102 protein-coding genes, 2 tRNA genes, 2 other RNA genes, 4 pseudogenes and 1 other annotated feature (1 of these 111 cut by a window edge) are annotated in these 115,343 nt (G+C 54.7%); of the genes and pseudogenes, 67 read left to right on the forward strand and 43 right to left on the reverse strand.

The features are described from left to right. From ACTJI7_RS12545 to ACTJI7_RS12620, 16 genes and pseudogenes are all read left to right on the forward strand, one after another. A partial coding sequence (locus ACTJI7_RS12545) for a type VI secretion system Vgr family protein (protein ID WP_440670292.1) occupies positions 1 to 1,766 on the forward strand: 1,766 nt, incomplete at its 5' end. A gap of 22 nt (positions 1,767 to 1,788) precedes the next feature. Then, positions 1,789 to 2,844, forward strand: a complete 1,056-nt coding sequence (locus ACTJI7_RS12550) for a PAAR domain-containing protein (RefSeq protein WP_024909805.1) — start codon at positions 1,789 to 1,791, stop codon at positions 2,842 to 2,844. A 24-nt stretch (positions 2,845 to 2,868) separates the two neighbouring features. Next, complete coding sequence (locus ACTJI7_RS12555) at positions 2,869 to 3,303, forward strand: hypothetical protein (protein ID WP_028013479.1); 435 nt, start codon at positions 2,869 to 2,871, stop codon at positions 3,301 to 3,303. A 22-nt stretch (positions 3,304 to 3,325) separates the two neighbouring features. Next, entirely contained in the window at positions 3,326 to 4,399 is a 1,074-nt protein-coding gene (locus ACTJI7_RS12560; RefSeq protein ID WP_136485535.1) for a hypothetical protein, read from the forward strand. 348 nt (positions 4,400 to 4,747) lie between these two features. After that, the gene (locus ACTJI7_RS12565) at positions 4,748 to 5,098 is read left to right on the forward strand and encodes an immunity protein Tsi6 family protein (RefSeq protein WP_045261346.1); all 351 of its coding nucleotides are present in this window, start codon (positions 4,748 to 4,750) and stop codon (positions 5,096 to 5,098) included. A 25-nt stretch (positions 5,099 to 5,123) separates the two neighbouring features. Continuing rightward, positions 5,124 to 6,191: pseudogene (gene tri1, locus ACTJI7_RS12570) on the forward strand (ADP-ribosylarginine hydrolase Tri1). A gap of 88 nt (positions 6,192 to 6,279) precedes the next feature. Beyond that, complete coding sequence (locus tag ACTJI7_RS12575; RefSeq protein ID WP_048958537.1) at positions 6,280 to 6,651, forward strand: immunity protein Tsi6 family protein; 372 nt, start codon at positions 6,280 to 6,282, stop codon at positions 6,649 to 6,651. A gap of 36 nt (positions 6,652 to 6,687) precedes the next feature. Beyond that, positions 6,688 to 7,788: pseudogene (gene tri1, locus ACTJI7_RS12580) on the forward strand (ADP-ribosylarginine hydrolase Tri1). Positions 7,789 to 7,945: 157 nt separating this feature from the next. Continuing rightward, complete coding sequence (locus ACTJI7_RS12585; protein ID WP_440670022.1) at positions 7,946 to 10,486, forward strand: type VI secretion system Vgr family protein; 2,541 nt, start codon at positions 7,946 to 7,948, stop codon at positions 10,484 to 10,486. Continuing rightward, complete coding sequence (locus ACTJI7_RS12590) at positions 10,467 to 10,979, forward strand: hypothetical protein (RefSeq protein ID WP_059355731.1); 513 nt, start codon at positions 10,467 to 10,469, stop codon at positions 10,977 to 10,979. Before ACTJI7_RS12585 ends, ACTJI7_RS12590 begins: the two co-directional genes overlap by 20 nt. A gap of 75 nt (positions 10,980 to 11,054) precedes the next feature. Next, complete coding sequence (locus ACTJI7_RS12595; RefSeq protein WP_072252725.1) at positions 11,055 to 11,609, forward strand: hypothetical protein; 555 nt, start codon at positions 11,055 to 11,057, stop codon at positions 11,607 to 11,609. Between the two features lie 3 nt (positions 11,610 to 11,612). Continuing rightward, positions 11,613 to 12,689 carry a hypothetical protein gene (locus ACTJI7_RS12600; RefSeq protein ID WP_440669380.1) on the forward strand — a complete coding sequence of 359 codons (1,077 nt, stop codon included), beginning with the start codon at positions 11,613 to 11,615 and terminating at the stop codon, positions 12,687 to 12,689. Between the two features lie 73 nt (positions 12,690 to 12,762). Next, on the forward strand, positions 12,763 to 13,203 hold the full coding sequence (locus tag ACTJI7_RS12605) for a DcrB-related protein (protein ID WP_028013471.1): 441 nt from the start codon (positions 12,763 to 12,765) through the stop codon (positions 13,201 to 13,203). A gap of 3 nt (positions 13,204 to 13,206) precedes the next feature. After that, positions 13,207 to 17,631, forward strand: coding sequence for an RHS repeat-associated core domain-containing protein (locus ACTJI7_RS12610; RefSeq protein WP_136431208.1), 4,425 nt, complete (start codon positions 13,207 to 13,209; stop codon positions 17,629 to 17,631). Next, positions 17,628 to 17,984, forward strand: coding sequence for a hypothetical protein (locus ACTJI7_RS12615; RefSeq protein WP_063154403.1), 357 nt, complete (start codon positions 17,628 to 17,630; stop codon positions 17,982 to 17,984). Before ACTJI7_RS12610 ends, ACTJI7_RS12615 begins: the two co-directional genes overlap by 4 nt. A gap of 222 nt (positions 17,985 to 18,206) precedes the next feature. Then, positions 18,207 to 18,496: pseudogene (locus tag ACTJI7_RS12620) on the forward strand (YciI family protein). A 54-nt stretch (positions 18,497 to 18,550) separates the two neighbouring features. Here the strand turns inward: ACTJI7_RS12620 and ychF are convergent. Both ychF and pth read right to left on the reverse strand, forming a co-directional pair. After that, on the reverse strand, positions 18,551 to 19,645 hold the full coding sequence (gene ychF, locus ACTJI7_RS12625; RefSeq protein WP_003856650.1) for a redox-regulated ATPase YchF: 1,095 nt from the start codon (positions 19,643 to 19,645) through the stop codon (positions 18,551 to 18,553). Between the two features lie 126 nt (positions 19,646 to 19,771). Beyond that, positions 19,772 to 20,356, reverse strand: coding sequence for an aminoacyl-tRNA hydrolase (gene pth / locus ACTJI7_RS12630; protein ID WP_008499504.1), 585 nt, complete (start codon positions 20,354 to 20,356; stop codon positions 19,772 to 19,774). 274 nt (positions 20,357 to 20,630) lie between these two features. On the opposite strand from pth, the gene ychH reads away from it, so the two are divergent. Together ychH and ACTJI7_RS12640 are read left to right on the forward strand one after the other, a co-directional pair. After that, complete coding sequence (gene ychH / locus ACTJI7_RS12635; RefSeq protein WP_028013466.1) at positions 20,631 to 20,906, forward strand: stress-induced protein YchH; 276 nt, start codon at positions 20,631 to 20,633, stop codon at positions 20,904 to 20,906. 121 nt (positions 20,907 to 21,027) lie between these two features. Further along, complete coding sequence (locus tag ACTJI7_RS12640) at positions 21,028 to 22,086, forward strand: MerR family transcriptional regulator (RefSeq protein ID WP_063154402.1); 1,059 nt, start codon at positions 21,028 to 21,030, stop codon at positions 22,084 to 22,086. On the opposite strand, the gene dauA is transcribed toward ACTJI7_RS12640, so the two are convergent. From dauA to lolB, 4 genes are all read right to left on the reverse strand, one after another. Then, positions 22,072 to 23,751, reverse strand: a complete 1,680-nt coding sequence (dauA, locus tag ACTJI7_RS12645; protein WP_063154400.1) for a C4-dicarboxylic acid transporter DauA — start codon at positions 23,749 to 23,751, stop codon at positions 22,072 to 22,074. The genes ACTJI7_RS12640 and dauA overlap by 15 nt on opposite strands. 124 nt (positions 23,752 to 23,875) lie before the next feature. Next, positions 23,876 to 24,823: a ribose-phosphate diphosphokinase gene (gene prs / locus ACTJI7_RS12650; RefSeq protein WP_003856663.1), complete on the reverse strand. Its 948-nt coding sequence runs from the start codon at positions 24,821 to 24,823 to the stop codon at positions 23,876 to 23,878. A 125-nt stretch (positions 24,824 to 24,948) separates the two neighbouring features. Beyond that, a complete protein-coding gene (gene ispE, locus ACTJI7_RS12655; protein WP_440669384.1) occupies positions 24,949 to 25,818 on the reverse strand; it encodes a 4-(cytidine 5'-diphospho)-2-C-methyl-D-erythritol kinase in 870 nt (289 codons plus the stop codon). Further along, the gene (lolB, locus tag ACTJI7_RS12660; protein ID WP_028013462.1) at positions 25,815 to 26,426 is read right to left on the reverse strand and encodes a lipoprotein insertase outer membrane protein LolB; all 612 of its coding nucleotides are present in this window, start codon (positions 26,424 to 26,426) and stop codon (positions 25,815 to 25,817) included. The genes ispE and lolB overlap by 4 nt, the downstream gene beginning before the upstream one ends. 201 nt (positions 26,427 to 26,627) lie before the next feature. Here lolB and hemA point away from each other — a divergent pair, with 201 nt between their 5' ends. From hemA to kdsA, 6 genes and pseudogenes are all read left to right on the forward strand, one after another. Beyond that, complete coding sequence (gene hemA, locus ACTJI7_RS12665; protein ID WP_021240361.1) at positions 26,628 to 27,884, forward strand: glutamyl-tRNA reductase; 1,257 nt, start codon at positions 26,628 to 26,630, stop codon at positions 27,882 to 27,884. Positions 27,885 to 27,925: 41 nt separating this feature from the next. After that, a complete protein-coding gene (prfA, locus tag ACTJI7_RS12670; RefSeq protein ID WP_021240360.1) occupies positions 27,926 to 29,008 on the forward strand; it encodes a peptide chain release factor 1 in 1,083 nt (360 codons plus the stop codon). Further along, a complete protein-coding gene (gene prmC / locus ACTJI7_RS12675; RefSeq protein ID WP_045261109.1) occupies positions 29,008 to 29,838 on the forward strand; it encodes a peptide chain release factor N(5)-glutamine methyltransferase in 831 nt (276 codons plus the stop codon). The genes prfA and prmC overlap by 1 nt, the downstream gene beginning before the upstream one ends. Positions 29,839 to 29,840: 2 nt before the next feature. Beyond that, positions 29,841 to 29,930 (forward strand): annotated as a pseudogene (locus ACTJI7_RS12680) (siroheme synthase); the annotation flags it as partial. A gap of 41 nt (positions 29,931 to 29,971) precedes the next feature. Further along, positions 29,972 to 30,781: an invasion regulator SirB1 gene (sirB1, locus tag ACTJI7_RS12685; RefSeq protein ID WP_028013460.1), complete on the forward strand. Its 810-nt coding sequence runs from the start codon at positions 29,972 to 29,974 to the stop codon at positions 30,779 to 30,781. Positions 30,782 to 30,817: 36 nt separating this feature from the next. Beyond that, positions 30,818 to 31,672 (forward strand): 3-deoxy-8-phosphooctulonate synthase, encoded by an 855-nt coding sequence (gene kdsA / locus ACTJI7_RS12690; RefSeq protein ID WP_028013459.1) that lies wholly within the window; start codon positions 30,818 to 30,820, stop codon positions 31,670 to 31,672. A gap of 74 nt (positions 31,673 to 31,746) precedes the next feature. On the opposite strand, the gene chaA is transcribed toward kdsA, so the two are convergent. Then, positions 31,747 to 32,847, reverse strand: coding sequence for a sodium-potassium/proton antiporter ChaA (gene chaA / locus ACTJI7_RS12695; protein WP_008499517.1), 1,101 nt, complete (start codon positions 32,845 to 32,847; stop codon positions 31,747 to 31,749). A gap of 269 nt (positions 32,848 to 33,116) precedes the next feature. Here chaA and chaB point away from each other — a divergent pair, with 269 nt between their 5' ends. Together chaB and ACTJI7_RS12705 are read left to right on the forward strand one after the other, a co-directional pair. Continuing rightward, entirely contained in the window at positions 33,117 to 33,347 is a 231-nt protein-coding gene (gene chaB / locus ACTJI7_RS12700; protein ID WP_014884191.1) for a putative cation transport regulator ChaB, read from the forward strand. A gap of 177 nt (positions 33,348 to 33,524) precedes the next feature. Continuing rightward, positions 33,525 to 34,220, forward strand: coding sequence for a gamma-glutamylcyclotransferase (locus tag ACTJI7_RS12705; RefSeq protein ID WP_028013457.1), 696 nt, complete (start codon positions 33,525 to 33,527; stop codon positions 34,218 to 34,220). 29 nt (positions 34,221 to 34,249) lie between these two features. Here ACTJI7_RS12705 and ACTJI7_RS12710 read toward each other — a convergent pair whose 3' ends face one another. From ACTJI7_RS12710 to ACTJI7_RS12720, 3 genes are all read right to left on the reverse strand, one after another. Beyond that, positions 34,250 to 34,489, reverse strand: coding sequence for a DUF1883 domain-containing protein (locus ACTJI7_RS12710; protein ID WP_013096243.1), 240 nt, complete (start codon positions 34,487 to 34,489; stop codon positions 34,250 to 34,252). A 194-nt stretch (positions 34,490 to 34,683) separates the two neighbouring features. Next, the gene (locus tag ACTJI7_RS12715; protein WP_440669388.1) at positions 34,684 to 36,468 is read right to left on the reverse strand and encodes a methyl-accepting chemotaxis protein; all 1,785 of its coding nucleotides are present in this window, start codon (positions 36,466 to 36,468) and stop codon (positions 34,684 to 34,686) included. Positions 36,469 to 36,574: 106 nt separating this feature from the next. Then, positions 36,575 to 36,928 carry a DsrE/DsrF/TusD sulfur relay family protein gene (locus ACTJI7_RS12720; RefSeq protein WP_028013455.1) on the reverse strand — a complete coding sequence of 118 codons (354 nt, stop codon included), beginning with the start codon at positions 36,926 to 36,928 and terminating at the stop codon, positions 36,575 to 36,577. A gap of 73 nt (positions 36,929 to 37,001) precedes the next feature. On the opposite strand from ACTJI7_RS12720, the gene nasR reads away from it, so the two are divergent. From nasR to ACTJI7_RS12755, 7 genes are all read left to right on the forward strand, one after another. After that, a complete protein-coding gene (gene nasR / locus ACTJI7_RS12725) occupies positions 37,002 to 38,186 on the forward strand; it encodes a nitrate regulatory protein NasR (RefSeq protein ID WP_045261104.1) in 1,185 nt (394 codons plus the stop codon). 227 nt (positions 38,187 to 38,413) lie between these two features. Beyond that, positions 38,414 to 39,661: a CmpA/NrtA family ABC transporter substrate-binding protein gene (locus tag ACTJI7_RS12730; protein WP_045261103.1), complete on the forward strand. Its 1,248-nt coding sequence runs from the start codon at positions 38,414 to 38,416 to the stop codon at positions 39,659 to 39,661. A 2-nt stretch (positions 39,662 to 39,663) separates the two neighbouring features. After that, positions 39,664 to 40,542: a nitrate ABC transporter permease gene (ntrB, locus tag ACTJI7_RS12735; protein ID WP_028013452.1), complete on the forward strand. Its 879-nt coding sequence runs from the start codon at positions 39,664 to 39,666 to the stop codon at positions 40,540 to 40,542. A 9-nt stretch (positions 40,543 to 40,551) separates the two neighbouring features. After that, entirely contained in the window at positions 40,552 to 41,340 is a 789-nt protein-coding gene (locus tag ACTJI7_RS12740; RefSeq protein WP_045630583.1) for an ABC transporter ATP-binding protein, read from the forward strand. Between the two features lie 13 nt (positions 41,341 to 41,353). Next, complete coding sequence (nirB, locus tag ACTJI7_RS12745) at positions 41,354 to 45,340, forward strand: nitrite reductase large subunit NirB (protein ID WP_222563517.1); 3,987 nt, start codon at positions 41,354 to 41,356, stop codon at positions 45,338 to 45,340. After that, complete coding sequence (locus ACTJI7_RS12750; protein WP_063154393.1) at positions 45,337 to 47,835, forward strand: nitrate reductase; 2,499 nt, start codon at positions 45,337 to 45,339, stop codon at positions 47,833 to 47,835. The genes nirB and ACTJI7_RS12750 overlap by 4 nt, the downstream gene beginning before the upstream one ends. A 75-nt stretch (positions 47,836 to 47,910) precedes the next feature. After that, positions 47,911 to 49,317: a YchO/YchP family invasin gene (locus ACTJI7_RS12755; protein WP_063154391.1), complete on the forward strand. Its 1,407-nt coding sequence runs from the start codon at positions 47,911 to 47,913 to the stop codon at positions 49,315 to 49,317. Between the two features lie 3 nt (positions 49,318 to 49,320). Here ACTJI7_RS12755 and narL read toward each other — a convergent pair whose 3' ends face one another. Together narL and narX are read right to left on the reverse strand one after the other, a co-directional pair. After that, positions 49,321 to 49,971, reverse strand: coding sequence for a two-component system response regulator NarL (narL, locus tag ACTJI7_RS12760; protein WP_003856701.1), 651 nt, complete (start codon positions 49,969 to 49,971; stop codon positions 49,321 to 49,323). Beyond that, positions 49,964 to 51,760, reverse strand: coding sequence for a nitrate/nitrite two-component system sensor histidine kinase NarX (narX, locus tag ACTJI7_RS12765; RefSeq protein WP_032644884.1), 1,797 nt, complete (start codon positions 51,758 to 51,760; stop codon positions 49,964 to 49,966). The genes narL and narX overlap by 8 nt, the downstream gene beginning before the upstream one ends. Positions 51,761 to 52,069: 309 nt before the next feature. On the opposite strand from narX, the gene ACTJI7_RS12770 reads away from it, so the two are divergent. The 5 genes from ACTJI7_RS12770 (at position 52,070) to narI (ending at position 60,509) form a co-directional block, all read left to right on the forward strand. Continuing rightward, positions 52,070 to 53,467 (forward strand): NarK family nitrate/nitrite MFS transporter, encoded by a 1,398-nt coding sequence (locus ACTJI7_RS12770; protein WP_047364940.1) that lies wholly within the window; start codon positions 52,070 to 52,072, stop codon positions 53,465 to 53,467. Positions 53,468 to 53,849: 382 nt separating this feature from the next. Next, a complete protein-coding gene (locus ACTJI7_RS12775) occupies positions 53,850 to 57,593 on the forward strand; it encodes a nitrate reductase subunit alpha (RefSeq protein WP_063154389.1) in 3,744 nt (1,247 codons plus the stop codon). After that, a complete protein-coding gene (gene narH / locus ACTJI7_RS12780; protein WP_028013444.1) occupies positions 57,590 to 59,125 on the forward strand; it encodes a nitrate reductase subunit beta in 1,536 nt (511 codons plus the stop codon). The genes ACTJI7_RS12775 and narH overlap by 4 nt, the downstream gene beginning before the upstream one ends. After that, positions 59,122 to 59,832, forward strand: a complete 711-nt coding sequence (narJ, locus tag ACTJI7_RS12785; protein WP_045261096.1) for a nitrate reductase molybdenum cofactor assembly chaperone — start codon at positions 59,122 to 59,124, stop codon at positions 59,830 to 59,832. Before narH ends, narJ begins: the two co-directional genes overlap by 4 nt. Further along, the gene (gene narI / locus ACTJI7_RS12790; RefSeq protein ID WP_021240339.1) at positions 59,832 to 60,509 is read left to right on the forward strand and encodes a respiratory nitrate reductase subunit gamma; all 678 of its coding nucleotides are present in this window, start codon (positions 59,832 to 59,834) and stop codon (positions 60,507 to 60,509) included. Before narJ ends, narI begins: the two co-directional genes overlap by 1 nt. Here the strand turns inward: narI and ACTJI7_RS12795 are convergent. Further along, complete coding sequence (locus ACTJI7_RS12795; protein ID WP_440670024.1) at positions 60,506 to 61,402, reverse strand: DMT family transporter; 897 nt, start codon at positions 61,400 to 61,402, stop codon at positions 60,506 to 60,508. The two genes, narI and ACTJI7_RS12795, sit on opposite strands and share 4 nt — an antisense overlap. A 107-nt stretch (positions 61,403 to 61,509) precedes the next feature. On the opposite strand from ACTJI7_RS12795, the gene ACTJI7_RS12800 reads away from it, so the two are divergent. Further along, positions 61,510 to 61,953: an Lrp/AsnC family transcriptional regulator gene (locus tag ACTJI7_RS12800; RefSeq protein WP_063154385.1), complete on the forward strand. Its 444-nt coding sequence runs from the start codon at positions 61,510 to 61,512 to the stop codon at positions 61,951 to 61,953. A gap of 84 nt (positions 61,954 to 62,037) precedes the next feature. Here the strand turns inward: ACTJI7_RS12800 and ACTJI7_RS12805 are convergent. The 6 genes from ACTJI7_RS12805 to ACTJI7_RS12830 all read right to left on the reverse strand — a co-directional run bounded on the left by ACTJI7_RS12805 (position 62,038) and on the right by ACTJI7_RS12830 (position 64,098). Then, positions 62,038 to 62,168, reverse strand: a non-coding RNA gene (locus ACTJI7_RS12805) — RtT sRNA. Positions 62,169 to 62,212: 44 nt separating this feature from the next. Further along, positions 62,213 to 62,343: non-coding RNA, RtT sRNA (locus ACTJI7_RS12810), on the reverse strand. 44 nt (positions 62,344 to 62,387) lie between these two features. Continuing rightward, positions 62,388 to 62,472: transfer RNA gene (locus ACTJI7_RS12815), tRNA-Tyr, on the reverse strand. A 35-nt stretch (positions 62,473 to 62,507) separates the two neighbouring features. Continuing rightward, a tRNA-Tyr gene (locus ACTJI7_RS12820) sits at positions 62,508 to 62,592 on the reverse strand. Positions 62,593 to 62,750: 158 nt separating this feature from the next. Next, positions 62,751 to 63,593, reverse strand: a complete 843-nt coding sequence (gene purU, locus ACTJI7_RS12825; protein WP_028013439.1) for a formyltetrahydrofolate deformylase — start codon at positions 63,591 to 63,593, stop codon at positions 62,751 to 62,753. Positions 63,594 to 63,639: 46 nt separating this feature from the next. Then, the gene (locus tag ACTJI7_RS12830) at positions 63,640 to 64,098 is read right to left on the reverse strand and encodes a YchJ family protein (protein ID WP_041909602.1); all 459 of its coding nucleotides are present in this window, start codon (positions 64,096 to 64,098) and stop codon (positions 63,640 to 63,642) included. Between the two features lie 114 nt (positions 64,099 to 64,212). Between ACTJI7_RS12830 and rssA the strand changes: the two genes are divergently transcribed. The 3 genes from rssA (at position 64,213) to galU (ending at position 67,329) form a co-directional block, all read left to right on the forward strand. After that, a complete protein-coding gene (gene rssA / locus ACTJI7_RS12835) occupies positions 64,213 to 65,115 on the forward strand; it encodes a patatin-like phospholipase RssA (protein WP_028013437.1) in 903 nt (300 codons plus the stop codon). 91 nt (positions 65,116 to 65,206) lie between these two features. Beyond that, positions 65,207 to 66,220: a two-component system response regulator RssB gene (gene rssB, locus ACTJI7_RS12840; protein WP_028013436.1), complete on the forward strand. Its 1,014-nt coding sequence runs from the start codon at positions 65,207 to 65,209 to the stop codon at positions 66,218 to 66,220. Between the two features lie 200 nt (positions 66,221 to 66,420). Further along, positions 66,421 to 67,329 carry a UTP--glucose-1-phosphate uridylyltransferase GalU gene (gene galU / locus ACTJI7_RS12845; RefSeq protein ID WP_028013435.1) on the forward strand — a complete coding sequence of 303 codons (909 nt, stop codon included), beginning with the start codon at positions 66,421 to 66,423 and terminating at the stop codon, positions 67,327 to 67,329. A 198-nt stretch (positions 67,330 to 67,527) separates the two neighbouring features. Here galU and hns read toward each other — a convergent pair whose 3' ends face one another. Then, positions 67,528 to 67,941, reverse strand: coding sequence for a histone-like nucleoid-structuring protein H-NS (hns, locus tag ACTJI7_RS12850; RefSeq protein WP_028013434.1), 414 nt, complete (start codon positions 67,939 to 67,941; stop codon positions 67,528 to 67,530). Positions 67,942 to 68,489: 548 nt separating this feature from the next. On the opposite strand from hns, the gene tdk reads away from it, so the two are divergent. Next, positions 68,490 to 69,104 (forward strand): thymidine kinase, encoded by a 615-nt coding sequence (tdk, locus tag ACTJI7_RS12855; protein ID WP_028013433.1) that lies wholly within the window; start codon positions 68,490 to 68,492, stop codon positions 69,102 to 69,104. A gap of 66 nt (positions 69,105 to 69,170) precedes the next feature. Here the strand turns inward: tdk and adhE are convergent, their stop codons facing one another. After that, positions 69,171 to 71,849 (reverse strand): bifunctional acetaldehyde-CoA/alcohol dehydrogenase, encoded by a 2,679-nt coding sequence (gene adhE, locus ACTJI7_RS12860; protein WP_028013432.1) that lies wholly within the window; start codon positions 71,847 to 71,849, stop codon positions 69,171 to 69,173. Positions 71,850 to 72,327: 478 nt separating this feature from the next. Here adhE and ACTJI7_RS12865 point away from each other — a divergent pair, with 478 nt between their 5' ends. The 7 genes from ACTJI7_RS12865 (at position 72,328) to ACTJI7_RS12895 (ending at position 80,216) form a co-directional block, all read left to right on the forward strand. Next, the gene (locus ACTJI7_RS12865; protein ID WP_047368710.1) at positions 72,328 to 72,975 is read left to right on the forward strand and encodes a YchE family NAAT transporter; all 648 of its coding nucleotides are present in this window, start codon (positions 72,328 to 72,330) and stop codon (positions 72,973 to 72,975) included. A gap of 771 nt (positions 72,976 to 73,746) precedes the next feature. After that, positions 73,747 to 75,378 (forward strand): oligopeptide ABC transporter substrate-binding protein OppA, encoded by a 1,632-nt coding sequence (gene oppA, locus ACTJI7_RS12870; RefSeq protein WP_028013430.1) that lies wholly within the window; start codon positions 73,747 to 73,749, stop codon positions 75,376 to 75,378. 83 nt (positions 75,379 to 75,461) lie between these two features. Next, a complete protein-coding gene (gene oppB / locus ACTJI7_RS12875; protein WP_028013429.1) occupies positions 75,462 to 76,382 on the forward strand; it encodes an oligopeptide ABC transporter permease OppB in 921 nt (306 codons plus the stop codon). Between the two features lie 14 nt (positions 76,383 to 76,396). Then, the gene (gene oppC, locus ACTJI7_RS12880) at positions 76,397 to 77,305 is read left to right on the forward strand and encodes an oligopeptide ABC transporter permease OppC (protein ID WP_028013428.1); all 909 of its coding nucleotides are present in this window, start codon (positions 76,397 to 76,399) and stop codon (positions 77,303 to 77,305) included. 11 nt (positions 77,306 to 77,316) lie between these two features. Continuing rightward, positions 77,317 to 78,330, forward strand: coding sequence for an ABC transporter ATP-binding protein (locus ACTJI7_RS12885; RefSeq protein ID WP_028013427.1), 1,014 nt, complete (start codon positions 77,317 to 77,319; stop codon positions 78,328 to 78,330). Beyond that, a complete protein-coding gene (gene oppF, locus ACTJI7_RS12890) occupies positions 78,327 to 79,331 on the forward strand; it encodes a murein tripeptide/oligopeptide ABC transporter ATP-binding protein OppF (RefSeq protein WP_041909608.1) in 1,005 nt (334 codons plus the stop codon). The genes ACTJI7_RS12885 and oppF overlap by 4 nt, the downstream gene beginning before the upstream one ends. Before the next feature lie 48 nt (positions 79,332 to 79,379). Further along, positions 79,380 to 80,216: an ion transporter gene (locus ACTJI7_RS12895; protein ID WP_045260682.1), complete on the forward strand. Its 837-nt coding sequence runs from the start codon at positions 79,380 to 79,382 to the stop codon at positions 80,214 to 80,216. A gap of 31 nt (positions 80,217 to 80,247) precedes the next feature. Here the strand turns inward: ACTJI7_RS12895 and ACTJI7_RS12900 are convergent, their stop codons facing one another. Both ACTJI7_RS12900 and cls read right to left on the reverse strand, forming a co-directional pair. Further along, positions 80,248 to 80,577, reverse strand: coding sequence for an HI1450 family dsDNA-mimic protein (locus tag ACTJI7_RS12900; protein ID WP_006810881.1), 330 nt, complete (start codon positions 80,575 to 80,577; stop codon positions 80,248 to 80,250). 33 nt (positions 80,578 to 80,610) lie between these two features. Next, complete coding sequence (gene cls / locus ACTJI7_RS12905) at positions 80,611 to 82,071, reverse strand: cardiolipin synthase (protein ID WP_028013424.1); 1,461 nt, start codon at positions 82,069 to 82,071, stop codon at positions 80,611 to 80,613. Positions 82,072 to 82,215: 144 nt separating this feature from the next. Here cls and ACTJI7_RS12910 point away from each other — a divergent pair, with 144 nt between their 5' ends. Both ACTJI7_RS12910 and leuE read left to right on the forward strand, forming a co-directional pair. Continuing rightward, positions 82,216 to 82,389: a YciY family protein gene (locus ACTJI7_RS12910; RefSeq protein WP_086379783.1), complete on the forward strand. Its 174-nt coding sequence runs from the start codon at positions 82,216 to 82,218 to the stop codon at positions 82,387 to 82,389. Between the two features lie 106 nt (positions 82,390 to 82,495). Further along, positions 82,496 to 83,131: a leucine efflux protein LeuE gene (leuE, locus tag ACTJI7_RS12915; protein WP_028013423.1), complete on the forward strand. Its 636-nt coding sequence runs from the start codon at positions 82,496 to 82,498 to the stop codon at positions 83,129 to 83,131. A 34-nt stretch (positions 83,132 to 83,165) separates the two neighbouring features. Here the strand turns inward: leuE and ACTJI7_RS12920 are convergent, their stop codons facing one another. Next, positions 83,166 to 83,462: a YciI family protein gene (locus tag ACTJI7_RS12920; RefSeq protein ID WP_045260670.1), complete on the reverse strand. Its 297-nt coding sequence runs from the start codon at positions 83,460 to 83,462 to the stop codon at positions 83,166 to 83,168. A gap of 222 nt (positions 83,463 to 83,684) precedes the next feature. Between ACTJI7_RS12920 and tonB the strand changes: the two genes are divergently transcribed. Further along, entirely contained in the window at positions 83,685 to 84,407 is a 723-nt protein-coding gene (gene tonB / locus ACTJI7_RS12925; protein ID WP_049138284.1) for a TonB system transport protein TonB, read from the forward strand. A gap of 38 nt (positions 84,408 to 84,445) precedes the next feature. Here the strand turns inward: tonB and yciA are convergent, their stop codons facing one another. The 4 genes from yciA to ACTJI7_RS12945 all read right to left on the reverse strand — a co-directional run bounded on the left by yciA (position 84,446) and on the right by ACTJI7_RS12945 (position 86,715). After that, positions 84,446 to 84,841, reverse strand: coding sequence for an acyl-CoA thioester hydrolase YciA (gene yciA / locus ACTJI7_RS12930; RefSeq protein ID WP_041909616.1), 396 nt, complete (start codon positions 84,839 to 84,841; stop codon positions 84,446 to 84,448). Positions 84,842 to 84,945: 104 nt separating this feature from the next. After that, positions 84,946 to 85,485, reverse strand: a complete 540-nt coding sequence (locus tag ACTJI7_RS12935) for a septation protein A (protein ID WP_063154384.1) — start codon at positions 85,483 to 85,485, stop codon at positions 84,946 to 84,948. 56 nt (positions 85,486 to 85,541) lie between these two features. After that, a complete protein-coding gene (locus ACTJI7_RS12940; RefSeq protein ID WP_045630546.1) occupies positions 85,542 to 86,285 on the reverse strand; it encodes a YciC family protein in 744 nt (247 codons plus the stop codon). Between the two features lie 25 nt (positions 86,286 to 86,310). After that, entirely contained in the window at positions 86,311 to 86,715 is a 405-nt protein-coding gene (locus ACTJI7_RS12945; RefSeq protein ID WP_440669396.1) for a YkgJ family cysteine cluster protein, read from the reverse strand. A gap of 281 nt (positions 86,716 to 86,996) precedes the next feature. Here ACTJI7_RS12945 and ompW point away from each other — a divergent pair, with 281 nt between their 5' ends. Then, positions 86,997 to 87,629 carry an outer membrane protein OmpW gene (gene ompW, locus ACTJI7_RS12950; RefSeq protein WP_045260668.1) on the forward strand — a complete coding sequence of 211 codons (633 nt, stop codon included), beginning with the start codon at positions 86,997 to 86,999 and terminating at the stop codon, positions 87,627 to 87,629. A gap of 43 nt (positions 87,630 to 87,672) precedes the next feature. Here the strand turns inward: ompW and yedF are convergent, their stop codons facing one another. After that, positions 87,673 to 87,906: a sulfurtransferase-like selenium metabolism protein YedF gene (gene yedF, locus ACTJI7_RS12955; RefSeq protein ID WP_063154383.1), complete on the reverse strand. Its 234-nt coding sequence runs from the start codon at positions 87,904 to 87,906 to the stop codon at positions 87,673 to 87,675. Further along, on the reverse strand, positions 87,903 to 89,114 hold the full coding sequence (gene yedE, locus ACTJI7_RS12960) for a selenium metabolism membrane protein YedE/FdhT (RefSeq protein WP_248222505.1): 1,212 nt from the start codon (positions 89,112 to 89,114) through the stop codon (positions 87,903 to 87,905). Before yedE ends, yedF begins: the two co-directional genes overlap by 4 nt. Here yedE and ACTJI7_RS12965 point away from each other — a divergent pair. Continuing rightward, complete coding sequence (locus ACTJI7_RS12965) at positions 89,113 to 89,364, forward strand: hypothetical protein (protein WP_155963350.1); 252 nt, start codon at positions 89,113 to 89,115, stop codon at positions 89,362 to 89,364. The two genes, yedE and ACTJI7_RS12965, sit on opposite strands and share 2 nt — an antisense overlap. A gap of 102 nt (positions 89,365 to 89,466) precedes the next feature. Here the strand turns inward: ACTJI7_RS12965 and ACTJI7_RS12970 are convergent, their stop codons facing one another. The 7 genes from ACTJI7_RS12970 to trpL all read right to left on the reverse strand — a co-directional run bounded on the left by ACTJI7_RS12970 (position 89,467) and on the right by trpL (position 97,580). Next, entirely contained in the window at positions 89,467 to 90,600 is a 1,134-nt protein-coding gene (locus ACTJI7_RS12970; RefSeq protein ID WP_063154380.1) for an acyltransferase family protein, read from the reverse strand. 307 nt (positions 90,601 to 90,907) lie between these two features. Beyond that, positions 90,908 to 91,717 (reverse strand): tryptophan synthase subunit alpha, encoded by an 810-nt coding sequence (gene trpA, locus ACTJI7_RS12975; RefSeq protein ID WP_440669399.1) that lies wholly within the window; start codon positions 91,715 to 91,717, stop codon positions 90,908 to 90,910. Continuing rightward, the gene (gene trpB / locus ACTJI7_RS12980) at positions 91,717 to 92,910 is read right to left on the reverse strand and encodes a tryptophan synthase subunit beta (protein ID WP_028013413.1); all 1,194 of its coding nucleotides are present in this window, start codon (positions 92,908 to 92,910) and stop codon (positions 91,717 to 91,719) included. Before trpB ends, trpA begins: the two co-directional genes overlap by 1 nt. Positions 92,911 to 92,920: 10 nt before the next feature. After that, positions 92,921 to 94,279: a bifunctional indole-3-glycerol-phosphate synthase TrpC/phosphoribosylanthranilate isomerase TrpF gene (trpCF, locus tag ACTJI7_RS12985; RefSeq protein WP_192979173.1), complete on the reverse strand. Its 1,359-nt coding sequence runs from the start codon at positions 94,277 to 94,279 to the stop codon at positions 92,921 to 92,923. A 3-nt stretch (positions 94,280 to 94,282) separates the two neighbouring features. Next, the gene (gene trpD / locus ACTJI7_RS12990; protein ID WP_028013411.1) at positions 94,283 to 95,878 is read right to left on the reverse strand and encodes a bifunctional anthranilate synthase glutamate amidotransferase component TrpG/anthranilate phosphoribosyltransferase TrpD; all 1,596 of its coding nucleotides are present in this window, start codon (positions 95,876 to 95,878) and stop codon (positions 94,283 to 94,285) included. Next, positions 95,878 to 97,440, reverse strand: coding sequence for an anthranilate synthase component 1 (locus ACTJI7_RS12995; RefSeq protein WP_063942357.1), 1,563 nt, complete (start codon positions 97,438 to 97,440; stop codon positions 95,878 to 95,880). The genes trpD and ACTJI7_RS12995 overlap by 1 nt, the downstream gene beginning before the upstream one ends. 25 nt (positions 97,441 to 97,465) lie before the next feature. Then, positions 97,466 to 97,559, reverse strand: a sequence feature (Trp leader region). Next, positions 97,536 to 97,580: a trp operon leader peptide gene (trpL, locus tag ACTJI7_RS13000; protein ID WP_106993556.1), complete on the reverse strand. Its 45-nt coding sequence runs from the start codon at positions 97,578 to 97,580 to the stop codon at positions 97,536 to 97,538. It overlaps the preceding feature by 24 nt. Before the next feature lie 139 nt (positions 97,581 to 97,719). Here trpL and rnm point away from each other — a divergent pair, with 139 nt between their 5' ends. Next, positions 97,720 to 98,601, forward strand: coding sequence for an RNase RNM (gene rnm / locus ACTJI7_RS13005; protein ID WP_063154374.1), 882 nt, complete (start codon positions 97,720 to 97,722; stop codon positions 98,599 to 98,601). Beyond that, positions 98,598 to 99,218 (forward strand): L-threonylcarbamoyladenylate synthase, encoded by a 621-nt coding sequence (locus tag ACTJI7_RS13010; protein ID WP_003856793.1) that lies wholly within the window; start codon positions 98,598 to 98,600, stop codon positions 99,216 to 99,218. Before rnm ends, ACTJI7_RS13010 begins: the two co-directional genes overlap by 4 nt. Positions 99,219 to 99,561: 343 nt before the next feature. Here the strand turns inward: ACTJI7_RS13010 and ACTJI7_RS13015 are convergent, their stop codons facing one another. Together ACTJI7_RS13015 and ACTJI7_RS13020 are read right to left on the reverse strand one after the other, a co-directional pair. Further along, the gene (locus ACTJI7_RS13015; RefSeq protein ID WP_063154372.1) at positions 99,562 to 100,725 is read right to left on the reverse strand and encodes a PAAR domain-containing protein; all 1,164 of its coding nucleotides are present in this window, start codon (positions 100,723 to 100,725) and stop codon (positions 99,562 to 99,564) included. Next, entirely contained in the window at positions 100,725 to 101,177 is a 453-nt protein-coding gene (locus tag ACTJI7_RS13020) for a PAAR domain-containing protein (protein ID WP_222563516.1), read from the reverse strand. The genes ACTJI7_RS13015 and ACTJI7_RS13020 overlap by 1 nt, the downstream gene beginning before the upstream one ends. Positions 101,178 to 101,598: 421 nt before the next feature. Here ACTJI7_RS13020 and rluB point away from each other — a divergent pair, with 421 nt between their 5' ends. After that, on the forward strand, positions 101,599 to 102,474 hold the full coding sequence (gene rluB, locus ACTJI7_RS13025; RefSeq protein WP_028013408.1) for a 23S rRNA pseudouridine(2605) synthase RluB: 876 nt from the start codon (positions 101,599 to 101,601) through the stop codon (positions 102,472 to 102,474). Positions 102,475 to 102,509: 35 nt separating this feature from the next. On the opposite strand, the gene cobO is transcribed toward rluB, so the two are convergent. Beyond that, positions 102,510 to 103,100: a cob(I)yrinic acid a,c-diamide adenosyltransferase gene (cobO, locus tag ACTJI7_RS13030; protein WP_192979170.1), complete on the reverse strand. Its 591-nt coding sequence runs from the start codon at positions 103,098 to 103,100 to the stop codon at positions 102,510 to 102,512. Then, positions 103,097 to 103,858 (reverse strand): YciK family oxidoreductase, encoded by a 762-nt coding sequence (locus tag ACTJI7_RS13035; protein WP_192979169.1) that lies wholly within the window; start codon positions 103,856 to 103,858, stop codon positions 103,097 to 103,099. Before ACTJI7_RS13035 ends, cobO begins: the two co-directional genes overlap by 4 nt. Positions 103,859 to 104,109: 251 nt before the next feature. On the opposite strand from ACTJI7_RS13035, the gene sohB reads away from it, so the two are divergent. Next, a complete protein-coding gene (sohB, locus tag ACTJI7_RS13040) occupies positions 104,110 to 105,156 on the forward strand; it encodes a protease SohB (protein WP_041909637.1) in 1,047 nt (348 codons plus the stop codon). Between the two features lie 34 nt (positions 105,157 to 105,190). Here sohB and ACTJI7_RS13045 read toward each other — a convergent pair whose 3' ends face one another. Continuing rightward, on the reverse strand, positions 105,191 to 105,442 hold the full coding sequence (locus ACTJI7_RS13045) for a YciN family protein (RefSeq protein WP_003856804.1): 252 nt from the start codon (positions 105,440 to 105,442) through the stop codon (positions 105,191 to 105,193). A gap of 399 nt (positions 105,443 to 105,841) precedes the next feature. On the opposite strand from ACTJI7_RS13045, the gene topA reads away from it, so the two are divergent. From topA to acnA, 6 genes are all read left to right on the forward strand, one after another. Next, positions 105,842 to 108,439: a type I DNA topoisomerase gene (gene topA, locus ACTJI7_RS13050; RefSeq protein ID WP_041909639.1), complete on the forward strand. Its 2,598-nt coding sequence runs from the start codon at positions 105,842 to 105,844 to the stop codon at positions 108,437 to 108,439. Between the two features lie 187 nt (positions 108,440 to 108,626). After that, complete coding sequence (gene cysB, locus ACTJI7_RS13055) at positions 108,627 to 109,601, forward strand: HTH-type transcriptional regulator CysB (protein WP_028013403.1); 975 nt, start codon at positions 108,627 to 108,629, stop codon at positions 109,599 to 109,601. Between the two features lie 338 nt (positions 109,602 to 109,939). Next, positions 109,940 to 110,080 carry a YmiA family putative membrane protein gene (locus ACTJI7_RS13060; RefSeq protein WP_213743510.1) on the forward strand — a complete coding sequence of 47 codons (141 nt, stop codon included), beginning with the start codon at positions 109,940 to 109,942 and terminating at the stop codon, positions 110,078 to 110,080. 2 nt (positions 110,081 to 110,082) lie between these two features. Continuing rightward, positions 110,083 to 110,253, forward strand: coding sequence for a hypothetical protein (locus tag ACTJI7_RS13065; RefSeq protein ID WP_032644881.1), 171 nt, complete (start codon positions 110,083 to 110,085; stop codon positions 110,251 to 110,253). Between the two features lie 137 nt (positions 110,254 to 110,390). Further along, positions 110,391 to 110,489, forward strand: coding sequence for a small membrane protein YmiC (ymiC, locus tag ACTJI7_RS13070; RefSeq protein ID WP_032644994.1), 99 nt, complete (start codon positions 110,391 to 110,393; stop codon positions 110,487 to 110,489). A 163-nt stretch (positions 110,490 to 110,652) separates the two neighbouring features. Next, on the forward strand, positions 110,653 to 113,328 hold the full coding sequence (acnA, locus tag ACTJI7_RS13075) for an aconitate hydratase AcnA (protein ID WP_440669405.1): 2,676 nt from the start codon (positions 110,653 to 110,655) through the stop codon (positions 113,326 to 113,328). Between the two features lie 37 nt (positions 113,329 to 113,365). Here acnA and ribA read toward each other — a convergent pair whose 3' ends face one another. Beyond that, positions 113,366 to 113,956: a GTP cyclohydrolase II gene (gene ribA / locus ACTJI7_RS13080; RefSeq protein ID WP_028013401.1), complete on the reverse strand. Its 591-nt coding sequence runs from the start codon at positions 113,954 to 113,956 to the stop codon at positions 113,366 to 113,368. 197 nt (positions 113,957 to 114,153) lie between these two features. Here ribA and pgpB point away from each other — a divergent pair, with 197 nt between their 5' ends. Both pgpB and ACTJI7_RS13090 read left to right on the forward strand, forming a co-directional pair. Continuing rightward, entirely contained in the window at positions 114,154 to 114,921 is a 768-nt protein-coding gene (gene pgpB / locus ACTJI7_RS13085) for a phosphatidylglycerophosphatase B (protein WP_028013400.1), read from the forward strand. Between the two features lie 148 nt (positions 114,922 to 115,069). Beyond that, a protein-coding gene (locus tag ACTJI7_RS13090; protein ID WP_028013399.1) for a LapA family protein crosses the window boundary here: on the forward strand, positions 115,070 to 115,343 show its 5' portion. Its footprint extends 35 nt past the window's final position; 274 of the gene's 309 nt are visible here — the first part of the coding sequence; the start codon lies at positions 115,070 to 115,072; its stop codon lies beyond the right edge, outside the window.

The following is a 115,343-nucleotide window of genomic DNA, read 5'->3' on the forward strand; positions in this document are numbered from 1 at the left end:
GCTATATTAACGGCAAGATTACCCGCGTGGCGGTGAGCGCCGTTGAGCTGACGGGCACGCGCTATGCGGTGTACCAGCTGACGGTGGAGCCGGACCTGTGGCCGATGAAGCGCGACCGTAACCTGCGTATTTTCCAGGGCCAGACTGTGCCGCAGATTGTGAAAACCCTGCTGGGCGAGCATCAGGTCAACGTTGAGGATAAACTCACCGGCAGCTACCGGGTCTGGGACTACTGCGTGCAGTATCAGGAGTCGAGCCTGGACTTTATCAGCCGCCTGATGGAGCTGGAAGGGATTGCGTATCACTTCAGACACGATGCGGACAAGCACACGCTGGTGCTGACTGACGCCGCCACGCAGCATCAGCCGTTCAGCGGCTATGAGGTCATTCCTTACCACCAGACGCCGTCCGGCGGCAGTACGGATGAAGAGGGTATCAGCCAGTGGGCGCTGGAGGACAGCGTGACGCCGGGGATTTACAGCCTCGATGACTATGACTTCCGCAAGCCGAACGCGTGGCTTTTCCAGGCCCAGCAGAACCCGGCGTCGCCGAAGCCGGGCAGCATCGACGTGTACGACTGGCCGGGGCGCTTTGTGGACAAAGGTCACGGGGAGTTCTATGCCCGTATCCGTCAGGAGCGCTGGCAGGTTGAGCACCAGCAGATTCAGGCCACCGCCACGGCGGCGGGGATAGCGCCAGGGCACACCTTCACGTTAACCAACGCGCCGTTCTTCAGCGACAACGGGGAGTATCTGGTGACGGCAGCGGGCTACCACTTCGAGGAGAACCGCTACGCCAGCGGCGAGGGGGAGACCATACACCGTACCGATTTCACGGTCATTCCGTCGGCGGTGGTTTACCGTCCGGCGCAGAGCACGACGTGGCCACGCACCTACGGCCCGCAGACCGCGAAGGTGGTGGGGCCGAAGGGGGAGAGTATCTGGACGGATAAATATGGCCGGGTGAAGGTGAAGTTCCACTGGGACCGGCTGGCGAAGGGCGATGACACCAGCTCCTGCTGGGTTCGCGTGTCGAGCGCGTGGGCAGGCCAGGGCTACGGCGGGGTGCAGATCCCGCGCGTCGGCGACGAGGTGGTGGTGGACTTTATCAACGGCGACCCGGACCGTCCGATTATTACCGGCCGCGTGTATAACGACGCGAGCATGCCGCCGTGGGCGCTGCCGGCTGCGGCGACGCAGATGGGCTTTTATAGCCGCAGCAAAGATGGCCATAAAGACAATGCCAATATTCTCCGTTTTGAAGATAAAGCCGGGCACGAGCAGATCTGGATCCATGCAGAAAAAAATATGGATACGGATATTGAAAATTCTGAAACTCATGATGTCGGTGTCGATCGTAGAAAAACCATCGGACAGGATGAGAATATTACGATTAAGCGGAACCTGAAATCAGATGTAGGTAATAATGAAACGCATAATATTGGTAACAAGCACGTTATAAACGTTGGGAAAGATCAAACCGTCTTGACCATGGATAAAGAAGGTAACGCGCTGCTGGAATCTGTGACCACGATTAAACTCAAAGTTAAAGACAACTATATTCTAATCGCCCCGGATACCATTGAGATTCACGTAGGCCAAGGCAACCTCAAAGCAGAGGCTGTGGAACAAGCCATCTTCAAAGGTGATGAGCTTACAAGACTAGGTGATGGGATCAATACCGAGCTCAAAGCAAATGATACGGTGAGTATAACGGGAACTAACCTTACCGATATTAAGGGCGCGATTGTAAAAGTTAACAGTTAATCTGCGTACAGAGAACGCTATTATGGGAAAACCAGCCGCCAGAGCGCGCATTGATTCCAGCGCACATACTGGCCCAATTCAAAGCGGAAGTCCCAACGTAATTATTGGCGGATTTCCGGCAGCACGAAAAGGCGACCCGCTTTCATGCTCCCAACATGGTCAGGGAAGTATTCTCAGTGGTTCAACAACGGTATTTGTGAATGGTTTGCCTCTCGCCAGGGAAGGTGACAAGACGGGTTGCAATACCTCAGCGACCCCTGCGGTCGCATCCACTCAACCCGCACCTCCGCAATACTGGGGCGGAACGGCGGCGAAGGATGCGGGTAAAGATGGTGCTATACATGGTGATGTTTACGACGCCCGTGTGCTTGGCGCCTATGCAAGCCTTGAAGATAAATCCGGCTTTGGAAAACCCGATACGGCTTCAGCCGGATTCGCACTTGCCGATATCACGGTCGGGAATACAAAAAGTCAGGATAAATATAAAGGCGAGGTACGTACTAAAGTAGGGGTGGCGACTGCCAGCGGCACGTTAGTGACCGATCGAGCTGATTACGGGGCGATTAATCTCAATGCAAACGCCACCGCAATACAATATGGCGCCTCGGGAAGCATTGGAAAAGAAGGGCAACAATACGGCGGCGTCGGTGGGGATGTATACCTGGCAACCGCTGAAGCGAAGGCCGTCAGTGAACTATATGACGGAAATAAAGGGCGTTATGGTTTTAATGTTGAACTTGGCGCAGAAGCCGCGGCGGTCAAAGGAGAGGCGACGGCTAAAGCCGATTTTTATGGCGTAGTCGTTGCCGATGGCAAACTTTCAGGGAGTGCAGGGAGCGCTGGCGCTTCTGCAGGCGTGGGAACCTGGATTGATAGCACTGATTATTCATTTAACCTTAAGGTGTCCGGTGAGCTTGCAGCGGCGCTCGGTCTGGGAGGGGATGCCAGTATCAAATTTGCTCTCAAACCGATCCTTGACTGGATTTATGACGATGATGAAAGTAAGCCGTCCCCAGCGGCGGGCAGTGGCGATGGTGTGATTAAGACTGGCTGTGTTACAGTCCTGATAGGAGATTAAAATGTGTAAATGGGGAACGTTGTGATGCATTGGTTTTTCTTTATAGTCTTTATGATTTGGACGCTAGCGCTTATCTGGAATGGAAAAGATTTATTTAACAAAAAGCAATGGCTCCTTGCGGGGTTAATGTTCGTTCTAGTTTTAGTGGCTACGGTCGTCATTGGCTTTACGTTGAAATGGCTTGCTCAGTCAATGTCATTATTTTCCGTCGCAACGGCCAAGCATTATTCGATCATCTTATCCATGTCTTTCTTGTGTGTTTGGGGATTAAAGATCACAGTAGTGCTGCTCTGCACGTTATTTTCCGGGATTATGGGGGGGCACAAAAGATACAACGCGGAAAATTATGAAAAATTATCGTCTATGACACGTGCCGTGGCGCCTGGCTTACTTATCTTTGCTAAAAGCTTAATTACCCTCGGAAGCTTCCTTATGTTTTCGGGTTTATGGCTTAAGTAAGCGCGACGAGTGAGGTTGCATTATGGTTGCTGAAAAACAATATTTTTTCCCTCTTGAGATGAAGGATCAGGAAAAAGAGATTCGGGAAAACTTCTGGAAATGTCTCTATACCTCTGCAGAAAAAGAGATGCTTCATTACTGGCTATTGTTACCCCAGAATGTTAAGCCAGCAGAGTTAAAGCCGATCACATTTCAGGAGGTTGGGCTGACGAATATCGGACGATACATCGCCGATGACACCGGCCCCTATATTGAAGTCTGGGCTGCATATGAACACTGTCAGTGGGAGATGAATGCGTCAGACTGGCTTATAAATAAGCTCGATTTAATGGGTGAGAAAGTACTGAGCCAAAGAATAATTACGCATCCTTCAGGAAGCGGGAAGTTTGCGGATATCCTGTCCATTAAAACGATGCCATCGGGTGATGAGGTCGTTTCACGATATACGGTGCAGAAGGATTATAATCCTGTAAATGGTGGGGGAAATTACTTCCTTTTGAAAACGGCTTGTGCGTCGAAAGATTACAACACGATTGCCGATACTATTTTCCTGATTGCTATCAACTGGGATTTACTGCATCGCAGCAATTTGATGCTTTCAGAACTGTTGAAAACAGTCAGCCTTAGCAACAAAAATGACAGTGGATTTAAAATTCCGGATTCATGGCTGGTGAATACGCTGGATGATAATCGTCTGGTAATTGAACACACAATAGGTAACGTCAACCATGGAGTGATTAATTTCTGTCTTTTCCGTCAGGCTGATTATCCCGCTGCGCAGGCTATTTTCGATGAAGCAATTGCGCGCTTTAACCGCCACGATAGTGCGGTCTCTCTTACGACATCGGACATTGCCAGCATCCCAAATGATATCAATCCCTCATTTACAGGCGATCTTTATAGCTGTACGGGAGAGGTAGTCAGTGCTGCTGAGAATATCAGGGCTTATTACGATATGCGTATCTTTAAAATGAATGATTTGTGGTGTTACGTTGAGGTGGTTGGGCCTCATCGTAATCATCAGGATTATTATTACGAAGCCAATAAACGATGCATGGAAATCATTCTTTCTACGTTTCGCATAGAAAAACGATGAGCTGACAAAGTTAATTCATGGCCATCTAAATAAAACCATAGAAATGTGGTTTTATTTTTTGTTTCACAGAAATAATATCATAACCGCCCTCGTTCTGAGGATTAGTTAACTTCAGGCACTGAGAACAGATCATCGTGGAATAAAAAATCATGCTCAGCTGAACTATCGTTCAGCTCGCGGGAGTGGATATTCTGTTCTGAAAACTGACATCCCGCTATGTTAACGGCAAGATTATCCATGTGGCGAACGGTGCCGTTGAGAGAACGGGCACGCACTATGCTGTGTAACAGGTTGAAGTGGAGCATCCGCAGGTTCAGGCCATCGCCAGGGCAGTATTTGAGGTGACTCATGAGTAAAGAAAATTACACCGCGCTGGATTATATCAATGATGCTATTGATGCAATTAATCATCGATTAGATGAAAATCCTACATTTTCTTTATATGTTATGGCGAAGAATCAGTTGGACTATATTAAGTCTATTCTAACGGGGTCTGAGAAAGATAAAAGTAAATTGCACAAATTAAATCTTGGAGTGCTTGCGTCAAAAGAGTTTGATACAACCGATGCAGAACTTGCTCAGCATTTGTCCAATGTTAATTATATAGCTTCGCAAATGGGAAAAGGATTGAAGTTTATTCTCCCTCATGAGCAAGACGTTGAGTATTTGAAAAGGCAAAAACGATATCGCAAGTGGTAAACAACGTTTGATTAAAGGGTGCGGGATGATAGATCTTTACAGCGAAGACTCAGTAATTAATCATTATGCCGATCGTTATCGTAACTACATGCCAGTTAATGTTCATAAGGTAATAAGAAGCAGCATTGATGATTCAAATTCCTCTCATGTATGGGATGAAATATTACCTTTAATCACAAATGAAGATGTTTCACGCGATAAAGCACTTGGGGCGTTAGTGGGTTTGGCTGTTGGAGATGCAGTTGGCACTACTCTTGGATTTAAACGCAGAGACAGTGAACATGTAGCGGATATGATTGGTGGGGGACCTTTTCAATTAAAACCTGGTGAATGGACAGATGATACGTCCATGGCATTATGTCTGGCAGAGACTTATCTTTCAGAAAACAGAATGCACACCGATGTGCTTAGAAAATATCTCCTGAAATGGTATCTTGACGGAGAGAATAGTAGTAATGGTCGGTGCTTCGATATCGGGAATACGACGCGATTCGCACTTGAACAGTATATGCGTGTCGGACCTTCCTGGTATGGTAATACAGAGAAACACACTGCTGGTAATGCTGGGGTTATTCGTCAAGCACCGGTGTCTATCTTTCGTCGAAAATCGCTGCGTGCGATTTACTTCTAATCCCAGGCTCAGAGTCGAGCAACGCATGGCGCGGTAGAGTCAATTAACGCATGCCAATTTCTCGGATTGGTATTGCACTATTTAATTAACGGTTATCAAAAAGAAGAAGCTTTTTCCCCTCATGTTTTCCCACTGTGCGCGCGTGTAATGATCATAAATGCGGGTGAGTATAAACAAAAAACTCGCGATCAGATTCGTTCAAGTGGTTATGTTATCGATACGCTTGAGGCCGCGATGTGGTCCGTATGGAATACTGACAACTTCCGGGATGCAATTCTGCTGGCCGCCAATCTTGCCGATGACGCTGACAGCGTTGCGGCGACGGCAGGACAATTAGCGGGAGCATTATATGGTTATTCCGGTATTCCGCAGGCTTGGAAAAACAAACTCGTACAACACGAACGGATAGCTACAATGGCGGGTAAATTATTCGATAGAGCACCTGAGGATAATTTCTTATAGTTAGAATTGCCAATGATAAACGGTGGAATCTAATGACTTCAATCTGGTGTGATGCTTTAATTTAACTAAATCCCATGCAAAGGATAAAATGACAATCTTTGGTTATGTTGAAAAGGCATTAATTTTAGCAAAAAAGAGATATGCTGAGGTCAAAAATCAGGATCCTCACTCTCCGCTTTTACAAATGTACGACTCTATTGTACAACAATTATTATTTCTATGGGATTTAATTGAAGGCAAGGAAAAGGATAAAGCGAAATTATGGGAAATGACGTTCGGTATGTATGCAGTGAAGGAGTTCGATAACTCTGATGAGTTGTTTTTTGAAAGGTTGTCTGATGCCTGGTTTATTGTGGATCAAATCCGCCGAGGGTTAAAGGTTAGACTGCCGCATGAGGTTGATGCCAATTACAGAATGAAACAACATAATCTTAAAATGAAATATCCTGATGAATTTTAGGGGTTGATATTAAAAATATTTTATTATGGGTGAATGGTGATAGACTTACATGCTAATTTGAATGTATTGTTAAAATATGTAGATATATATCGTAAGTACTTACCTGTTAGCAGTCTTTCAGTCCAGCAGAAGATGCAGTATAAATATAATGATAAACTATTAGAATCATCTTTTGATTGCGATGTACAAAAACAATGAGACTTAACACCACAATGTAACATCTCACTCGCGGAATCACGGGATCGTGCTGTCGGTGCGCTTATTGGTCTTGCTGTTGGAGATGCCGTAGGTACAACGCTTGAATTTTTACCTCGTGACAAAGCACATGTCAAAGATATGATAGGTGGTGGGCCATTTTGACTCCGCGCAGGTGAATGGACGGATGATACATCCATGGCATTATGTCTTGCGGAAACGCTTCTTGAGAAAGGTGATGCTGATACTATATGCTTCAGGAATAAGCTTCTGGACTGGTATCAGCATGGTTATAACAGTTCAAATGGCATCTGTTTTGATATAGGTAATACAACTCGATTTGCTTTAGAGCAATATTTAACTGTTGGTCCCGGGTGGAGCGGTAATACTGCGCCAGAAACTGCAGGTAATGCATCCATTATCAGACAAGCACCTGTCTCAATTTTTTTTAGAAAATCATTAAACAAATCGTTTTATGAAGCAAAAAAACAAAGTATCGCAACACACGGTGCCGCGGAAGCAATAAATAGCACTCAGTATTTAAGTTATTTGCTTGTGCATATGATTAATGGTAGCAATAAAGATTTTATTTTTTCTCCGCATGTCATGCCGCTTCAGCCACGTGTAATGATTATCAACGCGGGTGAATATAAGCAAAAAACTCGCGATCAGATTCGTTCAAGTGGTTATGTAATCGATACGCTTGAGGCCGCGATGTGGTCCGTATGGAATACTGATAATTTCCGGGATGCGATTCTGCTGGCTGCCAATCTTGCCGATGACGCTGACAGCGTTGCGGCAACGGCGGGACAAATAGCGGGAGCATTATATGGTTATTCAGCTATTCCGCAGGAGTGGAAAAATAAACTCGTACAACATGAACGTATCGCCAAAATGGCTGGTGAATTGTTCGATAGAGCCCCTGAAGACACTTTCTTGTAACTGTTTATCTCGCTGAAAATTCAGGAAAAGTGGTTTTTTTGTGGCATGAGAAGTCAATCTTACAGCTACTCATTATCAAACCAGCAGCGTTTACGCTTTGCGTATTGAAATGAGTTAACTTCTGGCACTGAGATTAGTCCATAGTGGAATAATGATTATGCTCAACCGAATTACCGTTCAGCTCCCGGTGGAGGGGCTTCTGTTCTGGAAACTGACGGGCCGCGAGGCGATGTCCGAGTCGTTCGCGCTGACGCTGACCGTACTCGGCACGGACGCGCGCATTGACCGCAGTAAGCTGCTGGGCCAGCCGGTCACGGTGACCATCCCGACGCAGAGCCTGCTGACGTCCCGCTATATTAACGGCAAGATTACCCGCGTGGCGGTGAGCGCCGTTGAGCTGACGGGCACGCGCTATGCGGTGTACCAGCTGACGGTGGAGCCGGACCTGTGGCCGATGAAGCGCGACCGCAACCTGCGTATTTTCCAGGGCCAGACTGTGCCGCAGATTGTGAAAACCCTGCTGGGCGAACATCAGGTTAACGTTGAGGATAAGCTCACCGGCAGCTACCGGGTCTGGGACTACTGCGTGCAGTATCAGGAGTCGAGCCTGGACTTCATCAGCCGCCTGATGGAGCTGGAGGGGATCGCCTATCACTTCAGCCACGATGCGGACAAGCACACCCTGGTGCTGACCGACGCCGCGACGCAGCATCAGCCATTCAGCGGCTACGAGGTCATCCCGTACCACCAGACGCCGTCAGGCGGCAGCACGGACGAAGAGGGCATCAGCCAGTGGGCGCTGGAGGACAGCGTGACGCCGGGGATTTACAGCCTCGACGACTATGACTTCCGCAAGCCGAACGCGTGGCTTTTCCAGGCCCAGCAGAACCCGGCGTCGCCGAAGCCGGGTAGCATCGACGTGTACGACTGGCCGGGTCGCTTTGTGGACAAAGGTCACGGGGAGTTCTATGCCCGTATCCGTCAGGAGCGCTGGCAGGTGGAGCATCAGCAGATTCAGGCCACCGCCACGGCGGCGGGGATTGCGCCCGGACACACCTTCACGTTAACCAACGCGCCGTTCTTCAGCGACAACGGGGAGTATCTGGTGACGGCGGCGGGCTACCACTTCGAGGAGAACCGCTACGCCAGCGGCGAGGGGGAGACCATACACCGTACCGATTTCACGGTCATTCCGTCGGCGGTGGTTTACCGTCCGGCGCAGAGCACGGCTTGGCCGCGCACCTACGGCCCGCAGACCGCGAAAGTGGTGGGGCCGAAGGGGGAGAGTATCTGGACGGATAAATATGGCCGGGTGAAGGTGAAATTCCACTGGGACCGGCTGGCGAAGGGTGATGACACCAGCTCCTGCTGGGTTCGCGTGTCGAGCGCGTGGGCGGGCCAGGGCTACGGCGGGGTGCAGATCCCGCGCGTCGGCGACGAGGTGGTGGTGGACTTTATCAACGGCGACCCGGACCGTCCGATCATTACCGGCCGCGTGTATAACGACGCGAGCATGCCGCCGTGGGCGCTGCCGGCTGCGGCGACGCAGATGGGCTTTATGAGCCGCTCTAAGGGGGGCTCCGTGGACAACGCCAACGCCCTGCGCTTTGAGGATAAAGCGGGTGCAGAACAGGTATGGATCCAGGCCGAGCGCAACATGGATACCAGCGTTAAAAATGATGAAACGCACAGCGTCGGCGGGGCGCGCAGCCATTACGTGAAGAAAAATGAGCTGCATCGCGTAGAAGCGAACCAGACGCAGGCCGTGAAAGGTGGCACCGAGATCCTGACGGGGAAAGGCAAGCTGGATGCGGCGGTCGAGCAGTATGTTATTGCATCCGGGACGAAGCTGCGGCTGGTCTCAGGTGAAAGCGCCATAGAGCTTAACGCTAACGGCAAGATTAACCTGATCGGCAAAGAGTTTAACTTCTTCGTGGAAGGGGATGGTTATATCACCACGGGCGGTAAGCTGCACCTGAATACCTCGGGAACCAAGCCGGGCACAACGGCGCCGGGTTCTGGGCATAAAGGGGATATTGATGCGGCGGTGCAGGCGAAATTTACGCCGGGAAAGGAGAGTAAGGCTGGTGTAGCTGCCAGCGCACCTGCCGAAACCTCTAAAAACGCTACGCCTCCAGCATCCAATGTTCCTTCAAGCGGATATGGAAAGGATGTAGATAGTCTTGTCGATAAATCACCGACGATGAAAAATGACATAGCGACGTTAAAGAAACGAGGCTGGACATTTGAAGAAGGTGAAGCAGGCAAGGGGACGTTTGCCAATCGTCAAAAGCGCGTTATTACCGTTGATAAAAATGAGCTCGGTAACCCGAATGCAGTCGTTCAGTCTCTGTCACATGAAAGTGGTCACGCTTTATATGAACCCAACATTGATTTTTCTTCGCGCGACGCCTATCTCAACAGCACACTCAGTGATGAAGGCGCTGCAACCTTGAACAATATCCGGGTCCAACGCGAAATCATAGCCAACAAGGGTGGGGATATAGGTATTGCAGGCAATCCGGCAAATCAGACACAATATAATCGTATCTATGATTCTCTCGAACGTGGGGCTATAAAGGAAAGTGAAGCGCGTACGCAGATAGGCCGTATCTTTGGCAAAGGCGAACAAACGTCTACCACAGGGCAATATTACGAAGATTATTATGGCGGTTGGTATGATAAAAATTATCCATAGTCTAAAAACGGGTGCGGTGCTTGCGGCTTTATTAACGACGGGAATGGCAGGAGGTAACATGCAGAAACAGGATCTTTGGCAGTTCATTGCAGAAATGAGCGCATCGCTCAAAACATTGTCCGTTAACAGTCTGGATAACGCTCCGTTGTCATTCAAGCTAACGAAACAAAATGAATATATCAATTTCTACAATGCCGACGATATCAAACTGGCGGATGGAACGAACATTACTGCAATTGATTTACGTTTAAGTAAAGAAAGTGACGGGATGGCACCGTTACTGAATTTTTCACCGTCCGGCCAGTGCATCACTCTCGACACTGTTAAAAAACATTATCCGCAACTGACGTTAACTGATTATCCACGAGGCCGTTCAGAGAACGAAGTGACCAGTTATACAGCGCCAAAGGATATGAATGGACAAAAAATAAGCTTCAGTTTCACGGTAAAAAAACCTGACTGCTTGGGTGGGGTCGCTATTAGCGCTGACTAAAAATGTTTATTTCATTACTCACTGCTTTTTAAAGTAGTGAGTAGCACAATACTTATCCAGCAAATGACGATTAACGTGAAAAAACGCCTTTCTGTCTCTCTTTTTTTTACCCTCATGTCTACCTTTCTGAGCAGTTATGAAGTAGTGGCTCAGACTATGCCGCGCATTCTGGCTAAAGATGATTTTTCTCTGCAGTTAAACGACCAGATTGTGGCACTGGGTGAGAGATGGACTCCTGAGGTTGCGCGTAAAATTGCAGTTTCTGTGGAAGGTAGTTTTGTCGGTGAAGTTCCTTTTGACGGAACGAACTATAAATTCTACCAGCATCAGAAGACTGGGTTAAAAATATTCAGTTCCAATCTCCGGTGGGATAAAACCGAGCGAAGTGTTGACGATTATATTGTGGCGCAGATTACGTTAACTGCTCCGGATGGCAAAACAGTTCGCGGGATCCATATTGGTTCAACAATAAATGAACTTAACAAAGCTTACGGCAGTGGTCAGGTCGAAAATGATTCCGGGGAGCAGTGGGTTTCCTATGAATTGGGAAAGAAATTGCTCTCTTTTGAGCTTAAAGACAGTAAGGTTGTAAAAATAACAATGAATTACGAAAATGGTACTTCAGAGTGATTTATGACCAAAAAGTATCTGGCAGTCGTTTTGTTCACGGCGTTATTGACAGGCGTCGTTGAAACCACAACGGCGCTTGAATTATCGCAATATAATAAGCTCGATACGGTCAGTCACATCGTTAACGACAGCGAAGTGACAGACAATCTCAGGAAAACGCTGGGAAATCATTACCAGACCTTTATTGATAACTTTGATGTCTTCGGTGAACCGCATACCACCACAGGTGGCGGATTGTTTGTTGAAGGTTGGTTAAAAGATCTCTATCAGGAGAATGCATCCGCGCTGGTCATCAATCCTGACGGCAAAATCTTTGCAGCCTGGGTGGTTCCGACGTCGGACGTTATTCATTACCAGTCATCTGATAATAGCCCGGTTATTCATGCCGATATTCAGCAGTGGGCAGCCAGATTTAATGCGATGCATTTTGCAACGTTCGGCCAATCAAAACTCGTATTTGACGGGGAGTGGGCTGGCGAATACAAGAACGACTCGACGTTAACCCTGCGGTTAGCTGAATCAGACAACCGGATCATCGGCTCTTATTGCTATATCTCCAAGAGAGGAAACCGCATAGATTGCCCGGAAGAGGATGAGCAAAATCTTAGCGGTACGATCGCTGGCAATCGTGCCAGCGTTGAGTTCAACTCATCATTTGGCGGCGTAGGTGGACGGGCTGTTCTGGAAATAAAGGGGCGTGAAATGGAATGGCGTTTAGTTACTCCTCCTCAAAAAGGAAATTACTATGCTCCGCTGCGATATACGTTACGTAAAGCCGCTTCGGTTCAAAACGCGGAAACCAGAAAACTGGACACCGATAAATTCGCTATTTCGCTGATAAACAAATGCGGCCATTTTGAGAGCAAATGTGACGAGATGGTTTATCTCGGCGTGCGCAAAAGCGATAACAGTACGATCTCCTTAAGGGGTAAAACGTTACACGACTCCGCAGGTAAAATAATCGGCTCAACGTACAAGAATGGCGAGATCGCTTATACCGTGACGTATGCACCTGTGAAATTGGTTGTCAGCAAAGGCAGTCATGTTTTAGTCGAACAGTCAGGTCAGTGGCTTAAATAAAACAGCCAGCCAAAAGGTCAGCATGGATTGGCCTCTTTTGTTTCTCTCAATATTAATCATCCCGAGTTCACTTATGAAATACACCCTCCAGGAAGGTTCGTTTTCCCTATTTCCTGCTGCCTGGCAGGATAACAGCATGAACATCATTCGCGATGACGAAAGCGGGCTGTCCGTGGTGGTCAGCCGCGGCGTGATTCCCGATGGCAGCGACTACGAACAAGAATTTCACCGCCAGTGGGATGTGCTGCGTCCTCAGATGGGTGAGATCGCCCAGAGCGAATTCCGGAGCGTAAAAGCCGGGCCTGATGGAAAAATTAACGGGCTGGAAGTCGAGACCACCTTTGACCGTAACGGGCAGCGCCTGTGGCAAAAACAGCTGGCCGTGCAGACGCCGGGCAAACCGGTATTGATGATTTTTACCCTCTCGGCACTCAGAGCCTTTACCGAAGAGGACGAGGTGCGCTGGAGCGCGCTTAAGCAGAGTCTGACGCTAAACGACAACCGGAATGTGTAAGGCATGAGCGATAACAACGCGGCCCGTAAGGGCGACGAGATTATTCACTCCAGCATTTTTGCTGACATCACCAGCATTGTGGCGGAAGGTGCCGCCTATGCGGTGATCGGTGCGGCAGTAGGCGCAGCAGCAACCGTAGCGGCGCCATTGCTGGGGGCGGGGGCAGCAGCTGCAGGCGTGGCAGCAATTGGATCCAGTTGTCTGTTAAGCGGCATCATTGGCGGCGTGCTGGCGAACGTGGCGGGTATCACAGACGATATCAGTAACGCCGCGGAAGGGTTAGGTAATGCGCTTTTCCCGCCGTCGCCTGCGGGCAAAATCACTACCGGTTCGAATAACGTTCTGACCAACGCAATCCCTGCCGCGCGTGCGGCAGGCACGCTCACGCCCGCCGATACCCCGTCCCCTGAACCGCAGTCGCCGGGCAGCTTTGCCGATTACGCGGGCATGCTGCTTTCCGCCGCCGGACAGTTTGGCAGCGAAATGTGGCAGCCGAGCGTGGCGTCTGCCGCTGCGGGAACTTCGCCGCTGGAAAAAGACAAGGTGGCGTGTGAAAAACACTCCGGGCCGCAGTATCTGGCGGAAGGCTCCAAAAGCGTTTTCATCAACGGCCAGCCTGCGGTGCGCGCGAAAGATCGCACCACCTGCGAAGGCACCGTTTCCGACGATGTCTCTCCTAACGTGATCATCGGCGGGGACACGCTCACGGTCCGCGATATCAAAAGCGGTAAAACGCCGGGTCTGGCGCTGGGGATGATTGCGCTCTCCCTGCTGCGCGGTCGTCCGGGCAAGATCCTGAAAAACATGCCCTGCGCGCTGGCGGCGGCTGGCGGCGGGATGCTGGCGGATATGGCGGTGAACGCCGTGTTTGGCTCCTCGCACCCGGTTCACGCCGCTACCGGCGTGAAGGTGCTGAATGACGACGACGAGCTCGATTTCTCGCTGCCGGGGCGCTTTCCGCTGCGCTGGCAGCGCAGCTATAACAGCCTGACCACCCGCGAAGGGCTGTTCGGTCTGGGCTGGGCTACAATCTTTGACAGCTATCTGACGCTGGAAGATAACAATGCGACCTGGTTCGATGAAACCGGTCGCGAGCTGAGCTTTGAACTGCCGCCGGTCGACCGCGCGTTTTACAGCATCAGCGAAGGCATCATTATCCGCCGCAATGAGAACGGCGACGTGGCGATTGCCGACGACGACGGCGCGGTGTGGCGTCTGTACAAACCGACCCGCGCGAATCCTTCTATCCTGCGTCTGGCCTCCCTCAGCGATGAATACGGCAACGCGCTGCTGACGGCGTGGGACGAGCACGGCAGGCTGGTTGGTCTTCACGACGAGCCGCGGGCGATAGACGTCACCCTGCGCTATGAGGATGAACGTTTCCCGCAGCGGGTTACCGCAGCCAGCCATTTCGACGGCAACCAAACCTGGCCGCTGATGCAGTGGGGCTACGATGCGCGCGGCCAGCTGGCGAGCGCGACGGACGCCTCCGGCGTGGTGACGCGTGAATACCGTTACAACGACCACGGCCTGATGGTCTGGCACCGCTTGCCGGGGGGGCTGGAGAGCGAATACCGCTGGAAACAATTCGACCACTGGCGCGTGGTGGAAAACCGCACCAGCACCGGCGATGGCTGCCGCTTTAGCTACGATTTAGACGCGGGGCTGACGACCGTCGAGCACTACGACGGCCAGACGCGACGCCACTACTGGAACGCGCAGAATCTGATTGTGCGTTACGTCGACGAGCGCGGTGAAAACTGGCGCTACGAGTGGGACGATAACGAGCTTCTGACGCGTCGCATCGATCCGCTCGGCAATGCCGTCACCTTCGTCTACGACGAGATGGGCAACCGGGTGCAGGAGATCGACGCCGATGGCAATAACCGCACCACCACCTGGCTGGAGCACCGTGCGCTTCCGGCGTCAATCATTGAAGCAGACGGCAGCGCGACTCGCTTCTGGTACGACGAACACCACGGGCTGAAGCGCGTGGTGGATCCGCTGGGGCAGACCACGCAGCTGCGCCGGGACGAGTTTGGCCAGGTTGTGGAAGAGATCGATGCCGCCGGCAACAGCCGCTATCAGGAGTACAACGAGGCCGGGCAGATTGTCCGTTCGACGGACTGTTCCGGGCGTATTACCCGCTATCGCTATCACCCGCTGGGCTGGCTGGTGGCAGAGATTAGCGCCGACGGTGAAGAGACGCGCTACCGCTACGACGCCGCAGGGCGCCCGGTGCAGCTCGATCGCCCGGAAGGCTGGACTGAGTCGCTTAAATGGAACGAACGTGGCCTGCCGGTGAAGCATGCGGGCGCCGACGGGAAAGAGAGCGAGTTCAGATACGATGAGGCGGGGCGCTTAACCGCCACCCGTAATACGCAGGGTGAAGAGGTCCGTCGCCGCTGGGACAGCCGCGGGCGTCTGATTGCCCTGGAAAACGAAAACGGCGAAGCGTACCAGTTCCGCTGGGGCGCTGACTCGCTGCTGCTGGAAGAGGTAGGGCTTGATGGCGTGGCCTCGCAGTATCGCTATGATGCCTGCGGACGCACGATAGCGCGCACGTTTGCCGCCGGCCATCCGGAGGCCATCACCCACGCCTTCGCCTGGAGCGCGAGCGGCCAGCTGGTCGCCCGCACCACGCCAGAAGGGCAGACCCGCTACCACTACACGCCGTCCGGGCTGTTAAGCCGGATTGGGCTGCATCCGGCGCTTTCAGCCGACGCATGGACCACCGAGGCAGAGCAGGAGCTTGCCTTTGAGTATGACGCGCTTGGTCGCGTTACGCGCGAAGCGAGCGAGCATGGTGAGCTGGCGTGGGGATATGATGCGCTGGGCAACCGCACCTCCGTTACGCTGCCCGATGGCCGCGAGCTGAAGCAGTTCTACTACGGCAGCGGGCATCTGCTCAGCATTGCCCTCGATAAGCTGTCGGTTTCCGACTTTACCCGCGACGAGCTTCACCGCGAGACCAGCCGCACGCAGGGGCTGCTGACCACCCGCAGCGAATACGACCGCCTGGGCCGACTGCATCGGCGGGACGTCTTTAACGGCAACGCCCAGCGCCCGTCGCCGCGCCGCTGGTCCCGCCGCTGGGATTACGATTACCGTAATAACCTGGTTCGCGAAGAGCGGGACGATAATCCGTTCAGCTGGTACCGCTGGCAGTACGACAGCGCCGGGCGTCTGCTGGTTCAGGACGGCACGCTGCCCGGACAGGAGCAGTGGCGCTGGGATGCAGCCGGTAATCCACTCGAAGGATCTGCTGAGAAGGTCACGCACAACCGCCTGACGCAGCTGAACGGCATTCGCTGGCGCTATGACATTCACGGACGCACCGTGGAGAAGGACAACGGCCAGACCCGCTGGCACTACCGCTACGATGGCGAACATCGCCTGACGGAGGTCATCAGCCAGCCGCGGGACCGCAACAGGCCGCAGACGCAGGTCAGCTTCCGCTACGATCCGCTCGGGCGACGCATCAGCAAAACGCGCCGCCAGATGCTGGGCGGCCAGCCAACCGGTAAGCCTGTCACCACGCGGTTTGTCTGGGAAGGGTTCCGCCTGCTGCAGGAAGTGCACGGGGAAGTGCCACTGACCTACGTCTACAGCGATCAGGACAGCTACGATCCGCTGGCGCGTATCGACGGGGTTGATGCCCCGGAAATCTTCTGGTTCCACTGTCAGCCGAACGGCACGCCGGAACGGATGACGGATAGCGAAGGACAGGTGCGCTGGGAAGGGGTGAACAGCGCCTGGGGCAAGCTGCTGCGGGAAAGCGAGACGCAAGTATCAGGATATTCTCAGAACCTGCGCATGCAGGGGCAATATCTGGACCGTGAGACAGGGCTGCACTACAATCTGTTCCGGTATTACGACCCGGACTGCGGAAGATTTACGCAGCAGGACCCGATAGGGCTGGCGGGGGGGATAAACCTTTACCAGTATGCGCCGAATGCGCTGAAATATATTGACCCTCTTGGCTTATCATCAACCACTTTCTATCATGCTGGTGATATTCGGGGCGAGATTAATCCTTCTATGGGGAGGCATGGATTAGATTTTAATCCTTCTAATCAAGGTGGTTTTTACGTAACTACTGATAAATCACAGGCTATTAAATGGGCAGAGTTGAGAGGACATCCTACTATAACGCAATTTGATATACCGAATTCAGAACTCGATAAACTAAATATAAAAGTATTTGAGTCTGCTGATAATGAATGGGCTAAATTTGTAACTCAGGGTAGAGCCAACACACTTGCACATAGTTATGATGCTGTAAGTGGACCAATGTTAGCAAACCCAGGTGCTGTAAAAAAAGGAGGAAAGGCTAAGCCCATAGGTTCACAGTTTGCTATTTTCTCAAATAAAGCAGCAACCGTGTTTGATCGTTATAAAGTAAAAAAAAGGTGTAAAGGGCAATGAATATTATCGATGGTATCCAATTCAATGATTCTAATGAAAGTGTTATTTTTAATTACTATAGTTGGGTTGAGTTGATTAAAGCGATTATTGTTAAATATGCGAATAAAACAGAGGGAGAGGCTGAGCGTATAGTATTAGCCTCTCCACTTGTTCGTATTACGGAAAATGATTACATGTCTGTGGCTTTGCGCAGTCATGAAAGTGAATATCATTGGGCAATGCTAATTGCTTATGGTGATCAATATTGGACAAAGGGAGTTTCACCAGATGAACCTGACGGATACTTTGAGTGGGAAAAAGAATACAAGAAAAAAAATAATCTGGCAGAGGATAACTTTATTTTTAGGGATTAAGTGAAAGAAAAAAGTTTAAGAAGTAAGATCTTGTCAGTTTTATTGTATGTTATGGCGTTATTATATTGAAGCATATAGTAATATATCATAGTGATCCCTTTTTAAGACTTAAAGCTCCGCTAAGAATTATAATGTAATCTTATACTATAAGTGGATTCGTCTCTGTAGAACAAACGGAGGATTTAATTATTACTTGCGATAAGTCTAACTGAGAGGCAAAGGATGAGCACAGTTTACGAAGTTATTTTGGCCCTATATAAAACCACTCGAAGAGATTGACGCAGCGATACCTGCTCATGTTGAGTGGTTAAAAAAGGGGGATTCAGAGGGGATTTTCCTAGCGTCCGAAAGCCGGTTCCTAAGAAACGATAGGGACATATTCGCTAAGAGTGAGAGTCTTGCCTCTCTTAAAGAGCATTTATGCGAGGATCCTTTTCAGGCTTTAAAGCTTGCGACTGCATCATTACTTTTGAACCCTGCTTGGAACAGAGCTCTTAGACAATGTGATTTGACTCCGCAATAAAAAAATCCACGCCAAAGCGTGGATTTTTTTCATTCAAAACAAATCAAACGTTAAACAGGAAGTTCATCACGTCGCCATCTTTAACGATATAATCTTTTCCTTCCGCACGCATCTTGCCTGCTTCTTTCGCGCCTTGCTCACCCTTGTAGGTAATGAAGTCTTCAAACGCGATAGTCTGCGCACGAATAAAGCCCTTCTCGAAGTCGGTGTGGATCTTACCAGCCGCCTGAGGCGCAGTCGCACCGACAGGGATGGTCCACGCACGCACTTCTTTAACGCCAGCGGTGAAGTAGGTCTGCAGGTTCAGCAGCTCATAGCCCGCGCGGATCACGCGGTTCAGGCCCGGCTCTTCCAGACCCAACTCGGCCATGAACTCTTCACGGTCGGCGTCGTCCAGCTCGGCGATATCGGACTCAACGGCTGCGCAAACCGCCACAACCACAGAACCTTCTGCCGCGGCGATTTCACGGACTTTGTCCAGGTACGGATTGTTCTCGAAACCGTCTTCGTTAACGTTGGCGATGTACATGGTTGGCTTCAGGGTCAGGAAGCTCAGGTATTTGATCGCCGCTTTGTCTTCGTCAGTCAGGTTTTTCAGCGCTCGCAGCATGCCCGCGTTTTCCAACTGTGGCAGGCATTTTTCCAGCGCAGCCAGTTCCGCTTTCGCGTCCTTGTCGCCGCCTTTGGCTTTCTTCTGCACGCGGTGAATTGCACGTTCGCAGGTGTCGAGGTCAGAGAGCGCCAGCTCGGTGTTGATAACGTCGATATCGTCAGCCGGATCCACTTTGTTGTTTACGTGGATGATGTTGTCGTTCTCGAAGCAGCGCACAACGTGGCCGATCGCTTCAGTTTCACGGATGTTGGTCAGGAACTGGTTGCCCAGGCCTTCACCTTTGGATGCGCCTTTTACCAGGCCCGCGATGTCCACGAACTCCATGGTGGTTGGCAGAATGCGCTGCGGCTTCACGATTTCCGCAAGCTGGTCCAGACGCGGGTCCGGCATTGGCACCACGCCGGTGTTCGGTTCGATGGTACAGAACGGGAAGTTCGCCGCTTCGATACCCGCTTTGGTAAGCGCGTTAAACAGGGTGGATTTGCCCACGTTTGGCAGACCGACGATACCGCATTTGAATCCCATTTCTAAATCACCTTAATATCTTGATAATCAATCCGTTAACGATAACCGATTGATGAAAAGTAAATAACTACGCCTATTATACACGTAACCCGCATGACGCGCGGTAAAAAAGCCGTATCGGGCGGATTATTGCGCTTTGAAAGCGTGTAAGCGATTTGTCGCTTTGGTTAAGCCGTCTTGCAGCCAGATTTCAGTGCAGCGCGCCGCTTCGTCTACCGCCTCGTCAATCAGTTTTTGTTCGGAAACCGGGGGTTTACCGAGCACGAAACCGACAACTTTGTTTTTATCGCCCGGATGGCCGATTCCCACGCGCAAACGGTGGAAATTCGGGTTATTGCCCAGCTTGCTGATGATGTCTTTAAGACCGTTGTGGCCGCCGTGCCCGCCGCCCAGCTTGAATTTTGCTACGCCAGGCGGGAGATCCAGCTCATCGTGGGCGACCAGAATTTCATCCGGGTTAATGCGATAAAACGTTGCCATCGCCGCCACCGCTTTACCACTCAGGTTCATAAAGGTGGTCGGCACCAGCAGGCGAACATCCGCGCCAGCAAGGTTGATACGTGAGGTGTAGCCGAAGAATTTAGGTTCTTCACGCAGGGGAGCACGTAACCGTTCGGCCAGCAGATCGACGTACCAGGCTCCGGCGTTGTGGCGGGTGGCCGCATACTCCGCGCCCGGGTTGGCGAGGCCGACAATCAGTTTAATCGTCACGATTCAATTCCTAATGGGTTCCAGATCTGGCGCGTAGTTTACTGTCTGGCGCGCCGCTTGACAAAATTCTGCGGTTATCCCGGCGAAATTCGAATAATTACTCATCTGAACAATTAGAATTTCAAACTGTTCAACGCCTTATTTGTAAACTTTTGTCTGTGCGTTATCCGTAATTGTGATCATTCACGCAACTCATAAAAGGGGCGTTGTCTATACTTTACACACAAGGATTAGGGGCTTTTCCCCTGACAACCCAAAGTTCCGGAGGTGACATATGAAACGCAAAAACGCTTCGATGCTCGGTAACGTGCTAATGGGGTTGGGACTGTTCGTGATGGTAGTCGGCGTAGGTTATTCCATTTTAAACCAACTGCCGCAGCTTGATCTCCCACAATACTTCGCGCATGGCGCGGTATTGAGCATCTTCCTCGGTGCAGTATTGTGGCTCGCCGGGGCGCGCGTAAGCGGACATGAGGAAGTGTGCGATAAATACTGGTGGGTGCGCCACTACGACAAACGCTGTCGTCGCGACCAGCATAAGCACAGCTAGTGCCTGATTAAGAACATCGAAACGACTCCATCCGGAGTCGTTTTTTTTTGCATAGCATATTGACCCTCACGTAACGTAAGGCTCCAGAGTGGTGGCACTGGCAAAGTAAAAAGGAGCAGTTATGTTGATTCAGGTGGGTGAGCTGGCGAAACGAGCCGGTATCACCGTGCGGACATTGCATCACTACGAGCAAACAGGGCTGTTGCTGCCTTCTGCCAGAAGCGCGGCAGGTTACCGGCTTTACAATCTGGCGGATGTCCAGCGTCTGCACATGATCCAGGCGCTGGCAAAAGCGGGGCTGGAACTTGCCGAAATCAGGGATTTTCTGGAAAAGGAGTCGCTGTCGTTGACCGAGCTACTCGATGCGCAAATCACGCTGCTGGATAAACAGCTGCGCAGCATACACACGCTGCGCGACCGGCTGGTGGAGCTGCGTACCGGGCTTACCGACGATGCGACGCCGGATCTGGAGTCCTGGCTACAGACTCTGGAGTTAATGAATATGTACGATCGCTGGTTTAGCAAAGAAGAATTACAGCAGTTGCCGTTTGCGGTACAGAAGGATGCGCTGGCGGCTATCTGGTCAGGGCTGGTGGCAGAGGCTAACGCGCTGCTGGAACAGGATATACCCGTTACTGACACGCGGGCGATGGATCTGGCGACACGCTGGATGGAACGTCTTGAACAGGACACGGCGGGCAAGCCGGAGTTTCTCACCCGGCTGAACGAGATGCACAGCGTAGAGCCACAGATGCAGGCGCAGACCGGCATCACCCCGGACATGACAGATTACATCACGCGGGCGTTTGCGGAATCTAAGCTCAGCATATGGGAGAAGTATCTCACTGCCGAAGAGATGGCTTTTACCCGGGCGCATTACTTTGACCGCATGATGGAGTGGCCGCCGCTGGTGGCGAAACTGCATCAGGCGCAGCGGGACAATATCGCTCCTGACTCGAAGGAGGCGCAAAAGCTGGCTGAAAACTGGCTGGCATTGTTCCAGTCCTACGCAGGCACCAACCCCGAGACCCAGCAAAAGTTTCGTACGGCTATGCAGCAGGAGCCGCATCTGATGAAAGGAACCTGGATGACGCCTGCCGTGCTTGCATGGCTCCAGCAGGCGATCGGGGTGATGATGCAGAGACGTTTCTCTGCATCAGATAATTCACAGATCCGCTAACGCGGCTTCACGGTTAGGATAAAAGGCAAGGCGGCCAGGGATCGGCTGCACGCCCGCACGCGCCATGGTGCGCAGGGGCTGGAATTCCAGGTTGCTGACCCGCAGCTCGCAGCCTTCCGGCAGACGTTTCACAAAGCGCTGGAAGGCATCCAGACCGCCGGCATCCAGCACCGGGACGGCATCCCACTTCAGCACCACAACCCGTTTCCCCGCGATGCGGGACTCCAGATCGCTGAACAATCCTTCCGCCGCGGCGAAGAATAGCGGGCCAATCACGCGCAGCACCAGCACATCCTCAGGCACCTCGACGTTTACCGACGAGAGGCGCGTCATCTGCGCGATGCGGCGCATAAACAGCAGGGAAGCCAGCACGATCCCGACGCTGATGGCGATAACCATGTCGAACAGCACGGTCAGCGACATGCAGATTAGCATCACGATGATGTCGTCTTTCGGCGCGCGACGCAGCAGGTTCACCACCTTGTGCGCCTCGCTCATGTTCCAGGCCACCATCAGCAGCAGGGCGGCCATGGCGGAAAGCGGCAGCCAGGAGAGCAGTGGGGCAAGGATCAGCAGCGCCAGAATCACCAGCACGGAGTGGATAACCGCTGAAACGGGGGAGGTCGCACCTGCGCGCACGTTTGCCGCAGAACGGGCGATGGCTGCCGTGGCGGTAATCCCGCCAAAGAATGGTGCGATGAGGTTGCCTAAGCCCTGACCGACCAGTTCGCTGTTGGCTTTGTGCTTGGTGCCGGTCATGCCGTCGAGCACCACGGCGCACAGCAGGGATTCAATCGCTCCCAGCATCGCCATAGAGAACGCGGCGGGCAGCAGGGCGCGAAGGGAATTCCAGCTCAGGGTGAAGCTCGAACCAGGCATGTCCCACGGCAGCACCAGCTGCGGCAGCAGCTGCGGAATGCCGTTACCCTGCGAACCGTCCGCCAGAACATAGTGGAACTGCGAGCCGATAGTCGCGACATGACCGCCGAACATATTGACGATAGCCATCACCGCGCAGCCCAGCAGCAGGGCGGGCAGATGGCCCGGCAGGCGAATACCGAGGCGAGGCCAGACGATCAGCGTCCCCAGGGTGACTATTCCGATGGCGGCGTCGCCCAGGTTGGCCGTTGGCAGCGCCATAAACAGCGCCCCCACTTTTTGCAAATAGTGTTCCGGAATATGAGCCATCTGCAGGCCGAGGAAATCCTTGATCTGCATGGTTCCGATGGTGATCCCAATCCCCGAAGTGAACCCCAGCGTCACGGAAAGAGGAATATATTCAATCAGGCGACCAAAACGGGCCAGACCGAACAGAATCAAAAAGACGCCGGACATCAGGGTGGCAACCAGCAGGCCTGCCAGACCAAACTGTTGTGAAACCGGGTAGAGGATAACCACAAAGGCGGCGGTCGGGCCGGAGACGCTGAAGCGCGAGCCGCCCGTCAGGGCAATAACAATCCCGGCAACGGCCGAGGTATACAGACCGTACTGTGGCGCAACGCCGCTGCCAATCGCCAGCGCCATCGCCAGCGGGATGGCAATAATTCCGACGGTGATCCCGGCAATCAGGTCACGGATAAAGCGTGACGAGGTGTACTTCTCTTTCCAGCAGGCGTCGATGAGGGCGCGAAAGGGCAGAACATGTGAGGAGGCTACGTTTTTCACAATTATCTATCATCCGTGTGCGCATCATCTGTCATATGAATGGCAGGTGAAGGAGGCATTAATCATACAAATAAAACCCAGAGACAAAAAAACCCGCCGCAGCGGGTTTTTTGGCCGTGTTCGATTAGTGTTCGAACATTGCAGAGATGGATTCTTCGTTGCTGATACGACGAATCGCTTCGGCCAGCATCCCGGACAGGGTCAGGGTACGCACGTTTGGCAGTGCCTTGATCTCGTCGCTCAGTGGGATGGTATCGCATACCACAACTTCGTCAATGACGGAGTTGCGCAGGTTGTTCACGGCATTACCGGAGAAGATCGGGTGGGTCGCGTAAGCGAACACGCGCTTGGCACCGCGCTCTTTCAGCGCTTCAGCGGCTTTACACAGCGTACCGCCGGTATCGATCATGTCGTCAACCAGCACGCAGTCGCGGCCAGCCACGTCACCGATGATGTGCATCACCTGAGAAACGTTAGCGCGCGGACGACGCTTGTCGATGATCGCCATGTCGGTATCGTTCAGCAGCTTAGCGATAGCACGGGCACGTACCACGCCGCCGATGTCCGGAGAAACCACGATTGGGTTGTCCAGGTTCAGCTGCAGCATGTCTTCCAGCAGGATTGGGCTGCCGAATACGTTATCAACCGGGACGTCGAAGAAGCCCTGGATCTGCTCTGCGTGCAGGTCAACGGTCAGTACGCGGTCAACGCCGACGCTGGACAGGAAGTCAGCGACAACTTTTGCGGTGATTGGCACACGCGCGGAACGGACGCGACGGTCCTGGCGGGCATAACCAAAGTAAGGGATAACAGCAGTGATACGGCCTGCGGAAGCGCGACGCAGAGCGTCGACCATAACAACCAGTTCCATCAGGTTGTCGTTTGTTGGAGCACAGGTGGACTGGATGATGAAAATATCACCACCGCGTACATTTTCGTTAATTTGTACGCTGACTTCGCCGTCGCTAAAGCGACCTACGGCGGCGTCGCCGAGGGAAGTGTACAGGCGGTTGGCAATACGTTGTGCTAGTTCCGGGGTGGCGTTACCAGCAAAAAGCTTCATATCAGGCACGAGAAGAACCTCAGGCATGCGTCCAGTGGTGGATAGCGTTCGCCGCAAACTGCGGGGCCTAAGCGAAGGCTATCCAGGCGGTGTATTAAAGAGCGCGATGCAACGTCTGGAACAGGGTGACGTTGTCACCGAAACTCAGTCTGCGCCAGAATGGCCTGCTGTAGGGGGGAGGTGTTCATCCCGCGCGCTACAAAACCATGCAGCCAATCCGGCGCTTGCTCAAGCACCTGACGGGCGGCGGATTCGGTGTCAAATTCAGCAAAGACACAGGCCCCTGTACCGGTCAGGCGCGACGGCGCGTATTCTAACAGCCAGGAAAGCACCGCATCAACCTCGCGAAAACGTTTTCTTGCGATATCCTCGCAATCGTTGCTGAATTCACAATTTAATAACGTTTCTATTGACCGTACCAGGGTATTTCTTTTCAGGTCAGGATCTTTAAAGATGACCGGGGTCGGAATGCTCACGCCGGGGTGGGCAACCAGATACCATTTCTCCGGCGGGTTGACCGGGGAGAGGATCTCGCCCACGCCCTCGGCAAAGGCCGCGTGGCCGCGAACAAACACAGGGACATCTGCGCCCAGCGTTAAGCCCAAACCAGCCAGTTCATCCGTCGACAGCCCGCAGCCCCAGAGGTGGTTCAGCGCAACCAGCACGGTGGCGGCGTTGGATGAGCCCCCGCCGAGACCGCCACCCATCGGCAGACGCTTCTCAATGCGGATATCCGCACCGCTTCCCGCCGGCAGACGGCCCGATTCCGCGGCGGCTTTCATCAGCAGGCGCGCGGCGCGGACGATCAGGTTGTCCTCATGCGCCACGCCGTCGACCGGCGTCAGCAGGCAAATCTGCCCATCCTGACGCGGCTCGATGGCAATCGTGTCGCCATAGTCAATAAACTGAAACAGCGTCTGCAGAGTGTGATAGCCGTCAGCACGCTGGCCGGTGATGTATAAAAACAGGTTCAGTTTTGCCGGAGAAGGCCAGTGGGTCATCATTTAACGATCCAGTTGTCCATTTTCAGCTTGATGCGCTGGCTGCCCTGGGTCAGCTCCATGTTTGATGGCAGCGAGGGTTTACTCTTGCTGTCATAGGCGCTGTACACCACTTTCCAGGTTTTGCCGTTCTGGGTGTAGTTGACCTGGCTCAGACGGTATTGATCGTCAAGCGTATAGTCGGTCGCTTCGCCCGGCAGGCCGAGGATCCACTGGCGCAGGCTGTTCAGCGGAATTGGCATCCCGGTCAGCTTGCCAATCATCTCTTCAGCATCGGTCGCCGTGTAGTGCTGGCCTTTGTTATCGGTGATCTGCGCTTCGCCCGGTTTGGCGATAAGCTCCAGCTCGGTGCTGCCAAGCGGGTTCAGCAGCAGCAGGCGATAGTTGTCCTGCCCCGTTTGCTGCCAGAAGAAGCGGGCATAAACCTTTTGTTCGTCAGAGAGATACGCGAAGGCGCCGCGCGTCTGGTACTGCTTCAAATTAAGGACGTCCTGCTGGTGCTGACGCCACTGCGGTGAATCAGGGCTTTTGCCCGGGCCTTTTGGTTGGGTGACAGTACAGGCGGTCAGAACCAGTGCTGCCAGCGGCAGCAGGCGAATCAGTCGGGTCATAATGAGGACAAATCCTTGAGATACGTTGCAGTTATAACTGTTAATGCTAGCGCCCCGCAGTGCTACCGTCTACGTTCAAATTATCTCAAAGCGTTGAGTAACCTATTACTCCGAAAGGAGGCGGTCTCTTTTATTGATCTCGCGCATCCTGTATGATGCGTCCTGCTAACCTTATTAACGCTGGTACTACTCCCGCTCAACATGACCCTATTAGCACTCGGCATCAACCACAAAACGGCCCCGGTTTCGCTGCGAGAACGCGTTACGTTTTCGCCGGATACGCTTGACCTGGCGCTGGACAGCCTGCTTGCACAGCCGATGGTGCAGGGTGGCGTGGTGCTTTCGACGTGCAACCGTACCGAGCTGTATTTGAGCGTGGAAGAGCAGGATAACCTGCACGACGCGCTGATCCGCTGGCTATGTGACTACCACAATCTCAACGAAGACGAGCTGCGCAACAGCCTGTACTGGCATCAGGATAACGATGCGGTCAGCCATCTGATGCGCGTCGCCAGCGGTCTGGATTCGCTGGTGCTTGGCGAGCCGCAGATCCTCGGCCAGGTAAAAAAAGCCTTCGCAGATTCCCAGAAAGGGCATCTCAAGGCCAGCGAGCTGGAGCGTATGTTCCAGAAGTCCTTCTCCGTGGCGAAGCGTGTGCGAACCGAAACCGACATTGGTGCCAGTGCGGTTTCTGTTGCTTTCGCGGCTTGTACCCTTGCACGGCAAATCTTTGAATCCCTGTCGACCGTCACCGTGATGTTGGTAGGCGCGGGCGAAACCATCGAGCTTGTGGCGCGCCATCTGCGCGAGCATAAAGTGAAAAAGATGATTATCGCGAACCGCACCCGCGAACGCGCGCAGGTGCTGGCGGACGAAGTGGGTGCCGAGGTGGTTGCGCTGAGCGATATTGATGAACGTCTGAAAGAGGCGGACATTATTATCAGCTCTACCGCCAGCCCGCTGCCGATCATCGGTAAAGGGATGGTGGAGCGTGCGCTGAAATCCCGCCGTAATCAGCCAATGCTGCTGGTGGATATCGCCGTTCCGCGCGATGTTGAGCCAGAGGTTGGCAAGCTGGCTAACGCCTATCTTTACAGCGTGGATGACCTGCAAAGCATTATTTCGCACAACCTCGCCCAGCGTAAAGCGGCGGCGGTGCAGGCGGAAACCATTGTTGAGCAGGAAACCAGCGAATTTATGGCCTGGCTGCGCGCGCAAAGCGTCAGCGAGACCATCCGCGAGTACCGCGGGCAGGCGGAGCAGGTGCGTGATGACCTGACTGCCAAAGCGTTAGCGGCCCTGGAACAGGGCGGCGACGCGCAGGCGATTATGCAGGATCTGGCGTGGAAGCTGACCAACCGCCTGATCCATGCGCCAACCAAATCTCTTCAACAGGCTGCCCGTGACGGGGATGATGAACGCCTGACTATTCTGCGCAACAGCCTCGGGCTGGAATAGCGCCCTATACCCATTTTCTAAGACAAGGTGCACTTACGCCTATGAAGCCTTCTATCGTCGCTAAACTGGAAGCTCTGCACGAGCGCCATGAAGAAGTACAGGCGCTGCTCGGCGATGCCGGGACTATCGCAGACCAGGAACGTTTTCGCGCGCTTTCGCGTGAATATGCGCAGTTGAGTGATGTATCAAAATGCTTTACCGACTGGCGACAGGTTCAGGAAGATATTGAAACCGCGCAGATGATGCTCGACGATCCTGAGATGCGCGAGATGGCGCAGGAAGAGCTGCAGGATGCAAAAGCGCGTTCCGAAGAGATGGAGCAGCAGCTTCAGGTGCTGCTCCTGCCGAAAGATCCGGACGATGAACGTAACGCGTTTGTCGAAGTGCGCGCCGGTACCGGCGGTGACGAAGCGGCGCTCTTTGCCGGGGATCTGTTCCGCATGTACAGCCGCTACGCCGAATCGCGCCGCTGGCGCGTGGAGATCATGAGCGCCAACGAAGGTGAACATGGCGGCTACAAAGAGGTTATCGCCAAGATCAGCGGCGACGGCGTGTACGGACGTCTGAAGTTTGAATCCGGCGGTCACCGCGTGCAGCGCGTTCCGGCCACCGAATCTCAGGGCCGCATTCATACCTCCGCCTGTACGGTGGCGGTGATGCCGGAGCTGCCGGAAGCGGAACTGCCGGACATCAACCCGGCGGACCTGCGCATCGACACCTTCCGCTCCTCCGGGGCGGGTGGTCAGCACGTTAACACCACCGACTCCGCCATCCGCATTACCCACCTGCCGACCGGCATCGTGGTGGAGTGTCAGGACGAACGTTCGCAGCACAAAAACAAAGCCAAAGCGTTGTCCGTGCTGGGCGCGCGCATCCACGCGGCGGAAATGGCGAAGCGTCAGCAGGCGGAAGCCTCTACGCGTCGTAACCTGCTGGGCAGCGGCGATCGCAGCGACCGTAACCGCACCTACAACTTCCCTCAGGGGCGCGTGACCGACCACCGCATCAACCTGACCCTGTACCGTCTGGACGAGGTGATGGAAGGGAAGCTGGATATGCTGATTGAGCCTATCGTGCAGGAATACCAGGCCGACCAGCTGGCGGCGCTGTCCGAGCAGGAATAATGGATTTTCAGCGCTGGTTACGTGAGGCGGCCGCTGAGCTTTGCAAAAGCGAAAGCCCGAAGCGAGACGCCGAAATTTTGCTTGAGCATGTGACGGGTAAAGCCCGCACGTACCTGCTGGCATTCGGCGAAACTGAGCTAACTGCAGAGCAGGAAGCACGGCTCGCCGCGCTCCTTGCCCGCCGTAAAAACGGCGAGCCGGTGGCGCACCTTGTCGGTGAGCGCGAGTTCTGGTCGCTACCGCTTTACGTCTCGGCGGCGACGCTGATCCCGCGTCCGGATACCGAGTGTCTGGTGGAGCAGGCGCTGGCACGTTTACCCGCAGCGGCCTGCCGCATTCTCGATCTCGGTACTGGCACTGGTGCTATCGCGCTGGCGCTGGCCAGCGAGCGGCCTGACTGCGATGTGACGGCAGTGGATGTGATGCCCGACGCGGTGGCGCTGGCGCTGCGTAATGTGGAACGTCTCAGGCTCAGCAACGTAACGGTGCTGCAAAGCAGCTGGTTTGCCGCGCTGGAGAACCGCTCATTTGCGATGATTGTCAGCAATCCTCCTTACATTGACGAACATGATCCGCACCTTGCGCAGGGAGATGTTCGCTTCGAACCGCTGACGGCGCTTGTGGCCGCCAACGCGGGATTAGCCGATCTTGATCACATTGTGACAACGTCACGAGAGCATTTGCTTCCCGGCGGCTGGCTGCTCGTGGAGCATGGCTGGACGCAGGGAGAATCCGTGCGGGCACTGTTTACCCAGGCAGGCTACGCCGCTGTCGAAACCTGCCGCGACTACGGCGGCAACGAACGCCTGACGCTGGGGCAGTGGTCTTGAGTGCCGGGTATCTGCCATTTACTGATAAAGGCGTAAGGCTGACTGAAAGGCAGTTTGGCGTTATCATCTACATCGTTTTGAGTTTTATCGCGCCTGAGCGTCATTGTTCGCTCAGTCGTTACTGGGGTAAGTCATGAGGTCCTTAGCCGATTTCGAATTTAATAAAGTGCCGCTTTGCGATGGCATGATCCTGATTTCGGAGATGATACGCGACGATTTTACGTCGCAGTACGTCTACGATGAGCTGGAGAATCTGGTCAGCCTGGCGCGTGAAGAGATCAATCAGGCGCGCCCGCAGGACTGGCAATTAGAGAAGCTTCTGGAGCTTTTCTACGGCGAATGGGGTTTCTGCGACACGCGTGGCGTGTATCGCCTGTCTGACGCATTATGGCTGGACCAGGTCTTAAAAAATCGTCAGGGCAGCGCCGTTGCGCTGGGCTCTATTTTGCTGTGGGTTGCGCACCGCCTGGATATTCCACTGGTGCCGGTTATTTTCCCGACGCAGATGATCCTGCGTGCGGAGTGGCTGGACGGTGAGATGTGGCTCATTAATCCGTTTAACGGCGATACGCTGGACGAGCATACGCTGGACGTCTGGCTGAAAGGCAACATCAGCCCGGTGGCCGAGCTCTTTAACGAAGATCTCGACGAAGCCGACAACGCCGAAGTCATTCGCAAGCTGCTGGATACGCTGAAGTCAGCGCTGATGGAAGAGCGTCAGATGGAGCTGGCCTTGCGTGCCAGTGAAGTACTGCTGCAGTTTAATCCGGAAGATCCGTACGAAATTCGCGACCGCGGGCTTATCTATGCCCAGCTCGACTGCGAGCACGTGGCGCTGAACGATCTGAGCTATTTCGTCGAGCAGTGCCCGGAAGATCCGATTAGCGAAATGATTCGCGCGCAGATCAACGCGATCTCGCACAAACAAATTACACTGCATTAATCTTAATTCCGATTCACACCTGAATAAGGCGATCCTATGAAACAAAAAGTGGTTAGCATTGGTGATATCAAGGTAGCAAACGACCTGCCGTTCGTGCTGTTTGGCGGTATGAACGTGCTGGAGTCCCGCGATCTCGCCATGCGTATCTGCGAGCACTACGTGACCGTGACCCAGAAGCTGGGCATTCCGTACGTGTTTAAAGCCTCTTTTGACAAAGCCAACCGCTCCTCCATCAACTCTTACCGTGGCCCTGGCCTGGAAGAGGGGATGAAAATTTTCCAGGAGCTTAAGCAGACGTTTGGCGTGAAAGTGATCACCGACGTGCATGAGTCCTGGCAGGCGCAGCCTGTGGCAGACGTGGTAGACGTAATCCAGCTTCCGGCGTTCCTGGCGCGTCAGACCGACCTGGTTGCCGCGATGGCGAAAACCGGTGCCGTGATCAACGTGAAAAAACCGCAGTTCGTGAGCCCTGGCCAGATGGGTAACATCGTCGATAAGTTTATCGAAGGCGGTAACGACAAGATTATTCTGTGCGACCGTGGCGCTAACTTCGGTTACGACAACCTGGTTGTAGACATGCTGGGCTTCAGCGTCATGAAGAACGTCTCTAACCAGTCGCCGGTGATCTTCGACGTGACCCACGCGCTGCAGTGCCGCGACCCGTTTGGTGCAGCCTCTGGCGGCCGTCGTGCTCAGGTGACCGAGCTGGCGCGCGCCGGTATGGCGACCGGTCTGGCAGGTCTGTTCATTGAAGCGCACCCGGATCCGGCTAACGCGAAATGCGATGGCCCATCCGCGCTGCCTCTGGATAAGCTGGAGCCGTTCCTGAAGCAGATCAAAGCGATTGACGATCTGGTGAAAAGCTTCGACGAGCTGGATACCAGCAACTAATAAAAAAACCCGCTTCGGCGGGTTTTTTTATGGGACATATTGCCGGGTAAGCGCAGCACCGCTGGGCAAAAAGACTACGCAAAGATCGTCATCAAATACGCTACAAACAGCGCCATATGCGCCGCGCCGTTCAGGACATTGGTGCGGCCAGTGGAGAATGAAATCTGGCACAGCAGCAGCGAGGCCACCATCACAATCATCTCCGGCGCGCCCAGCGCAAACTGCAGCTCGTTACCGGTCATAAAGGCGATCAGCGTCACCACCGGTACGGTGAGTGAAATGGTCGCCAGCACGGAGCCGAAGAACAGATTCATCGCACGCTGCACCTGATTGTTCAGCACCGCCTTCAGCGCACCTAAACCCTCAGGGGACAGGATCAGCAGCGCCACCAGGAAACCGGTAAAGGCCACCGGCGCGTTCAGTTCGGTTAACAGCGTCTCCAGCGGGTTGGCGTTCATCTTGGTGACTGCGATAACCGCAATCAGATGCACGATCAGCCAAACCGTGTGCCACGCGCTGCTGTGGGCCGACGGCTTGCCGTGGTGCGGGTCATCGTCGTCGCTGTCGTCTTCATGCTCATACACAAACAGGCTCTGGTGCGTTTTGGTCTGAATGAGCAGGAACACGCCGTACATGGCGGCGGAAATCAGCGCGACCAGCAGCGCCTGGCCGGTGGAGAAGTTTGCGCCCGGCAGCGCCATCGGGAAGACCAGCACGATAATTGCCAGCGGGAAGAGGGCAATCAGATACTGTTTAATGCCGAAAAGATTCATGTACTGGGTCGCAAATTTGCGTCCGCCCAGTAACAGAGAGAAGCCTACCAGGCCGCCCGTCACAATCATAATGATGGAGTAAAGCGTATCGCGCATCAGGGTCGGGGCGGCATCGCCGGTTGCCATCAACGCGGAAATCAGGCTGACTTCGAGAATAACGACGGAAAGGCTGAGAATTAAAGAGCCATAAGGCTCGCCCAGGCGGTGGGCTAATACGTCCGCATGGCGAACGACGCTAAATGCACTGGTTAAAATACCCACCAGGGCAAGAATATTGATACCAACCACCACTGGCAGTGACTGACTGCTTCCCCAGAAGAGCAGCACAGCCAGTGCCAGAACCGGGAAAATGAGAGACGTCTCCTTGTGGCGGGTTTTTACCGCCTCGTGTGTTGCTGTCATGTGCTTCTCCATCAATGCAGGTGCTTGTAATTATAGATAGATTTTAAGGGCAATAAATTAACAGAAATCTGTTAAATAACCTTTGTTTTTTACTTAATTTTACCCTTTATTATGGTTTTCTTGTTTAATGCCTATAATAAGATATTTCTTTTAAATATATATTTAATAACAATGAATTATGGAATTCATCCGCTCATTGTTTATGACCGGCTGGCACACCGGCGTATCGTCGTCCACACTTAACTCTTTAGGCAAAAGAGAGGTTAGTGATGCCATATAAAACGAAACGCGAATTACCCGATAACGTGAAAAACGTCCTGCCCGAACATGCGCAGGATATCTACAAAGAAGCGTTTAACAGCGCCTGGGATCAGTACAAAGATAAAGACGATCGGCGGGATGATGCCAGCCGGGAAGAGACGGCGCACAAGGTCGCCTGGGCCGCAGTAAAACATGACTATGAGAAAGGAGACGATGATAAATGGCATAAAAAGAAATAGCCGTGAAATTATTCGCTGCCTTCATTTTGACTTTTCAGGCGGTTGAACTGCCGTTGTATTGCAACTGGTCCGCTAATTGCTTATCGTAATTTGACTGCTGGCAAAATGACCAGCACAGAATGCCGGGAAGGCGAATTACAGATGTCGCAAGGAAGCATGCAGTGGCGGAGGTGGAAAGTGTTAACGCGTGATTTCTTAATGAAGGCAGATTGTAAGACGGCATTTGGTGCTATTGAGGAATCGCTTCTCTGGTCAGCTGAACAACGTGCGGCGTCGCTCGCTGCCACGCTTGCCTGCCGCCCGGATGATGGCCCGGTATGGATTTTTGGCTACGGTTCACTGATGTGGAACCCGGCTCTCGAATTTGTTGAATCGGCAACCGGCACGCTGCCCGGCTGGCATCGCGCATTTTGCCTGCGCCTGACGGCCGGACGCGGCAGCGCCTGTCAGCCAGGGCGCATGCTTGCACTAAAAGAGGGCGGACGCACCACGGGCGTCGCGTATCGCCTTCCGGATGCAACGCTCGAAGAGGAGCTGACGCTGCTCTGGAAGCGCGAGATGATCACCGGCTGCTATATGCCGAGCTGGTGCAAGCTGGAGCTCGACGACGGGCGCACCGTTAACGCGCTGGTGTTTATTATGGATCCGCGCCACCCGCTGTATGAAGCGGACACCCGCACGCAGGTGATTGCCCCGTTAATCGCCGCCGCCAGCGGGCCGCTGGGCACCAACGCGCAATATCTCTTCTCCCTCGATCAGGAGCTGACCCGCCTCGGCATGCAGGACGATTGTCTGAATGAGCTGGTGGTGAAAGTGAAGGCGCTGCTGGAAGGGAACCCGCTCAACAGCACGCTGCGACCGGGTTTTGCCTGAGAATACGCCCGGCGAGCCGGGCGTTTAAATTATGCTGCCACGTAGCTGACCGAATGCTCCAGCGACTGGCTGTGGCTGTCGATCAGCACATCCCACGTGCCGGTATACGGCACGGTAAGCCAGGCCTTGTCATCCTGCACGGTCAGAATATCCGCCTGGGATTGTTTCTGTGCTTTCGCACTCATCAGATGAATACGACAGCGCTCTGAGCAACGCACCACCACCGTATCCCCGCCAAACAGTTTCAAACTTGTTTTCACCAGTGCCATTTTCTACCCCGTCGATTTTGCCCATCCCGAGCGTGATGTTGTTCACAAAATACTCATTGCATAACACCAAAGCGGGGAGCGAGGGATGCTGATTTTGATCAAAAAATGGCATAACGATTAAACAAAAATGACAAAATTCCTGGAACCTTTCAGCTGACGCGCGTTTACCCTGTTTAACGCGCGCCTGAAGAAAATTAAATGCGGAAATGGCCGGCGGTTTCAGCAAGCTCGCCCGCCTGGCTTTGCAATGCGCTGGCGGCCGCGGCGGACTGCACCACCAGCTCGGCATTCTGCTGCACCATTCTGTCGAGATGGGTCACCGCGTGGTTGATCTCATGAATGACTTTCATCTGCTCGCTGGTGGCAATCGAGATCTCGCGCATGATGCCGGAGACGCTGCCGATGCTGGAGCGGATCTCATCCATGCTTTCCCCGGCCAGATGCACGTAGCGCGAGCCGGTGGCCACGCTGTCGGTGGTGGAGTCGATAAGCGATTTGATCTCTTTCGCCGCCTGGGCGCTGCGGCTGGCGAGGTTCCGCACTTCACCGGCAACCACGGCGAACCCGCGGCCCTGCTCACCGGCACGCGCCGCCTCGACGGAGGCGTTCAGCGCCAGAATGTTGGTCTGGAAGGCGATGCCGTCGATCACGCTGGTGATATCGCCAATCTTAGCGGACGCCACTTCGATAGACTGCATGGTGCTGATGGCCTGCGAAACCACTTCACCGCCGCGCGCTGCGGCCGCAGAGGCCTTGCTGGCCTGGTCGTTGGCTTCTGCTGCCGATTCATTTGACTGGGTGACGGAGGCGGTGATCTCTTCCACGGCGCTGGCGGTTTCGCGAAGGCTGGACGCCGCCTGCTCGGTACGTCCGGAGAGATCCTGGTTACCAGCCGCAATCTCCTGCGCGGCGTTTTTCACCGAGGCGCTGGCGTCGCGGAGCTGAACCATTACCACCGAGAGCTTATCGCTGAAGGCGTTAAACGCCTGCGCAATTTGCGCCACTTCGTCATCGCCGCTGTCCGGCAGGCGCTGGGACAGATCGTTAGTGCCGTTGGCAATGTTGTGCATCGCGTCACGAATGTCGGACAGGCGCTTCAGCAGGCGGGCAATCAGGACGTGAACAATGGCGCCGCTCAGGAGTGCGAGGATCACCAGCGAAATCGCCGACGCTTTCAGCAGGGAACGCATGCCGGAGGTGGCATCGCTGCTGTCGAGGGCGACGACCAGGAGCCAGTTCGTGCCCGGCACGGCTGAGGCGATAAAGGTTTTATCCTTGTCATTCAGCGTTCCGTCGACCGGGTTACCGCTCTTCAGCGCCGCAAGGTCGATGCCTTTGATCGTCTCGGCAAACGGCTTCAGCGTCAGGGCCGGCTCGTTGGCGGCAATCACCGTGCCGTCGCTGTTCAGAAGCAACCCGCTGCTGGCCGGCGTGGGGTGGATCCCGCGCACGTTCGCCACCACGCTATCCATGGCGACATCGCCTGCCACCACCGCTTTCAGAGCGCCATTCTCTTTCACCGGCACGGCAAACGTGACCACCAGCTTCCCGGTCCCGGCATCAACGTAGGGTGCCGTTACCACCGGGCCGTCCGTGCTCACCACCTGTTGATACCAGGGACGAACGGTGGGGTCATAATCCGCCGGGACGCCTGTCGGGTCGGAGAATTTCGCCGTCTTGCTGGCGTAGCCCACGTAAACGTTGGTGAAACCGCCCGCCTGGGCAAGCTGCTTAAACACCGGAACCGGATCGTCAGCCAGCGCGATGCTCTGCGCGGAGGTAATCACCGTCATTTTGCTTTTGACCCAGTCGGCAATCGCCATGTTGTGGCTGGCGCGGGTGCTGGTCAGAATATCGCGCTGGGACTGCTGGTTATCCTGGCGCGTGACCTGGAAGTTAATTACGGTATTGAGAAGAAGGGCGACGACGAGGCAGCCTGTCGTCGCGGCGATAATGCGTGCGCGAATGGATCTGAACATAAGTGAAATACCTGCTGTGTTGTTTCCATGCCTATCGGCAACCCCGCAGGTAAACTTGATGCTGAAACCGCGTCCATAAGAAAATAATATTTTTACGGGTTTATTATTAAAAAGTTAATACTTTATCCGCGGTCAGCGTCCATTCGGCCAGTTCAACCAGCGTACCGATTTCTACGCCCTCGATCAGCGGCAGCCCGGTAATGCCGCGCCCGTCGGTGCAGGTCTTACAGAGTTTTACCGGCACGTCCTGCGCGGTCAGGATCTCCAGCATCTGCTGAATGTTGTAGCCTTCCGCCGGTTTTTGACCCTTCAGCCCGGCGGTGACGGCGTCGGACATTAAAAATATCCGCAGTACCAGGTCGCTCTCTTTTTCGCGTAGCGCGATCGCCAGGCGCAGGCTGTTGAAAAGGGATTCGCTGCCGTAGGCCGCACCGTTGGCGACGATCACAATCTTCTGCATGTTGACTCCTGTTTTTATAAAGGCACGAATATTGCTTAATTTCCCCGGAGTTTCGCTGTCCGGGAGAGTAAGCATGACATTAATGGCCGGCATTTCGCCAGGTGCAACCGAATGGCTCCAGCGCGCAAGGCGGATGCGCCGAGAGCAGCTCAGCAGGCTGGCGCAGCTGAACGTGCTGGTGCGCGGAATTAGCCAGCTGGTGCATATGCTCCAGTGCGAGCGCGGCGCATCTAACGTCTGGCTCTGCTCACAGGGTAAGCTCTATGCGCCTGAATGCAAAGCCAGCCGGGCGCTGGTGGACGAAAACCTTGCTGCACTGAACGACATTCTTGGAAAACAGTCCGCCTTTCCGGGAAGCGCCGTTTGCGAACGTATCGGCAATGCGCTGCTCACGCTGGAGACGCTTCCCGCGCTGCGCGACGGTGTAAATCGGCAAACGCTGACGGCTCCGCAGGCAATGGAGCACTACTCCCGCATGCTGCGCCACCTGCTCAGTATCGTACCGCAGCTTAATGACAGCATTGACGACCCGCAAATCGCGGGCCGTTTCGTCGCGCTATATAGCCTGATGCAGGGGAAAGAGCTGGCGGGACAAGAGCGGGCCCTGGGGGCAATTGGCTTCACGCAGGGCTTTTTCGATGATGTGACCCGCCAGCGGCTGGTTGACCGCATTGACGGGCAGCAGGCCTGCTTTGAGATCTTTCTCTCCCACAGCCAGGCCGACGTGCAGACTTCGTTCTCCCTTAATTGTCAGCCCGATCGTGAGACGGAGCAGCTCCGGCGCGTGGCCTGTACCCGCCAGCCTGCTGCAGACAATGGACATACCGCACTCGCCTGGTTTGCGCTGCAAACGGCGCGGCTGGAGCATCTGCGCGCGCTGGAGGAGACGATCATCGCCGATCTGATGGTCGCGGTGGATGAGCGTATTCAGCGCGACGAGGCATACCCGCTTCCCGGGGATGAACAGGACGATCCGCTGGCGCACTACCCGGATAAACCGCTGCTGACCCTGGTTCGCCAGCAGGCACGAGAGATAGAGCAGCTTTCCCGCCAGCTCGCGTCGCTGCGCGATACGCTTGAGGAGCGCAAAACCATTGACAAAGCCAAAAGCGTGCTGATGACCCACCAGAACATGAGTGAAGAACAGGCGTGGACAACGCTGCGCAAAATGGCGATGGACAAGAACCAGCGCATGGTCGATATCGCCCGCGCGCTGCTTACGGTGAAGAGCGTCTGGCAGGTAACACCAAAGGAGTAGCTGCACAATCAGCGGGCATTTTATGCCTGATTGAGGTGCGTGAACGCGGGCAAAACCCGGTTTTCGGCCCTGAAAGAGGGTCTTTAAACCTGGCATTGGCTTTGCATTATTTAATTAACCATTTTTGACGGTGCGCCAACGGCGGTGCATCCGTCTTCGGGATAAAGGCGTCCAGCGGTGCTTCGGCACGGCGGGCGCTTTTTTTTGGCTTTTTTTCGGGAGCGGTTATGGCGGATTTGTCGAGACGGCGATTTTTGCAGGCCAGCATGCTGGCGAGTGGTGCAGCGCTGTTACCGGGTGTTATGCAGGCTGCCTGGGCGGCTGGCTCAGATAAACCGGAACAGGAGACGGTGCGCGTCGGGTTTATCCCGCTGACCGACTGCGCGCCGGTGGTTATCGCAGCGTTAAAAGGCTTTGATAAAAAATACGGTATCACCATCGTTCCCACCAAAGAGGCGAGCTGGGCGGCGGTGCGCGACAAGCTGGTGGCGGGAGAACTGGACGCCGCACACATTCTTTACGGTCTGCTGTACGGGCTGGAGCTGGGCATCGCCGGCAAGCCGCAGCAGATGGCGAACCTGATGACGCTCAATCAGAACGGCCAGGCCATCACGCTTTCAAGCGATCTGGCGGAGAAGGGCGTTCGCGATCTCGACGGGCTGAAAACGCTGATCGGGCAGCAGGCGCCGGGAACCTACACCTTCGCGCACACCTTCCCGACCGGGACGCATGCCATGTGGCTTTACTACTGGCTGGCCAGCGCGGGCATTAACCCCTTTGACGACGTGCGCACGGTGGTGGTGCCGCCGCCGCAGATGGTGATGAACATGCGCATCGGCAACATGGTGGGCTTCTGCGTCGGCGAGCCGTGGAACGCGCGGGCGATTAACGACCGGATCGGCTTTACCGCCGCCACGTCGCAGTCCATCTGGGCCGATCATCCGGAAAAGATCCTCGGCACGCGCCGCGACTGGGTGGAGAAAAACCCGCACGCCGCCCGGGCGCTGGTGAGCGCGGTGCTGGAGGCCGCGCGCTGGATCGAGGCGTCCCAGGAAAACAAACGCGAAACCGCGCAGATCCTCTCCCGCCGGGCGTGGCTCAACTGCAAAGAACAGTATCTCACCGGGCGCATGCTCGGCGAGTATGACAACGGCCTGGGCCAGCGCTGGCAGGACGCGCACCCGATCCGCTTCTTCAACGAGGGGGCTGTGAGCTACCCGTATCTCTCCGACGGCATGTGGTTCTTAACCCAGTTCCGCCGCTGGGGCTTGCTCAAAGCCGCGCCGGACTACGCGGGCATCGCGCAGCGCATCAACCAGACCGCGGTCTGGCAGGATGCCGCCACCGCCGTCGGGGGCGTGTCCACGCCGTCATCACCGTTCCGCAGCAGCACGCTGATGGACGGCACCGTCTGGAACGGCACCGATCCGGAAGGGTACGCCAGCCGTTTCGCTATTCACCGTAAAGGGGCCTGATTATGCCACATCTGCAAAACACGAAACCACAAGAGACGCCAGAGAGCGGGGAAGTGATTGTCCTGCCTCCGGTACAGGTTCGCCGCCGTCCGCCCGCGTTAGCGCGCCGGATGAACGACTTTTTCCAGCGCGTTATCCCGGCGCTGCTTGGCCTCGGGCTGCTGGTGGTGCTCTGGCAACTGGCGGCGATAAACAGCAAAGGCTTCCCGACGCCGCTCAGCACGCTTGATTCCGCCATTACCCTGTTTGCCGACCCGTTTTATCGCGACGGGCCTAACGATATGGGCATTGGCTGGAACGTGCTTGCTTCACTGCAGCGCGTCGCCATCGGCTTTGGCCTGGCAGCGCTGGCGGGTATTCCGCTGGGCTTTTTGATTGGCCGCTTCACCTTTTTCTCGCGCATGTTCAACCCGCTGATTGCGCTTCTGCGCCCGGTCAGCCCGCTGGCCTGGCTGCCCATCGGCCTGCTGCTGTTCCAGAAAGCGGAGCCCGCGTCGAGCTGGACCATTTTCATCTGCTCTATCTGGCCGATGGTGATCAACACCGCCGAAGGCGTGCGCCGCATTCCGCAGGACTACCTCAACGTCGCCCGCGTATTGCAGCTTTCCGAGTGGACGATCATGCGCCGCATACTCTTCCCGGCTGTGCTACCCGCCGTGCTGACCGGGGTGCGCCTCTCCATCGGCATCGCCTGGCTGGTGATTGTCGCCGCTGAGATGCTCACCGGGGGGCTGGGTATCGGCTTCTGGATCTGGAACGAGTGGAACAACCTCAACGTCGAAAACATTCTGATCGCCATCGTCATCATCGGCGTGGTCGGGTTGCTGCTGGAGCAGGGGCTGATGCTGATCGCCCGTCGCTTTAGCTGGCAGGAAAAATAAGGAGCGAACATGAAACCATTAATTCAGGTCCAGGCCGTGAGCCAGCGTTTTTCCACCGCCAGCGGCGAGTTTCTGGCGCTGCAGAACGTCTCTTTTGATATCCACGAGGGCGAAACCGTGAGTCTTATTGGCCACTCCGGCTGCGGCAAGTCGACGCTGCTTAACCTCATCGCCGGGATCGCGCTGCCGACGGAAGGCGGGCTGATTTGCGACAACCGCGAAATCGCCGGGCCGGGGCCCGAGCGCGCGGTGGTGTTCCAGAACCATTCTCTGCTGCCGTGGCTGACCTGCTTCGACAACGTGGCGCTGGCGGTGGATCAGGTGTTCCGTCACACCATGAGCAAGGCCGAGCGCAAAGAGTGGATCGAGCACAACCTCGACCGCGTGCAGATGGGACACGCGCTGCACAAGCGTCCGGGGGAGATCTCCGGCGGCATGAAGCAGCGCGTCGGGATTGCCCGCGCGCTGGCGATGAAGCCGAAAGTGCTGCTGATGGATGAGCCGTTCGGCGCGCTGGATGCGCTGACGCGCGCCCATCTGCAGGACTCGGTGATGCAGATCCAGCAGGCGCTGAACACCACCATCGTTCTCATTACCCACGACGTGGACGAGGCGGTGCTGCTCTCCGATCGCGTGCTGATGATGACCAACGGCCCGGCGGCCACCGTCGGGGAGATCCTGCGCGTTGACCTGCCGCGCCCGCGCAACCGGGTGCAGCTGGCGGACGACAGCCGCTATCACCACATGCGCCAGCAGATCCTCCATTTCCTCTACGAAAAACAGCCGAAAGCGGCGTAACGAGGGGGCGTTGATGCGACTGGTCATTATCGGGAATGGCATGGCGGCAACCCGGCTGATTGCTTCGCTCACCGGGCGAGCTTCCGGTCGGTTCGCTATCACCGTCATCGGTGACGAGCCGGAGCATGCCTATAACCGCATCCAGCTTTCGCCGGTGCTGGGGGGTGAAAAAACGGCTGCGGGCATCTGCCTTCAGGATGACCACTGGTACCAGGAGCGCGGCGTGACGGTGCTGCGGGGCGAAAAGGCACTCGCCGTGAACGTGGACGCGCGGGAAGTGCAAACCACCGCCCGCACGCTGGGCTGGGATGCGCTGGTATTTGCCACCGGGTCAACGCCGTTTGTGCCGCCGATTCCTGGGGGCGATGCGCCGCACGTCTTCACGTTCCGTACCCTGGAGGATACCCGCGCCATTCAGGCGATCGCCGGTCCGGCGGTAGTGCTGGGGGGCGGCGTGCTCGGCGTTGAGACGGCGGCAGCGCTGGCTCGTTCAGGTGACAACGTCACGCTCGTTCATCGCGGCCCGTGGCTGATGGAGCAGCAGCTGGACCAGCAGGCGGGCGTACTGCTTGAAGAGGCGCTGGCGGCGCGGGGCGTGCGCTCTGAACTCGCCTCCGGCATCGCGGGGATTAACGGGAATAGCGTGACGCTGCTCAACGGACGCCGCGTCGCCGCCGCGCGCGTGGTGCTGGCGACCGGCGTGCACCCCAACGTCGCACTGGCGCAGGCCAGCGGTGTTCGCTGCGCGCGCGGCATCGTGGTGGATAGCCAGATGCGGACCTCCGCACCGGACGTCTACGCCATTGGCGAGTGCTGCGAAATTGACGGCCAGACCTTTGGCCTGGTCGCGCCCTGTATGACGCAGGCGGATATTCTCGCCGCGCGGCTGGCGGGTGACACAGCCGCGCCGTTTGCCCTCACCGACAATGGCGTGCGCCTCAAGGTGACCGGCGTGGAGCTGTTCAGCCTCGGGCGCGCGGCGGCGCAGGCGGGCGACGTGGTCTGGAGCTCCTGGGATCCGCTAACCCGTCACTATCGTCGGTTACTGATCCATCAGGGTGCGCTGGCTGGCGTGCTGCTGATGGGCGACTGCCGCAGCGCGGCAACATTTACCGATTTACTGGCAACGGCTGCGCCCGCACGCGCGGACTGGCTGTTCGATCGTTTCACTACGCAACCGCAGGTTGCAGGACAGAACGCTATGACAAAACCTACTCTGGTGGTGGTTGGGCACGGTATGGTCGGCCATCATTTTCTCGAAGACTGCGTTAACCGCAATCTGCATCAGCAGTATCAGATCGTTGTCTTTGGTGAGGAGCGCTATGCCGCCTATGACCGCGTGCATCTGTCGGAATACTTTGGCGGCCGAAGCGCGGCGTCGCTCTCGCTGGTGGAGGGGGAATTCTTTGCCGATAACGGCATTGAGCTGCGCCTCTCGCAGCAGATCGTCGCTATCGATCGCGACGCGCGCGTGGTGCGTACCGCCAGCGGGCATGAGACCCACTGGGACAAGCTGGTGCTGGCGACCGGCTCATACCCGTTCGTACCGCCGGTACCGGGCAACGATCTGCCGGGCTGCTTTGTCTACCGCACCCTTGACGACCTGGACAACATAGCGGCCCACGCGGCGGGCTCGCGTCGTGGCGTGGTGATTGGCGGCGGCCTGCTCGGGCTGGAAGCCGCTAATGCTCTGAAACAGCTCGGGCTGGAAACCCACGTGGTGGAGTTTGCGCCCAATCTGATGGCGGTGCAGCTTGATAATGACGGCGCGGCGATGCTGCGCAGGAAAATCGAGGCGCTGGGCGTTGGCGTTCACACCAGTAAAGCCACCACGGAAATTGCTGCGACGGACGACGGGCTGGTGCTGCGCTTCGCAGACGGTGAACAGCTGGAAACGGACATGGTGGTCTTCTCTGCCGGTATTCGTCCTCAGGACGCGCTGGCGCGCAGCAGCGGGCTGGCTGTCGGCGAGCGCGGCGGGATCTGCATTGATGACGCCTGCCGGACCTCCGATTCGAACGTGCTTGCCATCGGTGAATGCGCCCTGTGGGAGGGGAAAATCTTTGGCCTTGTGGCGCCGGGCTACCAGATGGCGCGCGTGGCCGCCGCCGCGCTCGCGGGCGAAGATAAAACCTTCACCGGGGCAGATATGAGCACTAAGCTCAAGCTGCTCGGCGTGGACGTGGCGTCGTTTGGCGATGCTCATGGGCGCACGCCGGGGGCGCTAAGCTACCAGTGGACGCACGGCCCGCAGCAAATCTACAAGAAAATCGTGGTCAGCCACGACGGAAAAACGCTGCTCGGCGGCGTGCTGGTGGGCGATGCCAGCGAATACGCTACGCTGGTGCAGATGATGCTTAACGGCATCAGCCTGCCGAAAGAGCCGGAAACGCTGATACTACCCGCGTTGTCAGGCAGCGCGCCAAAAGCGCTGGGCGTGGCGGCGCTGCCGGAAAGCGCGCAGATCTGTTCGTGTCATAACGTCAGCAAAGGCGATATCTGCCGGGCGGTGAGCGCGGGCGCAGCGGATATCGGCGCCGTTAAGCAGTGCACCAAAGCGGCGACCGGCTGCGGGGGCTGCAGCGCGCTGGTGAAGCAGGTGATGGAGTTCCAGCTTGCCGAGCAGGGCGTGGAGGTGAAAAAGGACATCTGCGAACACTTCCCGTACTCGCGCCAGGAGATTTACCATCTGGTGCGCGTCAACCATATCCGAACCTTCGACCAGCTTATCAGCCGCTACGGTCAGGGGCACGGGTGCGAGATCTGTAAGCCGCTGGTGGGGTCAGTGCTGGCCTCCTGCTGGAATGAGTATCTGCTCAAACCGGCGCATCTGCCATTGCAGGACACCAACGACCGCTACTTCGCCAATATTCAGAAGGACGGGACGTATTCCATCGTGCCGCGCATGCCCGCAGGAGAAGTGACCGCCGACGGGCTGATCGCCATCGGCCAGATTGCGAAACGCTACGGCCTGTACAGCAAAATCACCGGCGGGCAGCGTATCGACCTGTTTGGCGCCACCCTGGAACAGCTGCCTGAGATCTGGCAGGCGCTGGTGGAGGCCGGGTTTGAAACCGGGCACGCTTACGGGAAATCCCTGCGCACGGTGAAATCCTGCGTCGGGTCGACCTGGTGCCGCTACGGCGTGCAGGACTCCACTGGTCTCGCGGTCAGGCTGGAGCACCGCTACAAGGGCCTGCGCGCCCCGCACAAAATCAAAATGGCCGTTTCCGGCTGCACCCGCGAGTGCGCGGAGGCGCAGAGCAAAGACGTGGGGGTGATTGCCACGGACAAAGGCTGGAACCTCTATCTGTGCGGCAACGGCGGGATGAAGCCTCGCCATGCAGATCTCTTCGCCAGCGATCTGGATGACGAAACGCTGATCCGCACCGTCGACCGTTTCCTGATGTTCTACATCCGCACGGCGGATCGCCTGCAGCGCACCAGCACCTGGATGGACAACCTGGAGGGCGGCCTCGACTATCTGCGTGAGGTGATCCTCAACGACAGTCTCGGCATCGCCCACGAGCTGGAGCAGGAGATGGTCCGGGTAGTAGAGACGTACCAGTGCGAATGGCAAACCACGCTCAACGATCCTGACCGCCTGGCGCTGTTCCGCACCGCGGTGAACGTCGCGCCATCGGACGAAAGCAAGCGCTGGCAGGAAATCTGCGGCATTGACGATATCCCGGAGCAGGCGGGCATTGGCGCGCGTCTTGGCCGTAAACCGATCGCGCTGTTCCGCTTTGGTCAAACTGTTTATGCCCTGGACGACCTGGAGCCGGGCAGCAGTGCGAACGTGCTGTCACGCGGCATCCTCGGCGATGCGGCGGGCGAACCGGTGGTTATTTCTCCGCTCTACAAGCAGCGCATTCGCCTGCGCGACGGCTGTCAGGTGGAGAGTGGCGAACCCGCTGTGCGCGCCTGGCCGGTCAAAATTGAAAATGGCAAGGTGTGGGTCGGCAACGAAGAGCTGGTGATGCGCGCGGAGGCCTCATGACGGAAACCAGGACAACGTGCCCCTACTGCGGGGTCGGCTGCGGCGTGATCGCCAGCGTGGAGGATGGAGCGGTCAGCGTTCGGGGGGACGACACCCATCCTGCAAACTTTGGCCGCCTGTGCGTGAAAGGATCGGCCCTGGGGGAGACAACGGGCTTGCAGGGGCGATTGCTGTACCCCGTTGTCGATGGACTTGAGGTGGACTGGTCCCAGGCGCTGAACGCGGCGGGCGAGCGACTGCGGGAGATCATCGACACATGGGGGCCACGGGCGGTGGCGTTTTACGCCTCCGGCCAGCTATTAACCGAGGACTACTATGCCGCCAACAAGCTGATGAAAGGGTTTATCGGCGCGGCGAACATCGATACCAACTCCCGGCTCTGCATGTCCTCGGCGGTGGTGGGCTACAGGCGCGCCTTTGGCGAAGACGTGGTGCCGTGCAGCTACGAGGATGTGGAAAACAGCGATCTGGTGGTGCTGGCTGGCTCGAACGCGGCCTGGACGCATCCGGTGCTCTATCAGCGTCTGGTGCAGGCAAAGCACAACAACCCGCAGATGAAGGTGGTGGTGATTGACCCGCGTAAAACCGCTACCTGCGATATTGCCGACCTGCATCTGGCGCTTAAACCCGGCAGCGACGCCGGGCTGTTTGTGGGGTTGCTCAATCTGATCCAGGGCACCGATGAGTGGCCGATTGCCCGCGTGGCGGCGTTTTGCGACCTTCCGGCAGAGGATATTGGTACCTTTTACGACTGGTTTATTACCGTGCCTCGCGCCATTACGCTCTACACCATGGGGATCAACCAGTCCTCCAGCGGAAGCGACAAGTGCAGCGCCATCATTAACGTGCATCTTGCCAGCGGGAAGTTCAACCGTCCGGGCTGCGGCCCGTTTTCGCTGACCGGACAGCCAAACGCCATGGGCGGCCGGGAAGTAGGTGGGCTGGCGAACCAGCTGGCGGCGCATATGAGCTTCGAGCCGGACGATCTTTCGCGGGTGGCGCGTTTCTGGGGAACGGAACGGCTGGCGCAGACGCCGGGGCTGATGGCGGTGGAACTGTTTGACGCCATCGCCCGCGGCGAGGTGAAGGCGGTGTGGATCATGGGCACCAATCCTGCCGTATCGCTGCCGGACAGCCACGCGGTGTGTCAGGCGCTGGCGGCCTGTCCGCTGGTGATTGTCTCTGAGGTGATGAAAGATACCGACACCAGCCGGTTCGCCCATATCCGTTTTCCGGCGCTGGGCTGGGGGGAAAAGGACGGCACGGTGACCAATTCCGAGCGGCGCATTTCGCGCCAGCGCGCGTTTCTGCCCGCGCCGGGTGAGGCGAAGCCGGACTGGTGGATCGTGGCTCAGATTGCAAAACGGCTGGGCTACGGCGAGGCCTTTGCCTGGCAACATCCGCAGGAGATTTTTTGCGAACATGCGGCGCTGACGGCGTTTGAAAATGACGGCGCGCGGGCGTTGAACCTTCAGGAACTGGCGGGGTTAACCCGTGAAGCGTGGGAGACGCTTGAGCCGTACCAGTGGCCGACGGGGAATTTACCGCGCCGAAACGTAGTGCCTGTCGATCCGCTGCCGCACGGCGCGACGGCTACCGCGCTATACCCGGCGATCCTCAACACTGGCCGTATCCGCGACCAGTGGCACACCATGACCCGTACGGGCTACGTGCCCCGGCTGATGCAGCATATCGCGGAGCCGTTTGTTGAGGTCTGCGCCGCAGACGCCATTCGGTTTTCACTGTGCGACGGCCAGCTGGCGCGGATCGTCTCGCCGCGCGGCGTGATGGTGGCCAGAGTACGAATCAACGACGGAATACGGGAAGGCGAAGCGTTTGCCCCGATGCACTGGAACGCTGAGTTTGCCCGCCAGGGAAAGGTTAACGCGCTGGTGGAAGGGCGCGTCGATCCGGCTTCCGGGCAGCCGGAGAGTAAGCAAACCGCCGTCAGAATCATGCCCTGGCAGCCCGCCTGGCAGGGGGAGCTCTATGCCCGGGAATGGCCGGAGATCCCCTCTTCGGTTCACTGGTGGCGTAAAGCCTCGCGAATGACGATAGCGGGTGATAAGCCGCTGCTGTCGTGGGTCATGGACTATGCCAGCGGCCGGGGCTGGCAGCTGCAGGTTGCGCAAACCGGGGAACGCAGCAGCGTGCTGGCCTGGCATAACGGCCATCTGATGCTGGGTTTCTGGGAAGGCACCGCCTTGCCCGATCTGGCGAACCCTGTGATAGAAGCCGCTTTTCAGTCACCACCCTCGACGCCCGCTGAGCGCCATGCGCTGCTGAACGGGCAGGGCGTGGGGAAGGTTACAGATCCGGGGCGCATCATCTGCAGCTGTTTCAGCGTTGGAGAAAACGCGATACGGGAGGCGATTGCCGGAGGCTGCGGTTCCGTTACCGCTCTGGGGGCGACGCTACGGTGCGGCACGAACTGTGGTTCGTGCGTGCCTGAGCTCAAAACAATGTTTCAGGAAATTCCGGAAAATTCCCCGTGAAGCTGCAAAGAGGGAGAAATCACGTTAAGGTACCTGGTGTTCTTACGTAAGCACCGGGTAATTCTTACGACATTGATGACTGTTTCTCCCCCTTTCCGAACGCTGGTTTTACTCTCCCTTGTTACTGCCGGAGCCGTTCACGGTGCGCCGAATTCCTTTATCCAGCAGGCACAAAATCCCTTTGATAATAACGGGGATAATCTCCCCGATCTCGGTATGGCAGCCCCGACCGGGGAGGGGGAAAAGCATCTCGCCGAAATGGCGAAAGCCTTTGGTGAAGCCAGTATGACCGACAACGGCCTGACTACGGGCGAGCAGGCGCGGCAGTTTGCCTTTGGTCAGGTGCGCGACGCGGTGAGCGGCGAGGTGAACCAGCAGATTGAATCCTTGCTGTCGCCCTGGGGGAATGCCAGCGTCAATTTGCTGGTGGATAACGACGGGAAATTCAACGGCAGCAGCGGGAGCTGGTTTATCCCCTGGAACGATAACAACCGTTACCTGAGCTGGAGCCAGCTCGGCCTGACGCAGCAGACGGATGGCCTGGTCAGTAACGCCGGAATCGGCCAGCGCTGGGTGGCCGGAAAATGGCTGCTGGGCTACAACACCTTTTACGATAACCTGCTGGATGAGAACCTGCAGCGTGCCGGGCTCGGCGCGGAGGTATGGGGAGAAAATCTGCGCCTGTCGGCTAACTATTATCAGCCTTTTGCCGGCTGGCGCGACAGCTCTGACGTCCAGGAGCAGCGCATGGCGCGGGGATATGACGTGACCGCCAAAGCCTGGCTGCCGTGGTTTCATCACCTGAACACCAGCGTCAGCTTTGAGCAATATTTTGGCGACAACGTTGACCTCTTCAACAGCGGAACCGGGTATCACAACCCGGTGGCGGTCAATCTCGGGCTTAACTATACCCCCGTGCCGCTGGTGACGCTGACCGCCGGGCATAAGCAGGGCGAAAGCGGAGAGAGCCAGAATAACCTCGGGCTGAAGCTCAACTATCGCTTCGGCGTGCCGCTGGTTAAGCAGCTCTCCGCCGGAGAGGTCGCGGCCACGCGATCCCTGCGCGGAAGCCGCTATGACTCGCCGGAGCGTAACAGCCTGCCGGTGATGGAGTTCCGCCAGCGTAAAACGCTCTCCGTCTGGCTGGCAACCCCGCCGTGGGATCTCAAAGGGGGCGAAACCGTCATGCTGAAGCTGCAGGTTCGCAGCACTCACGGAATTCGTCAGATCCACTGGCAGGGTGATACCCAGGCATTGAGCCTGACGTCCCCGGGGAAAAGTGACAGCACCGACGGCTGGAGCGTGATCATGCCTGCCTGGAATAACGCTGAAGGGGCGACAAACCGCTGGCATCTCTCGGCGGTGGTGGAAGATGCGAAGGGCCAGCGCGTCTCATCCAATGAGATCACGCTCGCTGTGGTGCAGCCGCTGGTCGCATTACCTGACGACGACCCGCGCTGGAAGCTGCTGCCGGATGAGTAATGCTTAAAAAATACGTTCCTGATGGACCCACACCGCGGCTTCAACGCGGGATTTTAGCTTCATTTTCTTGAGCATATGCTTCACGTGCACTTTAACCGTGCTTTCGGTGATATCCAGGCGGCGGGCGATCATTTTGTTCGGCAGGCCCTGGGCAATCAGCTTCAGAATATCGCGTTCGCGCGGCGTTAACTGGCTGACGTCGCGGTCAGAGGTGGCGCGGTTCGCCCGCAGGCTGGCGGCCAGCACCGGCGTCAGGGCCTCGCTCAGCACCATCTCGCCTGCGGCGGCCTGCTGCAGCGCCTTGAGCAGGTCTTCCGGCTCCATATCCTTCAGCAGATAGCCATCCGCGCCGCGCTTCAGCGCCGTGACCACATCCTCTTCGTGGTTGGAGACGCTAAAGACCACCACGCGACCGGAAAGGGATTTCTCGCGCAACTTGTCGAGGGTTTCCAGACCGTTCATGCCGGGCATGTTGAGATCGAGCAGGATCAGATCCGGATCGAGGGATTCGGCCAGCTCAATACCCTGTTCACCGTTGCTGGCTTCGCCAACCACGGTAATGTCGGGTGCCATGCTGACCAGCTGTTTTACGCCAGTACGCAGCATCGGATGGTCGTCGATCAACAGGATGGATGCCGGTTCCTGATTAGTCATGGGTTTCTCCTTGAGCAGTTGTAAGCGGTTTTTCGGGAATAAAGGTGACCACAACTTCCGTGCCACCCGTCTCTCTCCGTCGAACCTGGCAATCACCGCGCAGGCTTTGGGCGCGGTCTCGCATAATGATTAAACCATAGTGGTTAGTGCGTTCGGCATTTTCCGGCACGCCGCGACCGTTGTCGTGAACCGTCAGCCTGACCTGATTAGCGTGCTGGCTGACGGTAACCGTAACCGCCGTCGCTTCAGCGTGTTTGAGCACGTTGCTCAGCGCTTCGCGGGCGATCTGCAGCAGATGAATCGCCTGATGGGAAGGGACAAACCGCGGCGGCAGCTGGTAATCCAGCTTCACCGGGAAGCCAAGCCGGGCACTAAATTCCTGGCAGCTGGATTCCAGCGCCGGGCGCAGCCCCGGCTCGGTCAGCTGCAGGCGGAAGGTGGTCAGCAGCTCGCGCAGCTGTACCCAGGAGGTGTTCAGCTCGTTGCGGATCTGGCTCAGCAGCTGTTTGTTGCTTTCCGGCATTTCCGCGTCCTGCATCTGCAGGCAGCTCACCTGCATTTTCATACAGGAGAGCGACTGGGCGATAGAGTCGTGGAGCTCGCGGGCGATGGTCGCGCGCTCTTCCATGACGATCAACTGCTGCTGTTTTTCCTGGTGCCTGTCGAGCGCCAGCGTGGCCGTTAACTGTTCAACCAGGGTGTCCACCAGCTGCTGCTGGTCGTGGCTCAGATGACGTCCGGCTGGCAGGGTGGCCAGCAGAATACCGTACTGGGTGTGGCTGTCCGTCAGCCGCCACTTCAGGGTAGTGCCGCCAGAAGCCTGCAGCGGCAGGCCGCGCGGGCACAGGTGGCAGCCTTTATCATCGCAGGACATGTCGGACTGACAGGTAAACTCCTGATGATTATCTTCATCTTCCACATCGTAAACCCGCAGCTCCAGGTCATGCAGCAGGGTCAGATTTTGCAGGCCGTTCAGCACCGGCGAAAGGCGTTCACATAGCGGCACCTGCATGTGCAGCCGACGGTTGGCTTGCCACAGGAAGGAGAGGATCTCATTTTTCTGCTCCAGCCCGGCGGTTTTTTCCTGCACGCGTTGCTCCAGCACCGCGTAGCTTTCGGAGAGCTCCGCCGACATGGTGTTCAGCGCCTGGCCGAGCATGGCCATCTCGTTGCGGCCGCTGATGTGCGTGCGCTGGGTAAAATCTCTGTTCGTTACGGCGCGCGCCATCGCCAGCAGCTGTTTCCAGGGATTCAGCAGCCGCGCCCGGAGCCAGATAATGGTGAAGATCAGCAGCAGGCCCATAAACAGCGCCATGGCACGGTGTACCATTACCACCCGGTCGATGCGTAATTCGGTGGTTTGGTCGAAAGAGGAGACCAGCGCGTCAATGCGGGAGACGAAACCCGCTACGTCCTGCGCAACGGTTTCGGTGCTGCGTGCCTGTTTCAGACCGGGTTCCAGCTGGGTGTGCCAGTAGCCCTGCAGGGCTTTCAGCTGGGACTGCTGGCCGGCGCGAATGGCGGCGTTTTCCAGTTCGGGGCTGAAGGCCGTGCGCTCCATTTCATCAATTAAGGGCCGATCGTCCTGCGTCAGGGGGACCGACGCCAGCAGACGATAACTCTGCATGCGTAGAGAACCTGCCTCGTTGATGGCATGCGCATTACCCTGTACCCCTTGTACCAGCCAGCCGGAAATCGCCATGCCGGCCACGCCAAGGGCGGTAGACAGCAAAACAATCAGGGCTAGCTGATTGACGAGAGTCAGCGGTGATAAACATCTTTTTAACATAGAGTTGCCGGGCTCCTGACGTGGCCTGCTTGCAGGAATGGCGCTATTCTGGTGCATACCCTGGAGTATACCCATACCAATAAAGGATTACCCCTAAATTGCCAACGGAGTATAGGTGAAGAAGCGGTGGTAGCAAGGAACCTTCAGTGCAGTGAAAAACCACGTCTTTTTTACCGAATTATCCTACTCACTAAGGATAACCCCTTTTTTTGCGCCGCAAATCCCCGCACTTTTCCTTTGATTTATATCAACTTACCGCCGCCCTAAAACCCTAATGTTTGCAGCATCATTCGAGAATCAGAGGTGTCTATGAGTCACTCATCCGCTCCCGAAAGGGAAAATGGTGCCGTTATTACAGACTGGCGTCCAGAGGATCCGGCGTTCTGGCAACAGCGCGGCCATCGTGTAGCAAGCCGGAATCTGTGGATTTCCGTTCCGTGTCTGCTTTTAGCGTTTTGTGTATGGATGTTGTTTAGCGCGGTCGCGGTAAACCTGCCGAAAGTAGGGTTTACGTTCACGACCGATCAGCTGTTTATGCTTACCGCATTGCCGTCGCTGTCTGGCGCGCTGCTGCGTGTCCCTTACGCGTTTATGGTCCCGGTATTCGGAGGCCGTCGCTGGACGGCGTTCAGTACGGGCATCATGATCGTCCCTTGCGTGTGGCTAGGCTTCGCGGTGCAGGATACCTCCACGCCGTTCAGCGTGTTCGTGATTATCTCCCTGCTGTGCGGTTTCGCCGGCGCTAACTTCGCCTCCAGCATGGCGAACATCAGCTTCTTCTTCCCGAAAGCGAAGCAGGGCGGCGCGCTGGGTATTAACGGCGGTCTGGGCAACATGGGCGTAAGCGTGATGCAGCTGATTGCGCCGCTGGCGATCTCTGTTTCTATTTTTGCCGCCTTCGGTGGCGGCGGCGTTGAGCAGGCGGATGGTTCTTCCCTCTACCTGCAGAACGCGGCCTGGATTTGGGTCCCGTTCCTGGTGGTCTTCACCCTCGCTGCGTGGTTCTTTATGAACGATTTGAGCGCGTCGAAAGCATCCCTGAGCGAGCAGCTTCCGGTGCTGAAGCGTGGACACCTGTGGGTGATGGCGCTGCTGTATCTGGCTACCTTCGGTTCGTTTATCGGCTTCTCAGCGGGCTTTGCCATGCTGTCGAAAACCCAGTTCCCGGACGTGCAGATCCTGCAATTCGCCTTCTTCGGTCCGTTCATTGGCGCACTGGCGCGTTCACTGGGCGGCATGATCTCCGACCGTCTGGGCGGGACTCGCGTTACGCTGGTGAACTTTATTGTGATGGCAGTCTTCTGCGCGCTGCTGTTCCTGACGCTGCCTTCTGACGGGCAGGGCGGTAACTTCTTTGCCTTCTTCGGCGTGTTTATGGTGCTGTTCCTGACGGCCGGGTTGGGGAGTGCTTCCACCTTCCAGATGATCTCCGTGATCTTCCGCAAGCTGACGATGGATCGCGTGAAAGCGCAGGGCGGAAGCGAAGAGCAGGCCATGCGTGAAGCGGCGACGGATACGGCTGCGGCCCTGGGCTTTATCTCGGCTATTGGCGCAATTGGCGGCTTCTTTATTCCGAAAGCGTTCGGCATCTCGCTTGACCTGACCGGCTCTCCGGCTGGCGCCATGAAAGTCTTCCTCGTCTTCTATATCGCCTGCGTCGTGATTACGTGGCTGGTATATGGCCGTAATACCAAGAAAAATAAGTAAGTGTGATTATCCGTTAACGCGGCCTTCGGGCCGCGTTTTTTTTCGAATGAATAATAGTTACAACATACTGAAAGCTTTTACCGCAGTCATCTGCGGGTAACAGTGTGATCGCCATCGCTTTGCAGGTATGTCTACCCCTTAATACCTGAGATGTTAAATTTTGCCGGGGTTATTGTACGATGAATAATAAATATCTTTATAAATCATTTATTTATTCGTTTTAAAAATATACCGCTTTGGTGGTATTTGGTCTAACCCCTCCTTTTACAGTCCCTCTTCGTCTTGATCGTTATCAATTCTCCCCCTCTTTCAGGGCGTTACCTTCGCTGCAAATCAGCAATGTCGATTTAGAGAGCCACAGGCTCCATACAGGAGATACCCGATGAGCAAATTTTTGGACCGGTTTCGCTACTTCAAACAGAAGGGTGAAACTTTTGCCGATGGGCACGGCCAGGTTCTGGATACCAACCGGGACTGGGAAGACGGTTACCGCCAGCGCTGGCAGCATGACAAAGTCGTCCGTTCTACCCACGGCGTAAACTGCACTGGCTCATGTAGCTGGAAGATTTTCGTTAAAAACGGTCTGGTGACCTGGGAAATGCAGCAGACCGACTATCCGCGCACCCGTCCGGATATGCCGAACCATGAACCGCGCGGCTGCCCGCGCGGGGCCAGCTACTCCTGGTATCTCTATAGCGCCAACCGTCTGAAATATCCGCTGATGCGTAAACGCCTGATGAAAATGTGGCGTGAAGCGAAAGTGCAGCACAGCGATCCGGTTGATGCGTGGGCCTCTATCATTGAAGATGCCGACAAAGCGAAAAGCTTCAAGCAGGCGCGCGGTCGCGGCGGTTTCGTTCGTTCTTCCTGGAAAGAGGTGAACGAGCTGATTGCCGCCTCCAACGTCTATACCGTAAAAACCTACGGTCCTGACCGCGTGGCGGGCTTCTCGCCAATCCCGGCGATGTCGATGGTCTCTTACGCTTCCGGCGCGCGCTACCTGTCGCTTATCGGCGGGACCTGCCTGAGCTTCTACGACTGGTACTGTGACCTGCCGCCAGCGTCACCGCAGACCTGGGGTGAGCAGACCGACGTGCCGGAATCCGCCGACTGGTACAACTCCAGCTACATCATCGCCTGGGGCTCTAACGTTCCGCAGACCCGTACCCCGGACGCGCACTTCTTTACCGAAGTCCGCTACAAAGGGACCAAAACCGTCGCGGTAACGCCGGACTACGCGGAAATCGCCAAGCTGTGCGACCTGTGGCTGGCACCGAAACAGGGTACCGATGCCGCGATGGCGATGGCGATGGGCCACGTCATGCTGCGCGAATTCCACCTCGACAAACCGAGCCAGTACTTCACCGACTACGTGCGTCGCTACACCGACATGCCGATGCTGGTGATGCTGGAAGAGCGCGAGGGCTACTATGCCGCGGGCCGCACGCTGCGCGCCGCCGATCTGGTGGACGCGCTGGGCCAGGAAAACAACCCTGAGTGGAAAACCGTTGCCTATAACAGCAACGGCGAGCTGGTGGCGCCAAACGGCTCTATCGGCTTCCGCTGGGGCGAGAAGGGCAAGTGGAACCTTGAGCAGCGCAACAGCACCACCGGTGAAGAGACGGAGCTGCGCCTCAGCATGCTGGGCAGCCAGGACGAGATCGCCGAGGTTGGCTTCCCGTACTTTGGCGGTGAAGGTTCCGACCACTTCAACAAGGTTGAACTGAAAAACGTGCTGATGCACAAGCTGCCGGTTAAGCGCCTGCAGCTGGCCGACGGTTCTACCGCGCTGGTCACCACCGTCTATGACCTGACCATGGCGAACTACGGCCTGGAGCGCGGTCTGAACGACGAAAACTGCGCAACCAGCTATGACGACGTGAAGGCCTACACCCCGGCCTGGGCGGAGCAGATCACCGGCGTACCGCGCGCGCAGATCGTTCGTATCGCCCGCGAGTTTGCGGAAAACGCCGACAAGACCCACGGTCGTTCGATGATCATTGTGGGTGCCGGTCTGAACCACTGGTATCACCTCGATATGAACTATCGCGGTCTGATCAATATGCTGATCTTCTGCGGCTGCGTCGGTCAGAGCGGCGGCGGCTGGGCGCACTACGTGGGCCAGGAAAAACTGCGTCCGCAGACCGGCTGGCAGCCGCTGGCGTTTGCCCTTGACTGGCAGCGTCCGGCACGTCACATGAACAGCACCTCCTACTTCTATAACCACTCCAGCCAGTGGCGCTACGAGACGGTTACCGCGCAGGAACTGCTGTCGCCGATGGCGGATAAATCCCGCTACAGCGGCCACCTGATTGATTTCAACGTGCGCGCTGAACGCATGGGCTGGCTGCCGTCTGCGCCGCAACTGGGCACTAACCCGCTGCGCATTGCACAAGAGGCGAAGCAGGCGGGCATGTCGCCGGTGGATTACACCGTCAAATCCCTGAAGGAAGGCTCCATCCGCTTCGCGGCAGAACAGCCTGAGAACGGCAAAAACCATCCGCGCAACCTGTTCATCTGGCGCTCCAACCTGCTGGGCTCGTCCGGTAAAGGTCACGAGTACATGCTGAAATACCTGCTGGGCACCGAGAACGGTATTCAGGGTAAAGACCTCGGCAAGCAGGGCGGCGTGAAGCCAGAAGAAGTGGAATGGAAAGACAACGGTCTGGACGGCAAGCTGGATCTGGTGGTGACGCTGGACTTCCGTCTGTCCAGCACCTGCCTGTACTCCGATATCGTGCTGCCAACCGCCACCTGGTACGAAAAAGACGACATGAATACCTCGGACATGCATCCGTTTATTCATCCGCTGTCTGCCGCCGTTGACCCGGCGTGGGAATCGAAAAGCGACTGGGATATCTACAAAGACATCGCGAAGAAATTCTCCGAAGTCTGCGTAGGTCACCTGGGCAAAGAGACCGACGTGGTGACGCTGCCAATCCAGCACGACTCCGCTGCCGAACTGGCGCAGCCGCTTGACGTGAAGGACTGGAAAAAAGGCGAATGCGACCTGATCCCGGGCGTGACCGCGCCGCACATCATTCCGGTTGAACGTGATTACCCGGCAACCTACGAGCGCTTTACCTCCATCGGCCCGCTGATGGAGAAAATCGGTAACGGCGGCAAAGGCATCGCCTGGAACACCCAGAGCGAAATGGACCTGCTGCGCAAGCTCAATTACACCAAAGCAGACGGCCCGGCCAAAGGCCAGCCAATGCTCAACACGGCAATTGATGCGGCGGAGATGATCCTGACCCTGGCACCGGAAACCAACGGCCACGTGGCGGTGAAAGCGTGGGCGGCCCTGAGTGAATTTACCGGTCGTGACCACACGCATCTGGCGAAGAATAAAGAGGAAGAGAAAATCCGCTTCCGCGATATCCAGGCCCAGCCGCGCAAGATTATCTCCAGCCCGACCTGGTCTGGTCTGGAAGATGAGCATGTGTCCTATAACGCTGGTTATACCAACGTTCACGAGCTGATCCCATGGCGCACGCTTTCTGGTCGTCAGTCACTGTATCAGGACCACCAGTGGATGCGCGACTTCGGTGAAAGCCTGCTGGTGTACCGTCCGCCAATCGATACCCGCTCCGTGAAAGCGGTGATGGGCGCGAAATCGAACGGTAACCCTGAGAAGGCGCTGAACTTCCTGACGCCGCACCAGAAGTGGGGTATCCACTCCACCTACAGCGACAACCTGCTGATGCTTACCCTGTCGCGCGGTGGTCCGATTGTCTGGATGAGCGAAGCGGACGCCAAAGATCTGGGTATCGAAGATAACGACTGGATTGAAGTGTTCAACAGCAACGGCGCCCTGACGGCGCGTGCGGTGGTGAGCCAGCGCGTACCGGCCGGGATGACCATGATGTACCACGCGCAGGAACGTATCGTGAACCTGCCGGGTTCAGAGATCACCGAGCAGCGCGGCGGTATTCACAACTCCGTGACCCGTATTACGCCGAAGCCGACCCACATGATCGGTGGCTATGCGCAGTTGGCCTACGGCTTTAACTACTACGGCACCGTAGGATCGAACCGCGATGAGTTCGTGGTGGTACGTAAGATGAAGAATATTAACTGGTTAGACGGCGAAGGTAATGACCAGGTACAGGAGAGCGTAAAATGAAAATTCGTTCACAAGTCGGCATGGTGCTGAATCTGGATAAGTGCATCGGCTGCCACACCTGTTCAGTGACCTGTAAAAACGTCTGGACCAGCCGCGAAGGTATGGAGTACGCCTGGTTTAACAACGTGGAAAGCAAGCCGGGCACCGGTTTCCCGACCGACTGGGAAAACCAGGAGAAGTGGAAGGGCGGCTGGATCCGTAAAATCAACGGCAAGCTGCAGCCGCGCATGGGTAACCGCGCAATGCTCCTGGGTAAAATCTTCGCTAACCCGCACCTGCCGGGCATTGAGGACTATTACGAGCCGTTTGATTACGACTACCAGAACCTGCACAACGCGCCTGAAAGCAAACACCAGCCGATCGCCCGCCCTCGCTCGCTGATCACTGGTCAGCGCATGGACAAAATTACCAGCGGTCCAAACTGGGAAGAAATTCTGGGCGGCGAGTTCGAAAAGCGCGCCAAAGACCAGAACTTCGAGAACATGCAGAAGGCGATGTACGGCCAGTTCGAAAACACCTTCATGATGTATCTGCCGCGCCTGTGCGAACACTGCCTGAACCCGGCGTGCGTCGCGACCTGCCCGAGCGGTGCCATCTACAAGCGTGAAGAAGACGGCATCGTACTGATCGACCAGGACAAGTGCCGCGGCTGGCGCATGTGCATCACCGGCTGCCCGTACAAAAAAATCTACTTCAACTGGAAGAGCGGTAAGTCTGAGAAGTGCATCTTCTGCTATCCGCGTATCGAAGCCGGTATGCCGACCGTCTGCTCCGAGAGCTGCGTAGGTCGTATTCGTTACCTCGGCGTGCTGTTGTACGACGCGGACGCGATTGAGAATGCCGCAAGCACCGAGAATGAGAAAGATCTCTATCAGCGTCAACTGGACGTATTCCTCGATCCGAACGATCCGAAGGTGATTGAGCAGGCCCTGAAGGACGGTATTCCACAGAGCGTGATTGACGCCGCACAGCAGTCGCCGGTGTACAAAATGGCGATGGACTGGAAGCTTGCTCTGCCGCTGCACCCGGAATACCGCACCCTGCCGATGGTCTGGTACGTGCCGCCGTTGTCTCCGATTCAGTCTGCGGCGGACGCGGGCGAGCTGGGCAGCAACGGTATTCTGCCGGACGTGGAAAGCTTGCGTATCCCGGTTCAGTATCTGGCCAACCTGCTGACCGCAGGGGACACCCAGCCGGTACTGCTGGCGCTGAAACGTATGCTGGCGATGCGCCACTTCAAACGTGCGGAAACCGTTGACGGCGTGAACGATACCCGCGCGCTGGAAGAGGTCGGCCTGACCGAAGCGCAGGCGCAGGAGATGTACCGCTATCTGGCAATCGCTAACTACGAAGATCGTTTCGTGGTGCCAAGCAGCCACCGCGAGCTGGCTCGCGAGGCCTTCCCGGAGAAAAGCGGGTGTGGCTTTACCTTTGGCGACGGTTGCCACGGGTCAGACAGTAAATTCAACCTGTTCAACAGCCGCCGCATCGACGCCATGGATGTGACCAGCAAAACGGAGCCGCACCAATGATTGAACTCGTCATTGTTTCGCGTCTGCTCGAGTACCCTGATGCTGCGCTTGCGCAGCATCAACAGGAACTCTTTGATGCACTCGCGTCATCTGAAAACCTGGATAAAGAGGATGCCCAGAAGCTGGGCGTTTTCCTCCGCGATCTGCTGGCACGCGATCTGCTCGACGCGCAGGCGGACTACAGCCAGCTGTTTGACCGCGGGCGCGCGACGTCGCTGCTGCTGTTTGAACACGTTCACGGGGAATCCCGCGACCGCGGTCAGGCGATGGTGGACCTGATGGCCCAGTACGAGCAGCACGGCCTGCAGCTCGACAGCCGCGAGCTGCCGGACCACCTGCCGCTGTACCTGGAGTATCTGGCGCAGCTGCCGAAAGAAGAGGCGCTGGGTGGTCTGCAGGATATCGCCCCGATTCTTGCGCTGCTCGGCGCGCGTCTACAGCAGCGCGAGAGCCGCTATGCGGTGCTGTTCGATCTGCTGGTGAAGCTGGCGAACGCCTCTGTAGACAGTGAAAAAGTGGCGGAGAAAATCGCGGATGAAGCCCGGGACGATACCCCGCAAGCGCTGGATGCGGTCTGGGAAGAAGAGCAGGTGAAATTCTTTGCTGACCAGAACTGCGGCGAGTCTGAAATCTCCGCTCACCAGCGTCGTTTTGCCGGCGCGGTTGCCCCGCAATATTTGAATATCTCTAACGGAGGACGGCACTAATGCACTTCCTGAATATGTTCTTCTTTGACATTTACCCGTATATCGCGGGCACCGTGTTCCTGGTGGGAAGCTGGCTGCGCTATGACTACGGCCAGTACACCTGGCGTGCTGCCTCCAGCCAGATGCTGGATCGCAAAGGGATGCACGTCGCGTCTAACCTGTTCCACATCGGTATTTTGGGGATTTTTGCCGGTCACTTCCTTGGGATGCTGACGCCGCACTGGATGTACGAAGCATGGCTGCCGATTGAAGTGAAGCAGAAGATGGCGATGATCGCCGGTGGTGCCTGCGGTGTGATGACCCTGGTGGGTGGCCTGCTGCTGCTGAAACGGCGTCTGTTCAGCCCGCGCGTGCGTGCAACCACCACTGCAGCGGACATCCTGATCCTCTCCCTGCTGATGGTGCAATGCGCGCTGGGTCTGCTGACTATTCCATTCTCTGCGCAGCATATGGATGGCAGTGAAATGATGAAGCTGGTGGGGTGGGCGCAGTCCGTCGTGACCTTCCACGGCGGTGCATCTGAGCATCTGGACGGCGTGGCGTTTATCTTCCGCGTTCACCTGGTGCTGGGTATGACGCTGTTTGTGCTGTTCCCGTTCTCCCGACTGGTGCATATCTGGAGCGCGCCGGTGGAGTACCTGACGCGCAAATACCAGATTGTGCGTGCCCGTCGCTAATTCAGCGTCTTAATACCAACCCCGCAATCGCGGGGTTTTTTTTCGCCCCAGCCCAGGTTGTTGCCCGCTGCAGCAAACACGATCAGCGCGCCGCCCGCCAGCTGCGTCAGGTTCAGCGAGTGCCCGAACACCAGGTTATCGACAACGATCGCCACCACCGGATAGATAAACGACAGTGAGCCGGTAATGGGGGTAGGTAGCTTCTGAATCGCGCTGTAGAGCAGCTGGTACATAATGCCGGTATGGACGATGCCGAGCGTCAGCAGGATCGGCCAGGGAAAATCACCGGAAAATGACGGCCAGCTGGCAAACGGCAGAAGCATCACGACGCCCGTCAGCACCTGAATAAAGGCAATATGCTGCGGTGCGATAGTTTTCAGTTTGCGCGCAATGATTGCCGTCAGCGCGTAGAAGAAGGCCGCGGCCATTGCCAGACCGATACCCGCCAGCCATTCAGTGTCGTGGGTACCGGTCAGCTCGCTGGAGAGCAGTATCACCACGCCGCCGAAGGCGAGGAACAGCCAGCCCCATTTCACCACGCTGACGCGCTCGCCTAAAAACATCCCCATCAGGACCAGCATAAACGGCTGAGTGTTATAGACCACGGTCGAAAGACCAATAGAGATCCGCTCATAGGCTGCGAAGAGCAGTAGCCAGTTCACCACTAATGCCACACCGCCGAGAATCGCCAGCAGCAGCGTGGTGCGGGTGAGGGGGCTAAAGGGCTTTTGACTTACCCGGATAAAAATGAAAAGCGCTATTGCACCAATAAGGCAGCGCCAGAACACCACTTCCGTCACCGGCAGACCGCTGAGCAAAACAAACGCGCCAATAGAGCCGGAAATTAACATCGCCAGACTCATCTGCCAGACGCCTTTATGTAAATCACGCATCATTCACCTCCTGATTAATAACGCTATTGTCGAAAATCGCTGTTGGGTTTTACAGGGGTGAGATAAGGTTGAAGGTGTTAACTGCTTTTTTAAATTAGGTGAAACGAGTGGAATACCTTATTGATGATATCGATCGGCAAATTTTAGCCTGCCTGGTTGAGGATGCGCGCATGTCGTTGAAGGTGCTCAGCGGACGCATTGGCCTGACCTCACCCAGCACGGCGGAGCGTCTGAAGCGGCTGGAGGAGCGCGGTGTGATTCAGGGGTATGGCGCACGGGTGAATCTCGCGGCGCTGGGGTATACGCTACAGGCGCTGGTACGGGTGCGGCCTTTGCCGGGTCTGTTGCATAAGGTGGATAAGTATATTCAGGCGATGCCGGAGTGTATTGAGAGCGACAAGGTGACCGGGGAAGACTGCTTTGTGATTAGGCTGGTGGTGCGATCAATAGAACAACTGGATGCGCTGCTGGACGGGCTGGCGGAGCATGCCCAATGTAATACGTCGATTGTGAAAAGTTCGCCGGTGAAGCGTCGTTTGCCGCCAATATAGTCGTCTGTCGCCGGGTGGCGGCTGCGCCTTACCCGGACTACGAAGGTGGACTCGGTTCGATTTTGTTCGGGTTTTTTGAAGTGATGGTGGTGGGGGAAGGATTACTCGGCGCGTTGCGCCTCGCCCTTCGGGTCGTTGCCTGCGGCAACGCTTTCTCGCTGCGCTCGAATAGAACCTTAGTCGAAGCTTCTCATCCTTCCCCTTGCGGAAATACATGATGCACGGTGCGAGCAGAATGTTAAGTGTCATTTGAAAGTGATGGTGGTGGGGGAAGGATTACTCGGCGCGTTGCGCCTCGCCCTTCGGGTCGTTGCCTGCGGCAACGTTTTCTCGCTGCGCTCGAATCGAACCTTAGTCGAAGCTTCTCATCCTTCCCCTTGCGGAAATACATGATGCACGGTGCGAGCAGAATATTAAGTGTCGTTTGAAAATGATGGTGGTGGGGGAAGGATTCGAACCTTCGAAGTCGATGACGGCAGATTTACAGTCTGCTCCCTTTGGCCGCTCGGGAACCCCACCAGGGGTAATTCAAATTTTGAGGTCGTGCTGAGAGATGGTGGTGGGGGAAGGATTCGAACCTTCGAAGTCGATGACGGCAGATTTACAGTCTGCTCCCTTTGGCCGCTCGGGAACCCCACCACGGGGTAATGCGTTTTTACTGGCCTGCTTCCTGCTGGAAGCGGGGCGCATCATATCAAATGAGACGCCCCTGTAAAGCATTCCTTTAGGGAAAAGAAGCTGTTTGCCTGCTTTTTATCCGTAAAGGCGCAAAGCTAATCAATTCATTTTCCGAAAGATTAAAGAATGATGGTTCTGTTACCGTAGACAAAGACACGCTGCGCCAGCACCTGATACAGGGCACGACTCAACACGTTCTTCTCAACGTCACGTCCGGCGCGCATCATATCTTCTGCGGTGTAGGTGTGATCCACGTGAATCACGTCCTGCATGATGATGGGACCTTCGTCCAGATTGTCATTCACGTAGTGCGCGGTTGCGCCGATGATCTTCACGCCGCGCTCGTACGCCTGGTGATAAGGCCGCGCGCCAATAAAGGCCGGCAGGAACGAGTGGTGAATGTTGATAATCTTGTTCGGGAAGCGGGCGACGAAGGAAGGCGTCAGCACGCGCATATATTTCGCCAGCACCACGTAGTCCGGGTTATGCGCTTCAATGGCAGCAGCCATCAGGTTGTCGTGCTCTTCACGGGTATGGCCTTCATGGCTTACCAGCTCAAACGGAATATCAAAACGTTCAACCAGCGTGCGCAGGGTTTCGTGGTTGCCAATAACAGCGGCAATTTCTACGTCCAGGCCGCCGTAGTTGGCCTTCATCAACAGATCGCCCAGGCAGTGAGCTTCTTTCGTCACCAGAATCACAATGCGACGACGGCCCGCAGGATTCAGCTCACGCACGGAACCGTCCGGCAGCGCGCTGTCCAGATCGGCCAGCAGGGTGGTGTCGTTGAAAATGCCTTCCAGTTCGGTACGCATGAAGAAGCGACCGGTACGGTGGTCAACGAACTCGTTGTTCTGCACGATATTCAGTTCATGCTTGTAGCAAATATTGGTGATTCGTGCGATCAGCCCTTTTTGATCGGGACAGATAGTGCGCAGAACTTTACGTTGTAATGATTGCATCGCCGGGAAATCCTGTTTGTATTTGCGAAGTCTGGGTTGTCAGGCGTTACTGCCCGCAACACTTTTTGAATTTTTTTCCTGAACCACAAGGGCAGGTATCGTTACGACCAAACTGTGGGCGCGTACCGTCAATATAATACCACTGCCCGCTTTCCTTTAAGAACCGGGAACGCTCGATAATGGCGCCAGGCCTGGCGTTCTCGGTAAAACGGGCAACAAAGCTGACAAAGCCTTCGTCGTGGTGGCTACCGGGTGAAGATTCAAACACGGTAAGCCCAAGCCAGTGGGTGTTGGCGAACCCGGCTTCGATCTCCTGTCGGAAATCGGCGGCGTGGCAGGACGGGTGCCAGGTTTTTATCAGGTAGTCTGCGTCTTTGATCACAAAAGCAGTATACCGTGAACGCATGAGGTGTGACGGATCCGGTGCAACCTGATTGCCAGAAAGATATCGCTGGCAACATAGGCTATACTCCAGAGCGCTACCACAGGGGCAGAGTTGAGACACGATTCTCTTCCTGGAACAAAAAATAAGGGCGTAAAACGCCTCGGGTAGCACTATGTTAACTGAGCAGTTGCGTTGACGCTATGTCAGGAATCCAGGGGAAGTAAAACAGGGCTAATGAGAAAGGTTAAAATTGGACTGGCGCTGGGATCAGGTGCAGCCCGGGGATGGTCTCATATCGGCGTGATTAATGCCTTAAACAAGATGGGCGTTGACGTTGATATCGTAGCAGGATGTTCAATCGGATCGCTTGTCGGCTCCGCCTACGCGTGCGGCAAGCTTCCGGATCTCGAAACCTGGGTGCGCTCCTTCAGCTATTGGGACGTGCTGCGTCTGATGGATCTCTCCTGGCAGCGCGGTGGGCTGTTGCGCGGTGAACGCGTCTTTAACCAGTTCCGCCGGGTGATGCCTCTCGAAGACTTTACTGACTGCCGGATGCCTTTCGGCGCCGTCGCAACCAATCTCAGCACAGGCCGTGAACTCTGGTTGACCGAAGGGGATATTCACCTTGCGGTGCGTGCTTCATGCAGTATTCCTGGGCTTATGGCGCCCGTGCCCCATAACGGTTACTGGCTTGTCGATGGTGGCGTCGTGAACCCGGTTCCCATCTCTCTGACGCGTGCCATGGGGGCGGACATCGTCATCGCCGTTGATTTGCAGCACGACGCTCATCTGATGCAGCAAGACCTTATGCCGGTCAATCTGCAGAGCGAAGATGCCGACGTCGAAAAGCTTGCCTGGCATGAACGCCTGCGCGGAAGAATTGGTCGCCTGGCCGCACGACGCTCGGTTGCCGCACCGACGGCCATGGAGATCATGACCACCTCAATTCAGGTTCTTGAGAATCGCCTTAAACGTAACCGTATGGCTGGCGATCCTCCGGATATTCTTATTCAGCCTTACTGTCCGCAAATCTCTACCCTTGATTTCCATCGGGCTGAGGCCGCCATCGCAGCGGGCTCGCTAGCCGTCGAAAAGAAAATAGACGAGTTGCTGCCGTTTGTGCGAACAGCACGTTAAGCACCTTTTTTTGACTACTTCAGCAAAATCTGACAGGCGATAGTGCCGATAGCATGCCACTATTTAGTAACTGTCAGCCAGGGGAGGAACCATGACGCAGCCATTGGCCGGAAAACACATTTTGATTGTTGAAGACGAGCCCGTTTTCCGATCGCTACTGGATTCGTGGTTATCCTCGCTGGGAGCAAACACTTTACTGGCTGAAGATGGTGTCGACGCGCTGGAAAAAATGACCGGTATTACGCCCGATCTGATGATTTGCGACATCGCAATGCCGCGAATGAATGGGCTGAAACTGGTTGAACATCTGCGCAACGAGGGTGACCAGATGCCCATTCTGGTGATCTCCGCGACAGAAAATATGGCGGATATTGCCAAAGCATTACGTCTTGGCGTTCAGGATATTCTGCTAAAACCCGTCAAAGATCTGAACCGGTTACGTGAGACGGTATTAGCGTGCCTTTATCCAAATATGTTTAATTCCCGCGTTGAGGAAGAGGAACGCCTTTTTCAGGACTGGGACGCGCTGGTGAGTAATCCGCCAGCGGCGGCGAAATTGTTGCAAGAACTTCAGCCTCCCGTTCAGCAAACTATTTCCCACTGCCGCGTAAACTATCGCCAGCTGGTGGCGGCCGATCAGCCTGGGCTGGTGCTGGATATTGCACCTCTGTCTGATTCCGACCTCGCATTTTATTCTCTGGACGTAACCCGTGCAGGGGATAATGGCGTATTAGCTGCATTGTTACTTCGCGCGCTCTTTAATGGATTATTGCAGGAACAGTTATCACATCAGGGACAACGGCTCCCTGAGTTAGGCAGTTTACTCAAACAGGTAAACCAGCTTTTTCGTCAGGCCAATTTACCCGGACAGTTCCCGCTGCTGGTTGGTTATTACCATAGCGGTTTAAAGAATCTTATCCTCGTTTCTGCAGGTCTCAACGCGTCACTGAATACCGGGGAACACCATATTCAGGTGAGTAACGGGGTGCCGCTTGGAACACTGGGAACGGCGTATCTAAATCAAATTAGCCATCGCTGTTCTTCCTGGCAGTGCCAAATTTGGGGTGCCGGGGGAAGGCTTCGCTTAATGTTGTCCACGGAATAAGCAATTGGATCTTAATTTTAAGATTGCTTTACCTGTGTTTTCTCGGGAGTGCTACTATCGCTGCCCAGATTCATGCGTATTTGTCCTAATTCATCGGCAACGCGTTCTTTTCAGACCCGGACTGCGGGGCGAGGCTGATATACTCAACGCGTTATTTATTGCATAAAAGTTCAAAACTTGAACAGCTCAGGAGAATTTGAATGGCTGCCCTAAATTCGAAAGTCAGAAAGGCCGTCATCCCGGTAGCGGGATTGGGGACCAGGATGTTACCAGCAACTAAGGCGATTCCTAAAGAGATGCTGCCTCTGGTTGATAAGCCATTAATCCAGTATGTCGTTAATGAGTGTATCGCGGCCGGCATTACTGAAATTGTGCTGGTTACGCATTCATCTAAAAACTCTATCGAAAACCACTTCGATACAAGTTTTGAACTCGAAGCCATGCTGGAAAAACGCGTTAAGCGTCAGCTGTTAGAAGAAGTTCAGTCTATTTGCCCTCCGCACGTCACCATTATGCAGGTTCGTCAGGGGCTGGCTAAAGGTCTGGGCCACGCGGTTATGTGTGCACACCCGGTTGTGGGTGATGAGCCCGTCGCGGTTATTCTGCCTGACGTGATTCTGGATGAATACGAATCCGATCTTTCCCAGGACAACCTGGCTGAGATGATCCACCGCTTCGACGAAACGGGCTGCAGCCAGATCATGGTTGAGCCAGTTGAAGACGTGACCGCTTACGGTGTGGTTGACTGCAAGGGCGTGAACCTTGAGCCAGGCGAAAGCGTGCCAATGGTTGGTGTCGTAGAGAAGCCTAAAGCCGACGTAGCGCCGTCTAATCTGGCAGTGGTGGGTCGCTATGTCCTTAGTGCTGAAATCTGGCCACTGCTGGCGAAAACGCCTCCAGGAGCAGGGGATGAAATCCAGCTGACGGATGCCATTGATATGCTGATCGAGAAAGAGACCGTTGAGGCTTACCACATGAAAGGTAAGAGCCATGACTGCGGTAATAAGCTCGGTTATATGCAGGCGTTCGTTGAATACGGCATTCGCCATAATACTCTGGGTGAAGAATTTAAAGGCTGGCTCAAAGAGAGTATGGGTATTAAGAAATAATCCAGGCGTAAATCTATGAAACCGGTGTGGCGCTGCCCACCGGTTTTTTTATGCCCATAAAACGCCATGACCAGCCTGTTTGTAAGCGAAACTAAATAGCCAAATAACGCTTTATGACGGAGTGTAAGAGGATGTTAGTGATAAATTGCGGGCAAAAAAAATCCCACCAGAGGCGGGATTTTTCTGAATTCGGCTTGATTAATCCTTGATCAGGAAGTCATCCAGCTGTTTACCTTGCTCATCCATAGCTTTCTTGATTACAGCAGGAGTACGGCCCTGGCCGGTCCAGGTTTTAGTTTCGCCGTTCTCATCTACATAGCTATATTTAGCAGGACGGGCAGCGCGTTTTGCTTTGGTACCGGTTTTTGCAGCAGCAATGCTGTTCAGCAATTCATTTGGATCGATACCATCAGCAATCAGCATTTCACGATATTGCTGCAGTTTACGCGTACGCTCTTCGATTTCAGCAGCAGCAGCGCTTTCTTCTTCGCGACGTTCATTAACTACAACTTCTAATTTTTCCAGCATTTCTTCGAGCGTTTCAAGGGTACATTCTCTTGCCTGCGCACGAAGAGTACGGATGTTGTTCAGAATTTTAAGTGCTTCGCTCATTGTAGTAATCTCAAACTTATAATGGGGGGTGGTTTGTTGACCTAATAATAGAGCCATAAATTCAGATGTGCAATAGCCAGGAATGTAAGGAATTCAAAAAATACTAAATAAAGCCGCTATTATTAATTACGCTAACTTAAATTTCCTCTTTGGCAGTCTCGCTTGTTATCACGATAACCTGCTTAACCCCGCCGCTTGCATCTTTTTTTTGTGACATTTGCCGCAGGAATTATAGTTGCGGCGGATAAATATCAGCCTTTTGTATTAGTTCCAGCCGACGGTGTTAAGGCAGGAATAGTTAATAAATAGTGAATTTTAATGAACGCAGATTCCACTATAAAAAGAAGTGTTATGTTTGGCTAACCATATAACCTATTCACCAGCATGACCGTCATTACTCTCTGTTTTAGCGGATTATTTTTGCGAAAAGAGGGCGTTTTACACCTTTCAGCACGGCATCGTTTGTGCGGCGTGTCGCTGATGACCAGACAAAATATGGTACAATGAATCATCGGGAATATTACACATTGATTAGGGTTTTACGGCCAATGGCACAACTTTATTTCTACTATTCGGCAATGAATGCCGGGAAATCCACCGCACTGCTGCAATCCTCATACAATTACCAGGAACGAGGAATGCGTACCGTTGTTTATACCGCTGAAATCGACGATCGCTTCGGTGCAGGGAAGGTGAGTTCCAGAATAGGCCTCTCTTCGCCTGCCAGGCTGTTTAACCCGCAAACTGACCTGCTGGAGGATATCCGCGCTGCGCATGCGTCAGAGCCCATTCACTGCGTGCTGGTTGATGAGAGCCAGTTCCTGACACGTGAACAGGTGCACGCGCTCTCTGAAGTGGTTGATGAGCTCGATATCCCCGTCCTGTGCTACGGGCTGCGTACGGACTTCCGCGGGGAGCTGTTTGCAGGAAGCCAGTATTTGCTCGCCTGGTCAGATAAGCTGGTTGAACTAAAAACTATCTGTTTCTGCGGACGCAAGGCCAGCATGGTGCTTCGTCTCGACCAGGCTGGAAAACCTTATGCGGACGGTGAGCAGGTGGTGATTGGTGGCAATGAACGCTATGTGTCGGTCTGTCGTAAGCATTATAAGGAAGCGTTGTCCGTAGGCTCGCTGACGGCGATCCAGCACGACAACAGAAAATAATATCCGCCGTTATTCAGACATAAAAAAACCCGCCATACAGGCGGGTTTTTTTCATCAGACTGTCAGTTAAGCGCTTTTCTTCGCTTTCTTGTCAGCTTTAATGACCGGAGCTTCTGTTTTCACAGCAGCAACGTCACCTTCTTTGAACTCACGACCGTAGTAGGTATCCAGCAGAATCTGTTTCAGCTCGGAGATCAGTGGGTAGCGCGGGTTAGCACCAGTACACTGGTCATCGAAGGCATCTTCAGACAGCTTGTCTACGTGAGCGAGGAAGTCAGCTTCCTGAACGCCTGCTTCACGGATAGATTTAGGAATACCCAGTTCAGCTTTCAGGCTTTCCAGCCATGCCAGCAGTTTCTCAATCTTCGCAGCAGTACGGTCGCCCGGTGCGCTCAGACCAAGGTGGTCAGCGATTTCAGCATAACGACGGCGCGCTTGCGGACGGTCATACTGGCTGAACGCAGTCTGCTTGGTTGGGTTGTCGTTGGCGTTATAGCGGATAACGTTGCTGATCAACAGGGCGTTCGCCAGACCGTGAGGAATGTGGAACTGTGAACCCAGCTTGTGCGCCATAGAGTGGCAAACACCCAGGAAGGCGTTCGCAAACGCGATACCCGCGATGGTTGCTGCACTGTGGACACGTTCACGTGCTACAGGGTTTTTAGAACCTTCGTTGTAGGACGCTGGCAGGTTTTCTTTCAGCAGTTTCAGGGCCTGCAGAGCCTGACCGTCAGAGAACTCAGACGCCAGTACAGAAACGTAGGCTTCCAGCGCGTGAGTCACGGCATCCAGACCACCGAACGCACACAGAGACTTCGGCATTTCCATGACCAGGTTGGCATCAACGATAGCCATATCTGGCGTCAGCGCGTAGTCAGCCAGCGGGTATTTCTGACCTGTTGCGTCATCTGTTACTACCGCGAATGGCGTCACTTCTGAGCCGGTACCGGAAGTAGTGGTGACGGCGATCATTTTCGCTTTCACGCCCATTTTCGGGAACTTGTAGATACGTTTACGGATGTCCATAAAGCGCAGCGCCAGTTCTTCGAAGTGGGTTTCCGGATGTTCGTACATAACCCACATGATTTTCGCGGCGTCCATTGGGGAACCACCACCCAGTGCGATAATCACATCTGGTTTGAAGGAGTTCGCCAGTTCAGCACCTTTGCGTACAACGCTCAGGGTTGGGTCAGCTTCAACTTCGAAGAACACTTCAGTTTCGACGCCAGCCGCTTTCAGCACAGAGGTGATCTGGTCAGCGTAGCCGTTGTTGAACAGGAAACGGTCAGTCACGATGAGCGCACGTTTGTGGCCATCAGTAATCACTTCATCCAGCGCGATTGGCAGAGAGCCACGGCGGAAGTAGATAGATTTCGGAAGTTTGTGCCACAACATGTTTTCAGCTCGCTTAGCAACGGTTTTCTTGTTGATCAGATGTTTTGGACCAACGTTTTCAGAGATGGAGTTACCACCCCAGGAACCACAACCCAGAGTCAGGGAAGGTGCGAGTTTGAAGTTATACAGGTCACCGATACCACCCTGAGAAGCAGGGGTGTTAATCAGGATACGGGCAGTTTTCATCATCTGACCGAAGTGGGCAACACGCTCTGGCTGGTTATCCTGGTCGGTGTACAGACATGAGGTATGACCGATACCGCCCATGGCAACCAGCTTCTCGGCTTTTTCTACCGCGTCTTCGAAATCTTTCGCACGGTACATAGCAAGCGTAGGAGACAGTTTTTCGTGAGCAAACGGCTCGCTTTCGTCGACAACTTTAACTTCACCGATCAGGATCTTGGTGGTCGCCGGAACGGTAAAGCCCGCGAGTTCAGCGATTTTATAGGCTGGCTGACCTACGATGGCAGCGTTCAGCGCGCCATTTTTGAGGATGATGTCCTGAACCGCTTTCAGCTCTTTGCCCTGCAGCAGGTAGCCGCCGTGGCTGGCGAAACGCTCGCGTACTGCATCGTACACGGAATCAACAACAACTACAGACTGTTCAGATGCACAGATAACGCCGTTATCGAAGGTTTTAGACATCAGCACAGACGCAACAGCACGTTTGATGTCAGCGGTTTCATCGATAACAACGGGGGTGTTACCTGCGCCTACACCGATTGCTGGTTTACCGGAGCTGTATGCTGCTTTAACCATACCAGGACCACCGGTCGCCAGAATCAGGTTAATGTCCGGGTGATGCATCAGCGCGTTAGACAGTTCAACAGAAGGTTGGTCGATCCAGCCAATCAGATCTTTTGGTGCGCCCGCAGCAATTGCTGCCTGCAGAACGATGTCGGCTGCTTTATTTGTTGCGTCTTTCGCACGTGGATGTGGAGAGAAGATGATTGCGTTACGGGTCTTCAGGCTGATCAGCGATTTGAAGATAGCCGTTGAAGTAGGGTTAGTCGTTGGAACAATACCGCAAATGATGCCGATAGGCTCGGCGATGGTGATCGTCCCGAAGGTGTCGTCTTCAGACAGAACGCCACAGGTTTTCTCATCTTTATAGGCGTTGTAGATATACTCAGAAGCAAAGTGGTTTTTGATCACTTTATCTTCAACGATACCCATGCCAGATTCGGCAACGGCCATTTTAGCGAGAGGGATTCGAGCATCTGCAGCAGCCAGAGCGGCCGCGCGGAAGATTTTATCAACCTGTTCTTGGGTGAAATTGGCATATTCACGCTGGGCTTTTTTAACGCGCTCGACGAGGGCGTTCAGTTCAGCGATATTAGTAACAGCCATAATGCTCTCCTGATAATGTTTAAACTCTTTTAGTAAACCAGCGCTCGATACGTCAGACAGTATAGACAGTGCCAATACGACTTGCGTTACATAAAGTAAAACAAAGGGTTACTTTATGCTCCAGTACACTAATTTACTAAAAGAGCCTTACCTTAGCATCATCCCTTTTTGTCAGGTGACCTCCCTGGGGGCGTAATCAAGATTACTCACTTCTGAGTACGGAAATCATGATCTGCGTCAATTTTCCACCAAGCTGATACCTTTCAGCAGGGTTATTTAATGGATATATTTCCACTGTTAATTAATTAAGTAACTATTGGAAGTGACGCTATCATTGTCTCAACATATGTTTAACATTCTGAAATGCTAACGTTTTGGCACAGATTTCTGGTGAAGTATGCTAATAAAAAGCGTATCTTCAGCGCGATTTTTCCTAACAATGTAACTGTCCCGGGCATGCGCAAAAGCGGAGCAAAACGTGATCCAAACGCTCTTTGATTTTCCAACGTATTTCAAATTTTTTATTGGTCTGTTTGCCCTGGTCAACCCGGTGGGGATCATTCCTGTCTTCATTAGTATGACCAGTTACCAGACGGCGGCGGCCCGGAACAAAACCAATCTTACCGCTAACCTGTCTGTGGCGATCATTTTGCTCACCTCGCTTTTCCTGGGTGATGCCATTCTCCAGCTCTTTGGCATCTCGATTGACTCCTTCCGCATTGCGGGCGGGATCCTGGTGGTGACCATTGCCATGTCCATGATCAGCGGTAAGCTGGGTGAGGATAAGCAGAACAAGCAGGAAAAGTCAGAAACCGCCATCCGCGAAAGTATCGGCGTGGTTCCGTTGGCATTGCCCCTTATGGCCGGGCCGGGTGCCATCAGTTCAACCATTGTCTGGGGCACGCGTTACCATAGCCTCATGCATTTGATTGGTTTTTCTGTCGCGATTGCCGTTTTCGCACTCTGTTGCTGGGGCGTATTCCGCATGGCGCCGTGGCTGGTACGCCTGCTGGGGCAGACCGGCATCAACGTTATTACGCGTATCATGGGGCTGCTGTTAATGGCACTCGGGATCGAATTCATTGTCACGGGTATTAAAAGCATTTTCCCCGGCTTGTTACATTGATATTTCATATGAAAGAACGGCGCTTCGGCGCCGTTTTTTTTGTATCAATATCAGCAAATCATATAAATAAAGTTGAAAAGCTTACCTGTCATAATAAATTCTACTAATAATGTTCATCTCATATATTTCATAGAGTTATGAATTCATCTCAAGCCTGCCTGCACAGAAAATCTTCGAACGCACTGTTATTTTACTCACACGATAGTCTTGGGCTTGCTGCGGGATAACCGAAATGATATTAGTAATTTCAACATTTCGTTAGATGAATGTGCTAAATAATAATCAATTGTTAAATTTTCGTACAAAACTACGCGATGAAAATGCAGCGACGCGCCTGAAGGGAATATCTTCCATATTGGTTTGAATTTTAAGTGTTTTTTAGGATGATTAACGTATGGAAGGGCTGGGCAGGACGATACGACCTGGGCCGTAAAAGAGAATTGCTTAACAAATTTGCAAAATGTATTGGCGCGTGTTTACGCCATTTGATACTTTCCGGCCTACTATTTTGCAGCCTAAAACAAGTAGATGAGAATTATTTTCATATAATCCTCTTCTCAGATATCCAGCACAGGTCTCAAACAGGGGAGGCCTGGCAAGAATCGACGCAAGACGGCCATACGAGCGGTCAGTAATAAAAAAGTCGGTGATAGCAAGCAGTAAAAAAAGAACCTGACAGCAGCAAAAAAAACTCCTGCGCTGTACAGGCCCCAACAGGGGATTAGACAGCTGGCGAAAGCCAGTAATTATAATGAGTGGAGTACCAACACAATGTCCATCATCACAAAAAAAAATCTGGTAGCGGCGGGGATTTTAACTGCGCTAATCGCGGGAAACGCTGCAATGGCTGCGGACGTTCCTGCAGGTGTTCAGCTGGCGGAAAAACAGACGCTGGTGCGTAACAACGGTGCGGAAGTGCAGTCTCTCGATCCGCATAAAATTGAAGGCGTTCCTGAGTCAAACGTTAACCGCGACCTGTTCGAAGGTCTGCTGGTGACTGACGTAGACGGCCACCCGGCACCGGGTGTGGCAGAAAAGTGGGAAAACAAAGATTTCAAAGTCTGGACCTTCCATCTGCGTAAAGATGCCAAATGGTCCGACGGTACACCGGTTACCGCCGAAGATTTCGTGTATAGCTGGCAGCGCCTGGCGAATCCAAATACCGCCTCTCCGTATGCGAGCTATCTGCAGTATGGCCACATCGCCAATATCGATGACATCATCGCCGGTAAAAAGCCGGTCACCGACCTGGGCGTGAAGGCGATCGATGCTAATACCTTTGAAGTGACGTTGAGCGAACCTGTTCCGTACTTCTATAAGCTGCTGGTTCACCCGTCCGTCTCGCCGGTACCAAAATCCGCCGTGGAAAAATTTGGTGAAAAATGGACGCAGCCTGCCAATATCGTGACCAACGGCGCCTATAAGCTGAAAGACTGGGTGGTCAACGAACGTATGGTGCTGGAGCGTAACCCTCAGTACTGGGATAACGCGAAGACCGTGATTAATCAGGTCACCTACCTGCCAATCTCTTCCGAAGTGACCGACGTTAACCGCTACCGCAGCGGTGAAATCGACATGACCTATAACAACATGCCGATTGAACTGTTCCAGAAGCTGAAGAAAGAGATCCCGAAAGAAGTTCACGTCGATCCATATCTGTGCACCTATTATTACGAAATCAACAACCAGAAAGCACCGTTCACCGACGTGCGCGTTCGTACCGCGCTGAAGCTGGCACTGGATCGCGATATCATCGTGAACAAAGTGAAAAACCAGGGCGATCTGCCGGCGTACAGCTACACGCCTCCGTATACCGATGGGATGAAACTGGTTGAGCCTGAGTGGTTCAAATGGTCGCAGGAAAAACGTAACGAAGAAGCGAAAAAACTGCTGGCTGAAGCAGGATACACCGCAGACAAGCCGCTGACGTTCAACCTGCTGTATAACACATCAGATCTGCATAAAAAACTGGCGATTGCCGTCGCGTCTATCTGGAAGAAAAACCTGGGCGTGAACGTTAAGCTGGAAAACCAGGAGTGGAAAACCTTCCTCGATACGCGTCATCAGGGGACCTTCGACGTGGCGCGTGCGGGCTGGTGTGCGGACTATAACGAACCGACATCATTCCTGAACACCATGCTCAGCGACAGTTCAAACAACACGGCGCACTATAAGAGCCCGGCGTTTGACAAGATCATCGCTGAAACCCTGAAAGTGTCTGACGATGCGCAGCGCGCAGAGCTGTACGCGAAATCAGAAGAACAGCTCGATAAAGACTCTGCAATTGTACCGGTTTACTACTACGTTAACGCCCGTCTGGTGAAACCGTGGGTAGGGGGTTATACCGGTAAAGACCCGTTGGATAATATTTCCGTTAAGAATCTTTATATTATCAAGCATTAATGGCAATACGTGGGGCGAGCCTGGCTTGCCCCACTGTGTCTACTTTGTAACATTCATCAGGCACACGCCAGAAGGTACGGGCAATGTTGAAATTTATCCTGCGTCGCTGTTTAGAAGCGATACCAACGTTATTTATTCTAATTACGATTTCCTTCTTTATGATGCGTCTCGCGCCGGGAAGTCCATTTACCGGTGAACGTACGTTGCCGCCAGAAGTCATGGCCAACATCGAAGCGAAGTATCACTTAAACGATCCCATCACCACCCAATACTTCAATTATCTGAAGCAGCTGGCGCACGGTGATTTTGGACCGTCATTTAAATATAAAGACTATTCCGTTAACGATCTGGTGGCCTCCAGCTTCCCGGTCTCGGCAAAACTGGGTGCTGCAGCATTCATTCTGGCCGTCGTTCTCGGGGTCACTGCAGGCGTTATCGCCGCGCTCAGACAAAATACCAAATGGGATTATGCCGTAATGGGGGTGGCAATGACCGGGGTAGTCATACCCAGCTTCGTTGTCGCGCCATTGCTGGTGATGATATTTGCCATCACGCTGAAATGGCTGCCCGGGGGCGGCTGGAACGGCGGGGCATTGAAGTTCATGATTTTGCCGATGGTGGCATTATCGCTGGCCTACATCGCCAGTATCGCGCGTATTACCCGTGGTTCAATGATCGAAGTGCTGCACTCAAACTTCATCCGCACCGCGCGCGCGAAAGGGCTGCCGATGCGCCGGATCATCTTCCGCCACGCGCTTAAGCCGGCGCTGCTGCCTGTGCTCTCCTATATGGGACCGGCATTCGTCGGCATCATTACGGGTTCAATGGTTATCGAAACAATTTACGGCCTGCCGGGTATTGGTCAACTGTTCGTAAACGGGGCGCTTAACCGTGACTACTCGCTCGTTCTGAGCCTCACGATCCTCGTGGGCGCACTGACCATTCTCTTTAACGCCGTTGTCGATGTGCTTTATGCCGTTATCGACCCGAAAATTCGTTACTAACGCTGGAGCACGCCATGATGTTGAGTAAGAAAAACAGCGAGGCGCTGGAAAACTTCAGTGAAAAACTGGAAGTAGAAGGTCGTAGCCTCTGGCAGGACGCGCGCCGTCGCTTTATGCATAACCGTGCGGCGGTCGCCAGCCTGGTTGTGCTGGTGATCATCGCGCTGTTTGTCACCCTGGCGCCGATGCTGTCGCAATTTACCTATTTCGATACGGACTGGGGCATGATGTCCAGCGCGCCTGATATGGAGTCCGGCCACTATTTCGGCACCGATTCATCCGGCCGTGATTTGCTGGTGCGCGTGGCGATTGGTGGCCGTATTTCCCTGATGGTCGGTATCGCCGCCGCGCTGGTGGCGGTGATCGTGGGGACGCTTTACGGCGCGCTTTCCGGCTACCTTGGCGGCAAAGTAGACTCGGTGATGATGCGTCTCCTGGAAATCCTGAACTCCTTCCCGTTTATGTTCTTCGTGATTTTGCTGGTGACATTCTTCGGCCAGAACATCCTGTTGATCTTCGTGGCCATCGGGATGGTTTCCTGGCTGGATATGGCGCGTATCGTGCGCGGCCAGACGCTGAGCCTCAAACGCAAAGAGTTTATCGAAGCGGCGCAGGTAGGGGGGGTATCAACCAGTAATATCGTGGTTCGCCATATCGTGCCTAACGTGCTGGGCGTGGTGGTGGTCTATGCCTCACTGCTGGTGCCAAGCATGATTCTGTTTGAATCCTTCCTCAGCTTCCTGGGGCTGGGCACGCAGGAGCCACTGAGCAGCTGGGGCGCGCTGCTGAGCGACGGCGCAAACTCGATGGAAGTTTCACCGTGGCTGCTGCTTTATCCGGCGGGTTTCCTGGTCGTTACCCTGTTTTGTTTTAACTTTATCGGCGATGGCCTGCGTGATGCCCTCGACCCGAAAGACCGTTAAGGAGCGCCGTCATGACAATTATTGAAACGGCCACCGCGCCACAGGCGCAGCAGCAGAGTAATCTACTGCTGGATGTTAAAGACCTCCGCGTGACCTTTAAAACCCCGGACGGCGATGTTACTGCGGTCAACGATCTCAACTTTAACCTGAGCAAAGGGGAAACGCTGGGGATCGTGGGTGAATCCGGCTCTGGAAAATCCCAGACGGCTTTTGCGTTAATGGGCCTGCTGGCCGCTAACGGCGTTATTGGCGGTTCGGCGAAATTCAACGGTCGCGAAATTCTTAACCTGCCGGAGCTCGAGCTGAACAAGCTTCGCGCCGAACAGATCTCAATGATTTTCCAGGATCCGATGACCTCCCTGAACCCGTATATGCGCGTCGGTGAGCAGCTGATGGAAGTCCTGATGCTGCACAAAGGTCTGGGCAAAGCGGAAGCTTTTGAGGAATCCGTTAAAATGCTGGATGCGGTAAAAATGCCGGAAGCACGCAAGCGCATGCGCATGTTCCCGCACGAGTTCTCTGGTGGTATGCGTCAGCGCGTAATGATTGCCATGGCGCTGCTGTGCCGGCCAAAACTGCTGATTGCCGATGAACCGACTACCGCGCTGGACGTCACCGTGCAGGCGCAAATCATGACCCTGCTGAACGAGCTTAAGCGTGAGTTCAACACGGCGATTATCATGATCACCCACGATCTGGGCGTGGTTGCCGGTATCTGTGACAAAGTGCTTGTGATGTACGCCGGGCGCACCATGGAATACGGCAAAGCGCGCGACGTATTCTATCAGCCAGCCCATCCGTACTCGATTGGCCTGCTGAACGCGGTGCCGCGTCTTGATGCGGAAGGGGAGTCCCTGCTCACCATTCCGGGCAACCCGCCAAACCTGCTGCGACTGCCGAAAGGCTGTCCGTTCCAGCCGCGCTGCCCGCACGCGATGGAAATCTGTAACAGCGCGCCGCCGCTGGAAGAATTTGCCCCAGGCCGTCTGCGCGCCTGCTTTAAGCCGCAGGAGGAGCTGGTATGAACGCAGTAGATGAAAAACGCAACGTGCTGCTCGAAATCGCCGACCTCAAGGTGCATTTCGACATCAAAGATGGCAAGCAGTGGTTCTGGCAGCCGCCGAAGACCCTGAAAGCGGTAGATGGCGTCACCTTGCGTCTGTACGAGGGGGAAACCCTGGGCGTGGTGGGCGAATCCGGCTGCGGTAAATCCACCTTTGCGCGTGCGATTATCGGTCTGGTGAAAGCCACCGGCGGCAAAGTGGCCTGGCTGGGCAAAGATCTGCTGGGCATGAAGCCTGACGAGTGGCGCGACGTGCGCAGCGATATCCAGATGATTTTCCAGGATCCGCTGGCCTCATTAAACCCGCGTATGACCATCGGTGAGATTATCGCCGAACCGCTGCGCACCTATCATCCAAAGATGCCGCGTCAGGAAGTCCGCGACCGCGTGAAGGCGATGATGCTCAAAGTCGGGTTGTTGCCTAACCTCATTAACCGTTACCCGCATGAATTTTCAGGCGGCCAGTGTCAGCGTATTGGCATTGCGCGTGCGCTTATCCTTGAGCCGAAACTGATTATTTGTGATGAACCGGTCTCCGCGCTGGACGTGTCGATTCAGGCGCAGGTGGTTAACCTGCTTCAGAAACTACAGCGCGAAATGGGGCTGTCGCTAATCTTCATTGCGCACGACCTGGCGGTGGTAAAACACATCTCCGACCGCGTGCTGGTGATGTATCTGGGCCATGCCGTGGAACTGGGAACCTATGACGAGGTGTACCATAACCCGCTGCACCCTTATACCAAAGCGCTGATGTCGGCTGTGCCGATCCCCGATCCGGATCTGGAAAAGAATAAAACGATTCAGCTTCTGGAAGGGGAATTGCCGTCGCCGATCAATCCGCCGTCGGGCTGCGTGTTCCGCACGCGATGCCCAATGGCCGGGCCGGAATGCGCGAAAACGCGACCGGTGCTGGAGGGCAGTTTCCGACATGCGGTTTCCTGCCTGAAAGTAGACCCGCTATAATCGCAAGGGCTGACATGATGTCAGCCCTTATTTTTTTGCGAGGTTACCGTGTCGCGTTTATTCACTTCAGCCCGTCGGCGGCTCTATCATCTTTTATTCGATCCTGAAACGGTATCGGGACGCCGTTTTGAAGGTCTGTGTGCGCTGTTTGCGCTATTGAGCGTAGTGGTCATCTTTATTGAATCGGGTGTGGGGACGCAATATCACCTGACATTTGAGGAATGGCATGCGTTTGTCTGGCTGGAACTTATTATTACCCTGGTCTTTACCGCTGAGTATATTCTGCGTGTTGTTTGCTGGCCCAACCCGGCAAAGTACGTCTTTAGCTTCTGGGGCTTTATTGATTTAGCGACGATCCTGCCGCTCTATGTGATGTGGCTGTGGCCGGAGATCAGCCTCAACTATGTTTTCGCCTGGCGAGCGATGCGCGTTATTCGGGTCTTGCGTATTCTGAAGTTACTGCGCTTTATGCCGTCGCTGCGCGTATTCTGGAGTGCGATCGTCAGCGCACGCCATCAGCTTATTCTGTTCTATTCGTTTATTGCCATCGTCATGATTGTTTTTGGCGCGCTGATGTATTTGATCGAAGGGCCGAAATATGGCTTCACGACGCTCAACGCGTCCGTCTACTGGGCGATAGTGACCGTTACGACCGTGGGGTATGGCGATATAACGCCCCATACGCCGCTGGGACGTATTGTGGCATCCGTGCTGATTCTGATTGGGTATTCGGTAATTGCCATTCCGACGGGGCTTATTACCACGCACATGAGCAGCGCGTTTCAGAACCATAAACAGCGGCGCAAATGTCCGAACTGCCACCAGGCCGATCATGAACACAGCGCGCGGTTTTGCAACCGCTGCGGAAGCGCGTTACCGGATTAAATAAAAAAGGCTGCTATCGCAGCCTTTTTTATTATTCGCGCCAGAGTATGTGGCACAGCTTGTGGTCTTTCTCACGACACAGCAGGACGCGCGCAAAAATGTCGTTAATTTCACCGCCGTCTTCATCAGCCAGCCCAATAACCACTTCGGCAAAGAAGTCAGGGTTCAGGTCGAAATCTACATGTTCGGCCCAGTCCTCTGAAGGGTCGAACAATTCGGCACCGCCGCGCTCTTCGAACTGCAGATTAAAGAGGATCACGTCTGCGGGATCGAGGTTATCAACCGCCAGTTCGAGAAAAATGTCATAGGCCTGCTCGAGCGTTTCGTCTTCGGTCAGGCGATTGTTCAGATCCATTTCCATGATGACTACCTGTTTAACATCGTTGGGCACGTTTTACAGCAACGGACTAAAGAAGTAAAACAGTCGTTCAGCTATTCGCTGCCATAACGGACGTTTTACCCACAGCCTGGCATCCAGCAGCCGCGAGCGGGAGATATAGTCATCCTGAACCGCCGCCAGGTCACCGCCAAAGCCGGCGTCATCAATCACCAGGGTGATTTCAAAGTTTAGCCACAGGCTGCGCATATCAAGGTTAACCGTGCCCACCAGGCTTAATTCGCCGTCGACCAGCACGCTCTTGGTGTGCAGGAGACCGCCTTCAAACTGGTAAATTTTCACCCCGGCGGCAAGCAGTTCGCTAAAGAAGGCACGGCTGGCCCAGCCCACCAGAAGGGAGTCATTTTTGCGGGGCAGAATGATACTGACATCGACGCCGCGCTGCGCTGCGGTACAAATCGCGTGCAGCAGATCATCGCTGGGGACAAAGTAGGGCGTCGTCATGATCAGATATTCACGCGCGGAGTAGGTTGCCGTCAGCAGCGCCTGGTGAATCAAGTCCTCCGGGAAGCCTGGTCCGGAGGCGATAGTATGAATTGTATGACCGCTGGCCTCTTCAAACGGCATAATATTGCCATCCGGCGGTGGCGGCAGGATACGCTTGCCGGTCTCTATCTCCCAGTCGCAGGAGTAAACGATGCCCATCGAGGTGGCAATCGGCCCCTCCATTCGCGCCATCAGATCCACCCATTGCCCGACGCCGGAGTCCTGTTTAAAGAAGCGCGGGTCAACCATGTTCATACTGCCGGTGTAGGCAATATAGTTATCGATCATGACCATTTTACGGTGCTGGCGAAGGTCCATCCGGCGCAGAAACACGCGCAGGAGATTCACCTTCAGTGCCTCAACCACCTCGATACCGGCGTTACGCATCATGCCCGCCCAGGGGCTACGGAAAAATGCCACGCTGCCCGCGGAGTCCAGCATCAGACGGCAGTGGATCCCCCTGCGTGCAGCCGCCATCAGGGATTCAGCGACCTGGTCAGCCATGCCGCCGGGCTGCCAGATATAAAACACCATCTCAATATTATGGCGAGCCAGCTGAATATCGCGGATTAACGCCTGCATGACATCATCGGACGACGTCAGAAGCTGGAGCTGATTGCCCTTAACGCCGCCAATCCCCTGGCGGCGCTCGCAGAGCTTAAACAGCGAGGAGGCGACGCTGCTGTTCTCCTCGGCAAAGATATGCTTACAGGCTTTGAGATCGTTAAGCCACTTCGCGGTGGAAGGCCACATTGCGCGCGCCCGCTCGGCACGGCGCTTACCCAGATGAAGCTCACCGAAAGAGAGATAGGCAATAATTCCCACCAGTGGGAGGATATAAATGATCAGAAGCCAGGCCATGGCAGAGGGTACGGCTCTGCGCTTCATCAGGATGCGTAACGTCACACCCGCGATTAACAGCCAGTATCCCAGAATGACCAGCCAACTCACCACGGTGTAGAAGGTTGTCATAGATAAAAAAATCCTTTTGAAAGCGTATTGTTATGAGTGTACGCATCAGGATTCATCTGGCAAATAAAAACGCCAGGTAAAAGCGCTGGTTTGCTGCCGGGTTGGGTTTATAATGGCGGCTCTGTTTGAGAAAGAGTTGTAGACATGAAGCGCAGTAGAACAGAAGTAGGGCGCTGGCGTATGTTGCGACAGGTGAGTCGTCGCAAGGCTCGTTGGCTGGAAGCACAATCCCGCCGCAATATGCGTATCCACGCCATCAGAAAATGTGGATTGACCCGGCACCGCAATGCGTTGCTGTTCGCAGTCCAGGATATCTGAAACCCATGAGGGCACCGCAAGGTGCCCGCTGATTATATTGTGTCTTATTTTGCGAATATCGTTATTGCGGCGATATTCCGGTTATTTTTAGCAAAAGGAGGGAGAGGTGTTTGCGGAGTTTGGCGTACTGAATTTCTGGACGTATGTTGTTGGCGCATTTTTTATCGTGCTGGTTCCCGGGCCAAACACCCTGTTTGTGCTGAAAACGGGGATTGGTCACGGTGTTAAAAAAGGGTATCTTGCCGCGACCGGCGTGTTTATCGGTGATGCGGTATTGATGTTCCTGGCCTGGGCGGGTGTTGCGGCATTGATCCAGACGACCCCCGTACTCTTTAATATCGTGCGCTATCTCGGGGCTTTCTATCTGCTGTGGTTGGGCGGAAAAATGCTCTGGTCGGTGATCACACGTCAGAATAATGCTCAAGAGAGCGGAACCGAGCCTGCCAGCACGATCATGAAACGCTCCCTCGTCCTGAGCCTGACCAATCCAAAAGCGATTCTGTTCTACGTTTCGTTCTTTGTGCAGTTTATCGACGTGAATGCGCAAAATACCGGGACCTCTTTCCTGATCCTCGCTACCACGCTTGAGCTGATTAGCTTTATGTACATGAGCTTCCTGATCTTCTCTGGGGCGTTTGTTACGCGTTATCTGAAAACCAAAAAGAAACTGGCAAAGCTGGGGAACGGGCTGATAGGGCTGCTGTTTGTCGGGTTTGCGGCGCGGTTAGCGTCACTGCATTAATGTGAAGAAAGGCTCCTGCGGGAGCCTTTTTACCTCAGAACACTTTCTTATACGGTCGCACCGTCACTTTTGCATACACACCCGCCGCAACGTATGGGTCTGCGTCAGCCCAGGCCTGCGCCGCTTCAAGAGACTCAAACTCAGCAATAACCGTGGAGCCAGAAAAACCGGCGGCTCCCGGGTCATTGCTGTCAACAGCAGGCATTGGACCCGCGGTCAGCAAACGGCCTTCGTCCTGGAGCAGCTGCAGGCGAGCCAGATGGGCAGGGCGAACAGAGAGACGTTTTTCGAGGGAATCAGCGACATCTTCAGAGTAAATCACGTAAAGCACGGTGAAGCTCCTTAAGCGTTATAAAGTGTCAGTTACGTTATGTGAAAGGGCAATTGACTGCAATGTAAAGATAAAAACAACGTTAATACCCCGATCTGGATGTCCTTTTTTTGACCACTCCTGTGCTTTAATTGCGCCAGAACAAAGTGTCTTATTGAATATGATTGCTATTTGCATTTAAAATCAGGGTCCGGTTTTTTAACGTTGATGATTATGACTTCGATGACCCTTGATTTACCTCGCCGCTTTCCCTGGCCGACGCTGTTGTCCGTCGTGATTCACGGTGCCGTCGTGGCGGGTTTGCTCTACACCTCGGTTCATCAGGTTATTGAAATGCCCGCACCCGCCCAGCCGATCTCGGTAACCATGGTCTCGCCAGCGGATCTCGAACCGCCGCAGGTTGCGCCACCACCGCCACAGCCGGTTGCTGAGCCTGAACCGGAACCCGAGCCTGTACCGGAGCCACCGAAGGAGGCACCGGTGGTGATCCACAAACCTGAACCGAAGCCAAAACCTAAGCCGAAGCCAAAGCCGGTGAAGAAGGTCGAGGAGCGTCCGAAACGTGAAGAACGCCCGGTTGAACCGCGCGCGACCCAGCCGGTCGAGAATACAGCGCCTTCGCGTCCGGTCATGAATAACAGCGCACCGGCGGCGAAGCCGACGGTTGCCGCACCAGCGGGCCCACGTGCGTTGAGCCGTAATCAGCCTCAGTATCCGGCGCGGGCTCAGGCCTTGCGTATTGAAGGTCGCGTACGGGTGAAATTTGACGTCACTGCGGATGGCCGCGTGGATAACGTGGAAATTCTGTCTGCGCAACCTTCAAATATGTTTGAGCGCGAAGTGAAGTCGGCGATGCGCAGATGGCGCTACGAACCCGGTAAACCGGGAAGCGGACTGATCGTGAACATTGTTTTCCGCCTGAATGGCGGGGCGCAGATGGAATAATAAAAGCCTCCGAAAGGAGGCTTTTTTTTGCCTGCCATTCAGGCTGGCGGAAGCTGACGAGGTTTACCGTCGCTATCGACAGCGACATAAATAAACAGCGCTTCAGTTGCTTTATAGCGCTGTCCAATCGGTTCAGAAGAGACTTTCTTCACCCAGACTTCAATGTTGATGGAGATGGATGTATTGCCGCGCTTTACGCAGCGGGCGTAACAGCAAACCACATCACCTACCGCAACCGGGCGCAGGAAGGTCATTCCATCCACCCGCACGGTCACCACGCGTCCGTGAGCAATCTCTTTTGCCAGAATTGCGCCGCCCATATCCATCTGCGACATCAGCCAGCCGCCAAAAATATCGCCATTGGCATTGGTGTCAGCGGGCATTGCCAGTGTGCGTAAAACCAGTTCGCCCTGAGGGGCGTTATTTGTTGTCATTGTTTTAACTCATAACGGAAGACTTCAGGCGGGATGCTACTATGATTTCACAGCGGAGAGAATAGACCAGAACGCCTGTCGAACACGTTCTGGTCAGTCAGCAATCAGTGCTTGTCGTCCTGCGGCATGTGGCGATAGATATAAATGCCGCTTAGCAGGGTGAATATCAGCGTCAGGGCCGTCAGGCCGAAGACCTTGAAGTTGACCCAGATATTCTGTGGCAGCCAGAAAGCGATATAGATATTGGCAAGACCGCAAACGATAAAGAACACGGCCCAGGCGATATTCAGGCGCGACCAGACTTCCTGAGGCAGCGTCAGCTCTTTGCCGAGCATGCGCTGGATCAGCGGCTTTTTCATCACCCACTGGCTGATGAGCAGCGCACCCGCAAACAGCGCGTAGATCACCGTCACTTTCCACTTGATAAATTCATCATTGTGGAAGAAGAGGGTTAGCCCACCGAATACGGCGACCAGGACGAACGTCACCAGCGCCATTTTTTCAACTTTACGGTAGCGCACCCAGCTGTAGATCAGCACAACCGCTGTCGCAATAATCAGCGCCGTGGTGGCAGCATAAATGTCATACAGTTTGTAAAACGCGAAAAAGACCACCAGCGGTAAAAAATCAAGAAACTGCTTCATTCTGTGATTCCATCTTCTTTGTTGAGCCGGGCCCTGTCATGCACCCGGCATCAGGGTTACTGACGAATTAACATATACAGGCGGAACAGATAGACAAGCAGCACCGCTGAAATCAGGTTGCTCAGTGTATTCGCGACCACCGCGCCGACGTTCGGGGTTAATACCGCAAAATTCGGAGCAAACAGAAGCAGGAGCGTTTTTGCCAGCAGCCAGGCAATGACTGCGGGAGCCACCAGACGCATATTAGCCCATGCCAGCCTGATGCTGCTGCGCATCGCGGTAAAAATTCCCATTTTATCCTGCACAACCATTACTGGGGCAAAAGCGAGCACAATAGCCAGTAACACGCCCGGCACCACAACCAGCATAATTCCCATCTGCACCAGCATGGTGGTTAAAAAGATCAGAATAAACAGCTTAGGTAAGACCGGCGCGCTGGCGCCAATTGCCCGCAAGGCGCTGACCCGGTGGCCCGCCGACACCAGTTGGATCATCAGCAAAACGCCGCCCGCCAGAATGGCGTTACCAATCAGGCCAGAAAACGTGGATGCGGCAGACGCCCGGAGCAGAATTTGTTGCTGCTCTGGCGTCATGTTTTGCACCAGTTCAAATAGCCCCACGCTTCCTGCAAGATGGTCGCCCTGGCTCAGGCTGGCAATCTGTTCTTCACTCGGTGAGAACGCATGACCGAGCACCACAGTGATAAAGGCGCAAAGCAACGCGATCAGTAAAAAGGTAATGAACTGATTGCGGAAAAAATTTCCCGTGTCACGGTAGACAGACTTCGCCGTGATAGACATGCACTCTCCTTGCGTATTGCAGGTGTTAATTAGCCGGCAATTGTACACCGGATGAACCTGCTGTGGCAGCATCAAGGCTTGTATGGAAAAGCATATCTTTGTAAAGCGGCGGTAATCCAAAGCGCGCGCGCGCGCGATTACAGGCTTCGTTGACCTGCCCATCTTCCCCCGACATGGCAAATTCCCGGCACGGGCTGGGGCGATCCTCATAGATTGCGCACCGGGTCGAAACCCCGGGCTCACCCTGCAGCGCGACACAGCGGGCCTGCTTTTGATTGGTGCCGCTCATGCAGCGTAGAAAGGGGGTTAACGGCTCAGTAAAATGAACCGGAACGGTACCGCCGCCATCGCTGGCTTCAGCCCAGTAGAAAGAGACTCGAAAATACGCACAACAGGCTCCGCACGTCATGCACGGGTTAACTTCACTCATGGCACACCTGCAAAAAAGAACGCATCAAATCAACTTGTGAGAGCGATAAATTATCCAGCCGACAGAGGAAGAGCAAGAGGGGGAAAAGAGAAAATTTTGTAACTGTGAAATGCCAAAAATTGACATAGAAACAACTTATTGCTTTTCAAAGCGCCACAAAAAATTAACCCAGATCAATGAATGTTAACTTACTGGTTTTAATGTGATCTGTGGCAGATCACTTATTACTCTTTTGTGAGTATATTCTCATCCGCGATTAAAACCACAACGATGGAGCGGATATGAAAAAATTAGCGGTGGCAGCCCTTGTATTAAGCAGTCTCTCTGGCGGCGCGTATGCGCATGAAGCAGGCGAATTCTTTATTCGTGCCGGTTCGGCTACGGTTCGCCCAACTGAAGGATCGGATAACGTGCTGGGGATGGGCGGTTTTAACGTCAGTAACAACACCCAGTTAGGTTTAACATTCACCTGGATGGCGACGGATAACGTTGGGGTTGAGCTTTTGGCGGCAACGCCGTTCCGTCACCGTGTCGGTCTTGGTGCGACCGGTGATATCGCCACGGTTCACCATTTACCGCCAACGCTGATGGCGCAATGGTACTTTGGCGATGCCAGCAGCAAGGTACGTCCATATATTGGCGCGGGTGTGAACTACACCACCTTCTTCGATGAGAAATTCAACGATACCGGCAAAGAAGCAGGACTCTCCGATCTCAGCCTGAAAGACTCGTGGGGTATGGCTGGGCAGGTTGGTCTGGACTATCTGATTAACCGCGACTGGCTGATCAACGCCTCGGTCTGGTATATGGATATTGATACGGACGTACGCTTCAAGGCGGGCGGCGAGCAGCAAAGCATCAATACGCGTCTGGATCCGTGGGTGTTCATGTTCTCTGCGGGTTATCGTTTCTAATTCTGTATGTTTAATGCGCCCCCGAGGGGGCGCATTTCGTCTATTACTTCTGAATCAAATAGCGAATGGTTGGCCCGTCCTGCTGGATATCCAGCACCGTATAACCGTGGTTTTTTGCATCCAGCGGAATGTTGTTGATGGATTGCGGACAATCGCTCACCACCTCAAGAATTTCACCTTTTACCAGCTGCGGCAGTGCCTCAAGCGTGGCAACCGCCGGATACGGGCAGGGTTCACCGACCATATCCAGACGATAGTCGGGGACGATCTCTTTCATGCAGCGTTCTCCTGCGTTTCAGTTTTGACGACGGCACGGCGGAAGAAGCGTTTCTCCTGCGCGACAACCAGTAAAAAAGCGACCAGCAGCAGGGCATAAGTCACCAGCAGGCCGCCGAGAGGGCCGAAAGCGCTCAGCAGGTTAACCTTGTCCCAGTTTGTGGCAAGCACCGGGGACACGTCGTCCCAGAAGTATGCGAGGAGTGTGGATCCAAGGACATTCCCAAGCCCGACCCACCAGTAGTGCACCTGTCCCTCAACCGCGCGGTACATCCAGCCGGTTTCACACCCGCCCGCCAGCACAATCCCGAAGCCAAACAGCAGACCGCCAATCACCGCGTTCGGGCCAGCCCACATGATCTTCGGTTCAACACCGAGCTGAACATAGCTGAAAATGCCGATAGCGCTCACCGCCATGCCGGCAATGATTGCCTTCGCCATCATCGTCCTTCCGGTGATCCACATATCGCGAAACGCAGAGGTAAAGCAGATCTGCGCGCGTTCGATCAGCAGGCCAAAGCCGACGCCGAACAACATCGCCAGGCCAAGCTTCGGCTGATTCATCGCCGTGCAAATGGCCCATGCGATCATAGCAAAAAAGACCAGCATACCCAGGCGGAAACGGCGCTTTGCCTGCTCCGGTTTTTGGGTTAGCGGGGACGCCGCGCTGACTTTTGTCATTTTCACCGGAATGCGGAACAGCGGCAGAAGGGTGAATTTTGCTCCGAAGTAAGAGCCAATCGCCGTGGCCACGGCAAAAAACCAGGCATGAAGGGAGAACTGCGGAATCCCCGTAAAGAACGCGGCCAGATTACAGCCCATCGCCAGGCGGGCGCCAAACCCGGCAATCATACCCCCGGCTACCGCCTGCATGATGCGAACGCGGCTTTTGGGCATGCGCAGCTTAACGTTGTTTGCCCACAGCGCCGCAGCGAAACAGCCGCCGAACATGCCGACGATCATCATCCCGTCGATACGGGTAAGCGGGGTACCGTCCAGGTGAATGAGTTTGAAGTATCCCCACTCTTCGGTGTGTACGCCTGCGAGTTGCAGCAGTTGCCCACCCCAGCGGGTGAATTCACCGGTGACGGCCCAGAAGGTGCCGGTAATGCCGAAATAATAAGTAGAGAGAATGCCTGCCGCGATGACGGCCGGAACAGGTGACCAGAACTTAACCAGGTAAGTCTGTTTGAAGGATTGCCATGACATGAATAAGCCTCTGAACTCAGAAGGTGTAAGTGAATTAAGCGGACTGGAATATATATCTTTTTCTAAATATCTAAAAGTTCTCAACAGAGATTTTCCAATTACTTACACCTTTTATGACCTCCGTCATCGAAACTTGCAACTCACTGTAAACCGTATATTCTCAACATTTACTTTCAAGCTTGCTCCAGAAGATAACCGTTGGATGGCGTGGTGTAACAAAGTGAGTCTAACGCCTGAGAGGGGGGCTTAAATCTCAGGGGGTAGAAACACCTGCCATGGTATATCATAAAAATAAAACCAATGAATCATATAACAATGACTTTAATTTCCGGCGCCTGCGCGCCGGAGATGATTATTTCTCGTATACTTTCTTTATGCTACTAATGCTCATTTTCTTTATGAAAGGTCTTTCAATAAAGTGGTAAGTAATGGAAGATAGAAGGCATATTGCCGCGTAGCATAAGACTAAGATCACAAAAGTATGAACATTTAACTCTGGTTCATTGTTTGTTTTGAAGTGAAGGATTAAAGGGAATAAAATCAACCCTTGCGTCAAATATAAACTGTAGCTTATTGCACCGAGGCGAATGGCTGCTTTGGTAATTAAAAATCCAAAAAGATTCGCGCCTGAAACTACTGAAAAGAATATCGCGCAGAGGAATAGTTTCTCGGAAGGACCGTAAAGTGTTGGTTGCGCTAACAGGGTTATAAGAATCGTGCAAATCAAAGCGGCATTGGCCAGTTTTTTTGTTATGACTATTCTGTCTTTGATTTCCCGGCATAACATTCCGGTGAAAAAATAAGACCACAAAGATGAATCGTTCGTAAAGCCTGGAAGAAAATATACGGAGAAGGCAAAAAGAAAAATGGTTAATTCAAAGGACCATTTTTTGAACATATATAACAACGGAAGAGAGAAATAGAAAATCCATTCCCAGCGCAGTGTCCACGTCACCCCAGCCAGAGCCATAAAAGGATACTGGAAAGTAGTGACCGGCGGTTTGTCATTCCAGAGTCCCAAATCAAACCAGGAAAGCGCGTTGTTTATTACACTAAGAGAAAATTCATTTCGTTCGGTTAATAAGAAAAGTAAAGATAGAGCCGCTATGGAGCAAAATACGGATAGCGGTGCAATTCTGTAAAGGCGTTTTTTATATAATTCAATCCAATCCACTTCATTTGCTTTTCTGATTTTCCCCCAAAACAAAAAAGCTGTAATCATAAAAAATAAAGCAACCCCGTATCGCCCAAAATAGAGCAACAAGTCTGATGTCGGAGCCCAATTGCCTTTTTTAATAAATGTGTAAGCACAATCCATATGATGAAATATGACAAATGAGGCAAGGACGTATCTCATACCATCTATACTGTTTGACCTTGTCGGTTCAGTATCTTCATCTATAAATTTGAATAGCGGTAGGCTAAAAATCACAATTGCCAAGGCTAAGCATGTGAAAACTAAGTAAATCGAAAAGTATAAATCCATCTTCAAACCTTACGGATATTTGTATAGATATAATTGGAAGGCTTTACCTGACCTCGATGCCATTCTAGCATTGCTTCTTATTATCGTCGAGATGATGTATCACATTTAATTCCTTGAAAATTGGTTGATTTCTATACCCCGCGGCACCGCATGACGCTATGTCGTCAGCTTTTTTCTCGCTAATCTGTTGATAAGTGCAATTCAGTATTTATGTTCCGTTTATTTCATTGGAGTGGAACGCTGTAAAACAAAAGGACGTGTAAAAAAGAGGGCAACCGTCTGGCAGGGTTGCCAGACGGTGGAGGGATTATGCTTTACGCGTCGCTGCTTTCATTGCGGTCACAAACGCCTTCAGCTCGGCCAGCATCTGCTCGGGCTTGTCCACGTTCTTCTCGATGCTCTTCACAATCGCGGAGCCGGAGATGGCACCCGCCGCCTTCGCCTCAATTGCCGCGGTGACCTGATCCGGAGAGGAGATCCCGAAGCCCTGCAGCGGCGGCGCGGCATGGTACTCGGCCAGCTTTTCCACCAGATGATGCAGCGGCAGTGCAGCTTTATTTTCGGCGCCGGTCACGCCCGCGCGCGAAAGCAGATAGGTATACCCGCGCCCGTAAGAGGCTATCTGGCGCAGCAGTTCATCATCGGCGTTTGGCGGACAGATGAAAATAGGGGCGACATTGTGACGCATCGCAGCCTGGCGGAACGGCGCGGACTCTTCCACGGGCACGTCTGCTACCAGGACCGAGTCGACACCTACGCGCGCGCATTCTGCATAGAACTCGTCAACACCACGGTTGAACACCAGGTTGGCGTACATCAGCAGACCAATCGGAATGGTCGGGTGCTTCTGGCGGATCGCCGCCAGCATTTCAAAGCACTGGGTTGGGGTCACGCCTGCCGCAAAGGCGCGCAGGGTGGCGTTCTGGATGGTCGGGCCATCCGCCAGCGGATCGGAGAACGGAATACCCAGCTCCAGCGCGTCGGCGCCGGCTTCAATCAGGGCGTCGATAATCTTCAGAGACTGCTCAGGGCCGGGGTCGCCCAGCGTAACGAAGGGGACGAACGCGCCTTCCTGGCGGGATTTCAGTTCAGCAAATACGTTATCGTAGCGTTCCATCAGATTTCCCCTCGTGCTTTCAAAATATCGTGGACGGTGAAGATATCTTTGTCACCGCGACCGGAAAGGTTCACCACCAGCAGTTGCTCTTTTTCCGGGTTCTCTTTCATCATTTTCAGCGCGTGCGCCAGCGCGTGAGAAGACTCCAGCGCCGGGATGATCCCTTCGCTGCGGCACAGCGTTTTGAAGGCTTCCAGCGCTTCGTCATCGGTAATGGAGACATAGTCCGCGCGCCCCGTGCTGTTCAGGAACGCGTGCTGTGGACCAACGGACGGGAAGTCCAGTCCGGCAGAAATTGAGTAAGACTCTTCAATCTGCCCTTCATCGGTCTGCATCATCGGGGCTTTCATGCCGAAGTAGATCCCCACGCGGCCATGCTTCAGCGGCGCGCCGTGCTCGCCAGTTTCAATCCCATGACCGGCAGGCTCGACGCCAATCAGCCCTACGCGGGTTTCGTCGATAAAATCGGCAAACATGCCGATGGCGTTAGACCCGCCGCCGACGCAGGCAATGACTGCATCCGGCAGGCGACCCTCTTTTTCAAGGATCTGCGCTTTGGTCTCTTCACCGATCATGCGCTGGAATTCGCGCACGATGGTCGGGAACGGGTGAGGACCTGCCGCGGTGCCGAGCATATAGTGCGCGGTTTCGTAGCTGCCGGACCAGTCGCGCAGCGCTTCGTTACAGGCATCTTTCAGCGTCGCAGAACCGCTGTGCACCGGGATCACTTCCGCACCCATCAGGCGCATACGGAACACGTTCGGCGACTGACGCTCAACGTCTTTAGCACCCATATAGATGCGGCACTTCAGGCCGAGCAGGGCGCTGGCGAGCGCAGAAGCCACGCCGTGCTGGCCCGCGCCGGTTTCGGCGATGATTTCGGTTTTACCCATACGCTTCGCGAGCAGCGCCTGGCCCAGCACCTGGTTAGTTTTATGCGCGCCGCCGTGCAGCAGATCTTCACGCTTAAGATACAGCGTGGTTTTGGTGCCTTCGGTCAGGTTGCGGCATTTGGTCAGCGCGGTTGGACGCCCGGCGTAGTTTTTCAGCAGGTCGGTAAACTCCGCCTGAAACGCAGGATCTTTCTGCGCGCTCACGAACGCTTCTTCCAGCTGGCGCAGCGCGGGCATCAGGATTTGCGGAACGTACATCCCGCCGAATTCACCAAAATACGGGTTAAGTAATGTCGTCATCTTCTCTTCCTTAATATGCACGCAGAGTTTTAAACACCGAGGCCAGCTTGCTGGCATCTTTGATACCCGGTTGCGACTCTACGCCTGAATTGAAATCGAGGCCTGCGCAGCCGGTTTTCGCGGCTTCCACACAGTTATCCGGGCTTAGTCCGCCCGCCAGCAGGACGTTGTCCAGCTTTTCGCCGTTCAGCAGCGACCAGTCAAAACGTTGTCCGGTGCCGCCCTGGCCGTTGTCGAGCACGTATTTGTCAACGTGGTGAAGATTACGTGCGGGCAGGGTGGTGCCCACGCTTTGTGCTTTCCAGATTTGAACCTGCGGTGCCAGCGCGTCGCGCAGGGCATTGATGTACGCCTGATCTTCATCTCCATGAAGCTGAACGGCACGCAGGGATAACGCGTCGGCTTTTGCCACAACGTCCGCGACATCCGCATTGCGGAACACGCCAACATAGCTCAGCGGGGCCGCCGCGATTACCTTGCGGGCCTGTTCCTCATTGACTGCACGAGGAGAGGTGTCGACGAAGATTAAACCGCCATAGATTGCTCCAGCCTCATACGCGGCCAGCGCATCCTGTTCGCGGGTCAGGCCGCAGACTTTGTTTTCACCCAGCAGCACGCGACGCACAGCCGCATTGAGGTCGTCATGTTCCATCATGGCGGAGCCAATCAGGAAACCGTTGGCGAAGTGGCTCAGCTCGCGCACCTGGGCGTAGCTGTTAATGCCGGACTCGCTGATCACCGTGACGCCCGCACCCAGACGCGGCGCCAGCTGGCGGGTACGGTTCAGGTCAATCGACAAGTCGCGAAGATCGCGGTTGTTGATGCCGACCACTTTGGCTTCCAGCGCGATGGCGCGCTCAAGCTCTTCTTCGTTACTCACTTCGGTCAGCACGCCCATTTTCAGGCTGTGCGCCACGGCAGCAAGCTGGCGATACTGTTCGTCGTCCAGTACCGAGAGCATCAGCAGGCAGGCATCGGCCTGGTAGAAACGCGCCAGCCAGATCTGATACGAGTCGATAATAAAGTCTTTGCACAGGATCGGCTGCGGTGCGATGCCGCTGACGATCGGCAGAAAATCGAAGCTGCCCTGGAAATATTTCTCATCCGTTAGCACGGAGATTGCCGACGCATGATGCTTATAAATACCGGCGATACGCGCCGGGTCGAAATCGTCACGAATAACGCCTTTTGAGGGAGAGGCCTTTTTGCACTCCAGAATAAAGGCGGTACGTGCACCCTGCAGGGCGTCATAGAAACGACGGCTGCTCGGGACGACGTCATTCTGGAAACTGGCAAGCGGCTGCTCTGCTTTGCGTGCTTCCACCCAGATGGCCTTATCGGCAACGATTTTCGCTAAAACGGTCTGCATTCTTTACCCTCTTGCCGCAAGTGCGGTAACGCGATCGTAAGCTGCACCGGAGCGCAGTACATCCAGAACTTTTTGAGCATTGGCCTTCAGGTCTTCCTCACCGTGCAAACGCATCAGCATGGCGACGTTGGCAGCCACGGCGGCCTCATGAGCGGCCTCACCTTTACCTTGTAGTAAGCGCGTCAGAATGTCACGGTTTTCTTCCGGCGTACCGCCTGCCAGCGCTTCCTGATGGTACGGCGTTAAGCCGAAATCAGACGCCTCAAGCTGATAGCTGAGTACTTCACCATCGTTAAGCTCGGCCACCAGCGTCGGCGCATGCAGCGAAACTTCATCCATTCCGCCGCTGTGCACCACGGCGGCGCGTTTGTAACCCAGCACGCGCAGCGTCTCGGCAATCGGCAGGACCAGCTCAGGGCTGTAAACGCCAATTAATGCCAGCGGCGGATGGGCCGGGTTGATCAGCGGGCCGAGCACGTTAAACAGCGTCCGGGTTTTAAGCTGCTGGCGAACCGGCATCGCGTGGCGGAAACCGGTGTGATATTTCGGCGCAAACAGGAAGCAAACGCCCAAATCGTCCAGCGCTTCACGCGAACGCTCGGCATTCATCTCCAGATTGATGCCAAACGCGGCCAGCAGATCGGACGAGCCTGAACGGCTGGAGACGCTGCGGTTACCGTGCTTGGCCACCTTCAGGCCGCAGGCCGCCGCCACAAAGGCGCTGGCGGTCGAAATATTGATGCTGTTGCTGCCGTCGCCACCGGTCCCGACGATATCCGCAAACTGATAGTCCGGACGCGGGAACGGGGCGGCATTTTCCAGCAGCGCGGTGGCCGCACCGGCGATCTCCTGCGGGCTTTCGCCGCGCACTTTCATGCTCACCAGCGCAGCGGCCAGCTGCTCAGGCTTCAGCTCGCCGCGCACCACGGCAGAAAAAAGCTGGTGGCTCTCCTGCTGGCTCAGGGTCTGGGCCTGATACAGTTTTTCCAGAATCGGCTGCAGGGTGTTGGTCTGCTCCAGCTTCTGTAACGCCCAGTCAAGGGTCTGCTCCAGCAGGCGGGCGCCATTGGAGGTCAAAATAGATTCCGGGTGGAACTGCATCCCGCAGACGCGATCCGCATCGTGGCGTACCGCCATCACCATCCCTTCAAACGAGGCGTTGATGGTCAGCCCGGCCGGAATGTTGCTGCCGACCAGCGAATGATAGCGCGCGACCGGGAGCGGATTCGGCAGCCCGGCAAACATTGCCTGGCCGTCATGTTCAATGCTGGAGGCTTTACCGTGCAGGATCTCGCCCGCCTGGCCGACGTAACCGCCGTAGGCTTCCACGATTGCCTGGTGACCAAGGCAGATACCGATAATCGGCAGCTTGCCGCGCATGCGGGTCAGCAGTTCGGGCATACAGCCCGCTTCGCTCGGCGCGCCCGGCCCCGGGGAGAGCATCAGCACCGGGTTTTGCATGGTCGCCAGACGGTCAATCAGGGTCTGAGCAGGAACGTGGTTGCGGTAGATAACGACGTTGTGACCATTCGCACGCAGCTGATCTGCCAGGTTATAGGTAAAGGAGTCGATGTTATCGAGCAGCAGAATGTCAGCCATCAGAAAATCTCCTGTGCGTGGTGTGCGGTAGCGATGGCGCGCAATACCGCGCGTGCTTTACTGCGGGTTTCGTCAGCTTCAGACTGCGGAACAGAGTCAAGAACAATCCCGGCGCCGGCCTGAACGGTGGCAATACCGTCTTCGACGTAGGCGGAGCGGATCACGATGCAGGTATCAAGGTCGCCGTGGGCGGTGAAGTAACCTACCGCGCCGCCGTAGCTCCCGCGCCGACGTCCTTCCGCTTCGGCGATAAGCTGCATGGCGCGTACCTTCGGTGCGCCGCTCAGGGTGCCCATATTCATGCAGGCGCGGTAGGCGTGCAGCACGTCGAGGTCGCTGCGCAGTTCACCCACCACGCGGGAGACCAGGTGCATCACGAAGGAGTAACGGTCAACTTTGGTCAGGTCTGCCACGTAGCGGCTGCCCGGGGTGCAAATGCGCGCCAGGTCGTTACGCGCCAGGTCAACCAGCATCAGGTGTTCGGAGAGCTCCTTGTGGTCGGTTCGCATTTCCAGTTCGATGCGGCTGTCCAGATCGCGGTCCAGCGAGCCATCGGCACGACGGCCACGCGGACGGGTGCCCGCAATCGGGTAGATCTCAATCTGGCGGCTGGTGGCGTCGTACTTCAGCGAGCTTTCCGGCGAGGCGCCAAACAGCGTGAAATCATTGTCCTGCATAAAGAACATATATGGGCTCGGGTTGCTCTTCTTCAGCACGTCATAAGCCGCCAGCGGTGACGGGCAGGGCAGCGAGAAACGGCGGGACGGCACAACCTGGAAAATCTCCCCGGCGCGAATAGCCTTTTGCATCTGGCGAACCACGGCCCCGTATTGATCGTCGGTCTGGTTAACGTCGCATGTCATTTTTTCCACGTGCTGTACCGGCAGCGCAGGCGGCGCTTCCGTCATCTGCTGCCGGAGCTGGGCGATGCGATGCTCAAGGCGGTTTTTCTCAGACGCAGAGGGCGTGAACAGGCTTGCCTGGATGCGGGTATATTTTTTCTGATGGTCGATCACCAACAGGGTTTCGGCCAGGTAGAAACAGTAGTCCGGGCAGCGGTTGCCCTGCTCGGTTTCCGGCAAATCTTCAAAACCGGCGACCAGGTCGTAAGCAAACAGCCCGCCGAAGAACATTGCTTCGCGCTCATCTTCCGGCACGGTGACAAGATTTTGCAGCAGGCGGAAGGCATCGAACACGGACAGCGAGCAGAGGCGCGCATCTTCGTCGAGCAGCTGGCTTACCGGCGGGAAATGCAGAATTCGCAGGTCCGGGTGACGTTCATTGTCGATGCCCGCGGGCAGAGCCGCATCCAGCAGCGGCAGCAGCGATGCGCCATTATCAGAGAGCGCCTTAATGGTGACGGTGTCACCTAACGCGGTAATGCGCAGCGCGCTGTCGACCAGCAGCAGGCTTTTCAAATCGTCCTTGCTGTCGATATCCGCAGACTCCAGCAGCAGCGTCGCCGGACGCGCGCCGCACACCTGATGAAACAGCGCGGTCGGGTTGTGGCGATAGACCGCCTCGCAGGTCAACAGTTCGAGATGAGGTTTGGCTGTTTGCATGTTGTGATTCTCATTTATTCTGTTCAAAAAAAAGCCCGCTGGGTAGCGGGCGGGTATCTGTTTGCATTTCGCAGATGCGTGACACTGCCCGAAGATCAGGAAGTGCGCCACCAACCGTGCAGAGTGAAATGTGCTGTCATTTTCAGATACCTTTCTCGTGTGAACTTGCGTACTAGTTAACTAGTTCGATGGCGTATTGTCAACCCTTGATTTCAGAATTTCACGTTAAGTCGGTATCATGGCGTTTTCGGATGTCTCCAACCTGTTATGGGAAGTGCTTTGAGCGATACCACCTACGCGATTATTTATGATTTACACAGCCATACTCAGGCCTCTGATGGCCTGCTGACACCCGAAGCCCTGGTTCATCGCGCGGTTGAAATGCGTGTCGGCACGCTGGCGATAACCGATCACGATACCACCGACGCCATTCCGGCGGCGCGCGCCGAGATCGCCCGCAGCGGGCTGGCGCTGAATCTGGTGCCCGGCGTCGAGATCTCGACCGTCTGGGAAAACCATGAGATTCACATCGTTGGCCTGAACCTTGATATAGAACATCCGGCACTTCTTGCCTTTTTGCAAGAACAAAAAACGCGCCGCAACCAGCGCGCGGAGATGATCGGCGAGCGTCTGGAGAAGGCGCATATTCCGGGCGCGCTGGAAGGTGCGCAAAAGCTGGCGAACGGCGGGGCGGTCACCCGCGGTCATTTCGCCCGCTTTCTGGTTGAAGCGGGCAAAGCGACGACCATGGCGGATGTCTTTAAAAAGTATCTGGCGCGCGGGAAAACCGGATACGTTCCGCCACAGTGGTGTACAATAAAACAAGCTATTGATGTCATTCATCATTCTGGCGGTAAGGCCGTGCTGGCCCATCCGGGACGGTATAATCTTTCTGCTAAATGGCTGAAACGGCTGCTGGCGCACTTTGCCGAATGCGGTGGCGAGGCGATGGAAGTCGCCCAGTGTCAGCAGGCGCCCAACGAGCGCGCGCAGCTCGCGACTTACGCCCGCCAGTTTGGCCTGCTAGGGTCACAGGGCTCTGATTTCCACCAGCCCTGCGCGTGGATCGAGCTGGGACGCAAGCTCTGGCTACCCGCTGGCGTTGAGCCGGTCTGGCAGCTCTGGGAGCAGCCGCAGCAAATTGAAGAGAGGGAAGTATGAGTCAGTTTTTCTATATCCATCCGGACAATCCGCAGCCACGTCTGATTAACCAGGCCGTGGAGATCGTCCGCAAAGGCGGCGTGATAGTCTACCCGACCGATTCCGGCTACGCGCTGGGCTGTAAAATTGAAGATAAAGGAGCGATGGAACGCATTTGCCGTATTCGTCAGCTGCCGGACGGCCATAACTTTACCCTGATGTGTCGCGACCTCTCTGAGCTGTCGACCTATGCGTATGTTGATAACGTGGCGTTTCGCCTGATTAAGAACAATACGCCGGGCAACTACACGTTCATCCTGAAAGGGACGAAGGAGGTGCCGCGTCGCCTGCTGCAGGAAAAGCGCAAAACTATCGGCATGCGCGTGCCGTCGAACCCGATTGCCCAGGCGCTGCTGGAAACCCTCGGCGAGCCGATGCTCTCCACCTCGCTGATGCTGCCGGGTAGCGAGTTTACCGAGTCCGATCCGGAGGAGATAAAAGATCGTCTGGAGAAGGTGGTGGAGCTGATTATTCACGGTGGTTATCTCGGCCAGCAGCCGACTACGGTGGTCGATTTAACCGAGGATGCACCGGAAGTGATTCGTGAAGGGGTGGGTGACGTAAAGCCTTTCTTGTAAATAAGGTGTTTAATGCCTGAAATTAAGGAAAGAGCGGAGGCTGGATTTCTCCAGCCTTTGTCTGTCATCTCCAGCCTTTGCCGGTCATCTTACTTTCTTAAAGATGAGCAAGACCAAAACAAGGCAGATAGCACTCCCGTAAAATGCTGTGATTAGGAGGTTATCCACTGAACGCGATAAGTCATCTATGATCGCCTCACATAAACGGGCTTCCATCTCATCTGTTAAAGGGGGTGCGTTGTATTTCCGAGTTAGCCCAAAATCAAGCACTGGTATCATCAAGGCGATAGAGTAGATGGCGAATACTAAAGAAATGCCTCCCCATCGAAGAATAGTCTTTGCTCTATTCGTCAATGTCATACGAACCACCTAAAACGCCGCCAATTGTGCCACCAGAATAACCCGAAGATGATCCAACCGCTGATGCACTGTTAGCAAGCCCTTCTTCCACTTGCCCTGTGAAGCTTTCAGAGATTGGTCTGAAGTGTTCGATGTTCGGATACTGTTCTTTAAACGCGCTGGTTACCTCCAAAACGTTCATTGAGGACAGAGCGCCACTCTTCTCAGTCAAATAACGTTGTAAAGATACGGGGATAGTGAAATCTTCTTCATTTTTGATACGAAGTTGCGTTGTTGTTGATGTAAAACTGGTATCGAAGATTTTAGTCCCTGCTTCTTTGATCATTTGCACAGTGTGAGTTGTGCAGTTGCTGCCAGTCAGATCGTAAACGTCAATCACCTTGCCGCGTCGTTTGGTACGATCTCCCATCGCATCCGTGAAAACTGGTTTTTTACCGGAGTTCCATAGAGATTCAAAAATTCTGCGGGTTTCCTCAGGTGTGACATCATCGATCAGGAATACTCTCGCTTGGTATTTGTAGAGTTCTTCGCGGTAGTAAAGACAAGCATCATCGCCAGTTAGGAAGTTAAGAATCCCATCACCCGTTAATGTAGCGGGGCCTTTCCTACCAAAGCGCCCGTAGGTGTAAACGTAGATCGAGTTATTTTCATGTACCGAAACGAAAGCGTGTCCTGCATCGGTGATTTCAGTCCAGATGTAAACGCCGTTCAATAACGGGTTATCTTCGGGTTTGCAGGTGCCAGCAAAGCTGTTTTGCTTCTTCGCGGTCTGGGCGTGTTGTTCCGGTTCTGACTCAATCGGCCCAGGGAGTACAGGCATCTCGACGAGGTGAGCTAGATCGGTATGGGTTACTGTTGCTTCGCCACCAAGTTCGTAATCATCATCCCAGTTTGATGGAACGAATTTCGATTTGCAGGGGCAGGAGCTATAGCTGTGCAGCGTTCCGGCAATCCTTTTACCATGTATATTGTCAGTATCAAGACCGCCACAGATACGGTAACGACCAGGATGTTTACCACAGGTTACTTGATGGCCTTCACAGGCCATGTCTTTGCCGAAAAACTGGTGATCACTCCATCCTTCAATAATCCGACCGCCGCATACCGTCTTATCACCCCTGAACAAAAAATAACCTTTACCTGCCATTAGTGCTTACTCCCTAGCATCGTTAAGAATTCTTTCTGGAATGTGTCGCCTTCACGGAAAAGCAGTCTGTTGCCGGATTGTAGGGTTGAGATTATTTCGTCGCCATTATCAAGCATACTTCCAACCAGGGTCGCAGATGCGCCCTGCATAATACGCACTCCACCTGCACAGGAAATAATAGTGGCTTCACTGCCCTCAGCGTAGACAACTTTATCTCCAACTCGTGCCATCCTTTCCCCTCCATCCGTACTGCCTCCCGAAGCATTGCGGGTAACGATTCCCACAACAGTGAATCGAAAAATATACGTTACTGGGCGACTAACATGCTTGTTAAAATCTTCAAATTGTTCGCGTGTCTTGCTGTCATAGCTCGCTAAGAAATCTTCATCGTAGGGTGGCAGAGAGGTGGAATCTCGGAATCCAGGCGTGATCTCATTACTATATTGCTGCATAAGTCCCTTTGCTTATTATAGAAATAATTACAGCGGTCATTTTACAAACAATAACCACATGCACAACAAGTATTAGGCTTAAGCAAAACTGTGTTCCGTAACCCAGAATCTTCCTTTTGAACTCCTAACTGTCCTTTGTCCCATTCTGAACGAATGGGGTGTATGGGCGGATCTGGCCCATAATCACTTTCGCTTGTATTTGGCTGTCAGTACCTAGACTCAGATGCACAAAACTTGTTGAATCATTTTGTCTAAAGTTAGTGTAGTATGTGCGCCCACGAATCATATGTGTGACAGATTGTTTGCCATGCTGTGTACCCTGAAAGATTTACATATCAGTGAGTTAAGTTATTTTTGGCGCTAACTCATTGTTTTAGAAAGTACACCAGACGCCTGTGAAGGCGACACCTGAGGAAGCTCAATGAGCGAGAAGTTACAGAAAGTGCTGGCGCGTGCCGGCCACGGCTCACGCCGTGAAATCGAAGCCATTATAGAAGCGGGCCGCGTGAGTGTGGACGGTAAAATCGCCACGCTGGGTGACCGCGTAGAAATCGTACCGGGGCTCAAGATCCGCATTGACGGTCATCTTATCTCCGTGAAAGAGTCCGCGGAACAGATCTGCCGCGTGCTGGCGTATTACAAGCCGGAAGGCGAGCTGTGTACGCGCAACGACCCGGAAGGTCGTCCAACGGTGTTTGACCGTCTGCCAAAACTGCGCGGCGCCCGCTGGATTGCGGTGGGGCGTCTGGACGTGAACACCTGCGGTCTGCTGCTGTTCACCACCGATGGTGAACTGGCAAACCGTCTGATGCACCCAAGCCGTGAAGTTGAGCGTGAATACGCCGTTCGCGTCTTCGGCCAGGTCGACGAAAATAAACTGCGCGATCTGTCGCGTGGCGTGCAGCTGGAAGACGGCCCTGCGGCGTTCAAAACCATCAAATTTACCGGTGGTGAAGGGATTAACCAGTGGTACAACGTGACCCTGACCGAAGGCCGTAACCGCGAGGTGCGTCGTCTGTGGGAAGCGGTAGGCGTGCAGGTTAGCCGCCTGATCCGCGTTCGCTACGGCGACATTCTGCTGCCGAAAGGTCTGCCGCGCGGTGGTTATACCGAGCTGGATCTTACCCAGACTAACTACCTGCGCGAGCTGGTTGGCCTGACGCCGGAAACCACCTCTAAAGTGGCGGTGGAGAAAGATCGTCGTCGTATGAAGGCGAATCAGATCCGTCGTGCGGTTAAACGCCACAGCCAGGTGAACAGCAATCGTCGCTCTGGCAGCCGGAATAACAACGGTTAATTGAAAAAGCCCGGTGAACTCACCGGGCTTTTTCTTTAGTAATCAATGCCAATTTGTGCTTTGATGCCTGCATCAAACGCATGCTTGACCGGACGCAGCTCGCTGACGGTATCTGCCAGCTCCAGAATCTCACGATGACACCCACGACCTGTAACGATAACCGTCTGGTGCGCAGGGCGGCTCTTCAGTGCATCCAGCACCTCCTCCAGCGGCAGGTAGTCGTAGGCGACCATATAGGTGATCTCATCCAGCAGCACCATATTCAGCGAGGGATCGGCCAGCATTCTTTTAGCGTGCTCCCAGACGGCCAGACAGGCTGCAGTATCGGTTTCCCGGTTCTGCGTATCCCACGTAAACCCGGTCGCCATCACCTGAAACTCAACGCCGTGAGGTTCAAGCAAATTACGCTCACCGTTGGGCCATTCCCCTTTGATAAACTGGATGACCCCCACTTTTTGCCCGTGGCCGACGGCGCGCGTAGCAGTGCCAAACGCGGCAGTAGTTTTGCCTTTACCGTTGCCGGTAAAAACGATGACGATCCCTCGCTCGTTCTGGGCTGCCGCGACGCGCGCGTCAACCTGTTCCTTCAGACGCTGCTGTCGCTGCTGATGACGTTCTTCACTCATTGCGAAATTCCCGGTTTGCGGCCCGGCTGGGCATCAAAGGTCATTCCGGTTTTGCGGCGGCTGTCGTCGCCCATCAGCCAGAGATAGAGCGGCATAATGTCTGCCGGGGTTTTCAGCTTCAGCGGATCTTCCGTCGGGAACGCGCTGGCGCGCATGCTGGTGCGCGTACCCCCCGGATTAATGCAGTTTACGCGCAGATGGCGGCTCTGATACTCATCCGCCAGCACCTGCATCATGCCCTCGGTCGCGAATTTTGAGACAGCATAAGCTCCCCAGTTTGCGCGTCCCTCGCGGCCTACGCTGGAAGAGGTGAAGACCAGAGATCCAGACTCGGATTTGAGTAATAAAGGAAGCAAGGCCTGCGTGAGGAAAAAAGTACCGTTAACGTTAACCTGCATCACCTGCTGCCAGATTTCAGGATCCTGTTCATCCATCGGACGCACTTCACCTAACAAACCGGCGTTGTGCAGTACGCCGTCAAGACGTGGGTAGTGGGTACTGATACGGTGAGCAAGCTCCTGGCAGAGCGCTGGGGTGCATGTCAGCAAATCGAGCGTGTACCAGGGGGCAGATGTCCCGCCTGCGGCCTCAATTTCCTGAGCGACCCCTTTGAGCTTTTCTTCGTTGCGCCCAATCAGAATTACGCTTGCGCCATATTCAGCGTACGTCAGGGCCGCTTCGCGACCAATACCATCGCTGGCGCCGGTGACAAGAATGATTCGGTTCTGCAGCAGGTTTTTTTGCGGTTGATAATGCACGGTGACTCCTCAGGCGCACGGTGTCTCAATCACGCCTTCATAATGACTTTTCGGCTTTATGCCCGAATTAGCGTGAGAATTCAATCAGTCTACAGGACGCATTGCTGCAAAATTAACAATTTGCAAATATTTAAACCGCAGCGCGGGGATTCCTGAAGACGGCTCGCAGAGGTAATGTCACGGGCGAGACGCAGGGGCAGGGCTGTTGTACACTGCCGTGAAAGATTCGTGGTTAAATCAAGGTGGAACGCGTGGAATTACTTTCTCAATATGGGTTGTTTTTGGCCAAAATCGCGACGGTGGTGATTGCCATTGCCGTGGTTGCCGTTCTGATTGTCAACCTGACGCAGCGCAAGCGTCAGCGTGGGGAGTTACGCATCACCCGCCTGAGCGAGCAGTATAAAGAGATGCAGGAAGAGATGTCCCTCTCGCTGCTCGATAGCCATCAGCAGAAGCTGTGGCTGAAAGCCCAGAAGAAAAAACACAAGCAGGAAGCCAAAGCCGCGAAGGCGAAGGCAAAGCTCGCGACGCCGCAGGGCGACGCAAAACCCCGCGTCTATGTGCTCGATTTTAAAGGCAGCATGGATGCGCATGAAGTCGCTTCGCTGCGCGAAGAGGTGACTGCGGTTCTGGCCGTGGCAACGCCGCAGGATCAGGTGGTGGTGCGTCTTGAGAGCCCGGGCGGGGTGGTACACGGTTACGGGCTGGCCGCCTCACAGCTGCAGCGCCTGCGCGAGAAGCAGATCCCACTTACCGTGGCGGTAGATAAAGTCGCGGCGAGCGGCGGCTATATGATGGCCTGCGTGGCGGACAAAATCGTTGCGGCGCCGTTTTCCATCATAGGTTCCATTGGCGTGGTCGCACAGATCCCTAACTTTAACCGCTTCCTGAAAAATAAAGAGATTGATATCGAACTTCACACGGCGGGTCAGTACAAACGCACCCTGACGCTGCTGGGGGAAAACACGGAAGAGGGGCGCCAAAAATTCCGTGAAGATCTGAATGAAACTCACCATCTCTTTAAAGACTTCGTACATCGCATGCGCCCAACGCTGGATATTGAACAGGTGGCGACCGGTGAGCACTGGTACGGCATCCAGGCGCAGGAAAAAGGGCTGGTGGATGAAGTAGGTACCAGTGATGACCTGCTGCTCAACCTGATGGAAGGCAGGGAACTGGTAGGCGTGCGCTTTACACAGCGCAAACGGCTGATGGACCGCTTTACCAACAGTGCGGCGGAAAGCGCGGACCGCCTGCTGCTTCGCTGGCTACAGCGCGGACAAAAACCGCTGCTGTAAACAAAAACGCGAGGCATATGCCTCGCGTTTTGCATTAATCGACCAGGTGATATTTCTCTGAAAGCGTATGCGCCAGGTATTTAAACATATTAAACACGGCAGTGCTTTTCGGGGTCGGTAACCCCTGCTCGTCAAGGAAGTATTCGCCGCTGAAAACCAGCACGCCATTACGTTGCTCAACGCCGGTGGCTTCAATGCCTGCCAGCGTATCTTCATGGTCACGAATAAGCTTGTTTGCTTCGATAAGCAGAGAGGCTCGGTCAATGGGTTGGGTCGTATTCTGCATAATCCACTCCTTAAACAGTGACAATAGTCTACGCCGGGGGCGCTTTGGGGGCAAATTTTCCCTGTAATGTGAGGGGATAAGATGCAGAGGGCAGGTTGGCGGGATTTGTTTTTGCATGCTAATAAAGTTGCGTAACGAATTTTATCAGGTAGAGTGTGCGCTTTCGTCATTCTGGCAACAGAATTGCTTGACATTCGACCGGGAATTCGTCACGAATTATACGAGATGTGAAAAAAATACCCGAAAACTCAATGACCTGGATGTCGCCATTCTGACGTTCGGTAAGACATAGGGGTTGATATCCCCTGACGCAGTCGCAATATCATTGGCTCGTCGTCTGCGGAAGGGAAATCAACGTGCGGCGTATTCCTGGAAGAATTAAATTAGGTAAAGGTGAATATGGGTAAAGCTCTCGTCATCGTTGAGTCCCCGGCAAAAGCCAAAACGATCAATAAGTATCTGGGTAATGACTACGTGGTTAAGTCCAGCGTTGGTCACATCCGCGATTTGCCGACCAGTGGCTCAGCCAGCAAAAAGAGCGCAGACTCTACCTCCACCAAAGGGGCTAAAAAGCCTAAAAAGGATGAACGTAGCGCGCTTGTCAACCGCATGGGTGTTAACCCATGGCACAACTGGGATGCACAATATGAAGTGCTGCCCGGGAAAGAAAAAGTCGTTAACGAGCTGAAGCAGCTGGCTGAAAAAGCAGACCACATCTATCTCGCAACCGACCTTGACCGCGAAGGGGAAGCCATTGCGTGGCACCTGCGGGAAGTGATCGGCGGGGATGACAAACGCTACAGCCGCGTAGTGTTTAACGAAATTACAAAGAATGCGATTCGTCAGGCGTTTGAGAAGCCGGGCGAGCTGAATATCGACCGTGTGAACGCCCAGCAGGCGCGTCGCTTTATGGACCGCGTTGTGGGCTACATGGTTTCTCCCCTGCTGTGGAAAAAGATTGCCCGCGGCCTGTCTGCAGGACGCGTGCAGTCTGTAGCCGTGCGTCTTGTCGTTGAGCGTGAACGCGAAATTAAAGCCTTCGTGCCGGAAGAGTTCTGGGAAGTTGACGCCAATGTCACCACCCCGGGCGGTGATGCGCTGCCGCTACAGGTAAGCCATCACAACGATAAGCCTTTCCGTCCTGAAAACCGCGATCAGACCATGGCCGCCGTGGCGCTGCTGGAAAAAGCGCGCTATCAGGTACTGGAACGCGAAGATAAGCCGACCAGCAGCAAGCCTGGCGCGCCGTTTATCACGTCCACACTGCAACAGGCGGCGAGCACCCGTCTGGGTTACGGCGTGAAGAAAACCATGATGATGGCCCAGCGCTTGTATGAAGCGGGTTACATCACCTACATGCGTACTGACTCAACGAACCTGAGCCAGGACGCGGTGAACATGGTGCGCGGCTACATCAGCGATAACTTCGGTAAAAAATACCTGCCGGAAAGCGCCAACCAGTTCGCCAGCAAAGAGAATTCTCAGGAAGCGCACGAAGCGATTCGTCCCTCTGATGTCTCTGTTTTAGCCGAGTCGCTGAAGGATATGGAAGCCGACGCCCAGAAGCTGTATCAGCTGATCTGGCGTCAGTTTGTCGCGTGTCAGATGACGCCAGCGAAATATGATTCCACTACGCTGACCGTTGGCGCGGGCGACTTCCGCCTCAAGGCACGCGGTCGTATTCTGCGTTTCGACGGCTGGACGAAAGTGATGCCTGCGCTGCGTAAAGGTGATGAAGACCGTACGCTGCCTGCGGTAAACAAAGGCGACGAGTTGTCGCTTGTCGACCTGGTTCCGGCCCAGCACTTCACCAAGCCGCCTGCGCGCTTTAGTGAAGCGTCGTTGGTCAAAGAGCTGGAAAAACGCGGGATTGGCCGTCCGTCAACTTACGCCTCAATCATCTCGACCATTCAGGACCGCGGTTACGTTCGCGTAGAGAACCGCCGTTTCTATGCCGAAAAAATGGGTGAGATTGTCACTGACCGTCTGGAAGCTAACTTCCGCGAATTGATGAACTACGACTTCACCGCGCAGATGGAAGACAGCCTCGACGAAGTGGCCAGTCACAAGGCGGAGTGGAAGAAGGTTCTCGATAGCTTCTTCAGCGACTTTACCAACCAGCTTGAGAAAGCGGAGAAAGATCCTGAAGAGGGCGGCATGCTGCCTAACCAGATGGTTCTGACCAGCATCGACTGCCCGACCTGCGGCCGCAAGATGGGGATCCGTACTGCGACAACGGGCGTGTTCCTTGGCTGTTCAGGCTATGCGCTGCCACCAAAAGAGCGCTGCAAAACAACCATCAACCTGGTGCCGGAGAACGAAGTTCTCAACGTGCTGGAAGGTGATGATGCGGAAACCAACGCCCTGCGCGCGAAACGCCGCTGCAAAAAATGCGGCACGGCGATGGACAGCTATCTGATCGATCCTAAACGTAAGCTGCACGTGTGTGGTAACAACCCGACGTGCGACGGGTATGAGATCGAAGAGGGTGAGTTCCGCATTAAAGGCTATGACGGCCCGATTGTGGAGTGCGAGAAGTGTGGCTCTGAAATGCACCTGAAAATGGGGCGTTTTGGTAAGTACATGGCCTGCACCAACGACGAGTGTAAGAACACGCGCAAAATTCTGCGCAATGGTGAGGTTGCTCCGCCGAAGGAAGATCCGGTTCCGCTGCCAGAATTGCCGTGTGAAAAATCCGACGCGTACTTCGTGCTGCGTGATGGTGCCGCAGGTGTCTTCCTGGCCGCCAACACCTTCCCGAAATCGCGTGAAACGCGCGCCCCGCTGGTGGAAGAGCTGCATCGCTTCCGCGATCGTCTGCCTGAGAAGCTGCGTTATCTGGCCGATGCGCCACAGCAGGATCCTGAAGGCAATAAGACGGTGGTCCGTTTTAGCCGTAAAACGAAGCAGCAGTACGTTGCGGCAGAGAAAGAGGGTAAAGCGACCGGATGGTCCGCCTTCTTTGTCGATGGCAAATGGGTTGAAGGCAAGAAATAATCTTTCTTAACCGTAGCTTACCCTTGAAAGGGCCGGACTTCCGGCCCTTTTTTATTACCTTATTATTATTTTTTGTTCCGTACTATACAGTCAGGCTATAAGTGATATAGTGGTTATAGTTAACCCTTTTTTTATTATCAAATCGTCTTAAGCGATTGACCGCGTGCGCTAAATCGGATGGTCTGGCATGAAATTACAACAGCTTCGTTATATCGTTGAGGTGGTGAATCACAACCTTAATGTCTCTTCCACCGCCGAGGGGCTATATACCTCGCAACCGGGCATCAGCAAGCAGGTTCGCATGCTGGAGGATGAATTAGGTATTCAGATTTTCGCCCGCAGTGGTAAGCACCTTACCCAGGTGACGCCAGCGGGGCAGGAAATCATCCGTATTGCGCGGGAAGTCCTTTCCAAAGTCGATGCGATTAAGTCTGTGGCGGGGGAACATACCTGGCCGGATAAAGGCTCGCTGTATATTGCCACGACGCACACCCAGGCGCGCTATGCGCTACCGGGCGTTATCAAGGGCTTTATCGAGCGTTATCCGCGCGTCTCCCTGCATATGCACCAGGGATCGCCGACGCAAATTGCGGAGGCGGTGTCGAAGGGCAATGCAGATTTTGCCATTGCAACGGAAGCGCTCCATCTCTATGACGATCTGGTCATGCTGCCGTGCTATCACTGGAACCGCTCCATTGTGGTGACCCCTGATCATCCGCTGGCGGGCAAAGGGTCGGTGTCAATCGAAGAGCTGGCGCAATATCCTCTGGTCACCTACACGTTTGGCTTCACCGGACGATCTGAGCTTGATACCGCCTTCAACCGGGCCGGGTTAACGCCGCGGATTGTCTTTACCGCCACCGATGCAGACGTCATAAAGACCTATGTACGGCTTGGCCTGGGGGTAGGGGTGATCGCCAGCATGGCGGTCGACCCGGTGTCAGACCCTGACCTGGTGCGTCTTGATGCGCATGATATTTTCAGCCACAGCACGACAAAAATTGGCTTCCGCCGCAGTACCTTCCTGCGAAGCTATATGTATGATTTTATTCAGCGCTTTGCTCCGCATTTAACGCGTGACGTGGTGGATACCGCCGTGGCATTACGATCAAATGAAGATATCGAAGAGATGTTTAAAGATATCAAACTCCCCGAAAAATAATCACACCCGGTATCTTTCCCTGAGGGAAAGATACCGAAATATCGGCTTAAAGCTAAATTAGAATTATCATCATCTGCACTTCCCGTGCCATATATTGTCATTATCCTTTTAATTTGTGTGGCTTTAATGTCGTGAATTGGCGACAAAAATAGAAACTAATTAACGGCTACGCAAATTTTTCTTTTCAAATATTTATTTCTGGTCAAAAGATTGAATATTTCATGCCTCTTGATGCGTAAATTCACTGGCTTTTCGGCTAAAGTTTCTTTAGGATTTATCTCAACAGATGGTTAATTGTACCAATTGTTTGGTCCTAAATGATAAGCGATATCGATTGTATGAGGTTAGCAATGCCTTCAGGAAGTGAAGAACCGCAAAGGGATCCTGCGCTCAAGCGTAAAGCCTGGCTGGCGGTCTTTCTCGTTTCCGCCCTGTTCTGGGTGATGGTTGCTCTCCTGGCCTGGAAATATTGGGGTTGAATATGGCAGTGACGGTACGTACAGAAACGGCAAAGCGGATGTGTCAGCATCATGACACTGTTCACAAGGGACGCAAAGCGCCTGCAACAGCAGTGCCAGCATCCTGGAAACTGACGCCGCAGCAGCAGGCTTTTATTGATGTGTTCGCGGAAGACGAACCCAAAAAACAATAATTTAGTTTATTGCGTAATGATGCAATTAGTCTGAATAATGACTATGCGCCTTTGTACTCTTTAATAAATACACATCAGCAATATAGCACGAGGACCTGCCTCGGAATGTTTAATAAATAATGCCAGGTGTCCCTATGATGAATAACATGATGTCTCAAAAATACTGGTCATGGATCGGCGTTTTTACCCTGTCGATTCTGTTCTGGAGTCAGCTCATCTGGCTGGCCGTCCACTAAATCATAAAACCTCGCTGCGGCGGGGTTTTTTGTTTTACCCTCCTCTGGACCATTCCTAAATTTATCAATTTGGGTTGTTATCAAAACGTTACGACATCTTTGTGTTATCTTTAATTACGGCCCTGATGATTGTCAGGACATCTCTGTAATTAAGGAGGAGCTTATGTCGTTAACCCTACGCGAAGCCAGTAAGGACACGTTACAGGCAGAAAATAAAACCTGGCACTACTATAGCCTGCCGCTGGCTGCCAGAACGCTTGGGGACATTTCGCGTTTACCCAAGTCCTTGAAAGTTTTGCTGGAAAATCTCTTGCGCTGGCAGGACGGTGACTCCGTGACCCTTGACGATATTCAGGCGCTGGCAGTGTGGCTTAAGAATGCCCATGCCGACAGAGAAATTGCCTACCGCCCGGCAAGGGTCCTGATGCAGGACTTCACCGGCGTTCCTGCCGTGGTGGATCTCGCCGCCATGCGTGAGGCGGTTAAACGCCTCGGCGGCGATACGGCTAAAGTGAACCCGCTTTCACCCGTCGACCTCGTGATTGACCACTCAGTAACCGTTGACCACTTCGGTGATGACGATGCCTTTGGCGAGAACGTGCGTCTCGAGATGGAGCGAAATCACGAGCGTTATGTCTTCCTGAAGTGGGGTCAGCAGGCGTTCAGCCGCTTTAGCGTGGTTCCACCCGGCACCGGTATTTGTCACCAGGTTAACCTTGAATATCTCGGTAAAGCCGTCTGGAGTGAATTGCAGGACAAAGAGTGGGTGGCTTATCCGGACACGCTGGTGGGTACAGATTCCCACACCACCATGATTAACGGCCTCGGCGTGCTGGGTTGGGGTGTCGGCGGTATCGAAGCGGAAGCCGCCATGCTCGGTCAGCCGGTATCCATGCTTATCCCTGATGTTGTGGGCTTTAAGCTCACCGGGAAGCTGTCTGAAGGCATTACCGCCACCGATCTGGTGCTCACCGTTACCCAGATGCTGCGTAAGCATGGTGTGGTGGGAAAATTTGTTGAATTTTACGGTGACGGGCTGGATTCGCTGCCGCTGGCTGACCGCGCGACCATCGCCAACATGGCGCCAGAATATGGTGCAACCTGCGGATTTTTCCCCATTGATGACGTCACGCTGGAGTACATGCGCCTGAGCGGACGCAGCGAAGAGCAGGTGGCGCTGGTGGAGGCGTATACCAAAGCGCAGGGCATGTGGCGCAATCCGGGGGATGAGCCGGTATTTACCAGCACGCTTGCGCTTGACATGGGAAGCGTTGAGGCGAGCCTCGCCGGTCCGAAACGTCCGCAGGATCGCGTAGCGTTAAGCGACGTGCCAAAAGCGTTTGCCGCAAGCAACGAGCTGGAAGTTAACGTGGCGAAGAAGGACCATCGCCCAATCGACTATGTTCTGAACGGACATCAGTATCAGCTCCCGGACGGCGCGGTTGTCATAGCCGCCATTACCTCCTGCACCAACACCTCAAACCCCAGCGTATTAATGGCTGCCGGCCTGCTGGCTAAAAAAGCGGTTGAGCTGGGACTGAAACCACAGCCCTGGGTCAAAGCCTCCCTGGCACCGGGCTCCAAAGTGGTCTCGGATTACCTGGCGCAGGCCAGGCTAACGCCGTATCTTGATGAGCTGGGCTTTAACCTCGTGGGCTATGGCTGTACCACCTGCATCGGTAACTCCGGCCCGCTGCCTGAACCTATTGAAACGGCGATCAAGCAGGGCGATCTGACGGTTGGCGCAGTCCTTTCCGGTAACCGTAACTTTGAAGGACGTATTCATCCGCTGGTGAAAACCAACTGGCTCGCTTCGCCGCCGCTGGTGGTGGCCTACGCGCTCGCCGGGAACATGAATATCAACCTGGCTACCGATCCTATTGGTCACGACCGCAAGAATGAGCCGGTCTATCTGAAAGATATCTGGCCGTCCTCACGTGAAATTGCGATGGCCGTTGAAAAGGTCTCCACCGAGATGTTCCGCAAAGAGTATGCGGAAGTGTTTGAAGGCACGCCGGAATGGAAAGCCATCAACGTTGTGGGCTCGGACACCTATGACTGGCAGGACGATTCCACCTATATCCGCCTGTCGCCGTTCTTTGATGAGATGCTGGCCGAGCCTGCACCGCTTCAGGATATTCACGGGGCGCGCATACTGGCGATGCTGGGGGATTCCGTCACCACTGACCATATCTCTCCGGCGGGGAGCATCAAAGCCGACAGCCCGGCGGGCCGTTATCTGCAAAGCCGGGGCGTGGAGCGCCGCGATTTTAACTCCTACGGATCGCGCCGCGGTAACCATGAAGTAATGATGCGCGGGACGTTTGCCAACATCCGCATTCGTAACGAAATGGTTCCGGGCGTGGAAGGGGGGATGACGCGTCATCTTCCGGGGACGGAAGTCGTGTCGATTTATGACGCAGCCGTCAAATATCAGCAGGAAGGTACGCCGCTGGCGGTGATCGCCGGGAAAGAGTACGGTTCCGGCTCCAGTCGTGACTGGGCGGCGAAAGGTCCGCGACTGCTTGGCGTTCGCGTGGTCATCGCCGAGTCGTTTGAACGTATTCACCGCTCGAACCTGATTGGCATGGGGATCCTGCCGCTTGAGTTCCCGCAGGGCGTCACGCGCAAAACGCTGGGCCTGACGGGGGAAGAGCAGATTGATATTAGCGGCCTGCAAAACCTGCAGCCGGGCAAAACGGTGCCGGTGAAGCTTACGCGAGCAGACGGGAAAAGCGAGGTACTGGAATGCCGGTGTCGTATTGATACGGCAACCGAACTGACCTACTACCAGAACGACGGCATTTTACATTATGTGATTCGTAAAATGCTGGATTGATAAAAAAAGCCCGGCATCTGTGCCGGGCTTTTTACTTTCACTCTTTCAGAAGATGTCCCATTTTAGCCGCCTTGGTATCGAGATAGTGGGCATTTTTCGGGTTGCGGCCGACAATCAGCGGTACGCGCTCGACGATGTTGATCCCGGCTTCGGTGAGGATTTCCACCTTTTTGGGATTATTGGTCAGCAGGCGAACCTCGTCCACGCCCAGCAGCTTGAACATATCGGCGCAGAGGGTGAAATCACGTTCATCAGCGGCAAAACCGAGCTGGTGGTTGGCTTCCACCGTATCGTAGCCCTGGTCCTGCAGCGCGTAAGCGCGGATTTTATTCAGCAGACCAATGTTACGACCTTCCTGACGGTGATAGAGCAGCACGCCGCGGCCTTCTTCGGCAATATGGGTAAGGGCAGCTTCGAGCTGGAAACCGCAATCACAGCGCAGGCTGAACAACGCGTCGCCGGTCAGACACTCCGAATGGACGCGGGACAGCACCGGCGTCTGCCCTGAAATGTCGCCGTAGACCAGCGCGACATGATCCTGTCCGGTTGCCAGTTCTTCAAACCCCACCATCAGGAAATCGCCCCATGGGGTTGGCAGTTTGGCTTCTGCCACACGTTTAAGCTGCATGTGATTCTCCAGAGTAGGCTGACACGTTTCGTGCCTTGCGCCTGTTTTGCTTTCTGTATTTGTCCATTTTGCCACAAGCTCAGCACGTTCGCCTAATGGGCGCCATGCTATATGAACGTTAAACGCACGATCCGACATATCCACCCATCGAATGAATTTCAGTTATGATTGTGAGGCTTAGCGAAAAAGGAGAAGACATGCTTTCAATCGCCAGACGTACGGCAGCAGGCGCGGCCATTTTACTGATTATGCCTTTGGCCGTGTGGGTCTCCGGCTGGATGTGGCAGCCGGGGCAGAATGCCACGTGGCTGAAAACGTTATACTGGGTAACGGAGACGGTCACGCAGCCGTGGGGAATTATTACCCACGTTATCCTCTGCGGCTGGTTCTTGTGGTGCCTGCGCTTTCGACTGCGCGCGGCGTTGATGCTCTTTGCTATCCTCGGTGGCGCGATCGTTATTGGACAGGGCGTGAAGTCCTGGGTGAAGGATCACGTTCAGGAGCCAAGACCTTTTGTCGTCTGGCTGGAAAAAGCGCACCATGTTCCGGTGGATGAGTTCTACAATTTAAAGCGTAAAGATCGCGGCGCGCTGGTGAAAGAACAGCTTTCAGAACAGGAAGATATTCCAAAGTTCCTGCGTAAGCACTGGCAAAAAGAGACGGGATTCGCGTTTCCTTCCGGCCATACGATGTTTGCAGCCAGCTGGGCGTTGCTGGGCGTTGGGCTGCTTTGGCCTCGACGTCGCACCATGACCATCGCGATTTTACTGGTTTGGGCGACAGGGGTGATGGGCAGCCGCTTGCTGCTGGGAATGCACTGGCCGCGGGATCTGGTGGTCGCTACGCTGATCTCCTGGATGCTGGTGACGCTGGCAACCTGGCTTGCAGAACGGTTCTGCGGCCCGCTCACGCCACCGCCTGAAGAGAAAGAAGAGATCGCCGAAAGGGAGCAAAGCGACGCCTGACGGTTGATATTGTGCATTTTGCCCATAAATCCATGACGTGCGCGTTACTTTTTCCGTTTCGCGCCCGTCGCTAAAATGGTAGTTTATAAGGCTGATTGCGGTGAGTTGAACACACTTTATTCGCTTGAACCACATAACGGGAAGTAATGTGAAATATTTACTCATTTTCTTACTGGTATTGGCGATTTTTGTCATTTCAGTCACATTGGGTGCACAAAACGATCAACAGGTGACGTTTAACTATCTGCTGGCGCAGGGTGAGTATCGGGTCTCCAGCCTGCTGGCGGTCTTATTTGCTGCAGGCTTTGCCATCGGCTGGCTGGTTTGCGGTCTTTTCTGGTTGAAAGTTCGTGTTTCTCTTGCGCGCGCTGAACGTAAAATTAAACGACTTGAACAGCACATTGCGCCTGCGTCCGACATGC

It is taken from the genome of Enterobacter sp. 22499 (assembly GCF_052044815.1).
In the GTDB taxonomy this organism is placed as follows: domain Bacteria; phylum Pseudomonadota; class Gammaproteobacteria; order Enterobacterales; family Enterobacteriaceae; genus Enterobacter; species Enterobacter bugandensis.

Coding starts and splice junctions, on each gene's coding strand:
- ACTJI7_RS12550 (WP_024909805.1), top strand. CDS start 1,789: ATGGGAAAACCAGCCGCCAGAGCGCGCATTGATTCCAGCGCACATACT.
- ACTJI7_RS12555 (WP_028013479.1), top strand. CDS start 2,869: ATGCATTGGTTTTTCTTTATAGTCTTTATGATTTGGACGCTAGCGCTT.
- ACTJI7_RS12560 (WP_136485535.1), top strand. CDS start 3,326: ATGGTTGCTGAAAAACAATATTTTTTCCCTCTTGAGATGAAGGATCAG.
- ACTJI7_RS12565 (WP_045261346.1), top strand. CDS start 4,748: ATGAGTAAAGAAAATTACACCGCGCTGGATTATATCAATGATGCTATT.
- ACTJI7_RS12575 (WP_048958537.1), top strand. CDS start 6,280: ATGACAATCTTTGGTTATGTTGAAAAGGCATTAATTTTAGCAAAAAAG.
- ACTJI7_RS12585 (WP_440670022.1), top strand. CDS start 7,946: ATGCTCAACCGAATTACCGTTCAGCTCCCGGTGGAGGGGCTTCTGTTC.
- ACTJI7_RS12590 (WP_059355731.1), top strand. CDS start 10,467: ATGATAAAAATTATCCATAGTCTAAAAACGGGTGCGGTGCTTGCGGCT.
- ACTJI7_RS12600 (WP_440669380.1), top strand. CDS start 11,613: ATGACCAAAAAGTATCTGGCAGTCGTTTTGTTCACGGCGTTATTGACA.
- ACTJI7_RS12605 (WP_028013471.1), top strand. CDS start 12,763: ATGAAATACACCCTCCAGGAAGGTTCGTTTTCCCTATTTCCTGCTGCC.
- ACTJI7_RS12610 (WP_136431208.1), top strand. CDS start 13,207: ATGAGCGATAACAACGCGGCCCGTAAGGGCGACGAGATTATTCACTCC.
- ACTJI7_RS12615 (WP_063154403.1), top strand. CDS start 17,628: ATGAATATTATCGATGGTATCCAATTCAATGATTCTAATGAAAGTGTT.
- ychF (WP_003856650.1), bottom strand. CDS start 19,645: ATGGGATTCAAATGCGGTATCGTCGGTCTGCCAAACGTGGGCAAATCC.
- ychH (WP_028013466.1), top strand. CDS start 20,631: ATGAAACGCAAAAACGCTTCGATGCTCGGTAACGTGCTAATGGGGTTG.
- ACTJI7_RS12640 (WP_063154402.1), top strand. CDS start 21,028: ATGTTGATTCAGGTGGGTGAGCTGGCGAAACGAGCCGGTATCACCGTG.
- ispE (WP_440669384.1), bottom strand. CDS start 25,818: ATGATGACCCACTGGCCTTCTCCGGCAAAACTGAACCTGTTTTTATAC.
- lolB (WP_028013462.1), bottom strand. CDS start 26,426: ATGACCCGACTGATTCGCCTGCTGCCGCTGGCAGCACTGGTTCTGACC.
- hemA (WP_021240361.1), top strand. CDS start 26,628: ATGACCCTATTAGCACTCGGCATCAACCACAAAACGGCCCCGGTTTCG.
- prfA (WP_021240360.1), top strand. CDS start 27,926: ATGAAGCCTTCTATCGTCGCTAAACTGGAAGCTCTGCACGAGCGCCAT.
- prmC (WP_045261109.1), top strand. CDS start 29,008: ATGGATTTTCAGCGCTGGTTACGTGAGGCGGCCGCTGAGCTTTGCAAA.
- sirB1 (WP_028013460.1), top strand. CDS start 29,972: ATGAGGTCCTTAGCCGATTTCGAATTTAATAAAGTGCCGCTTTGCGAT.
- kdsA (WP_028013459.1), top strand. CDS start 30,818: ATGAAACAAAAAGTGGTTAGCATTGGTGATATCAAGGTAGCAAACGAC.
- chaA (WP_008499517.1), bottom strand. CDS start 32,847: ATGACAGCAACACACGAGGCGGTAAAAACCCGCCACAAGGAGACGTCT.
- chaB (WP_014884191.1), top strand. CDS start 33,117: ATGCCATATAAAACGAAACGCGAATTACCCGATAACGTGAAAAACGTC.
- ACTJI7_RS12710 (WP_013096243.1), bottom strand. CDS start 34,489: ATGGCACTGGTGAAAACAAGTTTGAAACTGTTTGGCGGGGATACGGTG.
- ACTJI7_RS12715 (WP_440669388.1), bottom strand. CDS start 36,468: ATGTTCAGATCCATTCGCGCACGCATTATCGCCGCGACGACAGGCTGC.
- ACTJI7_RS12720 (WP_028013455.1), bottom strand. CDS start 36,928: ATGCAGAAGATTGTGATCGTCGCCAACGGTGCGGCCTACGGCAGCGAA.
- nasR (WP_045261104.1), top strand. CDS start 37,002: ATGACATTAATGGCCGGCATTTCGCCAGGTGCAACCGAATGGCTCCAG.
- ACTJI7_RS12730 (WP_045261103.1), top strand. CDS start 38,414: ATGGCGGATTTGTCGAGACGGCGATTTTTGCAGGCCAGCATGCTGGCG.
- ntrB (WP_028013452.1), top strand. CDS start 39,664: ATGCCACATCTGCAAAACACGAAACCACAAGAGACGCCAGAGAGCGGG.
- ACTJI7_RS12740 (WP_045630583.1), top strand. CDS start 40,552: ATGAAACCATTAATTCAGGTCCAGGCCGTGAGCCAGCGTTTTTCCACC.
- nirB (WP_222563517.1), top strand. CDS start 41,354: ATGCGACTGGTCATTATCGGGAATGGCATGGCGGCAACCCGGCTGATT.
- ACTJI7_RS12750 (WP_063154393.1), top strand. CDS start 45,337: ATGACGGAAACCAGGACAACGTGCCCCTACTGCGGGGTCGGCTGCGGC.
- ACTJI7_RS12755 (WP_063154391.1), top strand. CDS start 47,911: ATGACTGTTTCTCCCCCTTTCCGAACGCTGGTTTTACTCTCCCTTGTT.
- narL (WP_003856701.1), bottom strand. CDS start 49,971: ATGACTAATCAGGAACCGGCATCCATCCTGTTGATCGACGACCATCCG.
- narX (WP_032644884.1), bottom strand. CDS start 51,760: ATGTTAAAAAGATGTTTATCACCGCTGACTCTCGTCAATCAGCTAGCC.
- ACTJI7_RS12770 (WP_047364940.1), top strand. CDS start 52,070: ATGAGTCACTCATCCGCTCCCGAAAGGGAAAATGGTGCCGTTATTACA.
- ACTJI7_RS12775 (WP_063154389.1), top strand. CDS start 53,850: ATGAGCAAATTTTTGGACCGGTTTCGCTACTTCAAACAGAAGGGTGAA.
- narH (WP_028013444.1), top strand. CDS start 57,590: ATGAAAATTCGTTCACAAGTCGGCATGGTGCTGAATCTGGATAAGTGC.
- narJ (WP_045261096.1), top strand. CDS start 59,122: ATGATTGAACTCGTCATTGTTTCGCGTCTGCTCGAGTACCCTGATGCT.
- narI (WP_021240339.1), top strand. CDS start 59,832: ATGCACTTCCTGAATATGTTCTTCTTTGACATTTACCCGTATATCGCG.
- ACTJI7_RS12795 (WP_440670024.1), bottom strand. CDS start 61,402: ATGCGTGATTTACATAAAGGCGTCTGGCAGATGAGTCTGGCGATGTTA.
- purU (WP_028013439.1), bottom strand. CDS start 63,593: ATGCAATCATTACAACGTAAAGTTCTGCGCACTATCTGTCCCGATCAA.
- rssA (WP_028013437.1), top strand. CDS start 64,213: ATGAGAAAGGTTAAAATTGGACTGGCGCTGGGATCAGGTGCAGCCCGG.
- rssB (WP_028013436.1), top strand. CDS start 65,207: ATGACGCAGCCATTGGCCGGAAAACACATTTTGATTGTTGAAGACGAG.
- galU (WP_028013435.1), top strand. CDS start 66,421: ATGGCTGCCCTAAATTCGAAAGTCAGAAAGGCCGTCATCCCGGTAGCG.
- hns (WP_028013434.1), bottom strand. CDS start 67,941: ATGAGCGAAGCACTTAAAATTCTGAACAACATCCGTACTCTTCGTGCG.
- tdk (WP_028013433.1), top strand. CDS start 68,490: ATGGCACAACTTTATTTCTACTATTCGGCAATGAATGCCGGGAAATCC.
- adhE (WP_028013432.1), bottom strand. CDS start 71,849: ATGGCTGTTACTAATATCGCTGAACTGAACGCCCTCGTCGAGCGCGTT.
- oppA (WP_028013430.1), top strand. CDS start 73,747: ATGTCCATCATCACAAAAAAAAATCTGGTAGCGGCGGGGATTTTAACT.
- oppB (WP_028013429.1), top strand. CDS start 75,462: ATGTTGAAATTTATCCTGCGTCGCTGTTTAGAAGCGATACCAACGTTA.
- oppC (WP_028013428.1), top strand. CDS start 76,397: ATGATGTTGAGTAAGAAAAACAGCGAGGCGCTGGAAAACTTCAGTGAA.
- ACTJI7_RS12885 (WP_028013427.1), top strand. CDS start 77,317: ATGACAATTATTGAAACGGCCACCGCGCCACAGGCGCAGCAGCAGAGT.
- oppF (WP_041909608.1), top strand. CDS start 78,327: ATGAACGCAGTAGATGAAAAACGCAACGTGCTGCTCGAAATCGCCGAC.
- ACTJI7_RS12900 (WP_006810881.1), bottom strand. CDS start 80,577: ATGGAAATGGATCTGAACAATCGCCTGACCGAAGACGAAACGCTCGAG.
- cls (WP_028013424.1), bottom strand. CDS start 82,071: ATGACAACCTTCTACACCGTGGTGAGTTGGCTGGTCATTCTGGGATAC.
- ACTJI7_RS12910 (WP_086379783.1), top strand. CDS start 82,216: ATGAAGCGCAGTAGAACAGAAGTAGGGCGCTGGCGTATGTTGCGACAG.
- tonB (WP_049138284.1), top strand. CDS start 83,685: ATGACCCTTGATTTACCTCGCCGCTTTCCCTGGCCGACGCTGTTGTCC.
- yciA (WP_041909616.1), bottom strand. CDS start 84,841: ATGACAACAAATAACGCCCCTCAGGGCGAACTGGTTTTACGCACACTG.
- ACTJI7_RS12935 (WP_063154384.1), bottom strand. CDS start 85,485: ATGAAGCAGTTTCTTGATTTTTTACCGCTGGTGGTCTTTTTCGCGTTT.
- ACTJI7_RS12940 (WP_045630546.1), bottom strand. CDS start 86,285: ATGTCTATCACGGCGAAGTCTGTCTACCGTGACACGGGAAATTTTTTC.
- ACTJI7_RS12945 (WP_440669396.1), bottom strand. CDS start 86,715: ATGAGTGAAGTTAACCCGTGCATGACGTGCGGAGCCTGTTGTGCGTAT.
- ompW (WP_045260668.1), top strand. CDS start 86,997: ATGAAAAAATTAGCGGTGGCAGCCCTTGTATTAAGCAGTCTCTCTGGC.
- yedF (WP_063154383.1), bottom strand. CDS start 87,906: ATGAAAGAGATCGTCCCCGACTATCGTCTGGATATGGTCGGTGAACCC.
- ACTJI7_RS12965 (WP_155963350.1), top strand. CDS start 89,113: ATGAATAAGCCTCTGAACTCAGAAGGTGTAAGTGAATTAAGCGGACTG.
- yedE (WP_248222505.1), bottom strand. CDS start 89,114: ATGTCATGGCAATCCTTCAAACAGACTTACCTGGTTAAGTTCTGGTCA.
- ACTJI7_RS12970 (WP_063154380.1), bottom strand. CDS start 90,600: ATGGATTTATACTTTTCGATTTACTTAGTTTTCACATGCTTAGCCTTG.
- trpA (WP_440669399.1), bottom strand. CDS start 91,717: ATGGAACGCTACGATAACGTATTTGCTGAACTGAAATCCCGCCAGGAA.
- trpB (WP_028013413.1), bottom strand. CDS start 92,910: ATGACGACATTACTTAACCCGTATTTTGGTGAATTCGGCGGGATGTAC.
- trpCF (WP_192979173.1), bottom strand. CDS start 94,279: ATGCAGACCGTTTTAGCGAAAATCGTTGCCGATAAGGCCATCTGGGTG.
- trpD (WP_028013411.1), bottom strand. CDS start 95,878: ATGGCTGACATTCTGCTGCTCGATAACATCGACTCCTTTACCTATAAC.
- ACTJI7_RS12995 (WP_063942357.1), bottom strand. CDS start 97,440: ATGCAAACAGCCAAACCTCATCTCGAACTGTTGACCTGCGAGGCGGTC.
- ACTJI7_RS13010 (WP_003856793.1), top strand. CDS start 98,598: ATGAGTCAGTTTTTCTATATCCATCCGGACAATCCGCAGCCACGTCTG.
- ACTJI7_RS13015 (WP_063154372.1), bottom strand. CDS start 100,725: ATGGCAGGTAAAGGTTATTTTTTGTTCAGGGGTGATAAGACGGTATGC.
- ACTJI7_RS13020 (WP_222563516.1), bottom strand. CDS start 101,177: ATGCAGCAATATAGTAATGAGATCACGCCTGGATTCCGAGATTCCACC.
- rluB (WP_028013408.1), top strand. CDS start 101,599: ATGAGCGAGAAGTTACAGAAAGTGCTGGCGCGTGCCGGCCACGGCTCA.
- cobO (WP_192979170.1), bottom strand. CDS start 103,100: ATGAGTGAAGAACGTCATCAGCAGCGACAGCAGCGTCTGAAGGAACAG.
- ACTJI7_RS13045 (WP_003856804.1), bottom strand. CDS start 105,442: ATGCAGAATACGACCCAACCCATTGACCGAGCCTCTCTGCTTATCGAA.
- topA (WP_041909639.1), top strand. CDS start 105,842: ATGGGTAAAGCTCTCGTCATCGTTGAGTCCCCGGCAAAAGCCAAAACG.
- cysB (WP_028013403.1), top strand. CDS start 108,627: ATGAAATTACAACAGCTTCGTTATATCGTTGAGGTGGTGAATCACAAC.
- ACTJI7_RS13060 (WP_213743510.1), top strand. CDS start 109,940: ATGAGGTTAGCAATGCCTTCAGGAAGTGAAGAACCGCAAAGGGATCCT.
- ACTJI7_RS13065 (WP_032644881.1), top strand. CDS start 110,083: ATGGCAGTGACGGTACGTACAGAAACGGCAAAGCGGATGTGTCAGCAT.
- ymiC (WP_032644994.1), top strand. CDS start 110,391: ATGAATAACATGATGTCTCAAAAATACTGGTCATGGATCGGCGTTTTT.
- acnA (WP_440669405.1), top strand. CDS start 110,653: ATGTCGTTAACCCTACGCGAAGCCAGTAAGGACACGTTACAGGCAGAA.
- ribA (WP_028013401.1), bottom strand. CDS start 113,956: ATGCAGCTTAAACGTGTGGCAGAAGCCAAACTGCCAACCCCATGGGGC.
- pgpB (WP_028013400.1), top strand. CDS start 114,154: ATGCTTTCAATCGCCAGACGTACGGCAGCAGGCGCGGCCATTTTACTG.